Origin of the sequence: Segatella maculosa DSM 19339 = JCM 15638 (assembly GCF_000382385.1) — a bacterium.
Lineage (GTDB): Bacteria > Bacteroidota > Bacteroidia > Bacteroidales > Bacteroidaceae > Prevotella > Prevotella maculosa.
In genome coordinates this window covers 57672-173014 of record NZ_KB908319.1, presented here as the reverse complement: position 1 = coordinate 173014, position 115343 = coordinate 57672, and the positions used below count along the sequence as shown (strand labels likewise).

General features: G+C 48.9%; 94 protein-coding genes, 2 tRNA genes and 1 riboswitch (2 of these 97 cut by a window edge). Of the genes, 36 read left to right on the top strand and 60 right to left on the bottom strand.

Features of this window, described 5'->3' with window-relative positions; all coding sequences use genetic code 11:
* The 3 genes from H164_RS0100725 to surE all read right to left on the bottom strand — a co-directional run.
* Positions 1-863, bottom strand: partial view of a TonB-dependent receptor gene (locus H164_RS0100725; RefSeq protein ID WP_019966852.1) — the 5' end (the start) only. It extends 1567 nt beyond the left edge of the window; 863 of the gene's 2430 nt are visible here — the first part of the coding sequence; its start codon is at positions 861-863; its stop codon lies beyond the left edge, outside the window.
* Positions 864-1337: 474 nt separating this feature from the next.
* Positions 1338-2513, bottom strand: coding sequence for a lipid-A-disaccharide synthase (gene lpxB / locus H164_RS0100720; RefSeq protein ID WP_019966851.1), 1176 nt, complete (start codon positions 2511-2513; stop codon positions 1338-1340).
* Between the two features lie 14 nt (positions 2514-2527).
* Positions 2528-3298 (bottom strand): 5'/3'-nucleotidase SurE, encoded by a 771-nt coding sequence (surE, locus tag H164_RS0100715; RefSeq protein ID WP_019966850.1) that lies wholly within the window; start codon positions 3296-3298, stop codon positions 2528-2530.
* A 102-nt stretch (positions 3299-3400) separates the two neighbouring features.
* Here surE and H164_RS0100710 point away from each other — a divergent pair, with 102 nt between their 5' ends.
* From H164_RS0100710 to H164_RS0100690, 5 genes are all read left to right on the top strand, one after another.
* Positions 3401-4165, top strand: coding sequence for a ParA family protein (locus tag H164_RS0100710; protein ID WP_008565334.1), 765 nt, complete (start codon positions 3401-3403; stop codon positions 4163-4165).
* A 32-nt stretch (positions 4166-4197) separates the two neighbouring features.
* On the top strand, positions 4198-5085 hold the full coding sequence (locus H164_RS0100705; RefSeq protein WP_008565331.1) for a ParB/RepB/Spo0J family partition protein: 888 nt from the start codon (positions 4198-4200) through the stop codon (positions 5083-5085).
* A 3-nt stretch (positions 5086-5088) separates the two neighbouring features.
* Positions 5089-5799, top strand: a complete 711-nt coding sequence (locus H164_RS0100700; protein WP_019966849.1) for a DUF5683 domain-containing protein — start codon at positions 5089-5091, stop codon at positions 5797-5799.
* Positions 5800-5861: 62 nt separating this feature from the next.
* Positions 5862-7223, top strand: a complete 1362-nt coding sequence (locus H164_RS0100695; protein WP_019966848.1) for a lytic transglycosylase domain-containing protein — start codon at positions 5862-5864, stop codon at positions 7221-7223.
* Between the two features lie 18 nt (positions 7224-7241).
* The gene (locus H164_RS0100690) at positions 7242-9524 is read left to right on the top strand and encodes a RelA/SpoT family protein (protein ID WP_019966847.1); all 2283 of its coding nucleotides are present in this window, start codon (positions 7242-7244) and stop codon (positions 9522-9524) included.
* A 503-nt stretch (positions 9525-10027) separates the two neighbouring features.
* Here H164_RS0100690 and dnaA read toward each other — a convergent pair.
* From dnaA to H164_RS0100630, 11 genes are all read right to left on the bottom strand, one after another.
* Entirely contained in the window at positions 10028-11434 is a 1407-nt protein-coding gene (gene dnaA, locus H164_RS0100685) for a chromosomal replication initiator protein DnaA (protein ID WP_019966846.1), read from the bottom strand.
* 361 nt (positions 11435-11795) lie between these two features.
* On the bottom strand, positions 11796-12695 hold the full coding sequence (locus tag H164_RS0100680) for an MlaD family protein (protein ID WP_019966845.1): 900 nt from the start codon (positions 12693-12695) through the stop codon (positions 11796-11798).
* Between the two features lie 39 nt (positions 12696-12734).
* Entirely contained in the window at positions 12735-14000 is a 1266-nt protein-coding gene (locus tag H164_RS0100675; RefSeq protein WP_019966844.1) for an N-acetylmuramoyl-L-alanine amidase family protein, read from the bottom strand.
* Positions 14001-14054: 54 nt separating this feature from the next.
* Positions 14055-14435 carry a dihydroneopterin aldolase gene (gene folB / locus H164_RS0100670; RefSeq protein WP_019966843.1) on the bottom strand — a complete coding sequence of 127 codons (381 nt, stop codon included), beginning with the start codon at positions 14433-14435 and terminating at the stop codon, positions 14055-14057.
* A gap of 24 nt (positions 14436-14459) precedes the next feature.
* On the bottom strand, positions 14460-17045 hold the full coding sequence (locus H164_RS0100665; protein WP_019966842.1) for an adenosylcobalamin-dependent ribonucleoside-diphosphate reductase: 2586 nt from the start codon (positions 17043-17045) through the stop codon (positions 14460-14462).
* A gap of 338 nt (positions 17046-17383) precedes the next feature.
* Positions 17384-18037 carry a carbohydrate-binding family 9-like protein gene (locus tag H164_RS0100655; protein ID WP_025830190.1) on the bottom strand — a complete coding sequence of 218 codons (654 nt, stop codon included), beginning with the start codon at positions 18035-18037 and terminating at the stop codon, positions 17384-17386.
* A 12-nt stretch (positions 18038-18049) separates the two neighbouring features.
* Positions 18050-20230, bottom strand: coding sequence for a GH92 family glycosyl hydrolase (locus H164_RS0100650; protein ID WP_019966839.1), 2181 nt, complete (start codon positions 20228-20230; stop codon positions 18050-18052).
* A 171-nt stretch (positions 20231-20401) separates the two neighbouring features.
* Positions 20402-22084 (bottom strand): sialidase family protein, encoded by a 1683-nt coding sequence (locus H164_RS0100645; RefSeq protein ID WP_019966838.1) that lies wholly within the window; start codon positions 22082-22084, stop codon positions 20402-20404.
* Between the two features lie 13 nt (positions 22085-22097).
* Positions 22098-22610: a glycoside hydrolase family 20 zincin-like fold domain-containing protein gene (locus H164_RS0100640; RefSeq protein ID WP_036873023.1), complete on the bottom strand. Its 513-nt coding sequence runs from the start codon at positions 22608-22610 to the stop codon at positions 22098-22100.
* 57 nt (positions 22611-22667) lie between these two features.
* Entirely contained in the window at positions 22668-24923 is a 2256-nt protein-coding gene (locus H164_RS0100635) for a GH92 family glycosyl hydrolase (RefSeq protein WP_025830192.1), read from the bottom strand.
* Positions 24924-25020: 97 nt separating this feature from the next.
* Positions 25021-25998 (bottom strand): glycoside hydrolase family 130 protein, encoded by a 978-nt coding sequence (locus tag H164_RS0100630; RefSeq protein ID WP_019966835.1) that lies wholly within the window; start codon positions 25996-25998, stop codon positions 25021-25023.
* A gap of 484 nt (positions 25999-26482) precedes the next feature.
* On the opposite strand from H164_RS0100630, the gene H164_RS0100620 reads away from it, so the two are divergent.
* Together H164_RS0100620 and H164_RS0100615 are read left to right on the top strand one after the other, a co-directional pair.
* On the top strand, positions 26483-27658 hold the full coding sequence (locus H164_RS0100620; RefSeq protein ID WP_019966833.1) for a glycosyltransferase family 87 protein: 1176 nt from the start codon (positions 26483-26485) through the stop codon (positions 27656-27658).
* Positions 27655-28800, top strand: a complete 1146-nt coding sequence (locus H164_RS0100615) for a glycosyltransferase family 4 protein (RefSeq protein WP_019966832.1) — start codon at positions 27655-27657, stop codon at positions 28798-28800. Before H164_RS0100620 ends, H164_RS0100615 begins: the two co-directional genes overlap by 4 nt.
* A gap of 186 nt (positions 28801-28986) precedes the next feature.
* Here H164_RS0100615 and H164_RS0100610 read toward each other — a convergent pair whose 3' ends face one another.
* The gene (locus H164_RS0100610; protein ID WP_019966831.1) at positions 28987-29346 is read right to left on the bottom strand and encodes a MarR family transcriptional regulator; all 360 of its coding nucleotides are present in this window, start codon (positions 29344-29346) and stop codon (positions 28987-28989) included.
* A gap of 12 nt (positions 29347-29358) precedes the next feature.
* The gene (trxA, locus tag H164_RS0100605) at positions 29359-29844 is read right to left on the bottom strand and encodes a thioredoxin (RefSeq protein WP_019966830.1); all 486 of its coding nucleotides are present in this window, start codon (positions 29842-29844) and stop codon (positions 29359-29361) included.
* Between the two features lie 670 nt (positions 29845-30514).
* On the opposite strand from trxA, the gene H164_RS0100595 reads away from it, so the two are divergent.
* Positions 30515-31183 carry an outer membrane beta-barrel protein gene (locus tag H164_RS0100595; protein ID WP_025830195.1) on the top strand — a complete coding sequence of 223 codons (669 nt, stop codon included), beginning with the start codon at positions 30515-30517 and terminating at the stop codon, positions 31181-31183.
* Positions 31184-31232: 49 nt separating this feature from the next.
* Here H164_RS0100595 and H164_RS0100590 read toward each other — a convergent pair whose 3' ends face one another.
* The 3 genes from H164_RS0100590 to H164_RS0100580 form a co-directional block, all read right to left on the bottom strand.
* Positions 31233-32102, bottom strand: a complete 870-nt coding sequence (locus H164_RS0100590; RefSeq protein ID WP_019966828.1) for an N-acetylmuramic acid 6-phosphate etherase — start codon at positions 32100-32102, stop codon at positions 31233-31235.
* 80 nt (positions 32103-32182) lie between these two features.
* Positions 32183-33193, bottom strand: coding sequence for a class II fructose-bisphosphate aldolase (locus H164_RS0100585; RefSeq protein WP_008565306.1), 1011 nt, complete (start codon positions 33191-33193; stop codon positions 32183-32185).
* A 203-nt stretch (positions 33194-33396) separates the two neighbouring features.
* Entirely contained in the window at positions 33397-34608 is a 1212-nt protein-coding gene (locus H164_RS0100580; RefSeq protein WP_019966827.1) for an MFS transporter, read from the bottom strand.
* Positions 34609-35404: 796 nt separating this feature from the next.
* Here H164_RS0100580 and H164_RS0100570 point away from each other — a divergent pair.
* Together H164_RS0100570 and rpsO are read left to right on the top strand one after the other, a co-directional pair.
* Positions 35405-37609: an alpha-N-acetylglucosaminidase gene (locus H164_RS0100570; RefSeq protein ID WP_320055087.1), complete on the top strand. Its 2205-nt coding sequence runs from the start codon at positions 35405-35407 to the stop codon at positions 37607-37609.
* 205 nt (positions 37610-37814) lie between these two features.
* Positions 37815-38084, top strand: coding sequence for a 30S ribosomal protein S15 (rpsO, locus tag H164_RS0100565; RefSeq protein ID WP_008565298.1), 270 nt, complete (start codon positions 37815-37817; stop codon positions 38082-38084).
* Positions 38085-38152: 68 nt separating this feature from the next.
* On the opposite strand, the gene folK is transcribed toward rpsO, so the two are convergent.
* The 6 genes from folK to H164_RS0100535 all read right to left on the bottom strand — a co-directional run bounded on the left by folK (position 38153) and on the right by H164_RS0100535 (position 42475).
* On the bottom strand, positions 38153-38575 hold the full coding sequence (folK, locus tag H164_RS0100560; protein ID WP_019966825.1) for a 2-amino-4-hydroxy-6-hydroxymethyldihydropteridine diphosphokinase: 423 nt from the start codon (positions 38573-38575) through the stop codon (positions 38153-38155).
* A gap of 4 nt (positions 38576-38579) precedes the next feature.
* Positions 38580-39746 carry an S-adenosylmethionine:tRNA ribosyltransferase-isomerase gene (locus tag H164_RS0100555; RefSeq protein ID WP_008565296.1) on the bottom strand — a complete coding sequence of 389 codons (1167 nt, stop codon included), beginning with the start codon at positions 39744-39746 and terminating at the stop codon, positions 38580-38582.
* Positions 39747-39771: 25 nt separating this feature from the next.
* Positions 39772-40452 carry a tRNA pseudouridine(55) synthase TruB gene (gene truB, locus H164_RS0100550; RefSeq protein WP_019966824.1) on the bottom strand — a complete coding sequence of 227 codons (681 nt, stop codon included), beginning with the start codon at positions 40450-40452 and terminating at the stop codon, positions 39772-39774.
* Positions 40452-41282 (bottom strand): undecaprenyl-diphosphate phosphatase, encoded by an 831-nt coding sequence (locus tag H164_RS0100545; protein ID WP_019966823.1) that lies wholly within the window; start codon positions 41280-41282, stop codon positions 40452-40454. Before H164_RS0100545 ends, truB begins: the two co-directional genes overlap by 1 nt.
* Positions 41282-41524, bottom strand: a complete 243-nt coding sequence (locus H164_RS0100540) for a DUF3098 domain-containing protein (RefSeq protein ID WP_025830198.1) — start codon at positions 41522-41524, stop codon at positions 41282-41284. Before H164_RS0100540 ends, H164_RS0100545 begins: the two co-directional genes overlap by 1 nt.
* A 72-nt stretch (positions 41525-41596) precedes the next feature.
* On the bottom strand, positions 41597-42475 hold the full coding sequence (locus tag H164_RS0100535; RefSeq protein ID WP_019966821.1) for a cell division protein FtsX: 879 nt from the start codon (positions 42473-42475) through the stop codon (positions 41597-41599).
* Positions 42476-42625: 150 nt separating this feature from the next.
* On the opposite strand from H164_RS0100535, the gene H164_RS0100530 reads away from it, so the two are divergent.
* Positions 42626-43408: a radical SAM protein gene (locus H164_RS0100530; protein ID WP_019966820.1), complete on the top strand. Its 783-nt coding sequence runs from the start codon at positions 42626-42628 to the stop codon at positions 43406-43408.
* A 432-nt stretch (positions 43409-43840) separates the two neighbouring features.
* Here H164_RS0100530 and H164_RS0100525 read toward each other — a convergent pair whose 3' ends face one another.
* Entirely contained in the window at positions 43841-44446 is a 606-nt protein-coding gene (locus H164_RS0100525) for a hypothetical protein (protein ID WP_019966819.1), read from the bottom strand.
* Between the two features lie 161 nt (positions 44447-44607).
* On the opposite strand from H164_RS0100525, the gene H164_RS0100520 reads away from it, so the two are divergent.
* Positions 44608-45381, top strand: a complete 774-nt coding sequence (locus tag H164_RS0100520) for a hypothetical protein (RefSeq protein ID WP_019966818.1) — start codon at positions 44608-44610, stop codon at positions 45379-45381.
* Here H164_RS0100520 and H164_RS0100515 read toward each other — a convergent pair.
* From H164_RS0100515 to H164_RS14995, 4 genes are all read right to left on the bottom strand, one after another.
* Positions 45378-47297: a heavy metal translocating P-type ATPase gene (locus H164_RS0100515; protein ID WP_019966817.1), complete on the bottom strand. Its 1920-nt coding sequence runs from the start codon at positions 47295-47297 to the stop codon at positions 45378-45380. The two genes, H164_RS0100520 and H164_RS0100515, sit on opposite strands and share 4 nt — an antisense overlap.
* Positions 47298-47308: 11 nt before the next feature.
* Positions 47309-47521 carry a heavy-metal-associated domain-containing protein gene (locus tag H164_RS0100510; protein WP_008565285.1) on the bottom strand — a complete coding sequence of 71 codons (213 nt, stop codon included), beginning with the start codon at positions 47519-47521 and terminating at the stop codon, positions 47309-47311.
* Positions 47522-47571: 50 nt separating this feature from the next.
* Positions 47572-48510: a DUF6261 family protein gene (locus tag H164_RS0100505; protein ID WP_019966816.1), complete on the bottom strand. Its 939-nt coding sequence runs from the start codon at positions 48508-48510 to the stop codon at positions 47572-47574.
* Between the two features lie 130 nt (positions 48511-48640).
* Positions 48641-48931, bottom strand: a complete 291-nt coding sequence (locus tag H164_RS14995) for a hypothetical protein (protein ID WP_019966815.1) — start codon at positions 48929-48931, stop codon at positions 48641-48643.
* 160 nt (positions 48932-49091) lie between these two features.
* Between H164_RS14995 and dacB the strand changes: the two genes are divergently transcribed.
* Positions 49092-50354 carry a D-alanyl-D-alanine carboxypeptidase/D-alanyl-D-alanine endopeptidase gene (gene dacB / locus H164_RS0100495; RefSeq protein ID WP_026356184.1) on the top strand — a complete coding sequence of 421 codons (1263 nt, stop codon included), beginning with the start codon at positions 49092-49094 and terminating at the stop codon, positions 50352-50354.
* Position 50355: 1 nt separating this feature from the next.
* Here dacB and H164_RS0100490 read toward each other — a convergent pair whose 3' ends face one another.
* Together H164_RS0100490 and H164_RS0100485 are read right to left on the bottom strand one after the other, a co-directional pair.
* Positions 50356-50751 (bottom strand): hypothetical protein, encoded by a 396-nt coding sequence (locus tag H164_RS0100490; protein ID WP_025830320.1) that lies wholly within the window; start codon positions 50749-50751, stop codon positions 50356-50358.
* 18 nt (positions 50752-50769) lie between these two features.
* A complete protein-coding gene (locus tag H164_RS0100485; RefSeq protein ID WP_019966812.1) occupies positions 50770-52947 on the bottom strand; it encodes a helix-turn-helix domain-containing protein in 2178 nt (725 codons plus the stop codon).
* A gap of 101 nt (positions 52948-53048) precedes the next feature.
* Here H164_RS0100485 and mutY point away from each other — a divergent pair, with 101 nt between their 5' ends.
* Complete coding sequence (gene mutY, locus H164_RS0100480) at positions 53049-54077, top strand: A/G-specific adenine glycosylase (RefSeq protein WP_019966811.1); 1029 nt, start codon at positions 53049-53051, stop codon at positions 54075-54077.
* Positions 54078-54272: 195 nt separating this feature from the next.
* Here the strand turns inward: mutY and H164_RS0100475 are convergent, their stop codons facing one another.
* The 7 genes from H164_RS0100475 to H164_RS0100445 all read right to left on the bottom strand — a co-directional run bounded on the left by H164_RS0100475 (position 54273) and on the right by H164_RS0100445 (position 62135).
* A complete protein-coding gene (locus tag H164_RS0100475; RefSeq protein ID WP_019966810.1) occupies positions 54273-54665 on the bottom strand; it encodes an HIT family protein in 393 nt (130 codons plus the stop codon).
* Positions 54666-54692: 27 nt separating this feature from the next.
* On the bottom strand, positions 54693-55163 hold the full coding sequence (greA, locus tag H164_RS0100470) for a transcription elongation factor GreA (protein ID WP_025830321.1): 471 nt from the start codon (positions 55161-55163) through the stop codon (positions 54693-54695).
* 819 nt (positions 55164-55982) lie between these two features.
* Positions 55983-56951, bottom strand: coding sequence for a DNA/RNA non-specific endonuclease (locus H164_RS0100465; protein ID WP_019966808.1), 969 nt, complete (start codon positions 56949-56951; stop codon positions 55983-55985).
* A 93-nt stretch (positions 56952-57044) separates the two neighbouring features.
* Positions 57045-57296 (bottom strand): type B 50S ribosomal protein L31, encoded by a 252-nt coding sequence (locus H164_RS0100460; RefSeq protein ID WP_004374378.1) that lies wholly within the window; start codon positions 57294-57296, stop codon positions 57045-57047.
* A 103-nt stretch (positions 57297-57399) separates the two neighbouring features.
* The gene (locus tag H164_RS0100455) at positions 57400-58713 is read right to left on the bottom strand and encodes a DUF6359 domain-containing protein (protein ID WP_026356183.1); all 1314 of its coding nucleotides are present in this window, start codon (positions 58711-58713) and stop codon (positions 57400-57402) included.
* A 34-nt stretch (positions 58714-58747) separates the two neighbouring features.
* Positions 58748-59584, bottom strand: coding sequence for a DUF5689 domain-containing protein (locus tag H164_RS0100450; protein ID WP_025830322.1), 837 nt, complete (start codon positions 59582-59584; stop codon positions 58748-58750).
* A 19-nt stretch (positions 59585-59603) separates the two neighbouring features.
* Entirely contained in the window at positions 59604-62135 is a 2532-nt protein-coding gene (locus H164_RS0100445) for a TonB-dependent receptor (protein ID WP_019966805.1), read from the bottom strand.
* A 190-nt stretch (positions 62136-62325) separates the two neighbouring features.
* On the opposite strand from H164_RS0100445, the gene H164_RS0100435 reads away from it, so the two are divergent.
* The 15 genes from H164_RS0100435 to recQ all read left to right on the top strand — a co-directional run bounded on the left by H164_RS0100435 (position 62326) and on the right by recQ (position 79711).
* Positions 62326-63387, top strand: a complete 1062-nt coding sequence (locus H164_RS0100435) for an endonuclease/exonuclease/phosphatase family protein (RefSeq protein WP_025830323.1) — start codon at positions 62326-62328, stop codon at positions 63385-63387.
* Positions 63388-63406: 19 nt separating this feature from the next.
* Positions 63407-63991, top strand: a complete 585-nt coding sequence (locus H164_RS0100430) for a uracil-DNA glycosylase family protein (protein WP_019966802.1) — start codon at positions 63407-63409, stop codon at positions 63989-63991.
* 60 nt (positions 63992-64051) lie between these two features.
* A complete protein-coding gene (udk, locus tag H164_RS0100425) occupies positions 64052-64690 on the top strand; it encodes a uridine kinase (protein WP_019966801.1) in 639 nt (212 codons plus the stop codon).
* A 948-nt stretch (positions 64691-65638) separates the two neighbouring features.
* A complete protein-coding gene (locus tag H164_RS0100410) occupies positions 65639-66400 on the top strand; it encodes a polysaccharide biosynthesis/export family protein (protein WP_019966799.1) in 762 nt (253 codons plus the stop codon).
* A gap of 10 nt (positions 66401-66410) precedes the next feature.
* Positions 66411-67991, top strand: coding sequence for a GumC family protein (locus H164_RS0100405; RefSeq protein WP_019966798.1), 1581 nt, complete (start codon positions 66411-66413; stop codon positions 67989-67991).
* Between the two features lie 16 nt (positions 67992-68007).
* The gene (locus H164_RS0100400) at positions 68008-69168 is read left to right on the top strand and encodes an EpsG family protein (protein ID WP_025830325.1); all 1161 of its coding nucleotides are present in this window, start codon (positions 68008-68010) and stop codon (positions 69166-69168) included.
* A 1-nt stretch (position 69169) separates the two neighbouring features.
* Positions 69170-70465 carry an oligosaccharide flippase family protein gene (locus H164_RS0100395; protein ID WP_026356182.1) on the top strand — a complete coding sequence of 432 codons (1296 nt, stop codon included), beginning with the start codon at positions 69170-69172 and terminating at the stop codon, positions 70463-70465.
* Positions 70458-71225, top strand: coding sequence for a glycosyltransferase family 2 protein (locus tag H164_RS0100390; protein ID WP_019966795.1), 768 nt, complete (start codon positions 70458-70460; stop codon positions 71223-71225). The genes H164_RS0100395 and H164_RS0100390 overlap by 8 nt, the downstream gene beginning before the upstream one ends.
* On the top strand, positions 71212-72081 hold the full coding sequence (locus H164_RS0100385; protein ID WP_019966794.1) for an alpha-1,2-fucosyltransferase: 870 nt from the start codon (positions 71212-71214) through the stop codon (positions 72079-72081). Before H164_RS0100390 ends, H164_RS0100385 begins: the two co-directional genes overlap by 14 nt.
* A 61-nt stretch (positions 72082-72142) precedes the next feature.
* A complete protein-coding gene (locus tag H164_RS0100380; protein WP_019966793.1) occupies positions 72143-72949 on the top strand; it encodes a glycosyltransferase in 807 nt (268 codons plus the stop codon).
* 47 nt (positions 72950-72996) lie between these two features.
* Positions 72997-73632, top strand: a complete 636-nt coding sequence (locus tag H164_RS0100375) for a sugar transferase (RefSeq protein ID WP_025830326.1) — start codon at positions 72997-72999, stop codon at positions 73630-73632.
* A gap of 368 nt (positions 73633-74000) precedes the next feature.
* Positions 74001-75353 (top strand): trigger factor, encoded by a 1353-nt coding sequence (gene tig / locus H164_RS0100370; RefSeq protein ID WP_019966791.1) that lies wholly within the window; start codon positions 74001-74003, stop codon positions 75351-75353.
* Positions 75354-75523: 170 nt separating this feature from the next.
* The gene (clpP, locus tag H164_RS0100365) at positions 75524-76189 is read left to right on the top strand and encodes an ATP-dependent Clp endopeptidase proteolytic subunit ClpP (protein ID WP_019966790.1); all 666 of its coding nucleotides are present in this window, start codon (positions 75524-75526) and stop codon (positions 76187-76189) included.
* Positions 76190-76192: 3 nt separating this feature from the next.
* Positions 76193-77431: an ATP-dependent Clp protease ATP-binding subunit ClpX gene (gene clpX, locus H164_RS0100360; RefSeq protein WP_019966789.1), complete on the top strand. Its 1239-nt coding sequence runs from the start codon at positions 76193-76195 to the stop codon at positions 77429-77431.
* Between the two features lie 102 nt (positions 77432-77533).
* Positions 77534-79711 carry a DNA helicase RecQ gene (gene recQ / locus H164_RS0100355; RefSeq protein ID WP_019966788.1) on the top strand — a complete coding sequence of 726 codons (2178 nt, stop codon included), beginning with the start codon at positions 77534-77536 and terminating at the stop codon, positions 79709-79711.
* A 619-nt stretch (positions 79712-80330) separates the two neighbouring features.
* On the opposite strand, the gene H164_RS0100350 is transcribed toward recQ, so the two are convergent.
* The 17 genes from H164_RS0100350 to H164_RS0100270 form a co-directional block, all read right to left on the bottom strand.
* The gene (locus tag H164_RS0100350; protein WP_008565245.1) at positions 80331-80762 is read right to left on the bottom strand and encodes an HU family DNA-binding protein; all 432 of its coding nucleotides are present in this window, start codon (positions 80760-80762) and stop codon (positions 80331-80333) included.
* Between the two features lie 87 nt (positions 80763-80849).
* A complete protein-coding gene (locus tag H164_RS14310) occupies positions 80850-82526 on the bottom strand; it encodes a fimbrillin family protein (RefSeq protein WP_019966787.1) in 1677 nt (558 codons plus the stop codon).
* Between the two features lie 86 nt (positions 82527-82612).
* Positions 82613-83458, bottom strand: a complete 846-nt coding sequence (locus H164_RS15755) for a DUF5977 domain-containing protein (RefSeq protein WP_211214765.1) — start codon at positions 83456-83458, stop codon at positions 82613-82615.
* Between the two features lie 422 nt (positions 83459-83880).
* A complete protein-coding gene (gene serB / locus H164_RS0100335; protein WP_008565241.1) occupies positions 83881-85125 on the bottom strand; it encodes a phosphoserine phosphatase SerB in 1245 nt (414 codons plus the stop codon).
* A 22-nt stretch (positions 85126-85147) separates the two neighbouring features.
* Entirely contained in the window at positions 85148-86248 is a 1101-nt protein-coding gene (gene mnmA, locus H164_RS0100330) for a tRNA 2-thiouridine(34) synthase MnmA (RefSeq protein WP_019966785.1), read from the bottom strand.
* A gap of 5 nt (positions 86249-86253) precedes the next feature.
* Entirely contained in the window at positions 86254-87150 is an 897-nt protein-coding gene (locus tag H164_RS0100325; protein WP_019966784.1) for a YitT family protein, read from the bottom strand.
* A gap of 600 nt (positions 87151-87750) precedes the next feature.
* Positions 87751-89436, bottom strand: coding sequence for a RagB/SusD family nutrient uptake outer membrane protein (locus tag H164_RS0100320; RefSeq protein WP_025830189.1), 1686 nt, complete (start codon positions 89434-89436; stop codon positions 87751-87753).
* An 11-nt stretch (positions 89437-89447) separates the two neighbouring features.
* Positions 89448-92216 carry a SusC/RagA family TonB-linked outer membrane protein gene (locus H164_RS0100315; RefSeq protein WP_019966782.1) on the bottom strand — a complete coding sequence of 923 codons (2769 nt, stop codon included), beginning with the start codon at positions 92214-92216 and terminating at the stop codon, positions 89448-89450.
* A 32-nt stretch (positions 92217-92248) separates the two neighbouring features.
* Positions 92249-94090 (bottom strand): RagB/SusD family nutrient uptake outer membrane protein, encoded by a 1842-nt coding sequence (locus H164_RS0100310; RefSeq protein WP_019966781.1) that lies wholly within the window; start codon positions 94088-94090, stop codon positions 92249-92251.
* 11 nt (positions 94091-94101) lie between these two features.
* Positions 94102-97227, bottom strand: a complete 3126-nt coding sequence (locus H164_RS0100305) for a SusC/RagA family TonB-linked outer membrane protein (RefSeq protein ID WP_025830186.1) — start codon at positions 97225-97227, stop codon at positions 94102-94104.
* A 561-nt stretch (positions 97228-97788) separates the two neighbouring features.
* Positions 97789-97870, bottom strand: a tRNA-Tyr gene (locus H164_RS0100300).
* A gap of 9 nt (positions 97871-97879) precedes the next feature.
* A tRNA-Val gene (locus H164_RS0100295) sits at positions 97880-97954 on the bottom strand.
* 108 nt (positions 97955-98062) lie between these two features.
* Positions 98063-98686 carry a hypothetical protein gene (locus H164_RS0100290; RefSeq protein ID WP_019966779.1) on the bottom strand — a complete coding sequence of 208 codons (624 nt, stop codon included), beginning with the start codon at positions 98684-98686 and terminating at the stop codon, positions 98063-98065.
* Between the two features lie 10 nt (positions 98687-98696).
* Positions 98697-99695, bottom strand: coding sequence for a hypothetical protein (locus tag H164_RS0100285; protein WP_019966778.1), 999 nt, complete (start codon positions 99693-99695; stop codon positions 98697-98699).
* Between the two features lie 22 nt (positions 99696-99717).
* On the bottom strand, positions 99718-100689 hold the full coding sequence (locus tag H164_RS0100280; RefSeq protein WP_025830184.1) for a hypothetical protein: 972 nt from the start codon (positions 100687-100689) through the stop codon (positions 99718-99720).
* Between the two features lie 32 nt (positions 100690-100721).
* The gene (locus H164_RS0100275) at positions 100722-101615 is read right to left on the bottom strand and encodes a tetratricopeptide repeat protein (protein WP_154652087.1); all 894 of its coding nucleotides are present in this window, start codon (positions 101613-101615) and stop codon (positions 100722-100724) included.
* A 798-nt stretch (positions 101616-102413) separates the two neighbouring features.
* Positions 102414-103772, bottom strand: coding sequence for a TrpB-like pyridoxal phosphate-dependent enzyme (locus tag H164_RS0100270; protein ID WP_019966775.1), 1359 nt, complete (start codon positions 103770-103772; stop codon positions 102414-102416).
* A gap of 110 nt (positions 103773-103882) precedes the next feature.
* On the opposite strand from H164_RS0100270, the gene H164_RS0100265 reads away from it, so the two are divergent.
* Positions 103883-105295, top strand: coding sequence for a sodium:solute symporter (locus tag H164_RS0100265; protein WP_019966774.1), 1413 nt, complete (start codon positions 103883-103885; stop codon positions 105293-105295).
* A gap of 14 nt (positions 105296-105309) precedes the next feature.
* Here the strand turns inward: H164_RS0100265 and trxB are convergent, their stop codons facing one another.
* Together trxB and H164_RS0100255 are read right to left on the bottom strand one after the other, a co-directional pair.
* Positions 105310-106248 (bottom strand): thioredoxin-disulfide reductase, encoded by a 939-nt coding sequence (gene trxB, locus H164_RS0100260; RefSeq protein WP_019966773.1) that lies wholly within the window; start codon positions 106246-106248, stop codon positions 105310-105312.
* Positions 106249-106276: 28 nt separating this feature from the next.
* On the bottom strand, positions 106277-106831 hold the full coding sequence (locus H164_RS0100255; protein WP_019966772.1) for a glutathione peroxidase: 555 nt from the start codon (positions 106829-106831) through the stop codon (positions 106277-106279).
* Positions 106832-107189: 358 nt separating this feature from the next.
* On the opposite strand from H164_RS0100255, the gene H164_RS0100250 reads away from it, so the two are divergent.
* Positions 107190-107729 (top strand): lipocalin family protein, encoded by a 540-nt coding sequence (locus tag H164_RS0100250; RefSeq protein ID WP_025830179.1) that lies wholly within the window; start codon positions 107190-107192, stop codon positions 107727-107729.
* Between the two features lie 35 nt (positions 107730-107764).
* The gene (locus tag H164_RS0100245) at positions 107765-108400 is read left to right on the top strand and encodes a hypothetical protein (RefSeq protein ID WP_025830178.1); all 636 of its coding nucleotides are present in this window, start codon (positions 107765-107767) and stop codon (positions 108398-108400) included.
* 759 nt (positions 108401-109159) lie between these two features.
* On the opposite strand, the gene H164_RS0100235 is transcribed toward H164_RS0100245, so the two are convergent.
* Both H164_RS0100235 and H164_RS0100230 read right to left on the bottom strand, forming a co-directional pair.
* Positions 109160-110620, bottom strand: a complete 1461-nt coding sequence (locus H164_RS0100235; RefSeq protein ID WP_025830177.1) for an aminoacyl-histidine dipeptidase — start codon at positions 110618-110620, stop codon at positions 109160-109162.
* A gap of 23 nt (positions 110621-110643) precedes the next feature.
* Entirely contained in the window at positions 110644-111642 is a 999-nt protein-coding gene (locus tag H164_RS0100230; RefSeq protein WP_019966767.1) for a lysylphosphatidylglycerol synthase transmembrane domain-containing protein, read from the bottom strand.
* An 89-nt stretch (positions 111643-111731) separates the two neighbouring features.
* A riboswitch (purine riboswitch) is annotated at positions 111732-111827 on the top strand.
* A gap of 14 nt (positions 111828-111841) precedes the next feature.
* On the opposite strand from H164_RS0100230, the gene H164_RS0100225 reads away from it, so the two are divergent.
* The 4 genes from H164_RS0100225 to frr all read left to right on the top strand — a co-directional run.
* Complete coding sequence (locus tag H164_RS0100225; protein ID WP_019966766.1) at positions 111842-113188, top strand: MATE family efflux transporter; 1347 nt, start codon at positions 111842-111844, stop codon at positions 113186-113188.
* 349 nt (positions 113189-113537) lie between these two features.
* A complete protein-coding gene (gene rsmA / locus H164_RS0100220) occupies positions 113538-114341 on the top strand; it encodes a 16S rRNA (adenine(1518)-N(6)/adenine(1519)-N(6))-dimethyltransferase RsmA (RefSeq protein WP_019966765.1) in 804 nt (267 codons plus the stop codon).
* Positions 114332-114808, top strand: coding sequence for a GAF domain-containing protein (locus H164_RS0100215; protein WP_025830175.1), 477 nt, complete (start codon positions 114332-114334; stop codon positions 114806-114808). The genes rsmA and H164_RS0100215 overlap by 10 nt, the downstream gene beginning before the upstream one ends.
* 45 nt (positions 114809-114853) lie before the next feature.
* Positions 114854-115343, top strand: partial view of a ribosome recycling factor gene (gene frr, locus H164_RS0100210; RefSeq protein WP_008565214.1) — the 5' portion only. The gene runs 71 nt beyond the window's last position; the window shows 490 of its 561 coding nt (coding positions 1-490); its start codon is at positions 114854-114856; the stop codon falls past the right edge of the window.

The window sequence follows — 115343 nt, the reverse complement described above, 5'->3', positions numbered from 1 at the left end:
TCGAGCCAGCTTCTTCGCAGGCCTATGTTGTAGGATGTTCTCCCCTTGATAATAGGTCCTTCGAAGTGAATACTGCCGTCGAGCAGCCCGATGCGATAGCTGCCGTGGTGCTTTTGCATGTCACCGTCATTGGTCCGCACGTCGATAACGCTTGACAAACGCCCGCCATATCGGGCTGGAAACCCGCTTTTATAGAAGTCGACGTTTTTCACCATGTCCACATTGAAGGCCGAGAACAGTCCCATCGTGTGGTTGATTTGGTAGAGTGGGGTTCCATCAAGCAGGAAAAGGTTCTCGTCGTTGTTGCCTCCATGCACGTAAAGGCCGCTGACCAGCTCGGTACCTTCAGCGACACCGCTGATGCGTTGGAGCGACTTTACAACGTCAGGCGAGGACAATAGGGCGAATTCCCCGCGTATATCTTTCTGCGAAAGCGAGCGTTTGCCCGTCTGTGTGTTGAGCATTGGGGAGTTAAGGTCGCCGGTTACGACGACAGTTGAAAGGGATGGCATCTCGGAAAGGCTCACATTGAGTCGTCGGTCGGCCTGCAAATCAACGTGTTCGACGTGCTCTTCGTAGCCTAAGTAAGAAATTCGCAGCCTGTGGAGGCCATCGGGAAGCGTTAAAGCAAAGAAACCATACTCGTTGGTCGTCGTTCCTTGCTTCGTAGTGAGGTCGAAAACCGTCGCATTGATGAGCAATTCGCCCGTATTGTTGCGCACATAGCCGCTCACGGTGTGCCGTTTCGGCTTGTATTCCTCGGTCGTTTCGCGCGCAGGGGCCGTTGATATAGTTTGTTGTGTCTGTGCCGACAGGCCGAAAGTCCACAGCAAAAGGAGACAAATGATGGGAAAGCGTTTCATTCCTTTTGTATGAAAGGCGGCAAGGTGAGTCTTACACCTTATTATATATAGCGACCTGCGTCGTCTTCGGTCTGTATTCATGTTTCGTTTCTCACTGTTTTCGTGACGAAAGAAGGGTCACGAAACGTTTTTGCAAAGATAAAAGAAAAAATAAAAACAGCAAACCCAAACAGATAAAAATGCCGCAGTTTTTTCGAAGGAGCAATACTATTGTGGTCTGATACCGGTTTCTCTGAACCTTGAAAATACGCAAAAGAAATGACATCTCAATAGAGGTTGCAAAACAAATATAGCCATGCCGAGGCTGTAGGGACGTACGGTCCGTGCGTCCGATCAGCGTGGAACAATCAACTTGTCAACTACAATGCGAGCGGACGCACGAGCCGTGCGTCCCTACATACTGCAAAGATGCAAAAAATTGCAGACGTTTGCAAATTCGATATGAAACATGCTTACAAGAAAAGGCACCTCTGTTCAAGGACAACAGTCGGCTTCCTGCCTGAGTAGGTTGACCATCAAGCGGGCCGCATTGTCGGGAGCTACCTCATTGCCCAACCGCTCTTCCACCTCTTGATAGGCTTTGAGCATGGCCTCACGCCCTGTTCCTCCGGGCAATAAACGTGCAAGTTCGGTCGCAATATTGTCCGTTGTGAAGCGGTCAGCAAAGAGTTCTGCCACGACATCACGGTCGGCAATGAGGTTAACGAGCGAGATATAGTGACACGAAAGCACGTGGTTGAAGGCCCAACGGATAAGCCGTGGCACGGGCGTTCTGTAGCAAACTACTTGCGGAACATGCAATAAAGCGGTCTCTAAAGTGGCTGTTCCGCTGGTCACCAAGGCTGCCGTTGCATGGGAAAGCAAGGCATATGTGTCGTCTTTCACCAGTGAAACAATAGACTTGGCAGGTCCCGTTCTTTCCATAATCTCTTGATAAAAGGCGTCTTCAATCGCAGGGGCGCACGCCAAAACGAGCCTAAAGCGGTCGGCATAACGTGCCGATGCAGCTATCATCGCAGGAAGATTGTCCTTGATTTCTTGCTTCCTGCTGCCGGGAAGCAGGGCGATGAACGGTTTGTCATCGGCCATCTGGTGTCGCTCACAAAAGGTTTTGAAATCCTCATGATGGGCTTTCAGGAACGAATGCACCTCATGTGCCGTCGGATTGCCCACGTAATGGATTTTGTAATGATGCTTTTCTTCATAGAAAGGTACCTCGAACGGCAAGATGGAAAACAGCTCTTTGATGTCGCGTCGTATGGCTTTGATGCGCCATTCTTTCCACGCCCATATCTTTGGAGAGATGTAATAAAAGGCCGGAATGTCGGTTTTTTGCTTCAGAAAACGGGCGATATTGAGATTGAAACCGGGGTAGTCTACAAGGATAACCACGTCGGGATGCCATGCAACAATGTCTTTCTTGCAGCGCGACATGTTGCGGAATATCGTGCGAAGATGCAGCAACACGGGCACGAAACCCATGTAGGCAAGTTCCCGATAGTGTTTTACGCGCGTTCCCCCCACGGCCGTCATCAAGTCGCCTCCGAAGAAACGGAACTCGGCTTCATGGTCATTCCTTTTCAATGACGCCATGAGATGGGCGGCATGCAGGTCGCCACTGGCCTCGCCAACGATGAGGTAATACTTCATAAGCTCCGATAATGCTACAGATTCCAGCCCTTCACGGTGTCGATGAAGCCGTAGTCGGTGACGTCAATCCGTGTGGGTGTGATGGCGATATAGCCATGTTGCAGGGCCCAATGGTCGCTGTCTGTGGCCTCGGGCTCGTCGTTTCGGCACTCACCGGCCAGCCAATAGTAGTCATACCCATGCGGATGGCGTGCCTTGACCACCTCGTTGACCCAACTTCCGAAGGCCATTCGGCACACTTTCACGCCATTGAAAGGCGGTTTGGCGGGGAAATTCACGTTCAGGCAGACGCCTTTCGGGAGTCCTTCGGCCAGCACCTTGTCCACAATGCGGCAGACATCGTCGCGCAGATAGCGCAGGTCGGCCTCCTCATCGTAGTCGCTTGTAGAGAAAGCCACAGAGGGAATATACTTCATACAGCCCTCTCTTGCCACGCCCATCGTACCGGAATAGTGGCTGTTGACCGAGGCATTGTCACCGTGGTTGATGCCGCCGAGGATCAAATCGGGCCGCCGCTCGCTGCAAAGTTGGTCGACGGCGAGCTTTACACAGTCCACAGGTGTGCCGTTGCATGACCACACTTCCACGTCGCCCATGTTGTGCCTGCGTTTCAATCGCAGAGGGATAGCGGCCGAAAAGGCGCAGGCAAAGCCCGAACGGCCTGCTTCCGGGGCACAGACCAGCAGGTCGGCGCGGTCTTTCAGAAAGGAAACGAGGGTTTTGATGCCGTTGGCATGGTAGCCGTCGTCATTGGAAATCAGGATAAAAGGACGCTTCTGGTTCATCTTTTGCAGTGTAAGTTTGCGACAAAAGTACTAAAAAAAGGTTTATTTCTCGCCTATTTCATGTAAAATATGTAACTTTGCAGCAAATCAACTTATTTCTAAATGGGAAAGATTATAGCTTTAGCTAACCAAAAAGGAGGTGTGGGTAAGACCACAACAACAATTAATTTGGCAGCCTCGTTGGCCACACTTGAGAAGTCGGTTCTCGTGGTTGATGCCGACCCGCAGGCCAATGCTTCAAGTGGATTGGGCGTAGATATCAAGAATGTTGAGTGCTCCATTTACGAATGTATCATTGATCATGCCGACATACGTGATGCAATTTACACCACAGACATCAAGGGATTGGATATCATTCCGAGCCATATTGACCTCGTGGGAGCAGAGATTGAGATGCTCAACCTTGAAAGTCGCGAACGCGTTTTGAAGCGTCTTCTCGACCCGATTCGCAACGATTATGATTATATCCTCATCGATTGCAGTCCTTCATTGGGCCTGATTACGGTCAATGCCCTGACGGCTGCCGACTCAGTCATCATTCCCGTGCAGTGCGAATACTTTGCACTTGAGGGCATCAGTAAGCTGCTAAGCACCATAAAAATCATCAAGAGCAAACTCAATCAGCAGTTGGAAATCGAGGGATTTTTGCTGACTATGTACGACAGTCGCCTGCGTTTGGCCAACCAAATCTATGACGAGGTGAAACGACATTTCCAAGAATTGGTCTTCAAGACGGTCATTCAGCGTAACGTGAAGCTAAGCGAAAGTCCGAGTCATGGGCTGCCTGTGATTCTCTACGATGCCGAATCGGCCGGTGCCAAGAACCACTTGACCTTGGCAAAAGAGCTCATCGATAAGGAGAGATGAGTCAGATTCTTTAAAAGAACAACGAAACAGAAATGGCAGTACACAAGAAATACAACACCTTAGGCCGTGGTCTCGACGCGCTCATCTCTACAGATGCCGTTCGAACGCAGGGGTCTTCGACCATCAACGAGATTGCAATCGATCAGATTGAAGCCAATCCCAACCAGCCTCGCCGCGAGTTTGCCCCCGAAGCTTTGCAGGAATTGGCCAACAGCATTCGTGAAATCGGCATCATTCAGCCGATAACCCTCCGCCAGATTGCCGACAACCGCTTCCAGATCATAGCTGGGGAACGCCGCTGGAGAGCCTCTCAACTGGCAGGACTCAAGGCGCTTCCGGCCTATATTCGCACCATCAAGGACGAGAATGTCATGGAAATGGCCCTTGTGGAGAATATCCAACGCGAGGATTTGAACGCCATCGAGATTGCCTTGGCCTATGAACATCTGCTCGAAGGTAGTGGAATGACGCAGGAGAAAGTGTCGGAACGTGTAGGCAAAAGCCGCACGGCCATTACCAATTATCTGCGACTCTTGAAGCTGCCGGCACAGGTTCAGATGGCCTTACAGAACAAAACTATCGACATGGGTCATGCCCGTGCGCTGCTTGCCTTGGACAGTCCGGCACTTCAAATCAAGCTTTTCAAAGAGATACTGAAGAACGGTTACTCCGTAAGAAAGGTGGAGGAGTTGGTGCAGGCACTGAAGAGTGGCGAGGATATTGAAAGCGGGAAGAAGAAGATTGTGGCGCGCAATCAGCTCCCGGAAACGTTTAATGCACTCAAAAACCGGTTGGCTTCGTTCTTCAATACTAAGGTTCAAATGACTTGTTCCGCCAAGGGAAAGGGGAAAATCAGCATACCTTTTGCCAACGAAGAAGAGTTGGAGCGCATCATGAACGCCTTTGACAAACTGAAGTGAGGCATGTCTTCTGCAAGACGCTCCCATATCATCGCTGCGATGGCCTTGTTTGCCCTGCCATTCTGTGCCTATGCGCAGCATGAGGAGAGGCATATGCCGCTTGCAGATGCACCAAATATCAAGGCAGCTGAAGTGCTGACGCATGCCGACAGCGTGACTTTGGCAACGGACTCCCTGCAGATGACGAAGAAAAAGCGTGATTGGGCGACATGGAAGCCCGACCCTAAGCGCGCACTATGGCTGGGATTGGTGCTTCCGGGAGCTGGTCAAATCTACAATCGTAAGTTCTGGAAGCTTCCTATTATATATGGTGGCATCGTTGGTTGCATGTATGCAATGACATGGAATAACCAAATGTATCACGATTACTCGCAGGCCTACATGGACATTATGGACAATGATCCCTCGACGGCAAGCTATAATCAGTTCATGCATTTAGGCGCTAAGATCACCAATGAGAACATCAGTCGCTATCAAGACTTGTTCAAAAGACGCAAAGACCGCTATAGAAGGTGGCGCGATATGAGTTTTTTTGTCCTCGCAGGTGTGTATGCCTTGTCGGTAATCGATGCCTATGTGGACGCCTCCCTCTCCGAATTCGACATCTCGAACGACCTCAGTCTGCGTGTCGAACCGGCCATTGTCAATACCGATTACCAACGTCATCCGCTCCGTTCAGGAGGAATCGGTCTGCATTGTAGCTTGAATTTCTGACTTCATCAGGCCTTCATGTGGAAAAGAAAAAACAGAATTGAAAGATAGAACCCTATTTTAAAATGAAAAGAATATACTTAATCGCCCTCTCGCTCTTGCTTGCCAGCACCGTGAAAGTGCAGGCACAAGTGGTTGACGACGCAGACAACGACAACGAAGAGACTGAAATCACCGTCACAAATGCACACGGAAAGCGGGAAGTTATCGAGCTTCCAGAGGCCATGACCATGGAACTTGACAGCTTGATGCACCTGTATAACACGAAGTATCTGCGTCCTGACACCTCATGCAACCTGCCTGACGTTAATCCCGTGTATGAAAAATCGGTCTATATGAAACGTCTGAGCATGCTTCCCACGCTCATCGAGATGCCTTATAACGACGTGGTTCAACAGTTCATCGACCGATATAGCGGTCGCCTTCGCCGCTCGGTAAGTTACATGTTGGGCGCACAAAACTTCTATATGCCTATCTTTGAGGAGGCCTTGGAAAGCTATGGACTGCCCTTGGAACTAAAATATTTGCCCGTCATTGAGTCGGCTTTGAACCCCAGAGCCGTGTCCCGAGTGGGCGCAACTGGCCTTTGGCAGTTCATGCTCAACACGGCCAAGCGATACGGATTGACGGTAAATACATTGGTAGATGAGCGGCGTGACCCCGTAAAAGCGTCTTATGCGGCAGCCCATTACCTGAACGACCTTTATAAAATCTATGGGGATTGGAACCTTGTGATTGCTGCTTATAACTGCGGCCCCGACAAAATCAACAAGGCTATTCACCGCTCCAAGCAGAATGATTACTGGCAGATTTATCCCTATCTGCCGCGGGAAACGCGCGGATATGTGCCCGCATTCATTGCCGCTAACTATATTATGAATTACTATTGTGAGCACAATATCTGCCCGATGATGACCGATTTGCCGGCTAAGACCGACACCGTCGTCGTCAACCGTGACCTGCATTTCGAGCAAGTGGCCCACGTATTGGGTCTCGATGTGGACCAGATTGCCGAACTGAACCCGCAATATCGTCACAATATTGTCAATGGAAAGTGGCGCCCATCTGCGCTCCGTCTGCCCACGATGTCGGTGATGAAGTTCATCGACAATGAAGACGCCATCTACAATTACATGCCGAATGAGTTGCAGAACAAGCGCACCGAGGTCGAGGTAAACGATGAAGAACCGACCATCACTCGCTACAGACGCGTCTACAAATACGGCAAACAGGTAAGCAGAAATGGCAGAAAGCAGGGCCGGAAAAAGAGAGAACGTCCGGCAAAAGGTAGGAGTGTGACAATCCGCGAGGGTGATACGTTGTCGGAAATCGCTAAGCGCAACAACACCACCGTAACGAAATTGAAACGTCTTAACGGCATTCAAGGCAGCGGAATACGGGCCGGAAAGAAACTCAAAGTCAAATAATAAGCAGGAGAACACGAGATGGACGAGCGCGAGATGAAGGATGCAGCCCGTGAAACTGCCGAAGACAAGCTGATAACAGATGCCTTTCAGCACCTGTTGGACACCTATCTTGCATCGCGCCACCGCAAGAAAGTGGACATCATCACTAAGGCTTTCAACTTTGCACGACAGGCACATAAAGGTGTCAGAAGGCTCTCGGGAGAGCCCTATATCATGCACCCCATCGCCGTGGCACAGATTGCTTGCGAAGAAATGGGACTCGGTTCGACCAGCATCTGCTCTGCTCTGCTCCATGATGTCGTGGAAGACACCGACTATACCGTTGAGGATATCGAGAATATCTTCGGCCCGAAAATTGCCCAAATCGTAGACGGACTGACCAAAATCAGCGGAGGCATCTTCGGAGAACGGGCTTCGGCGCAGGCTGAAAACTTCAAGAAACTGCTGCTGACCATGAGCGATGACATTCGAGTTATCCTCATCAAGATATGCGACCGCCTGCATAATATGCGCACATTGGCCTCACAACCGGCCAACAAGCAGTACAAAATAGCCGGCGAAACGCTCTATATCTATGCACCATTGGCCAACCGATTGGGCCTAAACAAAATCAAAACGGAACTCGAAGACCTGAGTTTCAGGTATGAACATCCCGAAGAATACGCCGCCATCAAAAGCAAATTGGCCCTCACACAAGAGAAGCGTGACGAGCTGTTTGCCAGCTTTACGGGACCCATTCGCGAGGCACTCGACCGCATGGGCATTCAATATCAGATCAAAGCGCGCGTGAAAAGCCCTTACTCCATTTGGAATAAGATGCAGAACAAGCACGTGACCTTCGAGGAGATCTACGACATATTGGCCGTCAGAATCATCTTTGTTCCGAAGGAGAGAGACCAAGAAATCAACGAATGTTTCAACATATACGTAGCCTTAAGCCGCATTTATAAGAGCCATCCCGACCGACTTCGCGACTGGTTGAACCACCCGAAAGCCAACGGATATCAGGCACTTCACGTCACACTGATGAGCAAACAAGGACGCTGGATAGAGGTCCAGATACGCTCAGACCGCATGAACGAGGTGGCCGAACAGGGCTTTGCGGCCCACTGGAAATATAAGGAAGGCGGCGAATATAGCGAAGACGAGGGCGAACTCAACGATTGGTTGGCCACCATCAAGGAGATTCTTGACGACCCACAGCCCGATGCCATGGACTTTCTCGACAGCATCAAGCTCAATCTTTTCGCTTCAGAAATCTTCGTGTTCACCCCGAAAGGCGAGATAAAAACAATGCCGGCAGGTTGCACGGCCCTCGACTTTGCCTTTCAAATCCACACGTTTCTCGGCAGTCATTGCATCGGGGCGAAAGTCAATCACAAGCTCGTCCCGCTGAGCCACAAGCTGAGCAGCGGCGACCAAGTAGAGATATTGACCAGCAAGGCACAGCATGTTCAGCCCTCATGGATCAACTTTGTGTCCACGGCAAAGGCGCGGGCGAAGATCCAAGCCATTCTCCGTCGCGACGATCGTGAGCTGCAAAAGGCTGGAGAAGAGCTACTCACGGCATGGCTCAAGCACAATATGATGGAGATGTCTTCATCGGTTCTCGACAAACTTTGCGACATTCATCACGTTCAGAAACATGAGAATCTCTTTCAATCCATTGGCGACAGGACCATCATTCTCGGCGACAATGACCTTGATGCACTGCTTGGCAAGCACCAGAAAGAGGCGACATCGTCGGGATGGCGACGCTATGTTCCTTTCCTCCACGACAAGAAATCCAGCCCTTCTGAAGCGGACAAGACCTCCGGCCAAACGCTCTTCACGGCTGAAAAAAACTTCAACAAGCGGCAACCTGTCGTCATCGGCGAGGAAACCATCGGTGCCTACATCTTCCCCGGCTGCTGTCATCCTATTCTGGGTGACGATATTCTGGGCTACATCGACAATCAGAACCACATCGAAATCCATAAACGTGCCTGTCCGGTTGCAAGTCGTTTAAAGTCGAGCTACGGCAACCGGATTCTCGATGCCAAATGGAACATGCACAAACAGTTGTTCTTTGACGCGATAATCGAAATCAAGGGAATCGACAGAAAAGGCATGCTCCACGACCTTGCCGACGTGATTTCCGACAAGATGAACATCAATATCCACCGCATAACCATCACCAGTGACGAAGGAATTTTTTATGGAAACATCGAAGTTCGCGTGCACGACCGCGACGAAGTGCGAGCCATCATGGACAATCTCAAGGTGATTGACGACCTGAAAGAGGTGCAACAGATTATATAAGAGGGGAAGCCTCCCCGGTCCCTTTCAAAGAAGGAGAGCTCGAAATCGTGAGAAAACAGTGAGGTTGAAAGCATGTGAGAAAGAAAACATTCTTCATCGTGGGGTGATGGATGGAAAATGAAAAGAAACGTTCTTCGCCTTGGGGAGAAGAAAGGAAGAGGCAACGAATAAACCTTTCCTCCATGGGTGAAGTTAATGAAACTTAAGAGAATGGTTTTCCTCCATGGAGGAAAAAGGAAAAATTAACAGAAAACTCTTTCCTCCATGGAGGAAGTTAATAAACTATAAATAAACAATTGTCCTCCATGGGGGAAAATACTTTTCTTAACAATTAACTCCTTTCCTCCATGGATGACGAAAGGGAAAATCAGTGAATGGACCTTTCGCGCGTGGGAGAGAAGTTAAAAGGGCCGACAGAGCGACCGTCTTCCGCGAGTGAAAACATTTCTTTGATAATTCGTCAACTTGATATCAACTAAGTTTCTTTGACCGGCAATGACACATCAAGCTTTTAACTTGAAGGAAATCTCTATGGAATCTATCTCGTCTTTGAAAGCCGTATCCACTTTCATCCGATTTTCTATTTGAGAACAACTGTGAATCACTGTCGAATGGTCGCGGTTACCGACAAGTCTTCCTATTCGGGCTGCAGGCATCTTTGTATATTTCTGAGCAAGATACATTGACACTTGACGGGCTATCACAAGGTCACGCTTGCGGCTTTTGCTGTTCACGGCTGTGACAGTGACATTGAAATGGTTGCAAACAGTATCGAGGATATCATCAACTGTCAGTGGATGGTTATCCATCTTCACAGCACGTTTTACGACCCTTTCGGCCAAATGCATGTCGATATCACTGTTGTAGACAACGCTGTAAGCCAATAATGAGTTGACAACCCCCTCCAAATCACGCACACTTCCGTTCGCCGTGGAGGAGATGAAGCGAACGACTTCGTCGGGTATGTGCAGCCCATCGCGTTGTATTTTGCTCTTAAGGATGTCGGTACATAATTTCACGTCCGGTTTTTCCAACTCGGCTATGAGCCCACAAGCGAAACGCGTTAGCAGGCGTTCGTTCATTCCTTGCAGGTCAACCGGCGGACGATCGCTGGCAAGGATAATTCGTTTCCCGTTTCGGAAGAGGTGATTGAATATATGAAAGAATGTGTCTTGTGTCTTCGTTGCATTTATCCATTCTTGGATATCATCGACGATCAGCATGTCAATCGTCTGATAGAATCTGATAAAATCATTGATTGCCCCATGAAAATTGGCATCGACAAACTGTGTTTGGAAGAGACGGGCACTGATATACAGCACTCTTTTCTCCGGATATAGCTGTTTGCACCTGACGCCGATTGCATTGATGAGATGCGTCTTCCCGCAACCTGACGGACCGTAGATGAACATGGGGTTGAATTGCGGCTGCGAGGGATGCTCCGCTACAGAAAGTCCCAAGCTACGAGCCAGCTTATTGCTCGTTCCCTCAATATAATTTCTGAATGTAAGATGCGAATCCAACTGCGCATCGATTTCAAATGACCGATCGATATCCATCGGTGACGGAGAATGGTTGGCACCATTACGTGCCTTTCGTGGTCCAATGTCGCCGGGGTCGGCTTCGATGTCTTGCGTCAGCTTGTGCTCCTTGTCTGTCACGACGCGGTAAGTGAGCTGAATGCCTTCACCAAAAGTACGATAAAGCACCTGTTTGAGTAAGCCTAAAAAGTTCTCCTCCAAATACTCATACACAAACGGACTGGGTACTTGAACCAAAATCGTCTTCCTTGCTTTGTCAAAATGCTCAAAGGCAATAGGTTTGAACCATGTATTAAATTGCTGTGGCGTCACGTTCTGCTTAATGAGCGCAAGCGCGTCGCCCCAACAGTTGTTAGGACTTATTTTCATTTACTTTTCATATGTATAATTGTTATATGTCTTTCGACTTTCTGCAATTTCGCAACTGCAAATTTAATAAAAGAAAGTCAAACTTACAAATCGTTGTTTCCTATTTTTTTCAATAGAAAACGTAACTTGTTTATATAACCTTATTTACCTCGAAAGAACCTTATTTATAAACTTCTACACTTGTATAATTGTAATATTCTGACTCAAAGAATATTAAGAGGTTTGTAAAGATAATTTAGGAAAATCTGTGAAACACAGGTCTTTCAGCTTAAGAATATCTAAGTTAAACGGCTATTGGATATTACCAAAAGCCGTGAAACATGAGAAATATAATTTAGATGATATTTAATTAGTGCAAAAGCTACTTATCTTTTCTTCCGAAGACCGAGAAATGGACGTAGCGTTTAGGATGTTCACGCACATTTATCAGCAAAGAGTCTGCATTACGCATGGTTTTATTCATGTTGTTATATAACGTTGGGTCGTGCAACAGCATGCCCAAAGTTCCTTCTCGGCTATTAAGTTGCCTTGTAAAGTCCTTGAGATGGGCTATTGTTTGGTCCACTTGCGCCATTGTATTTGCCACATCAACCTGTGCAAGATTGCTTGTAAGCTTGTTGGTATTTGTCAGAACACCGTCTGCCTTATGGAGCAGATTGGGGATGTCTTTGTTGAGCCCACCCATCAAAACGTTCAATTGTTGCGATGTTGTATGAAGATTGTCGGTGATGCCCTCTATATGATGTAGCGAGTTCGCCAAGGCGGGGTCCGCCAACAATCCATTCACACTTGCCAATATACTGTCGAGCTTTGGCAACATCTTTTCAATCGTAGGGACAAGTTTCGAAACCTGTCCGAGCATTCCGCCATTCTTCTCTCCTACAATGGTCTCACCGGGATTCACACGCTCGCGTGGATTGTTGGCAAGAAGCAGGTTCAGCTTTACGTTCCCCATCAAGTCGCTTTCAATCTCAGCAGAACTACCTTTCGGAATGCGGAGGTTATTGTCGACATCTATCTGAACAAGAATTTCCTTGCCATGCTTGTAGTCGTATTGTATGCTCTTTACCACGCCCACCTTATAGCCATCGGCATAAATCGGATTGGAGGAAGAGAGCCCGCTGATGTCCTTGAACGACACATAATAAATATTGTCGCTGGAGAATAGCGACATTCCCTTGAGAAAATTGAGTCCGAAAAACAGCACGAGAATGCCCACGATGGCAACAAGTGCAATCTTGATTTCCTTTGTAATCTTCATATTTTAACCTTATCTTTCTGTCTGTTTGATTTGAAATACCTATCTGTTGGCTTTAAATTCCTTGATGGCTGCATTGATGTCCATCTTGTTTCCATTCTTGAATGCAACGATAAAGGCATCCGGGAATTTATCGAGAATCTGCTTGCGTAGCCGATATATCTCATTATAATTGGTTGATGCACCATAAGTATATTTGTTGTTTGCCCCCTCACGATAGGAATCTATCCCCGTGAGTCCCTTAAATCGCACGTCATCAGCTTTCAAGATACTTGAGCTTACCAATAGCTGTATCTTAAACACAGGCTTTTCTGCCTCTGCCTTATTAGCCACTTGAGGACTCGCTACCGGTTGGTCCGGTTCTGTTTTTCGAGTCGTGGCATTTGTTTCCGGCGACTTTTGTTCCACCTTTTTACGTGGCTTGCGACTTGCAGGAGCCTCAGGAGCGATGTTCTTATAATCAAGTGGCACAACTTGTGGTATCACTGGGGCTTCCTTTATCGGTTTATAAGGCACATTGATGTCGTTATCGTAGTGCTGACGGTATTTCATAAAGGCCTCGAAAATGCCCTGCACATACAATTGAACCGAGGCATCATCGTTCAGAAAGTCCTCTTCGTCGGGTGTGGAAATGAAGCCTAACTCCAACAAACAGCCCGGCATTGATGTCAAACGAAGAACAGCAAGGTTGTTCTGGTGGGAGCCTGCATTGATTCGTCCCGTGGAAGCACAGACATATTGCTGCAACAAACGGGAGAGTTCTACGCTTTTCTCTCTGTTCTTGTCAGCAATAAACTCATACATGATGTTGCTCTCTGCCGAATTGGTATCAAAACCCTTGTAAACAGTCTTGTAATCCTTCTCTAAGAACATCACGGAATTCTCGCGCTTTGCAACGTCAAGATTGGCCTTGATACCCTTATCGCCAGAATGCTCGCCACGTCCTAATGTCCAACTCTGAAAGCCACGGACCGACTTGGAACCTGTGACGGCATTGATATGAAACGACATAAAGAGGTCGGCCCCGGCTTTGTTGGCAATGTCCGCGCGCCCAGCCAAGGTAACAAAAACATCGGTCTTGCGTGTATAAATCACGCGGACATCGGGGCAATTAGTCTCAATATAGCGGCCAAACGCAAGCGCATATTTCAAAGTGAGGTCTTTCTCGTGCGAGTAAGCACCGGGAGCTCCATGGTCTCCACCGCCGTGCCCGGCATCGATGACAAGTGTAAAACGACGGTTTGCGGCTACAATGGTAACAGCAAACAGCAACATTGTCATCAGGAAGAATACTCTCTTTCTACTCATACACAAGCATATTGCAGGCAAAATTAGTGAAAAAAGCTCGAAAACCCAACGCTATTATTCTGTTTTATCATTTATTAAATGAAGCTTAACTCCTGCACCTTCGCAGTCGGCACCCATGGGGGGATTGCACTTTTCTACCTTTATTTCAACTTCGTTTATGGCTTTGAACGTCCGAAAAAGGCGGTCGGCGATACGATAAGCAACCCGTTCTATGAGTTGACTCGGTACGTCCATCTCTTCTTTTACGGCTGTATAGACAGTCGCATAATTCAATGTGTCGTCCACATTGTCAGAACCTACCGCTGTCTCCAAAGGAAAATCGATCTTCAAATCCACCCGATAATCATTACCGGTTAAACGTTCCTGCGGCATCACACCATGGAAGGCATGAAACCGCAGGCCGTTAAGAAAGATACAACTGTTTTTGATTTTCATTGCATAAGCATTATAAAGATGGTTTTAACCGCACCGACTGGCACCACAGCTGGTACAGATGAGACAGCCTTCTTGATAGATGAGCGTTTCATGTCCGCAGACCGGACACTTCTGTCCCTTGGCTTTCGTGCCGTCGACAATATATTTTTTCAACGCACGCTCCACACCGTTCTTCCACGTATTGATGCTTTCGTCTTTCAATTGAAGCGAACTAACGAGCTTCATCACGTGGTCTATTGGCATGCGGTAGCGCAGAACGCCAGATATCAGCTTGGCATAATTCCAATATTCCGGGTTGAATTTCTCACTCAGTCCTTCGACGGTGGTCTTGTAACCCCGCTTGTTCTCAAACTGGAAGTCATAGCGATGCGAGCCATCTTCAAGGGTCGACTTGATGATTTTGCCTTTCGTGATGTTCTTCGGCAACACGATTCCCTCTTCATCATCCTGCAAACCAGTGAAGATTTCGTAGGGATAACCATTGAGCAGACCTACGAATGCCACCCATTTCTCCTTGTTGTTCTGGAACCGAACAACGTCGCATTCCAACTCTTTCGGGCGAACTTCCGTTACTTCGGGCTGTTTGCAAAGCGGTTCTTTCGGTTCATCTTCCTGCACTTCTGCCCCTTCTGCGTGGCTTCCTTTCTTCTTGTCTTTCTTCGATACGGATATCATCACGCCCGCACGGCTGCCGTCTCGATAAATGGTACAGCCCTTACAACCGCTCTTCCACGCCTCAACATAGAGCCGATTCACCAAGGCTTCGTCCACATCGTTGGGCAGATTGACCGTCACGGAGATGCTGTGGTCCACCCATTTCTGAATGGCTCCCTGCATTTTCACCTTCATCAGCCAGTCCACATCATTGGCCGTAGCTTTATAATAAGGTGACTTGGCCACGAGTGCGTCAATCTCTTCCTGCGTATAACGCTTCTCCGTGTCATACCCGTTCACCTGCATCCATTGCAAGAACCTGCGGTGATAGACGATATACTCCTCGAAACTGTCGCCCACTTCGTCCACAAAGTCCACGTGAACATCGGTATCATTGGGATTCACCTTGCGGCGACGCTTATACACGGGCATGAATACGGGCTCGATACCGCTGGTGGTTTGGGTCATCAGAGAGGTTGTTCCGGTCGGCGCAATGGTCAGACAAGCGATGTTGCGGCGGCCATATTGCTGCATATCGGCAAAGAGTTCGGGGTCGGCTTCCTTTATCCTTTGAACGAAAGGATTGCCGGCCTCACGCTTGGCATCATAGATTTCGAACGCTCCACGCTCCTTGGCCATCATCACAGATGAGCGATAGGCATTCAGTGCCAAGGTCTTATGGACAGACACCGAGAAGTCGGTTGCCTCCTGAGTTCCATAACAAAGGCCCAGAGCGGCCAGCATATCACCCTCTGCAGTGATGCCTACTCCGGTGCGACGGCCCATGCCACTCTTGCGTTTTATCTTCTCCCAAAGGTGGTATTCGGCTTCTTTCACCTCCTTATTCTCAGGGTCTACTTGGATTTTCTCCATGATCAAGTCAATCTTTTCCATCTCCAAATCAACGATATCGTCCATGATTCGTTGGGCAAAACGAACGTGCTTCTCGAACTTCTCGAAGTTGAAATGGGCCTCTTTCGTGAAAGGTTGCTCCACATAACTAAAAAGATTGATGCTTAATAAACGGCAAGAATCATAGGGACACAATGGAATTTCGCCACAAGGATTGGTGCTTACGGTGCGGAAACCAAAGTCGGCATAGCAGTCGGGAATGCTTTCTCTGAGGATTGTATCCCAGAAAAGGACACCCGGTTCAGCACTCTTCCACGCGTTATGCACGATTTTTTCCCACAGTTTCCGGGCTGAAATCTCTTTCGTTACCTTGGGTTCTGCGGCATCAATCGGCCACTGTTGCACGTAATTCTTATCCGAAATGGCAGCCTTCATGAACGCATCATCGAGCTTCACCGACACGTTTGCGCCTGTCACTTTGCCCTCTTCCATCTTGGCATCGATGAAGGCTTCGCTGTCAGGATGCTTGATACTGACCGACAACATCAATGCCCCACGGCGACCATCCTGTGCCACTTCGCGCGTAGAATTACTGTAACGCTCCATGAAAGGCACCAATCCTGTCGAGGTCAATGCCGAATTATTCACCGGACTTCCCTTGGGACGAATGTGGCTTAAGTCGTGTCCTACACCACCACGACGCTTCATCAGCTGCACTTGTTCCTCGTCAATGCGCATGATGGCACCGTAACTATCGGCCTCACCTTCAAGACCTATCACGAAACAATTGCTCAAACTGGCCACCTGTTGTCTGTTTCCGATACCCGTCATCGGGCTTCCTGCCGGCACGATATAGCGGAAATGGTCCAGTAAATCGAATATTTCTTGCGCCGACATCGGGTTCTTGTACTTCTGTTCTATGCGTGCAAGCTCGTTAGCAATACGCCAATGCATGGCTTCGGGAGATTGTTCATAGATGTTACCGAAGCTATCTTTCATTGCATACTTGTTGACCCAGACGCGAGCGGCCAGTTCGTCACCGCCGAAATACTTCAAAGAGGCTTGGAATGCCTCCTCAAAAGAATAGGTTTTATTGTCTTCCATCTGCTTTTAAAACATGATTTTCAAGTTGCAAATTTAAGGTTTTATTTTCATAAAAGGAAATCATTCGAGAGATATTTCATCACATGAATTTCTCTTTTTGGAAACTTTTTGTTTTATTATTGAATGAAAGTTTCTTGAAAACAATAACTTTAAACCTGATAATTAAACTGAAGTTGATGTTTAATAAGGTTGAGAGAGCGATGTAGGGACGCACGAGTCGTGCGTCCGCTCAAGGTGGATTGAAGGTACATATGCCCATTCTCCCGCGCAATAGCGGTTATTTCGACCCGTAATGCGGGCGAAGTTGCAAGCTCGTCTTCGTTTCCCAATGCCAACGGCTACAAGAAAGCAAGCTGACCAAAGAAGTCGGGACGATGAAAGTCGGGAGATGGCACGTCAATAGGGTTCCATGAGAGGAAGTGGGGACGTGAAGTCTTATCGCCACATTTATAAAAATTGGCACGCATCTGTAGTCCTGACAAGTCAACGATATGATGACGGAAGAACGAAGACACAGGGACTACCAACGAAAGTTCCCATGCCTGTGCGCCATTCTTCGTGTCGAAAGGCGTTCTTCCGAGTGAGGCCCAGCGGTCAATCCGGCCGAATAGTGCGACAGGTGCGGGCGTTCTGCCCTCCCGGCTCTGTCCATTGCAGAGCAAAACCGTACCGATACAGTTGGCTTCAAGGTTGTAATAGCCCCCTTCAGCATCGGGACTCACAAAGAATTCGCAGCAAGAATCCTCCCACACGGGGCCGAGATCATTGCCCGAAACAGCACGCACGCTATCCTCTTCAACCCGATAATGAATCATAATTGCATCGCCTTTGTGGGCTATGGCAAATTCAACATGCGGACAATAGGGGTAGTCTGCCTCCCAATCCACAGTGTCTATCTTGTGATATTCAACCTTTTCTGTCTTGAAAAGTGCAGGAACTTCAGCGGCTTTCACCTGCTGGCAATCTAAGCGTTTTACTTCTAAATGTTTCATATATTGTTTATTTTAGGGTCTGTCTGCCGGTTTTACACCGAATGTCGAAGGCTTATTGCCCATCGTGAACTCCAATTTTCCACCACGAACGATGTCTTTGAAGTCGATATAACAGCGGGTATAGGGTTTTCCATTCAGCTTAACACTTTGGATATACATGTTTTCTTTGCTGTTGTTATGCGCAATAATGCGGAACGTTTTGCCATTTCCAACGTTCATGGATGCCTCATTAAAGAGCGGAGAACCAAAGACATAACGGCCTCCGGCAGGCTCAACTTGATAGAAACCCAAGGAAGAAAGAATGTACCAAGCAGACATTTGACCGACATCTTCATTGCCGCTTAGGCCGTCAACGCTGTCATGATACATCGTATTGAGCACCTCGCGAACACGCAAAGCAGTCTTCCAAGGCTGGCCGGCATAGTCATATAGATAGATAATATGGTGGCCGGGCTCGTTGCCATGCGCGTATTGTCCAATCAACCCCGATATGTCTGGAGAGGCATCTTTACCCATATCGCCCTGCACAATGAAGAGCGAATCGAGCTTGTTCGTAAAAGGTTTGTCGCCACCGAAAGCTGAAATGAGACCGTGGACATCGTGGGGAACGAGCCAAATATACTGCCATGCCGTGCCTTCTGTGTAGTCGTCGGCACGGTGAATCACTTTGAAAGGGTCGAAAGGTTCGCGGAAACGGCCATTAGAATCAATGCCGCGCATGAACTTTTTCTGCTTGTCAAAATAGTAATCACGGTAAGATTGGCTGCGTTTCAGGAAGTATTTATAATCTTTCTTGGCTTTTAACGCCTTGGCTAACCGCGCAATACAGCCGTCGGCCAAGGCATATTCCAAGCCTTTGGCCACGGTTTCGTTGGTCGGTTCAAGGTCATAAGGCAGATAACCATACTTCTTGAGCAAGTCTAAACCACGGTCACCGAAGAGCTGTGTCTTCTTTGCTGCCTCCAAAACTGCATGCTTATCCACATCAAAACCCTTCAAAGCGATGTCTATAAGCACTGGAATTCCGGGATTACCCACCATGCAATCGGTTTCGTTTCCCTCTAAGAACCACACGGGAAGTCGGCCTTGTTGTTGTGCAATATGGAGCATTGTCTGTGCGATGTCACGCTGTTTTTCGGGGTGAATAAGCGTCATTAGCGGGTGCGCGGCACGGTAAGTATCCCACAAAGAAAACGTGGTATAGGGTGTAAAGTCGCCGTGATAGGTCTTCCCGTCGGCCCCTCTATACTCGCCATTCACGTCATTAAACACCGAAGGAGCAGTCATCGTGTGATACAAACCGGTATAGAATATGCGCTTATCGCTGGCATTATCGGTTTGAATATCAATCTTTCCAAGCTCCTTGTTCCATGCCTTTTGCGCGTCGGCTACAACGGTATTGAAGGCCCAGTCGGGCGATTCTTGCTGCAAATTCTTGCGGGCATTGTCGATACTCACACTTGAAATGCCCACCTTGACCATGAGCGGTTGACCTGTTGGTTCAAAGGAAAACACGCTCAAGGTGTCGCCTTCTGTGGTCTGATGTGTGATGGGTTGCGAGAATTCGGCCACGAAATACACGCGTTGGTCCTTGGCCCATCCCGTCGAAAAGCGTGAACCTACGACGGTATTCCGCCCCTCTTGCCTCATCGAACAGGCTGTCATCTTGTCCCAACCGATACCTTGTGAGAGGTCAATCACTACTTGTTCCTGTTTCACATCGGCCGGAAACGTGTAGCGATGAAAGGCAGTTCGCAGTGTAGCCGTAAGCTCAACGCGCACCCCATTGGCCAAGGTTACGGCATAATATCCCGGTGTTGCGTATTCTGCTTTGTGTGAGAACTTCACCTCACGTTCGTTGTTTTGCGTCACAGGGAGCAGGGCGATGTCGCCCAAGTCGCCGATACCTGTGCCGCTAAGGTGCATCTGTCCGAAGCCAATAATAATGGAATCGCTGTAATGATAGCCCGAACACCAGTCCCAACCTTGCTTCTTCTGCGTCGGTCCGGCTTGGATATGACCGAATGGAACGTTGGCTCCGAGGAACACATGTCCGTGTCCTCCCGTGCCCACAAAGGGGTTTACGTATTGCGTATAGTCTTGCTTTGCGGGCTGAGTTGCTGCTTGTAAGCCTACAATGCCGGCGAGTGGGAGCATCAATCCCAATAATTTATGCTTCATACTGAATATCATTTAGTTACTGATTTCAATTTGTTTATTTTTGTTCTCTCCTACAATCGTTTTGCAAAATGAGCCATATTACCGTGCAAAATGGGTGAGATTAGCGTGTAAAATGGGCCATATTACCGCGCAATTTGGGCCATATTGCAAAACCGTTTAAGTCATATGGTTTTACTCTATGGTTTATTCCGTCAGACACCCGGACCAATTTCGCTGAACCGCCTTGCGGTCATCGTCTTTCATTTTGCCCGTAACAAAGTCTTTGAGTGGTATGGCTTGGAATGTCATCTGTGCCACACTGCTCTCATAAAGAATGCCAACGGTTTCGCGATCTATCATCGTAAGGCAGCTATACCCCCAGCCATTGCCATCATCAAGCAGCACTTGATGCGCGCTTTCCCACGTCTTTCCGTCGTCAAGACTCAATTTAATGGTGATGTTTTTGCGCTCTTTCGGGTCATTGGGATTGGCAAACAGTAGGATATTCCTGCTCAGAACGTTGTCTTTTGCGGCCACGCTGATGAGGCTTCCCATGCAGATGGGCTCTTGCAAGGCCTTGATATTAGAGGAATGTTCCTGCCATGTCTTTCCCCAATCGCGCGTGGTATATACCGCTCTTCCACCGCCACTTTGGTTCCGCATGTTGAGCATCAACTCTCCATTAGGCAGCTCTGCCACCTGTGCTTCAGTGGTATTGGCACACGCCGGCGCTGAGATGGCCCACGTTTTTCCATGGTCTTTGCTGTACATGATACCCGCATGGGGCACGCGTTCCCTGTCAATAAACTGCATGGCAAACACCAATGTGCCGTCTTTGCAGGTGATTCCGCGGCCCGGTCCTTGGAAGAAGAAGTGCCATTCCGGGTGCTTTAGCTGTGCAGTCAGGTTGATCGGGGCCGACCATGTACGCCCATCATCGGTGCTTTTTGCCATCACCAACTGCGCTGTTTGAGCCTTATCAATACCCGATTGTGAGCTGAACCATGCCCTTTGATTACCCATTCCGTGTGCCCAAATGGCTACGATCCAAATGGTGTTGTTGGCATTATCCACCAGAATAGCAGGGTCGCCGACACCGTTTTGAGCTGCAGGAAGACCGCCGTTCTCGCCAAATGCCAACGGCAAACGCATGGATTCCCATGTCTTTCCCTTGTCAGTGCTGCGGCTAAGTCCCACATCTATGTGCTCTTGAAGGTCCACACTGTTGTTGTAACGCACGTCATAGACACCGAGAAGTGTGCCTTTATTCGTCGTCACGAGGCCCGGAATGCGATACGCAGCAACGCTATCATCGCCTGCATGTCGCACACCTATGCCCATTCTTCGCCCCATATCGGGAGCCGAATTGACAAGCGTTAGCACTTTTCCGTCAGCAACAGCCTTTGAAAGTACGGCTTTCAACCTTGTTGTTATGGGTGCGTCGGGTTGCATTTCGATGCTTATCCAGAAGTAATTCACGCCGGGAAACAGTTGCTGTTTGGCTTGTAATGTGATGTGATGTGCCGTAGGTTTACATTCACTTCTTAGCACAACATACGACGGAATGGCCCGTAATGTCTTGCCGGGTGTGAAGTTCGTGAGATAATCCACAGGTGCAAAGCGTTGCTTTTTGATGTCTTGTCGGGCCTCGGTGCCGCCATAATAGAGGCGAAGGGCCTTCACTTGATGGAGCGGAAAGGCCTTGTCAAGGTCGAGTTCCACGTTGTCTAACGTTTTTGTTTCTGTGGCATTGAGTCGCATGAGCAGCAAGATATTGTCATGACGCTCTATGAGAATGGGCACTTGTGGCTGCTTAATAAATAAGGTGTCGGCTGCTTTTGCATGAAAACTGCTAATAAAAAGCAACGCCATGATTATCTTTTTCATACGCAATTTGTTTTCAGTTAACGATGATTTCGTCGGTAAAGAGCCAATTATCTGGCCCATGAAGCTGTGCTTTGACGTGCACATAGGGCAGTGTTCCATTCACTTCGAGTTGCTGAAGCGTTTGTAAAGCATGGAAAAGTCCCATGGGTGTGAGCACTTCTATCCGTACCCCATGGTCGGAAATGCTAAGATCATAACCTTGAAGACGCACACTATCGGCTGCCATTTGGGCTTGTTGGGCCGTTCCGGTGCATATCAACTGCAAGAAACAACCACTATCTTTGTGTACAGAATGTTTCTTTTTAGCATTTAATTCTTGGCTTATTGACTGCGGAATGTGATCTTTCAATAGGGCTATCTCTTTTTTATTGAGATTAGACATGATACCTTCTAACTGACTTAAAGCCAACGTTCCCTTACCTTTGACTATACTTTGGGGCTTCGGAATGATGTTTTGTGCGCGCGTTCCCATGCTGAAACACGCGGCCAATAAAACGGTTATGCCTGCTTTTACCAATGATTTCATTGCGTCACTTTGCACGATGTGAGACTCTTTTTTGTGGTTACGCCATGACGATTGCTATTATTTTAAGGTGAATTTCAGCGTACCAGCCTTCACCAAGTCGCTGTGGCTGATGCGATATTGATGCCAAGGTTTGCCGCCAACTTCCATCTTTTCGATGCGAACGGCATTCGGATTACTGCGCTGGGTCTCTATAACGAGCTTGTCTTTGCCCCATTGTTGGGCATCGAGGTGCAGCGTAATCTTATCGAAGACAGGCGAGGTGAGCGTGTAAGCCGGCTCACCCGGACAATCAGGATAGAAGCCCATCATGCTGAATATGGCCCAAGCTGACATCGTACCTGTGTCATCATTGCCGGGAAGTCCCTCGGGACTGTTCTTGAAATAGGTTTGAAGTAATTTGTGAGTGAGCTCTTGTGTGCGCCATTCCTCGCCCTTAAAGTAAGAGAAAAGGAATGGATAAGCGATGTTGGGTTCGTTGGTTGGGTCGTAATTCCCTTTGTCAAACACCGACTGAAGCTGCTCGATGAAGTGCTTTTTGCCGCCCATCAACTTAGCTAAACCATAGATGTCGTGGGGCACATAGAATGTATAATTCCACGCATTGCCCTCATGAAAGCCCGGAGAAGGTTCCCAATTGGCGCCCTGAAGCGGGTTGAACGGGCTATAAAACTTGCCGTTTGGCAGAATGGGACGCAGCATATTGAACTCCTTACTGAAGTAATGACGGTAGCCCATTGACCGGTTATAGAACAGCTTTGCATCGGCTTTGTGTCCCAACGCAGCCGCCAAGCGCGACAAAGCATTGTCGGCAATGTAATATTCCAACGCATGCGACACCGAATTATCAAACGAATCGCGCAGCGAAATATAGCCTTTTTCCACGTATTCGTTGTTATCGGGGCGCAGTGGGTTGCTCTTTTCGTCTGTCATCGCACCCTTTTTCATGGCTGTGTAGGCCTTGTTGATGTCGTAACCACGCAGGCCTTTCAACCAACAATCAACGATAACGGGGATCGAAGGGTCTCCTTCCATCGTGTAAGTCTCACGTCCAAAGAGCTCCCATTTGGGCAACCAACCGCACTCATCATACATACTTAGCATGCTTTTTACCATGTCTCGTTGGCGATTGGGGTAGACAAGGGTCATGAATTGATGCAGGTTACGATAGGTATCCCACAGCGAGAACACCGTATAGCGGTTGCCCTCGCGTTGCTTCAGCACCTTGTTGCTCTCCATGGCTGGGTAATCTCCGTTCACATCTTGCAGGATATTGGGGTGTATCAACGTGTGGTATAGTGCGGTATAAAAGATAGTTTGCTGATCTTTTGTACCTCCTTCAATTTCTATACGCTTGAGGTCGGCGTTCCATTTCTCGCGTGCTTCCTGTGCAATAGCATCGAAATTCTTGCCCTGTTGCTCGGCATTCAGGTTCTCACGTGCATTGGCTATGCTCACAAACGACACGCCCATCTGCACTTCTATCACCTCATTTTCAGCGGTATTGAAGTTCATATACACGCCGATATCATCGCCTGCCATCTCCTTTTGATAGGCCGTATAGAGCTTATATTGCCCTCTATCGGGGAACCACTCTGCTTGTTTGCCCCACCGTTCGCGCTGTTTTTTCCAGTAACCTGCACTTTCTGGCACTTTATTTACACGCATAACGAAATAGATAGGGAACACAGCTTGCGCATAATAACAAAAGGCTCCTTGCAGTTTCATGCCTTCGTATTCGGTCGGACTCACCTGTTTTACCATGGCACCTGACTCTTTTGTGAGGCCTTCTCCAAGGTTTAACAACAGATGGCTTTCCCCTTTTGGGAACGTAAAACGCTCACATGCCGTGCGAAGTGTAGCCGTTACCTCGGTCTTTATACCATGTTTTACGAGGAAATTGCTGTAATATCCCGGACGAGCTACCTCGTTTTTGTAGTGGCTACCATATGCTTTATAGTCTACATTAAGCTGTCCTGTGGTGGGCATCAACAGCAAAGAGCCGACGTCGGGACAGCCAACACCACTGAGATTCACATGAGAATAGCCCGTAAAAAACACGTTATGAAACTCGTAGGGCGTTGACCACCAGCGCGTGTCTTTGTCACATTTGTTTTCATCGGAGCCCATGACGTTGAACGGAACGACCGACATCAGGCCGTTAGGGCAAATGGCTCCGGGGTTAGTTGTGCCCAAATTGGAAGTGCCAATGAAGGTGTTTACCAAGTCTACAGGCTCTATTTTAGGTGCACAAACGGCTTGTAGCGTTCCTAAATGGCCCGCCATGCACAAGAAAATCATGAAATACTTCTTCATCATGAAAAAGATTAAAAGCAGAAAAGGTTTATTGTTTAGTCAAATAGCATACATATTGTGCGATAATACAGGATAGATTGCCCCGCAAAACAAGGGCTTACGCTAAGATGTTGTTCTGTTTAATGAAGTCAACAATCTCGCGAATGTAACCAAAGGACAATCCAACCACGGTGTCGGCTGCCCCATAATACACGGCAACTCGGTCGCCATCATGAAGCGCTGCACATGGGAACACCACGTTAGGCACGTCACCTTGTAACTCATAAGAGGCGTTCGGAGCCAAGAGATAGGGCTGTGTACGATAGAGAACTCGGTCAGGTTGCGCCCTATCTAAGATGGCTGCACCCATCGAATAACGGTAACCATTGCACGTTGTTATCACACCATGATAGAACAAAAGCCAGCCTTCGTCGACCAAGAAAGGCACAGGTCCGGCTCCAATCTTGGTGCATTGCCATGCACTTTCAGGGAAAGGGGTTGGCGACATCACGCATCTGTGCTCGCCCCAATACTTCATATCGGGACTGAAACTAAGGTAAATATCACCGAACGGCGTGTGACCATTGTCGCTGGGGCGGCTCAAAAGGGCATACTTGCCATTGATTTTTTCGGGGAAAAGCACCCCGTTTCGGTTGAAAGGAAGGAAGGCATTCTCGCACTGATAAAAGGTTTTGAAGTCGAAAGTGTAGCCAATACCGATCGTAGGTCCGTGATATCCGTTGCACCAAGTAATCCAATAGCGGTCTTCAATCCATGTAACGCGTGGGTCATATTTATATTCCGACGCTATCATCTGCGTGTTCCCAGCCTCGAAGACAATAGGCGTTTCATTGATTTTCCAATGAATGCCGTCGTCGCTGAAGCCTGCAAAGATGTTCATTTGTACGGCTTTGTTGTCGCAACGGAACACACCTGCGAAGCCGTTTTCATAGGGAACGACGGCACTATTGAAGATACTATTCGACGTAGGAATGTCATATCGATTGATAATAGGGTTCTGGCTGTAACGCCACATCACGTCTTTACAACCCTGAGGGCGGTCTTCCCAAGGCAGAATATCCTTTAAGTTTTTCATTATAAAAATGTTTTTATGTTTTTAGTCCTGTAGATTTTTGCATGTAATATACAAAACAAAGATAATTCTTTTCTTGAATAAAACACTAAATTTATTATACATTAAGCCGAAAAGACACTTCTTAACTCTTGCAAATAAGCGCCGGAAAGCAGCCCATTGCAATGAAACCAAACCATTGTTCAGGCTTACTTATAGCACATGAAAAGCAAAGTTACGGGCTTTTCTCCCTACCAAATAGTTGCAGGGCCATAAAATAATCGGGCAAAGCGATGGATTTTATCGAACTTTATTACTACTTTTGTCACGTAGTTCTCAGGGATTTTATGGCCGATTCCGTTGCCTTGGCCGAAGTGTTGCGGCTTTTTTGCAGGACATTCCCGCTTCGAAAGGCCGCACACGGTAAGCCATTTGCATTTAAAATCATTGGGAAAATATCTATGAAACGGTTTGACAAATAAAGCATTCAAAGTATCCTATTTCTATAATGAAAGAAAAAATCAAAGCATTTTTGGGCCATCCGATGCTCTCCAACCGCTACATGCTGCTGGGACTATGGCTGTTGTTGGCCCTCGCGGGCATGTTGAAATACCACCGATCCGACAACAACTTCCTTATATTTCGGGGCGTTTTCTGGCACACGATGAACGGAACTTCACTCTATGAAGCCTATCCTTCCGAGTATTGGGACGTGAACCATTACGGTCCGGTCTTCTCTTTGGTCATCGCACCCTTTGCACTTTTGCCCGAATGGGCAGGTATGTTGCTGTGGTTGATGGGTTTGGCAGTGTGGCTGTATGCCGCTATTTACCGATCAGGATTGCCGAGACAGCGTCAGGTTTTCATCTATTGGTTCTGCAGTATGGCCCTTCTCACGGCCTTGTTCATGCAACAATTCAATATCGCCATAGCCGCAATCATTCTCTCTTCGTTCTATCTTATCGAGAAAGAACACGACGGTTGGGCCGCTTTTTTCATTGTATTAGGCACTTTTGTCAAGCTCTATGGCATCGTCGGACTGTCTTTTTTCTTCTTTTCAAAGCACAAAGTGCGGCTGATAATGTGGCTCGCTGTGTGGTCGGTCGTGCTCTTTTGCGCCCCGATGATCATCAGTTCACCCGATTATATCATCGGTCAATACCGGGAATGGATAGACTGTTTGATCGGAAAAAACACCGAGAATATCAATTCCTTTGCCCAAAACATCTCGTTGCTTGGGCTTGTTCGGCGCACAACGGGCTGCATGACCTACTCCGACCTTTGGCTCATCGTGCCTGGAATGTTGCTTTTTGCGTTGCCTTATCTGCGCCGTTCGCAGTATAAGAACCTTGCTTTCCGAGAGACCATCCTTGCTTCTGTGCTGCTGTTTGTGATACTTTTCAGCACAGGAAGCGAGTCGAGCGGTTACATCATAGCCTTGTTGGGAGCCTGCATCTGGTACATGGCAGTGCCATGGCAGCGAGGTCGTTGGGCAATAGCACTGATGGTGTTCGTGTTTATCCTGTCGGGAATGGGCAACAGTGACCTTATTCCGAAGGCCATACGCCATGATTATATCCAGACATACGCCCTCCGTGCACTGCCCGTGAGCCTGCTTTGGTTCTGGCTTTGCTATGAAATGTGCACGAAGGACTATGCCCCAACAATAAAGAAACAGCCATGAAGCAGAAGATGATCGGCTATGATGCTAAGCGCATCGCGAGAAATGCAACGGGATTGGGCAGCTATGGACGCACGCTCATCAACGATTTGGCCCCGCTGATGCCCGACACGGAGCTGCGACTCTATGCACCCGACGCCGGACGTGACGAACTTCGCGGGCAGATTCTGCCGAGAGAGAACGTCAGTTTCAGCCACCCAAGGCTACATTGCCGCCTGCAACGCGACCTGTGGCGCATGCATGGCGTGGTGAACAACCTGAAACGTGATGGCGTCCGCATCTATCATGGTTTGTCGGGTGAGCTTCCTTGCGGACTTTCCAAAGCCGGAATACCGGGCGTGGTGACCGTGCACGACCTCATATTCCTGCGACATCCCGAGTTTTATCCGCCCATCGACGTGTTCTTCTACAAGTGGAAATTTCGCCAAATGCTGCGTGAAGCCACGCGAATCATCGCCATCAGTGCGTGCACACGACGCGACATTTTAGCTTATAGTGACTTTCCTGAAGACCGTATAGACGTTGTTTATCAGAGTTGCGGCACGCGTTTCTGTCGGCCGGTCAGCCCAGAGAGCCTCGAAGAAGCCCGTCGGAAGTATCGCCTTCCCGCGCATTATATCCTCAATGTGGGGACGGTTGAAGCACGAAAAAACATTCTTTTGGGCATTCGTGCACTGTCACAGCTTCCCGAGGAGCTTCATCTTGTTGTCGTGGGAAGGCAGACGAGCTATCAGAAACAGCTCGATGCAGCCATCAAAGAACTTGGTTTGGCACAGCGTGTCCACTTCCTGCAGGGTGTTCCCAACGCCCTTTTGCCAGCCATTTACCGTCAGGCAGAGGCCTTTGTTTACCCATCTCGTTATGAAGGTTTCGGTATTCCAATCATCGAAGCCATACAAAGTGGCCTGCCGGTTGTGGCTGCCAAGGGCAGTTGTTTGGAGGAAGCGGGCGGTCCGGACTGCCTTTATGTGAAACCGGATGACGTGCGTGGCATGGCAGGAGCACTCCTTGTGGCCATGAATACGCAAAAAATAGAACGAGTAAGACGCAGCCAAGACTACGTCAAACGCTTTGAAAATCACGACGTGGCCGCTCAGGTTATTTCCGTTTATGGGTGGGTTGATCCGGTATTTCGGGTTAGGTGAAAAGTGAACTTCCTATATCGAAGCCTACGTTTTACAGTGTTGATCTGGTATTTCGGGTTAGGTGAAAAGCCGATAGAAGTAGAAACAGGTTGCATGCAGCCAACAAGCTGCATCTCGGTTCCGTTGTTTACCTTTGTCTTATGCGCCGGTTGCGTTGTTGGAGCCAATAATTCTGCCTTCTGCCTTCTACTTTGTTGTTAGGCTTTGCAGTGTTTCGGGCAACTGAAGCGAGTCGCATGTGAAGTGAGAAAGCAGTTCCTTGCCAGCTTTGGTGATGGAAAAACGCATGCAACGTTTGTCGTCCTTGCACGTCTTTCGCTTGATGAGGCTTTTCTTTTCCAGTGAAGCAATTACCTTGGATGCGTTGGATGGCGTGAGATTCATCTCTTCTGCTATCTCTCCGGAGCTGATGTTCTCGCGCTCAGAAACGACACATAGCAGCATTGCCTCATTGATATTGAGTTGCAGCTGCCTTTGAAGCAGAGCCTCAAAGGCAGCGATGTTGCGGTAAATGTCTCTGATTTTACAAATACATTCCCTGTTCATTGCGGTCGTTTTTTATTTCAACAATGCCTTTTTGATGGCATCTTCCAGCTGTTGATGGTTCATTGCACCCGTCTGCATGGTTGGTTTTCCCTCCTTGGGAACAAAGAGTAACGACGGAATACTACGTATGCCGAACAGCGCGGCCAGCTCTTGTTGCTGGTCAACATCGACCTTATAGAAATCAATCTTGCCGCTATATGTGCCTGCAAGCTCCTCCAAAACGGGGGCAGTTGCCTTACATGGACCGCACCAAGTGGCGTAAAAATCAATTACTGCGGGCCGTTCTCCGGCAAAAACCCAGTCATTTGGGTGCTTCTCATAATCCATTACTTTGTGCTTAAAAGCCTCGGCTGTCAATTCTTCTACTTTCATTTTCTTCTCCTTTTGATTGTTTGTATACTGTTGTTTCACTTCTGCGGGCTTGCCGCTTTTGTTTTGTGAGCAGGCACTCAGGCCGATGATGGCAATTGATGCCGCTAAAACGAGTTTTCTTTTCATGCTTTCTTATTTGGGAATAGTGTTCATTTTATTTTTATTTCCATTGGAAAACATTGCAAAGATATACGTTATTTTCCAAATAAACAAATTTCCATTGGAAAATAAACACAGTTTAACTAAATCGTTTAATGGCTGTAGTCGTCACCTTATTATATAGGGACTGTGCGCTTGAATGGGCGAACATGTTGATTGTTGCACGGCATGTAGGGACGCACGGTTCGTGCGTCCGCCCAAACAATCATGTATGTGCGCGTTCAATTCCACTTGAGCGGACGCACGAGCCGTGCGTCCCTACATTTTCAGTTCGGCCATATCGGTTTTTAAAATGGGCCATATTGTGCGGTAATATGGGCCATATTACGCGGTGAAATGGGTGAGATTACCGTGCAATATGGCTGCAATTGGAACACAAGGTGTAAGTCGTTGGTAATCAATGTGGCCGATATTTAAAAGTGTTTGAGTGCATGTTGGGACGCACGGTTCGTGCGTCCGCTCAAACAATCATGCATGTGCGCGTTCAATTCCACTTAGGTGGACACACGAAGCGTACGTTTCTACATCTCCAAGCAAGGGAACAATGGGTAAAAAAAAGAGGGAAGTGTGGAGGAATATCCGACTTTTTTCGTATTTTTGTGACTGTATCTGTGCAACAATCTCAAGAAATAAGGACATGAAAAGGATTATTTTTGTTTTAGCTACGTTGTGTTTTGCCTTGCAAATGCAGGCGCAATCGTTCAAGCATGAGCTGAAATTGAGTTTCGGATTTGGCGACGAACCGCATTTAAACAGCGTGAAAAACGACTACATAAAGCAGTTCAAACTCGAGGAAGATGCGTCTGCTTTCGGGCTGTTCTTAGGCATAAACTATGCTTTTAACATGGAATATCTCTATCATTTCAGTCCGAAATGGGCCGTAGGAGCAGACATCAGCTACACCGAAGCCGCTGCAAAGGGGGCGCATCTTTCATGGGATGAGCAGTTGGGAAACAATCCCTATCTACTCCTTTACGGCGGGATTTTCTTTTCAATCTTCCCGAATGACGAACTGAATCTGTCGAGCAAGGCTTGGACATTCATGCCCGAAGCAAAATATACTTGGCTCGACAACGGTCATTTCACACTCTATTCAAAGGGTGGTCTCGGTCTTCGTTACTACCGATTGCAGTCTGAAAGCAGCCACTTCCCTAATATAAAGGAAGAGAAAATCAAGGTCGCTTATCAGCTTTCTCCTGTTGGAATAGAGATTGGAGGCAATCATGTGCGCTTCACTTCAGAGCTGGGTTACGGGCAACAAGGCATTCTTAACATGGGAATTGTAGTGTATTTCGGAAGGAAGTGAAGCCTCCCCCGGCCCCTCCAAAGGAGGGGAGAACGAACTGAAAGCGTTTTTATAGAAGCCTATTTGCCTCATGCTGTTTGGCCTCCCCTCCTTTGGAGGGTTCAGGGGAGGCTCTCCTTTCCTCTGCGGCTTTGATACTGCCGCTTTTCTTCAGCTTTTCTACCACACTTTGATAGTCATTCTCATCGGGATGACGCTCCATATAGATGCGTGCAGCGCGGTCTATGAGTTTGGCATTCATCAGTTTTACGTTCACCATCTTGTTGCCTTCGACCCTTCCAAGGCGTATCATGAGCGTCGTACTGACCATGTCGAGAATCAGTTTCTGCGAAGTTCCGCCCTTCATACGGGTGCTTCCGGTGACGAATTCAGGCCCCGTTACGACCTCGACCACATGGTCTGACACCGCAGCAATGGGACTATTGGGGTTGTTGACCACGCAGGCTGTAGCGATATTCCGCGCACGACAGGCCTTGAGCGTGGCCAGAACGAAAGGCGTTGTGCCGCTGGCCGAGAAGCCGAGTACGATGTCTTGCTCCGTGATATGGCAGGAAACGAGTTGCTGCCAACCGTCGGTGAGGTCGTCTTCGCGCGACTCCCGCGTCTGTGTAAGTGCACTTATACCGCCCGGAAAGACTGCTCTTATCTGGCTTCCGTCTGTTCCATAGGTGTTTTGTACCTCTATTGTGTCGAGCGTTGCCAGCCGTCCTCCCGTGCCGCAACCGCAATAAAACAACCGACCACCGGCCTGCAAGCGTTGCAGTATGGCCGCAATGAGTGCGTTGATTTGCGGCAATGCGCGGTCGATTGCTGTGGGCACACTCTTGTTTTCCTGATTGATAGCAGCCGTAAGTTGTTCTATTGACATCGTTTCCAGATGGTCATAGTGAGATGGTTGTTCTGTGATTCGCTTCTCCATAAGGCATAGTTATGAAAAAAGGTGGGAACATTGCTGCTCCCACCTTTATTATATTAGTCGGCCCGGAAGCCGTTTCTTGCTTACAATTGAGCCAATTTATTGTCAGAACCGAGCACGTCGGTGATCTTCTCCTTGTACATTTCGGTCATGTAATCGCGTGCAACTTTGCCGTATTGACGCGGATCGAAGTAGTCAGGATGGTTGGCCAAGGTCTCGCGAACGCCTGCCGTATAGGCCAAACGAGAGTCAGAATCGATGTTAATCTTACATACGGCACTCTTCGAAGCCTTGCGTAATTGCTCTTCAGGAATGCCCACAGCGTCGGGCAATTTGCCTCCATATCGGTTGATAATGTCCACATATTTCTGCGGAACGGAGGAAGAACCGTGGAGCACAATGGGGAATCCGGGGAGCTTCTTCTCAATCTCTGCCAACACATCGAAAGCCAAAGGAGGAGGCACTAAGCGTCCTGTCTTCGGGTCACGTGTGCACTGTTCGGGCTTGAACTTGTAGGCACCGTGAGACGTACCGATGGAGATAGCGAGACTGTCGCAGCCGGAACGCTTTGAAAAGTCAATCACTTCTTCGGGCTTGGTGTAGTGAGATTCCTCCGAAGCAACCTCATCTTCCACACCGGCAAGCACGCCAAGTTCGGCCTCAACGGTCACATCAAACTTGTGTGCATACTCAACACACTTCTTCGTTAGCGCGATATTCTCTTCGTAAGGCTTGGAAGAAGCATCGATCATCACTGAAGAAAAGCCCATGTCTACGCAGTCTTTGACGAGCTCAAAGGTGTCTCCGTGGTCCAAATGGAGCACGATTTCGGGGTGTTTGCAGCCCAATTCCTTAGCATATGCAACCGCTCCTTCTGCCATATAACGCAGCAATGTGGGGTTTGCATAGTTGCGGGCACCTTTCGAAACCTGCAGGATAACAGGAGATTTCAGCTGAGCCGAGGCCGTGATAATAGCCTGAAGCTGTTCCAAATTGTTGAAGTTGAACGCGGGAATTGCATAACCTCCGTTCACTGCTCTCTTGAACATCTCGCGCGTATTGACGAGACCTAGTTCTTTATAACTAACTGCCATAATTAAAATATTATGTTTATAAATAAGTTACCTGAATAGGATTGGCAACCAATCTTATACGTTTGCAAATGTAACATTTTCTTTTGATGGAACCAAATGTTGGCTCCTTTTTTTCTTACAAGCCGAGGTTAAAAACTTTAACACTGCATGAAATCAAGACGAATGGCTGCTGTTGCCACACGGAAATGGGAAGGTCAGAAGGCTCAGACCCTCACTTCGTGGTGCTTCCGCGTCAGTTCTGAGGCGAAAAGCAGCACGATGAAGTAGCCGAAGAAAGGGATAAGGAAAGGGATAACAAGGTTGGAACCGTCGGCAATCAGCCCCATCAGCAAGAAACCGCAGCCGCCGATGGGCGTCATCATCAGCAGGGAAGCCGCGCTTTTCTTGAGGTTTCCGAGGCCGTCTAAGGCCAAAGAGAAGATCGTCGGGAACATGATGGCCTCGAAAAGATAGTTGCAACAGATGGCAATCATGGAGACGCTGCCGATGTCGAGCAGCACGCAAACCATGCAAACCACGCTCCCCATGGCGCAAACCAGCAGCGTTTTCTCGGCCCGAACACGCCGCATGACCCAGCTGCCCACGAAGCGTCCCACCATGAAAAAGGCCAGGGCGACCGTCAGAACGATGCTGGCCATGTTGTCATTCAGCCAACCTTGGCCCGTAACGAAGTTGATAAAGTAGCTGTTGATGGATATCTCTGCGACCTCGTAAGCCAGCAAAGCGAAGAGTCCGAAGACGAACATCGGGTGCCTGCGGAACAGCTTCATGATGCGTGTTCCCTTGATTTTGTCTTCCTCGGTCTCCTCATGTCGAATCTCGGGCAGGCTGACCCGCGAGAAAACCAAGGCGATGATGAGCACCAAGATGCCCAAGACCGTGTAGGGAATCACCGCATGGTTGTCTGCCACATGGCCGCCGAAGAAAAACTGTCCCATGACGAATGTGGCGAAAAGACTGCCCAGACCGTTGAACGACTGCGAGAAGTTGAGCCGGCTGGTTGCCGTTGCTCGCTCGCCCAACTCGGTCACATAGGGATTGGCGGCGGTCTCTAAGAACACCAGACCGCAGCCGATAACGAACAAAGCACCCAAGAAAGCGTAGAACGTATTCATGGCCGCACAAGGGATAAACAGCAGCGAGCCGAGCCCGAAAAGCATCAGACCGACCACCACGCCCAGCCGATATCCGTGCCGATTGATGAACCACCCGGCCGGAATCGCCGTCAGAAAGTAACCCAAATACGTGGTCACTTGAATCAACGACGACTCGGTGATGCTGATATCGAGCGTGTTTTGGAAATGCTTGTTCAGCACGTCAAGAATCGCCCTCGCAAAGCCCCAAAGGAAGAAGAGCGACGTGATGAGCACGAATGGGACGACGTATTGCTTGTTCGTAAGGCCGGGTTTGTTCATCGTTCAATGTAAATCAAATTGCGTTCATGCCTGTCTGCGAGATGGTTTATGGCGCGCTCTGCCAGATGCAGTTCCATAACCTCTCATTTGATGAATCAGGTGCAAATATAAATCAAATGTCGCAGAAAAACAACGATTATGCCGAAAATATTGCGCCGTCCATTGCGCCTCAATCCGTCCGCCGGCGCGTCTGAGCGGCCCCGATGCTGCCCCCGAAAGAGTGCCGGCGCCCGTCTCCCTCGCGTTTCATGGGCTGGAACGGAGCGTCTCAGCGATGAGGAATCGTATTTACTGATGTGGAGTACCAAAGTTACTGCCGCGTGTCACAAGCGTTCCACATACGTGAGACCGTGCGTTCCACATACGTGGAACTGTGTGTTTCACATACGTGGAACTGTATGTCCCATCTATGTGGAATTGTGCGTTCCACCTACGTGGAACTATGTGTCCCACCTACGTGGAATTGCATGTTCCATCTGCGTGGGACGATGTTTCATATACGTGGAGCCGAGCGTTCCATATACTGGAACTGTGAGTTCCATATACTGGAACTGTGCGTTCCATGTACTGGAACTGTGTGTTCCAAGCCATGGAACTCTGTTGGAACACTGCGAGTGCTGCGGACGAGGTCGGCATCGGGCGCGTTTCGCTGCGCGTGGCGCCTCGTTTGTGAACGAAGATTAAAAGCGGAGCGACGGAGTTATAAACGGGTCATGCACGTGTCTAACCCCTACGCAGAGGCACATGGCGGGCGAGGCCCGTGCACGTGCCGCGAACCAACGTAATACATGTCGTTATGAAAAGAATGAAGTTCTATTTGCTCGTGTTCGTGCTGTCGTGCCTTGCCGGTCGCGGTTGGGCGAACGGCGGTGAAGCGTGCCGTGCGATGCGCGGGCTGGTGAGCCGCATCGCACCTGCACATGCCGACCGCTTCAGGTTCGAGTTGACGGCCGACACGGTCGAGCGTTTCACCGTCCGGAGCGAGGGTCGGCGCATCGTCATCACGGGCCGCAGCGCCATTGCCATGGCCGTCGGGCTGAACCACTACCTGCGTCGGTATTGCCTGACGGAGGTGTCGTGGCGGCGTATAAACCCCATCGTGCTGCCTCGGGAGCTGCCCCGCGTGAGCCGCACGATGACGGGCAGGGCGCGCGTGGGCGAGCGTTTCTTCCTCAACTATTGTACGTTCGGCTACACCATGCCGTGGTGGCGGTGGGCCGACTGGGAGCGGCTGATTGATTGGATGGCACTGAACGGCGTGACGATGCCGTTGGCCATCACGGGCACCGAGGCCGTGTGGCAGCGCGTTTGGCGACGCGAAGGGCTGACCGCCCGCCATCTGGCGCGCTTCTTCACGGGGCCGGCCCATCTTCCGTGGCACCGTATGCTCAACATCAACGGTTGGCAAGGTCCGCTGCCACAGTCGTGGATTGACGGACAGGCCGACCTGCAGCGGCGTATACTGCAGCGCGAGCGGGAGTTTGGCATGCGGCCCGTGCTGCCGGCCTTCAACGGCAGCGTGCCCCTCGACTACAAGCTTCTGCACCCCGAGGCGCGGATAACCGAAGTCGGGCAGTGGGGTGGTTTCGGGCAGGCGTATCGCACGTACTTCCTGTCGCCGACCGACCCGCGCTTCGGCAAGCTGCAGAAGTCTTTTCTCGATGAACAGCGCCGCATGTTCGGGACAGACCATTTGTATTGTCTCGACAGCTTCAACGAGGTGCAACCACCCAGTTGGTCGCCCGACACGCTGTGCATGCTGGCCCGTCATATCCACGCGTCGCTCGACAAGACCGACCCGCAAAGCGTCTGGGTGCAGATGGGGTGGCTCTTCTACAACGACCGGAAGCATTGGACGCCCGACGCAATCCGCGCCTATCTGAGTGGCATTCCGAAAGACCGGGCACTGCTGCTCGACTATTATATCGACCACACGGAGCTGTGGCGACTTACTGAGAGCTTCTACGGCAGGCCGTATATCGCCTGCGTGCTGGGCAACTTCGGCGGCAACACGATGCTGCAGGGCGACGTCGGCAAGGTGTCGTCGCGGCTCGACGCCGCCATCGCGCAGGGCGGTAACATGGCCGGGGTGGGGGCGACGATGGAGGGCTTCGGCGTCAATCCCGACTTCTATGCTTTCGTGTTCGACAAAGCGTGGGACTGCGGGACGACCGACCGCGACTGGCTTCACCATATGGCCGACCGTCGTGTGGGTTTTGCCTCGGCGGCCGGCCGCACGGCGTGGCAGGTGCTCTTCGACCGCATCATGCCGAGCTATGTCAATGAGTCGGGCACCGTGGTGTGCGCCCGTCCGTCGTTCGAGGCCCGCTATCTCAACATCACCTATCCTGATGAACTGCTCGGCGTGTGGAGGACGTTGCTGGATATCGACTCCGATAAGCGCGAACACCTATATGATATCGTGAACGTGGGGCGGCAGGTGCTGGGCGATTTCTTCGCCTTCGAGCGCGACGGACTCCATCGGGCTTATCTCTCGCAGCGCTCGGACTCCGTCGATTACTATGCCTGTCGCATGGACAAGATGCTCGACGATCTCGACCGATTGCTGGCCTGCAGCGAGGAATTCTCGTTGCGGAAATGGATTGAAGATGCACGTGGCTTCGGCGCGACGGCGGCCGAAAAGGACTATTACGAGCGCAATGCCCGCACGCTGATTACCGTGTGGGGCGACAGCAGACAGCTCACCGACTACGCCAACCGCACTTGGGCGGGCCTCGTTTCCTCGTATTACAAGCAGCGTTGGCATATCTTTACGGCCCACGTCAGGCGTGCCGTCAGACTGAAACAGCCGCTTGATGCTAAAGCCTGCGACAAGGAAATCGAAGCTTTCGAACGCCGTTGGATAGAGCCGGAGATAACGAAGATAGTTTTTCCGAAGGCCTGTAAGGCCGTCAGGCAAATGGCCCGTGAGATTTACGACAGCTGGTTCGGCACCGCAAGACAGGCTCCGCTGCCGCGCATGTCACCCCCGTTGGAATGACCCGACGCAGGCTCTTCTTCGTTAAAGAACGTTACAAAGCGGTAAACTTATCGTGCCATGCTTCGGGTTTCAGACTTTTATTGCTACCTTTGCAGCGCATCTTCGGAAACTCCGATGCATTCGATTGTGCAGCTGTTGTGATTAAGGCAGCCCGGCTCTTGAAGGATGTAATGATGCAACTTCATTTAATCAATTCATTCAAGCTATGTATTTAGACAAAGCAAAAAAGCAGGAAATCTTCGGCCAGTACGGCAAGTCGACCACCGACACGGGCTCTGCAGAGAGTCAGATTGCGCTGTTCACGCTCCGCATCAAGCACTTGACAGAGCATGTGAAGACCCATCACAAAGACAATGTCACCACGCGTTCGCTGACAAAGCTCGTTGGAAAGCGTCGCGCTTTGCTTGATTATCTCTACGACCGCGACATCAATCGCTATCGTGCCATCATCAAGGCGCTCGGCCTGCGCAAGTAAACCGGTCGGAAGAACAAATAAGAAATCCCGAAACTCGCAAGCGTTTCGGGATTTCTTTTGTCTTGTTCTCACTCCAAAATCTCGCGGAGTGGAATCATTACAAAGTCGCGTTCGTGCATCAGCGGATGGGGAATGTGCAAATCAGCCTCGTCGATTCGCAGGTCATCATAAAGCAGAATGTCGATGTCGATGATGCGGTCGGCATACCCGTTGACGTCGGATTTCACCGTTCGCCCCATCTTCTTCTCGATCGCCCGCGTGGCTTCAAGTAGTTGACGAGGTGTCAACCGTGTCTCGATGCACACGCACATGTTGATGAACCGATTGGGCGAGCAAAAGCCCCACGGCTCCGTTTCAATCATTTCCGACTGCCGCTTCACCGTTCCTACAGCCGTTTCAAGCAGTTGGATAGCGTCGCGCATGTTGCGTTTCCGGTTTCCGATGTTCGAGCCCAGCCCCAAATAAACCGTATGTAAAGCCACCGTCAGCAAGCCATCAATCGTCTAAAATCAGCAAGGCGTCGCCATAACAGCCGAACATGTAGCCGTTCTCGGAGGCCAACCGATAGCATTCCATCACGGCATCGTAGCCACCGAAGGCCGCCGTAGCCATGAGAAGAGTCGATAAGGGGTGGTAGAAGTTGGCCACCATCGAGTCGGCCAAGCCGAAATCATAAGGCGGGAAGATGAACTTGTTGGTCCATCCGTCATACTCTTTCAGCATACCATCGGTGCCAACGGCAGTCTCCGTGGCCTTCACCACGCTGACGCCTACGGCCAAGACGTGGTGTCTTTCGCGCTTGGTTTGGTTCACCCGAGCACATGCTTTGGCTGAGATAACCATCTTTTCCGAGTCAATCTTGTGCTTTGTAAGGTCTTCCACTTCGATGGGATTGAAGTTCCCAAGCCCGCAATGCAGCGTGATATAGGCATCGTGAATGCCCCGTATCTCCATGCGTTTCAGCAGTTCTCGGCTGAAATGAAGGCCTGTTGCAGGAGCCGTTACCGCCCCTTCATGCTTGGCAAAAACGGTCTGGAAGTCGGCCAAATCGGTTGCGGTTGCATGCGGTTCCTTGCGATTATCAATCACATAACGAGGCAAAGGAGCCTCTCCCAATGCGAAGAGTTCGCGTTTGAACTCATCGTGGTCGCAGTCGTAAAGGAATCGAAGTGTGCGGCCGCGGCTGGTGGTATTGTCGATAACTTCGGCCACCATCGTCCCCGTTTCGTCGAAGAAAAGTTTGTTACCGATGCGGATTTTGCGGGCAGGCTCCACGAGAACGTCCCACAGACGCATCTCCGGGTTGAGCTCTCTGAGCAGGAACACCTCGATTTTTGCGTCGGTCTTCTCCTTTGTTCCATAGAGACGGGCCGGGAAGACCTTTGTGTCGTTGAATATGAAGGTGTCACCCTCGTCGAAATAATCAAGGATATTGCGGAAGTCAAGGAACGCTCCTTCAATGGGATTTCCCTCGGCGTCTTTCTTGAACATGTCGATTTTGCCCGACCGTTTGTGCAAGACCATTAACCGACATTCGTCTTGTCGCGTCACCTGAAAGCTGTCCGTGGTGCCGTCTTCGTTCTTGAATGTGCGGGTGAAGCTGTGGGGATAGAGCGCTACTTGTTCCTGTTCCAGATTAAATTTGAACTGTGATAACTTCATATATCTTTATTATTAAGTTTAATTCTTATTCTATCCATTCTCTGATATGTTCGTAGTCGAGACACTTGTCAACGGTGAACTCGCCCACACGCGTGCGACGTAAGGCCGTCAGATAGGCTCCACTACCCAACGCGCGGCCCAAATCTCGGGCCAAAGCACGGATATATGTGCCCTTTCCACACACCACCCTGAGGCTCAACAGCATTTTTTCTGCATCGAAATTTGTCACTTCTATCTCATCAATATGGACTTGCTTAGGCTTCAGTTTCACCTCTTCTCCGGCCCGACGTAACTCATATGCCCGGTCGCCGTTCACTTTCACGGCACTGTAAGTGGGTGGTATCTGCTCGATGTCGCCGATGAATTGTGGCAGCGTTTCGGCTATCAGCGCTTGCGAAATGTGTGCTGTCGGGAAAGTTGCATTGACTTCATGCTCCCTGTCATAGCTGGCCGTAGTGGCCCCGAGCTGCAAGGTTGCGGTGTATTCCTTACTGTTTCCTTGGAATTCCTCAATGCGTTTGGTAGCCTTTCCCGTGCAAAGAACGAGCACTCCCGTGGCCAACGGGTCGAGCGTTCCGGCGTGACCGATCTTCACTTTGCAGCCTAATGTACGCGAAAGCACATAGCGCACGTGGGCCAATGCACCGAAACTTGATATGCGATAAGGCTTGTCTATCGCGAAAACCTCTCCTGTCTTGAAGTCCATCAGTCTACCATTACAAGCGAATGACCTGTTGCCAAAAGTATCAAAATGACTGTTCCGACAATGATACGGTACCAACCAAAGGCCCTAAAACCATACTTTGCAAGGAACCCGACGAACCATTTCATGGCCAAGATGGCCACGATAAAGGCGACAATACAGCCCAAAACGAGGGTCTCGATGTGCTGTGTTGTGGCCCAATCCGTGCCTTCTTTGAACATATCCAGCAGGTCGAGAAGTGTCGCACCGGCCATAGTTGGCACCGCAAGAAAGAAGGAAAACTCAGCCGCCCGCTGCCGTGTTAGCTGCTGTTGCATGCCACCCACGATGGTCGCCATGCTGCGACTCATGCCCGGAATGACCGAAAGGCACTGGAAACAACCTATCTTCAGCGCACGAATCCAATCGACTTTGTTCTCTTCGGTGCCCTTGTTGAAGAGGCGATCGCAGAACAACATGAACACGCCGCCAATGACCAAGGTCGCCGCCACGACCTCAACGCTGTCGAGCAACCGGTCAAGCAATCCGCTTTTCTTGGCTATCAAACCGACGATGACCGCCGGAACAACACCCACTATCAGCAGCCCATAGAACTTCATCTTGCCGAAGAACTCTTGCTTGGTACGCATCTGAAAGAAGCGTTTCCAATAGAGACACACCACCGAAAGAATGGCCCCGAACTGGATAATGAACGTGAAAGCGTGCACGAATGGGTCGCCTTGGGGCACTCCCAACAGGTTTTGGGCAATGATCATGTGGCCCGTTGACGACACAGGGAGGAACTCTGTCAGCCCCTCCACAATCGAAATAATCAGCGTTTGCAGGAAATCCATCAGTCAGTCTCGGTGTAATTGTCCTTCGGTTTACGGATAATGGCATAGATGATTGACACAAATCCGACGAAACAAATCACCGGAGCGACCTTTATTTTCATCGTGCTGAAGATGCCGGGGTCGAAGTTTTGTTCCGAAGGACCGCCTCCGCTCATGAGGATAAAGCCCAAGATGACGACCGCCATTCCAATGGCCAACAGCATGAAGTTGGTCTTATCGAATGCAAAATTCTTTTTATTCATAATTTGTTTTCGTTTATCTATCGCCCCGTCGTGCGTGGTTTTCGCGACAATTCCACGCATCTTGGGGTCCAATCATATCTTATATAGTTCGCCGGCTTTCATCTTTAAGAACTTATTCACCGAAAGACCGGCACATATCGCCGTGATAATAATGCCGAAGAGGAACACAGACAAGGCCGTAACAACCATCACTTCGGGCGTCACAACGGTCAATATATCGGGCTCATATGTGTAGAGTGCGTAGACACAACAGCCCAAAACGACCACTGCAAGCAGTGCGGCTATGATGCCAACACCCACGGCTCGCAACACGAACGGACGCCGAATGAAACCCCAAGATGCGCCGACCAGTTTCATAATGTGAATGGAGAAGCGTCGTGCATAGATGCTCAAACGGACGGTGTTGCTGATGAGTGAGAACGAGACAAAGGTCAGCAAGCCGGCCAAAATCAGCAGGACAAGGCTGATTTTCTGCAGCAACGTGTTGACACTATCCATCAAACCCTTTTGATAAGTGATGCTTCCTACCTTGGGATATCGCTGTAATTCCTTTGTAATCCACTGTAAAGAGTCGGTGTTGGCATAGTCACTTTTGAGTCTAATCTCAATGGAAGCCTGAAACGGATTGGCTCCGATAAACTCCGAAGGGTCTGTGCCCAAGGCCTGCGTTTGCTCCTTTAATGCCTGCTCTTTGCTGATGAATTCCACCTTATTTATATAGGGATAGCGATGCAATCTGCCGCAAAGTTGCCGGGCTTCGGGGTTCGTCATGTCGTCTTGAAGCATCATCGTTACGATGAGATTCTCCCTTACATAGGTCGACATATTCCTTGCCGTGAGCACGGAAAAGACCACCATTCCCAACAAAATCAGCACCAACGATGTGCTGATACACAGCGTAACACTTTGCAATCCTTGCCGATTGCGCGTATTTTTGCGTTTATTTCCCATTCCGAACAGCGTATATCACAACAAATATCCCACAAAGGTAATGCTTAATTCGCCGTCACACAATAGTTTAACCTCCGTTAACTATTAATTTATTCTAATCATCTTGTAAATGAAAGCATACCGAATTAATTCGCTAACTTTGCCCACTGTATGAGCACTATCATTTATCCTTCGCCCATTTTTGGCCCGGTTCACAGCCGTCGATTGGGCATTTCGCTGGGCATCAACCTCATGCCGGCCGACGGAAAGATGTGTAATTTCGACTGCATCTACTGTGAATGCGGGTTCAACAAAGACCATGTGCCGACCCTGCGACGCCCTTCGCGCGAGGCCATTGCCACTGCTCTGGAGGCCAAACTGCGTGAGATGCGCACGCGAAACGAGCGGCCTGACGTGCTGACCTTTGCCGGAAATGGAGAGCCAACGGCCCATCCTGACTTCCAAAACATCATAGATGACACCGTAAGACTGCGCAACCAATACTGTCCGGAAGCTAAAATCAGCGTGCTAAGCAACAGTACATTCATCTTCAAGGACAGCGTTTTCGAGGCCTTGATACGCGTGGATAACAACATATTAAAGGTGGATACGGTAGATTCGGACTATATAAATAAGGTAGACAGACCGCAGCAACCGTCGTACGATATCCACAAAATCATCGACCAACTTTGCCGTTTCAACGGCCACGTCATCATTCAATCAATGTTCTTGAAGGGTAGGGCGGAAGACGGAACCGACGTTGATAATACGCACGAACGCTTTGTCGGGCCGTGGTTGGAGGCCATGAAGCGCGTCCAACCGCAGGAGGTGATGATTTATACCATCGACCGTGAGACGCCCGATAAGGCACTTCTCAAGGCCACACCAGCCGAGTTGAACGCCATTCGCGACCGTGTCATCGCCGCAGGAATAGCGTGTACGGCGTCGTATTGAGAAGAATAAAAAGCCGCTCTCAGCCCTTTCGGGGGGCGGAAGGCCGAACTTGTGCCCCAAAATGCGTATAGACATTTAACTTGTCCACCACGTTCGCCGTATAATCTGCCGCCATTTTACCCCTATATCCGTATAGACATTCAACTTGTCCACCTGTTTACTTGGCAACGGCCAACTGAAACTTGAGCGGACGGACGGACCGTGCGTCCCTACACACACTCAAACACTCTCGAGCTTCAGCCGAATTGATTACCAACGACTTACACCTTGCATTTCAATCTCAGCCATTTTGCGCGGTGAAATGGGTGAGATTGTGGGGTAAAGTCAGCTATATTGCACGGTGAAATGGCTGAGATAAGAAAACGATTGAACGCATGTAGGGACGCACGGCTTGTGCGTCCGCTCACATTTGACAATTCTTTCAGCCCCTTTTTATCTTATCAATTGAGGATATACTTGGCTTGGAACGGCGTCTGTGCACGCTCTGCGCGGCCAACTTTTGCTTTTTACATAGTCGTTTCCGGCTTCGCGGTCGGCCATAAACAGGAAACATGCATTGAGATATCCCTCGGTTCCGTCCTTAGCCACCACGTAACAGTAGGCCCGACGCCGGTAACCTGTCACCTTGGAGCCGTCGCGCAAGACGGTATTCAGCCAATCCTTCTGTGGCACAACGGCGTAGATAATCTCCGCTTGCGGGTATTTTTGCATGAAAGCTTCACGCGAGAGGCGCACGAGTTCGGCGTCTTCTTTGGGGTAAAGTTTGGCAAAATGGTCGGTAGTGTACACCGGCATATACTTGATTCCGTCTACTTCTATCAGGTCGGCTTCATGCTTTTTCGATGCAAGTTCATCGAAACCGATTTTCTCTCCGATGTCTTTTCCGGTCTTATCAATCTGCTTTTTGGCGTCTTTCCATAGCTTTGAGACCTTCCCGACCAGCGTTTCCTGTTGGCCGTTCTTGTTGTTCTGTGCGCCGACAGGCAAGGTCATCGCCGGCAAAAACGCTGCCATGAGCACTAAACACTGCTTTTTCATAAACGCTCCTTTTGTTGATATGCGAGCAAATTTAGGCCAAATTGCGAGAACGACAAAATTATTTTATGTTATTTAATGTTCGTCGTTGTTTTTGATTTTGTTATCATAAAAAACACTAACCGGCTGCAAACGTTATGCTTTCCTTTCGTATCTTTGTCGCAATGAAAAGGACAAAGACAATCATTATCGCGCTGATTTGCACGCTTTTTGCGCAGGCACAGACGCGAATACACGAGGGACCGCTCCACAGTTTCGATGCTCCGCGCAAGGGATGGTTGCTTCCCGGCGACACGATTTGCACCGATATGACGAGTTATGTCTATAGCGGTGAGTCCCGGCGCATTGATTATGCAGACCCGGACAGGGAAGTTGCCGTGCCAACCGTGCTTACGCCTTATTTATATGACTATGGTTGGGGACTCCATCGTGGCCTGAACGTGTCGGTGGATTTGTCGGCCTTTGCCACTTTCGGCCACGATTTGCCGCATCATGGTGGCTTCGGTCAGCGCATCAACGCCACGTATTTGGCCCCGATATCAAAGGATAAGCGGCTTTGGTTAGCAGCCGGTGGCTACGTGCAGAACATCAATTGGGGCAGTGATTCCTATCGTGACGGTGCCATTTACGCTGCCCTTGGCTACCGGTTTAACGACCGTTGGGAGGCTTGGGTGTACGGACAAAAGAGCGTTGTCAATAATTATGGCAACTATTATAACCGCTATGGGCTTTTCGGATATGGCAGTCCGGGTCTTTACGGCATGTATTATCCGATGGCATCCGGCATCGGTATGCCCGGTGCCGACGTCATCGGAGCGGCTGTGAAGTACACGGTAAGCCCGTCGTTCAGCCTGCAAATCAACGTAGAAAGCGCATGGTACCGCCGTCAGGGCTTGCGTTATTTCGACCAATACAACTATCCCGTGCCCAAAAATTAGGCCACATACCGTAGCCGAAGACTGTTCAAAACGACGCTGACGCTTGAGAATGCCATGAGCATTCCGGCCCACATGGGCGTGATTTGAAAGTTTATTGCGAAGAGATGCAGCGCACCTGCGGCCAAAGGAATGCAGACAATGTTGTATATAAAAGCCCAAAATAGGTTCTGACCAATCATCTTTACGGTGCGCTGACTCAGCCGGATTGCCTTGGGAATGCACCTTAAATCGTCGCTCATTAAAGTCACTTGGGCCACGTCCATGGCCACATCTGTACCCCTTCCTATCGCGATACTGACATCTGCCAAAGCCAAGGCTTGCGTGTCATTGATGCCATCTCCGACCATCGCCACAGTCTTTCCGCGTTGCTGAAGCGTGCGAACAAGGTCCTCTTTGTCCTGCGGAAGCACCTTACTCTTATAATGTTCGATACCCGCTTTCTGGGCCCAATAACGGGCAGCTTCTTCCTTATCGCCACTCATCATGTAGACTTCTACGCCGGAATTTTGCAAGGATTGCATTGCTTCGGCAGCGTTCGGCTTGAGCGATTCGCGCGCTTCAAGTGGTAAGTCATCGGCTTTTGTGAAATCGATGTCCTGATTGGGAATGGTCAACGTTCCGGTCTTGTCGATTACCATGGCATCGACTTTGCGCAACCGTTCCAAGGCGGTTGCGTCCTTAATGAGCACTTTTTCCTGCGCGGCTTTACCAATTCCGACCATCAGCGCCGTGGGGGTGGCGAGCCCCATTGCGCAAGGACAGGCAATCACAAGCACTGCGACGGCCGACAGAATAGCCTGAGGCAAAGCGGTATTCCCACCGATTATCCACCACAAAAGAAATGTAGCGAGCGAAATCAATGCGACAATCGGCACAAAAATCAAAGCAGCCTGATCGACAATTCTCTGCACCGGGGCCTTACTCCCTTGGGCCTCTTGCACCATCTGAATAATATGGGCAAGCGCCGTGTCCTCGCCGATCTGTCGCGCCCGCATGCGCAGCTTTCCTTGGCTGGGAATGGTTCCGGCCAGCACGTCGTCGCCTATTTTTTTCTCCGCAGGCGTCGGTTCGCCCGTAATCATGCTCTCGTCTACGTAGGCCGCATCGGCTTTCATAAAACTTTCGGCCGCTACGACCTCGCCGTCAACCGGAATTTTATCGCCGGCTCGAACTTCTAATACGTCGCCACGTTCTATCGTTGAAATAGGCACTTCGACAATCGCCCCGTCCTGTAGGATGCGCGCCGTTTTGGGTTGAAGACCCATCAGCTGACGAATAGAGGCTGCCGTCGCATCTTTCGCCTTATCTTCCAACAGTCGGCCGGTCAGCACAAATGTGATGATCATCACACTGGCATCGTAATACGTGTGCCATTCGATGCCGCGACTGCCCCACACGCTGTCGCCCCAAAATGTATTGAAGACGCTGAACAGAAAACTGATGCCCGTGGACAGCGCCACCAGCGTATCCATGCTCGCCATACGATGAATTAGCTGCCGGAAGGCTGTCTGATAGAACACTCGTCCACAGTAAAGAAGCGTGAAGAGCGACAGCAGCAACGACACCTGATTGCCCATGTCGCGGCTGCCGACGATGAGCCATCGCATTGAGATTGCCATTATCAAAGCCGAGGACAACCACGAAAGAATCGTTTTTCGACGCAAAAGTATGAATTCTCGTCGCGAAATCTCGTCGGCGCTTCTTCCGCTCTCTATGACGAGGTCGTAGCCGGCGTTGTTGACCTCTTGCTTCATTTTCTCGAGGGAAATCACGGCTGGGTCATAATCAATCTGCGCCGAACGACCCGGCAACGATACGGCTACTGATTGTATGCCTTTTAAACCCTTAAGTCGCTTTTCGACGTTGGCTGCACATGCCGCGCACGCCATACCAACGATAGGAACTGTTTTTTTCATCTCGGAAATATTTAGATAATAAGCTCATATCGACCGGAGTTTTCAACGGCTTGCTTGATATCAGTCGTTTTCTGACGATTTTCGTCAAATTCTACCGTCACGCTCTTTGCTTCGAGGTTAGCCTCTGCACGCGACACGCCGTCTAATGCCAAAATGGCCTGTTCGACATTGGCTTTGCAATGCCCACACTTCATTCCGTTAACACTGAAAGTTTTTGTTGTCATAATTTTATCATTTATTTATTTAACGTTTATCTGAAATTAGGGATAACACTTTATTTTACTTCTGAAAGTTTTCCGTTTTTGTCTACAATGACCCAAACTGTGCGTGGTTTGCCATCGAGGCCTGTCTGACCTTTTATGGCGAGCTGATAGTTGCGTTTCGCGCCGGTACCTTTTGTCTTGCCCGTAAACGATAAGGTTTTTGATGGCAAGCCGAGTGATTCTTCAAGTTGTGCAAAACCGGGCTGCAGTAGCGCAGCGTAGCCGGCCATACGTTTCTTGCGAGCCGTCTGCGACGTGCCTGCACGATGAGAAAGTGTAAAATGTTTCTTCTCGACAAGTGCATTATAGTGTTTAATGAGTTCTGCGAGATTAGGCGTTTCGGGTTCAAGGTCATCGAGCGAGTCTATTCGGCGCAAAACGTCGTTGAGCGCAGCGTCGGTTTCAGCGCGTAGTGCTTTTACATCGAATGCTCCCGTCGGGATAGACGATTTTAGTCGCGAACAATAAAGTTCATCAAACGCCTTATTGGCATTACTAAGTCGGTCGATATATGGTTTTATTTTGAGAAGTTTTACATGCTCAAATATTGCAGTTTCAGAAAAATCGGTAACGAGATTCTTAATCATTCCGCTTTTTTTATCATAGTTAGCTTTTAATAACTTCGGATAGCGCGATATTACTTCCGATAATTTTTCTGCTGCATCTCTATTCGTTTTTACTTCTGAATTTTGGTTCAGTTTCACAGCGAATGTTAACGCACGATAAGCATTACTACGTTCTTTATCAAGTTCTCGGAGTTCTTTAGTCCCCTCTTCTTTACGTGGTAAGTTCAATGATAAATCTTCTTTTTCAAATGCTTTTTGAAGAGTTGCAAGAACAGTATCAAGCTTTTCGATTTTTGCTTCTTTACAAATTGTTAATATGTGATTAACAAGTTGATAATGCTCCATATGTTGAAGCTGACTTTTTTGAATAGGATTAATTTTCATATGATTAAAGATTAATAGATTAATATTTTCTTAATTCAATATATTATATTAAAATAATGTGTTTTTATTTTCCAATGGATTGTAATTATCATCGTCCGAAGATTTTTTACTTTCCAAGGGGTTGGAAATGTCATCGTCTGAGGATTTTTGCTTTCCAAGGGGTTGGAAATGTCATCGTCCAAGGATTTTTTACTTTCCAAGGGGTTGGAAATGTCATCGTCCGAGGATTTTTGCTTTCCAAGGGGTTGGAAATGTCATCGTCCGAGGATTTTTTGCTTTCCAAGGGGTTGGAAATGCCATCGTCCGAGGATTTTTTATTTTCCAAGGGGTTGGAAATGTCATCGTCCGAGGATTTTTTATTTTCCAAGGGGTTGGAAGCATCATCGTCCGAGGATTTTTGATTTCTAATTAATATATACATAAAACCTCCTTTATTTTTTGCAAATATACCTTTTTTTCTTGGAAACGCAAGAAAATTATAGAGAAAATTTAAAAAAAGGAGTAAAAAAAGTGATATAATATGAAAGGATTTGGTATTTTTTTATTATTTTTGTAAGCAAATAGATGTAAGTTATATGGGAATGGGGAAAATCAGATGGTTATTTCTGCTGATGGCATTATTTTCATTGCCGACATTTGCGCAAGTAGAAAATGAAGTTATTGATGATGGCGACAACGAAAGCGTTTCGGATTCGGCTATGGTTGATACACTGTTTAACGACAGTATTTCGCTTCCTTGGCCAGAAAATATGCAATATCGGTTGAGAAACTTACTCAAAAGTGATATGTTCGAGACCTCGCAAGTGGGATTAATGGTGTATGACCTCGATGCAGACAGTACGCTGTTTGCTTATAATGAGCGGCAACTGATGCGCCCGGCAAGTACGATGAAACTTATTACGGCTATTACGGCGATTGATAAACTCGGTGGTGATTATCAATTCAAGACGGAACTATGCTATACCGGAGAAATAGAAAATAGGAAACTGACAGGCGACATTTATTGCGTCGGTGGGTTTGACCCGCGTTTCAATAGCGATGACCTGAAAGCTTTTGTCGAGGGTATTCGAAAGATGGGCGTAGATACGATAGAGGGTCATTTATATGCAGACCGCAGCATGAAAGATGAGAAAGCGTATGGCGAGGGGTGGTGCTGGGACGACAAGAACAAAGTTTTGACGCCGTTGCTCATCGGCGGCAAGGATATTTTTATGGGGCGCTTTCTGAATGCCTTGGTCGAGCACGGTATTTTTGTGGACGCTTCTATTGACGACAAAAAAAAGCCGACCGATTCTTACTGTATCGTGGCGCGCTTTCATACTATCGACCAAATTTTGATGCGTATGCTTAAGGAGAGTGATAATCTTTATGCGGAGGCGATGTTCTATCAGATTGCCGCGAGCACGGGGAGCCGACCGGCAACGGCGAGGAATGCGCGCACGGTGATAAGAGGACTTGTTGAGAAAATAGGTCTCGACCCATCAAAATATAAGTTCGCTGATGGCTCGGGGCTGTCGCTCTACAATTATTTGAGCGCGGAATTGGAGGTGAGATTGTTGCGCTATGCGTATAGGAATAAAAATATCCGGAACCATTTGTTGCCTGCGCTTCCGATTGCCGGTGTAGACGGGACGCTGAAGAAGCGCATGCGTGGAAGCTTCACGAATGGCAACGTGACGGCAAAGACCGGGACGCTAACGGGAATTACGAGCCTCGCGGGATATTGTCGTGCGGCGAATGGGCACGCGCTTTGCTTCGCTATCATCAATCAGGGCGTCATGCACGGGCGAAATGGGCGTGCTTTTCAAGACCGCGTTTGCACCGTGCTTTGCGCGCCGAACTGAGTTAATTTCTGACTTCCGTGACCGTATTCACGAGGGAATCACCCGACGGTAGGAAAAAAAACGTCACGCGAACGACGCGCCCGTAGTCTGCGCTTCCGCTGACTCTGATGTGTTGGGCCTTGCGGAAGATGGCCGTGTCGCGTTTGCTCGGATAGGACAGAAGCTGCAGTGTGCGCCTCGTGCTACCGTCGCCGATGATGAAGATGTCGGTGCTGTCGGTTGTCGGCTGTGTTTTCGAAGTGTCTGGCGCTGTGGGCTGCTTGGGTTTCGGAGCCAAAGAGGGGTCGAAGTTGATGGCCGCAACGGTGTCGCCGGGTTTGTCCTCGTGCGCATAGCGGCAGGCGGTAGACGCAAACATCGCTGCAATGCAACAGATGAATATAAAGATTTTTTTCATATTTTTTTTAGAATTGTTTCAAGATGCGGCGGGAGAGTTGCCTTTCTCGGCGAGCACGACTTTGATGTCGCCATAAGTTATAAAATCGGGGCATTTTTCCTTGATGTTCTTCATGTCGGTTGTGTTTTCGAGGCAGTTCAGGGCGTCGGTGATGGTTTCGTAGCGCATTTTTCCGATGACGTCGATGGCTTCCAGCTCGCCTTTTCCGACGAAATGGGCCAGATGGCTTTCGATGGTCGAGATGGTGAGATTGCGGGCCACGGCGATGTCTCCGGCGGTTTTCCCTTCGTCGAACATGCGGCGCGACACCAGTTTCGTGTCTTCGCACTTGGTTTTTGGGGGCGTGGATTCCTTGTGCCTCCGTCGCGCGATGTTGATTTGCGGAAACACTTCATCGAGGGCGTCGAGGAAGGCGATTTGCCGCAGTTTCAGGTAGTGGCCGACCTCGAACCCGCGCTTGAAGACCGCGTCGAGCAGGTAGTGCTTGGTGAGGTAGGCCACGCGGAGGTCGTCGAAGGTGGTTTGCAATCGTTCGGCCCCGTTTTTGTTCGCAATTTTGGCTTCGCGCGTCCGGTCGATCAGCGGGCGCAGGTGATTGTTGAGCGTGGCGTTGAAATAACCGGCGCTGCGCTTCACCCTCTCGAGGAATGCGTCGTTCGTCAGTAGATTTTCGTCAGTTTGATTGATGATTGTGAGCCATTTCATGGCTACGCGGTCCACCTGCTCGCAGAGGGCCTTCTGCGTGGCTTTGTGAAGCGCAGTCAGCTTGGGGTAGGGGTGCAGCCACTCGACGGCCGCGCGGCAAAGGCTCTCTTGTGCCCTTAGCACGTCGTTGAACGTGAAGAGCTCCATGAGTTGCTGCTTATGATACGCTTGTTTGTAGTGCTCCAGCATGCTGATGCTTCGTTCGGCTTCGTTTTCTTGTCGCGCGATGTAGTCGGCCACTCGTCGGTCGTTGATGATGGCCTTGTCGTCGATGCGTGACGCAAGTACGAGGCCTTCGAGCGTCTTACAACGACTCAGTGCCACGTAAACCTGCCCCGGAGCAAACGACATTTCGGCGTCGATGATGGCGTGTTCAAAAGTTAAGCCTTGGCTCTTATGGATGGTGATGGCCCATGCTAAGCGCAGCGGATATTGCCTGAACATGCCCTGAACCTCGGGCTCGATTTCTTTGGTTTCCTTGTTGATGACGTAGCGCGTGTTCTCCCATTCCTGCGGTGTCACGGTGATATCGAAGTTATCTCCGGGACAATGGACGGTGATTTGTTCCTTGTCTATGCGCTTCACCCGACCGATTCTGCCGTTGTAATACTGTCGGAGCGGCGAGCTGTCGTTCTTGACAAACATCACTTGTGCGCCTGCTTTGAGCGTCAATGTCTCGCTCGTGGGATAGCTGTACTCGGGAAATGTGCCTCGGATTTCGGCTTTGAAGTTATATGATGGCGTTGCTAATTGGGCTAATTGGCTGTCGTTGTAGTTGTCGGCCATGGCGTTATGCGTGGTCAACCGGATGTAATCTTCTTCAGGGCGGAGGTTTGGGTCGTAACGTGCGTTCAATCGCTGCATGTCTTCAGCCGTCGGATGGCCTTCGCGCACGTGGTTCAAGATGTTAAGAAAGGCATCGTCTTGCTGCCGATACACGTGTTTGAGAGCTATTGTCACGTAAGGTATCTGCGCAAGTGCATGACTTCCGAAGAAATAAGGGGTGGAATAGTGAGGCTTCAGCATGTGTGCATCCTCGTCAGTTACGACGGGAGTGAGTTGCTGAAGGTCGCCTATCATGAGCAATTGTACGCCACCAAAGGGCTTTGTCGGGCTCTTGAAGCGACGCAATACCGAGTCGATTGCATCCAAAAGGTCGCTGCGTACCATACTGATTTCATCGATGATGAGCAGGTCGAGCGTCTTGATGATATTCCGTTTCTCCTTGGATACGCCGTATTCTCTCTTGACAATGGTATTTGGAATGTAAGGAGAAAAGGGCAACTGAAAGAAAGAATGAATGGTCACACCACGCGCATTGATGGCCGCAACACCCGTGGGTGCAACGACAACAAGCCGCTTTTGGCTCTTTTCCACAACGCTTTTGAGGAACGTGGTCTTGCCTGTTCCGGCCTTTCCCGTAAGGAAAATGCTCGTTCCCGTGTGTTCAACAAACTCCCAAGCTTGCTCTAATTCGACATTGGTTTGCATGCGTTTCGCAATTGAATGAATGGAATTCCTTGTTCTAAACCAGCAGGTTCTCCTACAAAGGTAAGGATTTTATCTGAGAAAAATCGTAACTTTGCACGAATATGAAGCAAAACAACTCGCTTTTCGCACAGACTTTGCTGGCATGGTTTCGCATGAACGGACGCGATTTGCCGTGGCGACACACGCAAGACCCCTATGCCATTTGGCTCAGTGAAATCATTCTGCAACAAACGCGCATTGCCCAAGGCATGGAATATTGGCTGCGTTTCATGCAGAAATGGCCGTGCGTGGACGACCTTGCGGCCGCAACCGAGGACGAAGTGATGCGTATGTGGCAGGGATTGGGCTACTATTCGCGGGCTCGGAACCTGCATACGGCGGCGCAACAAATCGTAGCTTTGGGTCGTTTTCCCGATACTTTAGATGCCATCAGGCAGTTGAAAGGAGTCGGAGACTACACGGCTGCAGCCATAGGTAGCTTCGCTTTCGGTATTCCTGCGGCCGCTGTCGACGGCAATTTCTATCGGGTGTTGGCACGATATTTCGGCATTGACACGCCCATTAACACCACCGAGGGGCGTAAACTCTTTGCTTCATTGGCCGAGGCCCACTTGCCTGAGCATGAAGCGGCCGACTATAACCAAGCCATGATGGACTTCGGAGCAACGCAATGTGTGCCGAAAAGTCCGGCGTGCGAGCTGTGTCCGTTAGAAGAAACGTGCGTGGCAAGACGCGAAGACAGCGTAGATCGGCTACCCGTGAAGCTGAAAACGGTGAAGGTGGTGACGCGTCGTCTGTCCTTATATTATATAAGGTGTAACGGAAGGATTGCCATTCACAAGCGCGGGAGCGGTGACATCTGGCAGGGATTATGGACGGTTCCCGAGGCCGAACATCTTTCTTCCGACTTGAAGGCAACTGCCCTTTTGCTGCAAAAAGATATGAAACATGTGCTTACTCACCGTATCCTTCTTGCCGATTTCTATCTGATTGAACGGCCAAGCCGCCCGTCTTTGCCTCCCGATTTCATCTGGATTAAAGAAGAAGAGATTGAAAATTACGCGATACCGAGGCTGATGGAGAAACTACTACCCACCCCGGCCCTCCCAAAGGGAGGGAGTTTGGAATAGCGAAAGCCCTGATGGAAAATAATAATAAATGGTATATAGAAACCTAAAAACGGTGCCTTGCATTGCAAAGCACCGTTTTTAATTTCACAATTCAAGCTGATATTTACCCTTTATCTCTTTCTCTTTTGCAAAATAAAATCGAGAAAGCTCGCCGCAAGCATGCACTCCCTCCCTTTGGGAGGGTCAGGGTGGGTATTATTTGAACTCCTTCCTTATCTTCTCCGCAGTCTCTTTGAACTCTTCTTCGGTGAGTTTCACATGGTGTTTGAAGTCAACATCGGCCTCACTGTTCATCGGAAGCAGATGGATATGCGCATGGTTTACCTCGAGACCCAGCACAACTTGTGCCACTTTCTTGCAGGGAAAGGCCGCCTTAATGGCCCGGGCTACGCGCTTGGCAAACACTTCGAACTCGGCCAAATCGGCGTCTTCCATGTCGAAGATATAGTCTACTTCCTTGCGAGGAACGACCAACGTGTGACCCTTTGTCACAGGATCGATGTCGAGAAACGCATAGAACTTGTCGCTTTCGGCGCATTTATAGCTTGGGATTTCGCCTGCGGCAATCTTTGAAAACAGTGTACTCATATCTCTGATATTAAGGATTTGACGTGATTAAGCCTCGATACTGATTTTGTCAATGCGCAGTTTGATGATGCCACGTGGTATCTCCACCTCGACAATATCGCCTTCCTTATGGTTCAACAATCCCTGTGCAATCGGCGTTTTGATGCTGATTTTGCCTTGTTTCAGATTGGCTTCGTTCTCGCTGACAATGGTATATACCATCTTAGCTTTGGTACTCATGTTGGTCATTTCAACCTTCGACATGATCTGAACAGCGTCGGTACTGAGGCGAGACAGGTCAACTATCTTCGCCTCGGCAATGGAAACCTTCATCTTGTTGATTTTATCTTCAAGATGAGCCTGCGCTTCTTTGGCGGCATCATACTCCGAGTTCTCACTCAAATCGCCCTTGTCACGGGCCTCAGCAATAGCAGCTGACGCCTTTGGACGCTCCACAGACTCGAGTCGTTGCAACTCTGCTACGAGCTTGTCGTAGCCTTCTTGTGACATGTAAGCCATAATGTTATTCGTTTTTCTTGTTAATATTGAATGCTGCAAGAGTATCAAAAAAAATAAGAATCCCGACACCTTAACCCTGTCGGAATTCATATCCTTGCCCTACTCTCTATGTTTTATCTGCTGCAAAGATAGCCATTAATTTTGAATAAAGCAAGTTTTTAAGTATCTTTAGCGTTGAATGTTGGCTTAACCAGTTCTCGTTGGCATGCATACCAGCCTATATTATAATAATTAAAACATTATTTAGTTATTTTTCATGGGCGCAATCTCTTGACAAGTATTGAAATCTTGAATAACTTTACACTGTATTTCATAGCATTAGATTTAAGGTTAAAAAAATAAATTGAGACGTAGTAGAGTCTCTTTTTCGGCCTCATCCAAAAGCAAAATACCGAACGTAGCGCTCCAGAAAGGGAGGTCCAAACACACAAAAATGGTATCAACAATCAACTTGTTTGCCCGTTTATTCGTTCACTTTCGACTGAAATGTGGGCGGACGCACGGGCCGTGCGTCCCTACATGCCGCGTAACAATCAACTTGTCTACCTATTTACTTGTCCATTGTCAACTAAAATGTGAATGGACGTACGGGCCGTGCGTCCCTACATGTATTCAAATTGATAATCAACCACTTACACCTTACGTTTTAATCTCAGCCATTTTACCGCGCAATCTTAGCTATATTGTGCGGTAATCTCAGCCATATTGCGCGGTAAAATGGCTGAGATTACAAAGCGGTTTCAACGAAGCTGTTTTCTATGCCGTTGGTCCTCGCTTTCAATTTTGTCAAAAGGGCGATACTAAAACGGCAGAAACAGCCTAATTAACGGTGGAGGCAGTCTGATTGATGCCCCATGAACGGAAGTAAGATTTGACAGATTGTACGCTTTCGCCCTCTATTTGGTTCTCAACGTCATCGGGAAGGTTGCAAAAGAAGTCGATGCCAGTCTTCTGTTCCAGTTCATCAATGTTGACAACATAGTTGGAAAGGATATATTTACTGCGTTTTTCATTGCGGTGTTCCACCCAAAATCCGAAAGCATGATAGCCGTCGTTATTCTTCAACATCACTGCCATGAAGAAGTAACGGGGCACGATGAAGTTGCTCTTTGTGCGCATAAGGATTTGCTTTTCGTCGTCGATTGTGCCGCCTTTGCACACATAAACGGTGCTGCCCTTGCTGAAATGATCGCGCACACACGCCTCCATTTTCAGCCAAATGCCCGCATTGAACGCGTGAACTTGGGGTTGCATGTTCGTCATATAGAACGTTTGTTCGTTGGCATCCTTTGAATATACGCGGTCTTCGGAGGCCACAATGTGTCCTCGGTCGAACCATTTCCCGGAATGATCAGGGAAGTAACTACCGCTGAACTCGCCATTTACGGGAGGCTGTTCCTTAGCAGGTATCTTCGGATCGTGTTGAAATGGGTCGCCATGCCAGTCTGTTTTCTTCCACTCCCTGCGCTCCCAAGCTTTCTGATGATTGCCGTCTTTGATTTCATAACAGCACCAACGAGACGATCGTTTCTCGTGGTCCCACTCCAAAGCATAGGTCATTCCGAAGGCAGAAGTGCTGTGAACAACAACCTCACTCGCCCCTCCTTTCACCTTTGGAAAGCCCAAACGGGTGATTTCTATAGACTGTCCGATGACCGGAACATTGCAGTTGGCGTTGTCGACTACGCTGTTTCCGCCGCCGTCTTCGCCGTCATTGTCGTTTCCGCCACACGAAATGAAAGAAAGAGTGGCCAATGCAAGGCCGAAAAAAACAGAATAGTATTTCATAATGCTATGGATTTTAAATCACAAATGCGCTCAAACGCATATGCAACTACGTTTGAACGCATTCCGAAAAGAATATATTCTAAAAAGATATATTTATTTCTTTAGCTTGCCGTAACGGTTCATGAAGCGGTCAACGCGGCCTGCAGTATCGACAAGCTTGCTCTTACCGGTGTAGAACGGGTGTGAGGTACTTGATATTTCAATCTTAACCACGGGGTAAGTCTCGCCTTCAAACTCCACGGTATCGTTGGTTTTAGCCGTAGACTTCGTAAGGAACATATCGCCGTTGGACATATCTTTGAATACGACGGGGCGATAGTTTTCAGGGTGAATACCTTTTTTCATTTCGTTAAATATTATAGTTTATAATTCATTATCTGCGTAACAGGCTGCAAAGTTAATGAAAACTTCGCAGCCTGCCAAATTATTTTAGATGTTTTTATAAGGCTTATTTGGTCTTTCCGTTCAAAGAATAAATATAGTTTTTCTTTGAAGCTGTCTCATAAGTTCCCTTATAATTGGTCAGTTTGCCGCAGATAATGACCTCGTCGCCCACTTTAATTTGCTCGTTACCTTCGACCCATGGCTTGTTTTCCAAATAATAAGTACCGAAGATAATGAAGCTGTTTGGCACCTGACCATCGTCGGAAATCTTGAAAGCTGCAGTTCCGTATTTCTTGGAAAAGACATATTGCACCTCTGAAATCTTGCCTTTGATATAGACATCTTCCGTGGAAGTCTTTCCTGTTCCCAACTTTTTAGCGGCCTCTGTCGCTGCAGTTGCATTGTAAGGGTCGGCAAGTGTGCCCGTTCCCTTAGCCACTGCAGGAGGCACGGTGCCCGGTTTTACGCCGAGTTCTGTGCTACCAATCTTCGCATATGAAAGATTCTTCAGTCCTTTTTGCCCAAAATAGTCTGCAATATCGCCATAAAGAACGACTTCCTGCTTGAGGTTTCCTTTGTGAGCCTTTAGGTTCAGTCCGTCTCTTACCTTTCCTTTTGGCAGCTGAATGGTTAGACAATTTGAAGGATTTGTCTCATCCTTCTTTGCTGCCACGAGAAGATTGGTCTCAACCGTGCAGGTATCAGCATTGAATATGGCCCCGGTCTTTATAGACTTTCCATAAATATAGCCGACAATGTAGCCTTTGACATATCCGGTTGTACCCGTTTTCTGGTCTTGTGCGGCCGAAACATTGTAGGGAGAAGCCTCGGTTCCGTCGCCTTCGGCCTTTGGTTTGTCGGGCGTTTCGCCTCCCGCTTTCTTACCATTGAGCGAATAAAGGTAGCTTGCGCCCTTGCCTTCGGTCTCGGGAGTATTGCCTCTGAAGTTCACAAACGGGCCACAAACAACGACTTCGTCGCCCACTTTGATTTGGTCTTTGGCGTTGAATTTCTCCTTACCTAAGTAACGACTCTGATAAATATAGAGCTTTTCGGTGCCGTCTTTGCTGTCGGCAATGTAGTAAGAAGCGTTGCCATACGTTTTGAGTTCAACATCTTTAACCTCGACAATGATACCTTTTACGTACATCTCTGGCGTCTTTCCATCGGCTTTCAACGCTTTGATTTGTTGCAAGGCAGCTGCAACATTGTAAGGTTCTTCAACAGTTCCCTTGCCAGAAGGGTCGCCTTTGATTTCCGGTTTCGGCGTTTCTTTTCCGCCATTCGGGTTCTCATAGGGTTCGGGAACGTTCGAGCAAGCAGTGAATGTCATGGCTGCAGCAGCCATAAGGAATAAGGAATAAATCAGTTTTTTCATTATGTTATTCTTTTTGGATTATGGTTTTGATGGATTATTGTACGAATTCTACGTCCTTGGCCGACCGTATGATGACCTGCCACTTGTTATTATAGCGGGTAAAGATGCCCGTGATGTTCACCTCACTCACCGGTAATTTGTCGGCAGCAAAGTCGGCATAGGTGCTCGTTCGGACGACAATGTTGCTGCTGTTGAGGCCTTTCAGCGCGCGTTCACAGCAGTTGTTGTTGACAACGTCCTTCTTGTTGGCATAGTCTTTCACCTCTCCATCGCTGAAATATACGTTTTTCAGCATCATCAACTTGCCGCAGTTGGCCGCCAAATAGTCGGCATCAGTCATCTTGTTTTGATCAAATTCCATAGGAGCCACGGTCTTTACGCGACCGGTATAGGTGAAATGACGGTCCCAACGCATGCGGGCCATGCGGCCTACTGACGTCTGTCCCTTTGCACTTTCATAGAGCGTGCCTATTTGTGGCTGGTATCCATAGTTGCCAATGTAGAGGTCTTTGAGGCTAACGAGTATCTCTGTACCTACCGGAAGATAGCCATTAATGCCGCCTTCTCCTATACCTATGATGATAGCTCCAGTGCCGTCATCGAGTGATATTTGGCTGAAAAGGTTGCCTTCGATGTCGTTCCCGGTCACAACGGCCTTGATTTGGAGGTCTTCGGTCACTTGTGCATAGCCATAAGCCGTTGAAAGTTGACTTTTATATTTGTCTTTCAGCTGTGCAATCGTGATGACATGGGTCTCCTTAATGGCAGCATTTCCGCGCGAATGTCCACCGTTCGGTGCATCCCAATCGCCGTCCATGCAACCTACAAAGAGTGTGCACAGCGCCAATATGATGTATTTGATAGTCTTCATCTTGTTTCTTTGTTTTGGATTAAAATCTATATGCCACCTGTAACATGCCGTTCATGCCATACACATGATACTTTTTCGGGTTCTTAGAGAAGCGATAAGTGCGGTCACTTGTGGTGCCGTCTTCCTTAATTGAATAATCGCTGCGGCTCTGTTCATAACCTCCTGTGACGATTTTCTGGTTGTTCAGCAAGTTCGTCACCATGAGATTAATGGCCAAAGCGCCTTTCCTTAGACGGATACTCTTACCGATGCTCGCGTCAAGCATAAAGCCTCCTTTACCCTTATCCTGCGGACTGACGATATAATTGCCGTTGCTGTCGGTCGCACCGATGTTCTTTAAAGAGGTCGCATAGCGGTAGTAAGGCGAGTAACTCAAGTAAATTCGGTCGTAATAATTACCGTTCAAATCGATGAACCAACCCTGCTGATGGAAGCTAAGTCCTATACTTGCCGCCGTAAGAGGGGTGCCGTTCTCTCGCATTCCCTTTACGATGGCCTCGTCATCTTTATAGTTTCCTTGTGTCGAATTCAGGTAACGAACGTGCGCATTGCTTGTGTTTTTGGCTTCACTAACAGTGCCCAAGGCCTTTAAATCAAGGTAAGAAGTGAGCTTAAACTTCATACCTAACTCCACACCATAGTAGGCTTTCTTCAGCTTAGTGAGTGCATTATAGGAGAAAGAGTTGATATCATCGAAGTAGAAACAGGTCCATTCGGTGGCATTGGCCACCCGATTGTAGTAGCCACTCAGGTTGGCATGCAGCCAAGGAGTGCTGAGTTGATAACTCAATTCGCTGCTGAAAACAAGTTCATTCTTCAGGTTTTGCACGAAATCATTGTTCATTTCGGGAGCCTGAAAAGCCACGTTTGCATTGGGACTTTTGGCCTCATAGCCCAGTCCTAAAGACAAAACATTGCCGTGTCCCACGTCAATTGAGCCTGCAAACTTACCGCCACCGGAGAGGAATCTGGCTGTTTTACTCTTGCCATATGAGTTGTTTATGAACAGACCATTACGCATTTTGCCGTCCCTATTCATGGCATCATAGCCCACCTTTGCAGCGATATTGTAGTGGAAAATGCCCCTTGTTTCGGCATAATTGCTCCACACATTGGCACGAACAACATTGATATTGTAGTCGTAACCGAACTTATCTCCGTTGCCGACAAGGGCATTCGGGCGGTTAAGGTCGTACTGCACGGCATCTGAATACCTTGAGAACGTGCCTATTGCGTAGTTGTTAACATTGTGAAACGACGTTGCTCCGAGCATATCCTCCATTGTTTGGTAATGGAATCCCTTGTTGCCCGCAATCGTGAAGCCAAGGTTCCATGTGCTTTTGTCCGTCAGGTTTTTGGTCAAGGTAGAGGCCAATGTCAGGTAAAGATTGTTGTTGTGGCGGGCTTGCACGTAGTACATGGCATCTGCACCCTGCTGGTTTGCGCCGCGGTTGGCCTCATACAGGCGGTCCCAATCAACCTGTCGATGCGCCTTACTGCTTGAAAGCCAGTCGTAAGCCATGTTCCAATCGGCCAAAGCTTGGGCCGTTTTGAAACGCGAAATGCCCCCCCATACGTCGTAAAAGTTGCTGGGTAGCACCTTATAATAGTCCGGTTGAGGGTTGTCTGTGTTGTTATAATTGAGTTTAGTACTCTTGTAATTGCTGTACTTTCCCAGCAAGGTTGTCGTCAATTTTGACTGATTATCGATGTCCCAATCCCATGTTAAGAGTGCCGAAGGAGCGTAGTCTGTGACGATACGAGAGTTGCGTTTCTTTCCATTTTGATAGCCCCAATAAGGGTTATATTGGTAATCTTGGGCTATCCAAAAGCTCTCATCGGTCGCTGCTCCCTGCGTTGCTCGCTCCGTAGGGTTGCCCCATGTGGCGAAAGAAAGGCTGTGATTGCCGAGCAGTTTCTGCACACCAAAGAAATAAGACAGGGCATTGTAGAACGTTCCCTCCACGTAACCGCGGTCTGCCCAACGGTAAGTTAGGTTGCCGGTAACGGCCCATCCCTTGGCATTGAAGCCGCTATTGTAAGTGTACATGCCCCGAACTGTATAGTTACGGTTGGCACCTGCAAGGCTGAAACGATGGCCGGTGGCCATGCTTCCACTGCGGAAATTGTAGTTGTTACTGCCTGCCATGCCCGTCATTCCATAGCTGTTGCCCTCGAACGGAAGCGAGAAATCGACGTTACGTGTCATCTGATTGAGGCCACCGACAGCCGAATAGCTGAATTGTCCACGCTCTATATCGTTCACAGGTGCCCCATTAATGTAGATTTCATTATACTTTTGGTTGAGTGCCCGATACCGAAATCGAACGGGAGAGAACAGGAATCCCACCTCACTTGCATAGGCATTGGTGGCCGAATTGAGGATAGTCACGTTCTGAGACATGTTATCATCTTCGCCCAACTGGGCCTCGGTGAAGGTGAAAGCGTTCTCTTCGAGCGACTTACCCTGCTGCTGTGGCTTCACATTCTGGGCAATGGTGGCCGTCGAACAACAGAGAGCTATCACTGTTAATTGGAGATGTTTTTGCATAGATTACCACTTAATAAACATTAATTCTACCTGCAAAGTAACGAAATTTATTCTAAACTGACGACTGTTTTGTGTTGTTTTTTTCATCAAAAGCATACAACTTGAATTATTTTGTTTACTTTTGCAAAGAACAATCCCAGCCCCTTTGAGGGCCATTCAAGGTCAAAGCATTGCCTTACCTATTATATATATGAAGAAAAACTTATTCTTATTGGCAGCACTATTCATTTGTATTGTGGTCTCGGCTCAGCATGTTAAAACTGCAGAGCAGGGAAAGTTCTCGGTTTATGCAGTGGGTTTCTACAATCAGGAGAACCTATTTGATACCTGTCACGACGCAGGAAAGCGCGATCAGGACTTCCTTCCTGCGGGGCAATATCGCTGGGATGGACTCAAATACAGCCATAAATTGCACAACATGGCACGTGCTCTTGCCGACATGGGTACCGACATTTTGCCCCACACGGGCTGTGCCGTTATCGGCTTGAGTGAGGTAGAAAACCGCACAGTTCTTGAGGCTTTGACGGCCCAACCCGAGCTGAAAGCCCGCAATTATCGCTTCTGTCACATCGAAGGACCCGACAAACGAGGCATCGATTGCGCCTTGCTTTACAACCCAAAGCTGTTTGATTTGGAGAGTGAAAAGCTCGTTCCTTACCGCAACAGTGCCGAACAAGACTCGTCATTTGCCACACGTGGCTTCCTGACCGTCACCGGAAAGATGGCCAAAGAGCCTGTGGCTTTCATCGTTTGTCACCTTCCGAGCCGCTTCAACGGGTCGTCTTATCGCGAATGGGGAGCCCTTCAAGCCAAGGCCGTCAAGGACTCTTTGCTTGCCATCGACCCGAAATTCAAAGTCTTTATCATGGGAGATATGAACGATGACCCCACAGACAAGAGCATGTATGAAGCCCTCTCGGCTAAGGAAACCATTGAAAAAGTGGGGCCGAATGACATGTATAATCCGTGGTATAACATATTGAAGCAGGGAACGGGAACGCTGATGTATCGCGGAACATGGAACCTTTTCGACCAAATCCTGCTTTCTCCCAACCTGTTGAACAGGAAAGACGGCAACGATTTCAAGACGTTGAGGTATTGGAAGAGCCGTATTCAACGCATGCCTTACCTTTTTCAGACCGAAGGACAGTATAAAGGAAGTCCCAAACGCACCACGGCCGGCGGCGTATGGCTTGACGGTTTCTCCGATCATCTGCCCGTTTGCGTTTATTTGGTAAAGAAACAAGAGTAACGAATCGCCTTGGAAAGCAATGGAAACAACAGCAAACAACGAGATAGAAACCCACCCCTTCGAACCTTGGTTGCCTGAGAATGCCCGCCTATTGATGCTGGGTACGTTCCCGCCTGCACCCAAACGGTGGTGCATGGAATGGTATTATCCGAACTTTCAGAACGATATGTGGCGCATTTTCGGACATATCTTCTTCGGCGATAAGATGCACTTTGTGGATCAAGAACATAAGACTTTCAGGCTTGATGCGCTCAAATCGTTCCTCAAAGAGGAAGGCGTTGCCATTTTTGACACGGCACTTCGCATTCGCCGCACCAAGAACACGGCCTCCGATAAAGACCTCGAAATCGTCGAACAAAGCGACATTAACGCTATATTACGGCAGCTTCCGGCATGCAAAAGCGTGTTGGCTGCGGGCCAACTTGCCACAGATGTGTTTACAAAACACTTTGATATCACGCCTCCAAAAATGGGTCAGCACACGGAATTCGCCTTTGAAGATCGCATGCTCCGCCTTTATCGCATGCCAAGCAGCAGCCGTGCCTATCCAATGAGTGTGGAAAAGAAGGCCGAATTCTATCGAAAGATGTTTGAGGAGCTGTGATTGGAGCCTCTCCCGGCCCCTTCAAAGGAGGGGAGAACTAACCATAACGCTAAATAATACATGATGAATAGTGACTTAAACAAAATTACCATCATCGGCATTGCCGGTGGAACTGGGAGCGGAAAGACCACGGTTGTGCGGAAAATCGTAGAGGCCTTGCCCCCGCATTACGTTGCCGTCGTACCGCTCGACTCCTATTATAACGACACATCTCACATGACCGAGGAAGAGCGTCACGCCATTAATTTCGACCATCCCGACGCATTTGACTGGAAACTTCTGCACAAACAGGTCAACGAACTGCGTGAGGGAAGGGCCATAGAGCAGCCCACTTACAGTTATATTCAGTGCAACCGGCTGCCCGAAACCATTCATGTGGAACCCAAACCTGTCATCATTATCGAGGGCATCATGACGCTTTTGAATAAGAAACTGCGTGACTTGATGGACCTAAAGATATTCGTTGACGCCGATCCCGACGAGCGATTGATTCGCAATATCCAGCGCGACACCATCGACAGAGGCCGTACGGTGTCGATGGTTGTAGAGCGTTATCTCGAAGTTCTAAAGCCGATGCACGAGCAATTCATTGAACCCACGAAGCGTTATGCTGATTTGATCATTCCACAAGGCGGAGAGAACATCAAAGGCATCAACATTCTCTGCAACTACATCGAGGGTCTCATGCCAAGCAAATAGGGAGATGGAAGGGTTGTCTTTGTCAAATTAATTCACAACCGATTTGCATTTGCCTGCAAGATTTTGTATATTTGCATAGGGAAAGTAGCGTTGCTGCTTTCCCTTTTTCATGTCATTGAGATTAAAATGGCTCGAACGGTATCGCAATCCGGGTCCTATTGCATTGTAAAATGGGCTATCTTAGCGTGTAATATGAGCCATATTGCGCACCAAAAGCATGGAGATAAGCTGATAATCTCGCTGATTTTACAGTCTGGAATAGCTCGAATGCCTCTGCTATATGGTAAAGACAAAGTTGTCAACACCCAAAAATTGTAAAACTTTCTAACTTTTTTCGTTGTGCAAAATGGATCTTGTTGGGTAGGCATGTAGGGACGCACGGTCCGTGCGTCCGCTCAAATGACAAATCCAATCCGGCTGTTTTTTGGAACGGACGCACGGACCGTGCGTCCCTACATGCATTCAAACGGTTCGCTACATCAGGCATATTACACGGTAGTACGGACTGCATCATGCAAGAACGGGAGCAAGAAGAAGTTGTAGGGGCGCACGGCTCGTGCGTCCACTCAAGGCAATTTGCAAACGTATATCATATATTTTTTGGAACGGACGCACGAGTCGTGCGTCCCTACATGCATTCAAACGGTTCACTACATCAGGCATATTACACGGTAGTACGGACTGCATCATGCAAGAATGGGAGCAAGAAGAAACTGGAGGGACGCACGGCTCGTGCGTCCGCTCAAGGCATTTTACACAAAATACGCCTCTTTCCGACTGCCAATCTTGCCCGGACGTGCCCTTCATTTAAGGAAAATGTGTATCTTTGCACGTGGAAATGCCGACGCACAACCGTGGTAAAAGCGCACAAAACCTACAATCAAGGCCGGCTTCGGCAATAAACCGGCGGGAAAAGAGTTATATAAACACAACGTCGTACGAACGATTATGAAGAAACATACCAAATACATTGCGGGCTTGGCAGGCCTGTTATTGCTCGTTGCAGCCTGCTCCACGCCTAAAGACATCAACTATCTGCAAGGCCGACAAGGGCCGGAAGGCATCGTCAACACGCCCAAAACGATTACTGTTCAGCAGGGCGATCGCCTCTCGGTCTTCGTGAAAAGCAAGGATAATGTGCTCACCGAACACTTCAATATCTCGCTGCCCAACATGCAGAACGTGCTGACCTACACGGTAGACAGCAAGGGAGAGATTGATTTTCCCATGCTCGGCAAAATCCGTTTGGCCGGACTTACGCGCCAAGAAGCCGCAGAACGCATCAAGGAACGGCTGGTTTCGGAGTTCGGAACCAAGGACGTTGTGGTCACACTCGACTTCACCAACCTGCGAATTTCAGTTCTCGGCGAAGTCAACAAGCCCGGAACGGTCAGCATCGACAATGATAAAATCAACATTTTCGAGGCTTTGGGCAAGGCCGGAGACATGACCATCTATGGCAAAAGAGACAGCGTGATGGTGGTCAGGCAGCAAGGCAACGAGGCAAAAACCTACATTTTGAACCTCGCTTCGGCCCAAGCTGTGCAGTCGCCCGTCTACTATCTGCAACAGAACGACATCGTTTACGTGCCGGCCAACAAGACCCGGCAACGCCAATCCACCGTCAATGGCAACACAATTCAGTCTACTTCGTTCTGGATTTCAATCGCTTCGCTCCTTACAACCGTAGCCGTTTTGGTGTTCAAATAAAACCATCAGCATGCAAACATCGACATCTTTGCCCTCAACACTCACGCTGAAAGCCTATATCCACGCTGTTCGTAGTAACCGAAAATGGCTTGTCGGCAGTCTGACAGCCTTCATTTTGCTCGCTACGGCCTACCTTATAATGAAGAATCCTGTCTATGAACGCTCGTCACAAATCATGGTTAAGGAAGACGCAACGCCCGGTTCGAAGCTCACGGCCGGCCTTAGTATGATCCAAGGTATGGGCGGATTGTTTGGCGGTTCGTCCAATGTAAGCAACGAACTCTTGGCCATGAAGACGCCGGCCAACATCATGGAGGTGGTCAACCGCCTGCATCTTGACTATGTATACAGCACACGTCCCTTTCTCAGAAAGCTGCCTTTATATGGCGAAACACTGCCCATCAGGGTGTTCATGGGCCGACTTAAGCCCAATGAAACGGCTACCATGAAAATCGATCTGAACGGAAACAGCGTGAAAATCTATGGACTAAAGAAAGGAAAAACGGCTTTCGAGCAGGAATACCAAGGTCGGGTGAACAGTGTGTTCCACACGCCCATCGGACCGATTGCCGTTACTTCGACCCCTGCCTACACAGGAAAAGAAGACCTTACCATACGTTTGAACAAGGTTGCCGCCATGGATATGGCCGACAATATCCTGCAAAATCTCAACGCAGGTATCACGGAAGAATTGGGATCGGTCATTGATTTGAGTTATCAGGACGCCGTTCCTAAACGAGCAGAAGACATATTGAACATGATTATCAAGGTGTATAACGAGCGTTGGATGGCCGACGAGAACATGCTCAATCGCACGACTACGCAGTTCATCGACAACAGAATAGCCGAGTTAACGGCTGAACTAAGCAAGACAGAACGCACACTGACGACCTATAAAACAAAGCACGACTTGCCCAATGCCATTGAAATGACCAAGTTGGCTATAGAGAATTCGGCGATGATGAGCACGGAATTGACAACATTGCGCAGTCAAAGAACGGCGGCATCTTACATGAAACAGTTTCTCGACAAGCCTTCGAATGCCAACCAAACCCTGCCTGTGAACTTGCTCAACAACGACAAAATACTCTCCGAACAGATTGGAACTTACAACCGTTTGCAGCTGGAACGTAACCGAATAGCTGAAAACAGCAACGCCAACAACAGCATTGTTCTGGGCTTGGAAAAGCAACTTGGCAACCTGCGCACGTCTATCCGGGCCGCCTTGGACAACAGTATCCGGCAGGCAGACATTCAGATTGCCGGCTACAAAGGGCTGAAAAGCGAGAATGATTCACAGTTGAAAGCCAGTCCGATGCAGGCAAAATTCCTCTTATCTGCCGAACGTCAGCAGAAAATAGAGGAGCAACTCTACATCTTTATGCTGCAAAAACGCGAGGAAAGTGTGCTCTCCAAGGCTTTTACTCCCTACAAGATACGTGTGCTTTCTCCGCCAATGGGCAGTTTGAACCCCATGAAACCCAAGGCCAGTGTCATTATCTTTGGTGCCTTGCTGGCAGGACTTCTGCTGCCAATGGGCTGGATATTCGCGAAAATGAACATAGAAATCATGCTTCGGGAAGCGGCATAACATCTTTCATTCCGGCATGCTCTACATCGCACTTTACTTCTTTTCATTTGTCATGGTGGCCGTGGTCTCTCGCGTTTTCGACAACGCCGGGACTCGGAAACTATTTCAATGGGTGCTTTGTTTCTGCCTGCTTTTCGGCTTTTTCGGCTTCCGTGACATCACAGTCCTCAATGACACGCCCCACTATTACGGCTTTTATTATAGCAAAACGCTTTACACAAGCTATCTGAATGCGTCCGTTTTCAGTTTCAGATTGGCCGACCAATTCGAGTATGGCTTTCAGGTTTTGGTGCATTTCCTCATCAAATACGTTTCCAAAGACCCCTATACCATCATTCTGTTCTCCTCGTTTGTCATCACGATAGGCAACCTTTGGTTCATTCAAAAGAAAGCGGAAGACGTGGCAATGGTGTGCTTTTTCATGCTGATAGGCAATGTTTTCTTCATGCACTACTGCATCATTCGGCAGACATTTGCCATTCTTATCTTCTATATTGCCTACATCAAGTATTTGGAAAAAGGCCGGACAATGGGCTTCTGTGGGCTGATTTTCCTTGCTTCTTTGTTCCATTCGTCGGCACTTGTGTTGTTGTTGCTGCCCGTATTCAAGCGAATCAAGGCCACAAAACGCAGCACATTACTTGTTTTGGGAACTGCTTTCATCGTGTCATTATGTATATTCAAGCTGCTCTCCGCATTCGGGTTGCATGACAATCCCTATTATAAATATGCCATACAGAAGGAGTCTCTCTCGATAATCGGCCTCGTTGAGGGGGCCATGATGTTCCTTATCGTCTTCCTATCTTATTTCCTTCAAAAGAGAAACCGGGAAGTTTCGATTGACAGAAACGTTTATGCCGTGCAACTGCTTGCCTTATGTGTGAGCATAATCCTGCCCGTTTTCTATGCCTTTGCACGCATCAATGACTATCTCTGGCCCATTATTCTGATTACGTTCTTGCGTTATGCGTATCCCGGACTCATTGAAAGAGGTTCGCCGATAAGCCACAGAAATAGACTCGTCAGGCAGGTTTCGGGATTGGTGATGACCCTTGTCTTCGTCTCAAAACTCGTTATTGTCAACACTTATCGCCCCGAATGGCTGCACGTAGTGCCCTATAAGACCTACGATTTCAGTAGCCGTTACCACTATTATCATCTTTATCCACAGGAATAACGTGAGAAAAATCATCGCAACCCTACGCACTTCAGACATTGCCCGTCGCATCATGGGCGGTGCATTCTGGTCGTTTACCGGCACAGCAGCAGGCAAATTGTGTGTGTTGATTGCCGGAATTGCATGCGCAAGGATACTGGGTAAGGAGTTGTTCGGACAGTTCGGAATGATTCGTTCCACGATAAATATCTTCATAGTATTGGGCGCTTCAGGCATTGGAGTGACTGCAACAAAGTTCATATCCCAGCTCCGTCAGACCGAAACCTCGCGTGTTCTTGCCATCAGCAGACAGACTTATCGCTTCGCTATTGCAACGGGATTGGTGATTACAACAGGCTGTTTTGTGTTTGCAAAGCAGATAGCTTCTTACGGACTTCACGAGGAATCGCTCACCGGAGAGATAGAAATAGCGAGCCTATTGCTGTTCTTTTCCATTCTCTATGGTGTACAGAACGGCATCTTGTCGGGTATGGAAGCTTTCAAGACCATAGCAAAGAACACGCTGATCGGAAGTATTCTCGAGTCTGTCTTTATGATTGTCGGTGCACTTCTTTGGGGCTTGGACGGTGCAATCTTAGGTTTCGGGATAGGTGTCATCGGCCTATATGTTGCCAATAAGATAGCTATTCGGCAGCTGTTTTCCAGTTATGAAAATAGCCAAAATACCAAAGTAGCGTCTCAAACCGACTATAGGTTGCTCTTGAATTACAGTATTCCGGCCACCCTTTCAGCACTGACGGTGACGCCGGCCTTTTGGTGTATCCGGACGATTCTCGTCAAGCAGAACGGTTATGACAGTCTTGCGCTGTTTGAAGCTGCCGACCAATGGAAAGTCATGATGCTTTTTATCCCGACCGCCATCAGCCAGATTGTACTGCCAATCCTATCGAGTACGTTGGGAGACAGCCGGAAATTCCGTCGCATTCTTTATGCAAATATCTTGATAATAACGGCTGTTTCGCTCGTCATAGTGGCTGTGGTTCTGCTGTTTGGAGAGCCGATTATGCGTCTTTACGGCAAGGGATTTACAGACAAAATGCCGTTGTTTTACCTCGCGGTTTCAACTTTATTCTCGGCCTATTCCAATATCATTGAAATGTCAGTTTACAGTAAAGACAAGATGTGGTCATGTTTTTTCCTGAACTTGTTATGGGCCATCGTCATGATAGGTTCGGCCTCGTGGCTGGTCGATAAGGGGCTTTCGGCGACGGGAATTGCCTTGGCTGTCTTGATTGCCTACATTGTAAAGTCCGTTTGTTTAACCATTTATCTGACTTATCTTGTCAAAAATGATTGATTTTTCTGTAGTCATACCAACCTATAAACACCCTGAATTGGCATGGAAAGCCATTGCTTCTGTGCTGAAACAACAAGGCGTGACGGTGCAAATCATCATTTCTGACGATTCCGACAATGATGAAATTGCGTCATTATGTAGCTCTTTTTCCCGGACAAACCTCTTGTACCGGCACCATGAAAAGCGTGGCAATGCGGTTGGGAATTGGAACTATGGGCTTGGATTTGCCGAGGGAAAGTACATCATTTTGATGCACCATGACGAATGTTTTGAAAGTAATAATCATTTGGAACGGCTGAAAAAGGAATTCGATGCAGGGGTTGACGTGGTGATAAGTAATGTCAAAGTAAGGATAAACGGGAAAGAAAAAAGACGCTTTTTCCCTGAAATCGTAAAATCATTCATGCTACGTTGCCCATCGACCCTCTTTGCCTTCAATGCCATTGGCCCGTGTGCTTGTGTTGCTTTTGCCCGCGGAGCCGTGCCGAGATTCAACGAACGGTTGTCATGGTTGGTTGATGTAGAGTGGTATTTTAGATGTCTTTCACATCAGAAACCAGCTTATTTGAACGACTTATACATTGTATCACAACACGGACATCAAGGTCAGATAACGCAAGAAATCAACATTTTGCAGGCATTAAAGGAAGATAAGAAAACCGTTTGCGAGCTGTCTTATTGCACAGCGGCTATCAAAGCAGCCTTGTTTCTCAATCAAACCATACAGTCACTGAAATGCTTCAGACATGAAAATCGTTAAAATCATAGGCGGACTTGGCAATCAAATGTTTCAGTATGCACTGGCCATTGCATTGCAAGAAAGGTGGAAAGACGAGGAAATCAAGCTCGACTTGCATGGCTTCAATGGCTATCACAAGCATCAAGGCTACCAACTTGACATGCTGTTCGGGCATCGGTTTGAGGCCGCAACGCTAACCGATGTGGCACAATTGGCATGGCCTTATCCACATTATCAGCTGTGGCGCGTGGGCAGCCGACTGTTGCCTAAGCGTCGGTCGATGTTGTGTGAGCCATCAAAAGGACTTCTTCCGTCAGACGTTTTGAAGCAAAAGGGTAGTCTGTATTACGATGGTTACTGGCAAGACGAACGCTATTTCAGAGCCATTCGCCCGCAAATCATGGCTGCATTCAAGTTTCCCGACTTTACAGATAGGCGCAATTTAGAGACCGAAAAGCGGCTGAAAGCGAGCGAAGCGGTCTCCATTCACGTCAGAAGAGGAGACTATTTGGACGATGTTTTGTTTCAAGGAACCTGTAACATTGCCTACTATCAGCGAGCCATTGCCCGACTCTGTCAACTCAAAACACCGGTGTTCTGCATCTTCTCCAACGACATGGCTTGGTGTAAAGTGCATATTGAACCGCTACTCCACGGAAAAGAGATCCTTTATGTCGATTGGAACCGCGGTAAAGAAAGCTATCGTGACCTGCAACTCATGACCCTTTGCAGGCATCACATCATTGCCAACTCCTCCTTTTCTTGGTGGGGTGCATGGCTTAGCAAGGCTGAAGACGGCATCACCATAGCCCCCCGGCATTGGTATGCCCATGATGCGAAACCCTCACCTGCGGCAGAACGTTGGATAAAGGTTTAGTCTTCGCAAGTTTGAATAATACAAGAAAAAGGTGTAACTTTGCAGCATCGTTTTTCAGCACATGGAGTTTTCCGTCCTTATATCTGTCTATCAGCGCGAGAAACCGCAGTATTTGAAGCAGGCACTCGACAGTCTGTATGTGCAGGTTGTACCACCCTCGGAGGTCGTCATCGTTGAAGACGGTCCGCTGACCGACGGACTTCATGCCGTTATCAATGCCTTTTCAACGCAGCACCCTACGAAAATCGTCAGGCTACCCCACAATCAAGGACTCGGAAAGGCTTTGTGCGAAGGTTTGAAGCACTGCCGGTTTCCCATCGTGGCACGCATGGACAGCGACGATATTTGCATGCCCCGGCGGTTTGAAAAACAGCTTTCCATCATGGAAAATACGAAAGTCGATATCGTTGGAAGCTGGATAGACGAGTTCTCGGGCTCAAAAAGACACGTCGTCTCTACGCGGAAAGTGCCCGAATTTCAGGCCGAAATACTTCGCTTTGCCCGCCATCGAAACCCCATGAATCACCCAACAGTGATGTTTCGTAAGCAAGTTATAGAGGCCATTGGCAGCTATCAAGACCTAAAACTCTTTGAAGATTACGACTTATGGGTGCGTGCCTTACAGGCCGGAGCCACCTTTTATAATCTACAAGAGAGTCTTCTCTGGTTCCGACTCAGCCCGGAAGCCTTTCAGAGAAGGGGTGGATTAAACTACATCAAAAAAGAGATTAGATTTCAAAGAAGGCTCCATCGATACGGTTTTATCGGTCTGTGGAATATGCTTCAAAATATCTTTATACGCTCCATTATCAGACTTTTACCCAATAAAATACGTAAATATATCTATATTTTTAGCATACACAGATAACAAAACACACAAAATTACGTTAAGATATTTAGAAAGTAATTGACAAAATGCTCACAACAATCATTAGAAACAGTTATTGCTTAGAAGGAGTGAATGAAATCGAACCCATGATAAAACGCCTCATTGATTTCATGATTGCCGCAATATGTCTTGTCATCTTCTCACCCTTGCTCCTCTATTGCTATCTTGCTATCAAGAAAGAAGACGGTGGTCCAGTCCTATTCAAGCAGGAACGCATTGGTCGTTTCGGCCGTCCTTTCTACATTTATAAGTTCAGGAGTATGACCATCGACGCTGAAACAAATGGTCCGGAGCTTTCTGATCAAACGCATGATAAGCGATTGACCAAGGTTGGAAAGTTCCTTCGGGGCCATCATCTCGACGAGCTTCCCCAGCTATGGAATGTTATTAAGGGCGATATGGCATTCGTCGGGCCGCGGCCGGAGCGCAGTTTCTACATCGAAAAGATTATGAAAAAGAACCCGCGCTACAGTGATTTGTATCAAATCAGACCCGGAGTGACCAGCTATGCAACCCTCTATAACGGCTATACCGACACGATGGAGAAGATGCTTACACGGCTGCAAATGGACTTATACTATCTTGAAAACCGCAGTTGGTGGCTGGATCTGCGCATTCTTGGGCTAACTTTCCTCCGTATTGTCTTTGGTAAAAAGTTCTGAATATGGGCTTTTGAACATTGAACATTGCTGTTTGAACTTTATGACTTGCTGACCGGTAGCTATTAAATGAAGTAGAAAGCTATCGTAGGCCTTAAAGAATGCTCGGTGGGGGTGTGTTCTTTATTTAAAAAGGTGGGCTTGTATATTTTTCGAAGCGTAAACTAAATGAGACAGCTCACACCGTTCTGTGCAGGAAGGATACAAGGCCTATAGTCTTGGAAACCAAATATTTGCATTCAGGATAAAGTGTTTTGTTGGTTAAAAAAATAAATTTTTGCCTTATATATTAGGTATATTCATTAATTATCTGTAATTTTGCGTTCCGAAAATTGCGGAAATAACATAATTATATAAACAAAAACATCGAAATGAACATTTCATTTGAAAACCCTGACAAGGTGAATGGCCTGTTGACCATCACCGTTGAAGAGGCTGATTACGCGGCAACTGTCGAGAAGACATTGAAAGACTATCGCAAGAAAGCCAACTATCCGGGCTTCCGTCCGGGCATGGTTCCAATGGGACTTATCAAGAAACAGTATGGCTCGGCAGCCAAAATGGATGCCATCAATAAGCTCATTGGTGAACAGCTTTCCAAGTATATACAAGATAACAAGATACAGATGTTGGGCGAACCGCTGCCTTCTGAAAAGCAGGAAGCACAGGATTTGGAGAAACCGGCACCTTATACGTTTGCCTTTGACATTGCTATTGCACCGGAATTCAAGATAGAACTCAACGGACATAACAAGATCGACTATTATAACATTACCATTGACGACGCACTCATCGACCGACAAGTGGACATGTTTGCATCGCGCATGGGAAGCTATGAAAAGGCCGAAAGCTACGAAGACAATGATATGTTGAAAGGTGACTTGCGAGAACTCGATGAGAAAGGCAACACCAAAGAGGGTGGAATTACGGTGGAAGGAGCTTCCATCTTGCCGAACTATATCAAGAACAAGACGCAGAAAGCACGCTTCAAAGGTGCGAAGCAGGGCGATGTCCTAACCATCAATCCAAGCAAAGCCTACGAGAGTGAGGCCGAGATGGCGTCACTTTTGAAAGTAGAACGCGATCGTGTGAAGGATATCAAGGGCGACTTCAGCTATCAAATCACCGATATTCAACGTTATAAGAAGCACGCCATAGACCAAGAACTCTTCGACCAGACTTTCGGAAAGGATGTCGTTAAAGATGAAAAAGCATTCCGTGAGAAGATAGTAGAGGGTCTGAAGAAGCAATTGGAGGTTGATGCCGACTATAAGTTTATCCTTGATGTGCGTGCTTATTGCGAGAAGAAAGTGGGTAAACTCACGTTCCCCGATGCGCTGTTGAAGCGTATCATGCTCAATAACAACAAGGACAGGGGAGCCGATTTCGTAGAAAAGAACTACGAGCAGAGCATCAAAGAGCTCACTTGGCACTTGATCAAAGAGCAGTTGGTTGCTGCTAATGACATCAAAGTTGACGATGCCGATGTGCTGAATGCGGCCAAAGAGAGTGCCCGTACCCAGTTCGCACAGTATGGAATGAACAATGTTCCCGACGAATATGTTGAGAACTATGCAAAGGAAATGCTCAAGAAACGCGAGAATGTAGATGGTCTTGTAAACCGTGCTGTCGACATCAAACTGACTGCAGCCTTGAAGAAAGCTGTCAAGCTGAATGAGAAGGAAATCAGTCTCGATGACTTCAACAAGATGATGTCGGCGTAATCGTTTTTTGAAAAAAAAACTTCTTTTATCAAGAGGTTATCGACTTTTTTTATTATCTTTGTCTATGTGAAGACAGCCGATGCAAGTTTAACATTGGCATTCTCTTTGCAAGAGGGATACTAAAAAGGTGGATAACCTCTCTTTTTATCTTCAAACAAAAAGATTTTTATATGAATGATTTTAGGAAATATGCTACAAAGCATTTGGGAGTGAACGGCATGGTGCTTGATGATGTCATTAAGTCGCAAGCACAGTACCTGAACCCTTATATCTTGGAAGAGCGACAGTTGAATGTCACACAGATGGATGTGTTCTCACGACTGATGATGGATCGCATCATCTTCTTGGGAACCGAGATCGACGACTACACGGCCAATACATTGCAGGCACAGCTGCTTTATCTTGATTCGGTAGACAGCGGAAAAGATATTTCAATCTATATCAACTCTCCCGGTGGTAGTGTTACGGCAGGCTTGGGCATCTATGATACGATGCAATTCATCAGTAGTGACGTAGCAACAATATGCACCGGAATGGCTGCTTCCATGGCCGCAGTGTTGCTTGTTTCAGGACAAGAGGGCAAACGATCGGCCTTGACGCACAGTCGGGTAATGATACATCAGCCGCTCGGAGGAGTGCAGGGGCAGGCCTCGGACATTGAGATTGAAGCCAAGGAAATACAGAAATTCAAGAAAGAACTCTACACAATCATCTCCAAACATTCGCATACTCCGTTTGAAAAAGTATGGCAAGACAGCGACCGAAACTATTGGATGACGGCCGAAGAAGCCAAGGAATATGGTATGATTGACGAGGTTTTGCTACGCAAGAAATAAGCCATGACAAAGAAAGTATGCAGTTTTTGCGGACGAAATGAGAAAGAAGCCGGTCCGCTGATTACCGGAGTCAACGGCTATATCTGTATGGATTGTGCCAAGCAGGCCTACGAAATCGTGCGCAGTGCAGGTTTTGCAGATGACGAAAAAGAGGCAAAGGCCCAACCTTTCGAGTTGAAGAAAGTACCGAAACCCAAGGAAATCAAGCAATATCTTGATGAATATATCATCGGACAAGATGAAGCCAAGCGTTTCCTTTCGGTTGCAGTGTACAACCATTACAAGCGTTTGCAACAGCCGAGCGATGACAATGGTGTGGAAATAGAAAAGAGCAACATCATCATGGTGGGCAGCACGGGAACGGGAAAAACGCTCCTTGCCCGCACGATAGCCAAGCTTTTGGACGTTCCTTTCACGATTGTCGATGCCACCGTCTTCACGGAAGCCGGCTATGTCGGGGAAGATGTGGAGAGCATTTTGAGCCGTTTGCTTCAAGTAGCCGACTACAATGTGGCTGCTGCCGAGCGAGGAATTGTCTTCATTGACGAGATAGACAAGATTGCAAGAAAGAGCGATAACCCCTCGATCACGCGTGATGTGAGTGGTGAAGGCGTACAACAGGGATTACTGAAACTGCTGGAAGGCACGATGGTCAACGTGCCGCCAAAGGGCGGACGCAAGCATCCCGATCAGGATTATATCCACGTCAACACGAAGCATATCCTCTTTATCTGCGGCGGAGCCTTTGATGGTATCGAGCGAAAGATAGCACAACGCATGAATACCCACGTTGTCGGCTATAACTCGGTGCAGAATGTTGCAAAGATAGACAAGAATGATTTGATGAAATATGTACAGCCTATGGACTTGAAGTCGTTTGGATTGATACCCGAAATCATCGGTCGTCTGCCTGTATTGACCTATCTAAATCCACTCGACCGCGAGGCTTTGAGGCGGATACTCGTAGAACCGAAGAATTCTATCATCAAACAGTATGAAAAGCTTTTCGAAATGGACGGCATCAGTCTTTCGTTTGAGGAAGAAGCACTGGACTTCATTGTCGATAAAGCCGTGGAATACAAGCTCGGAGCCCGTGGCTTGCGCTCTATTGTGGAGTCGATCATGATGGATGCCATGTTTGAAGTGCCTTCTAAGCGCACCAAAACATTTGTCGTTACGCTTGACTATGCCAAAGCACAACTCGACAAATCCTATTTACAAAAGCTTGACCCCACGGCATAGTCTCTCCATATTCGGGCGGAAGGAAAGGAACTTGCGCCTGAATACCCCAATGAAAAACAACGCTGCCCCACACAAAGGGCAGAACAGAAGACTTCTTATCGTATGGCAAAGGACGTTAATCTTACCCGGCAACTGAAACACTATTTCGGCTTTGACAAGTTCAAAGGTGATCAGGAAGCGATTATCCAAAACCTGATGAGTGGCCACGACACATTCGTACTGATGCCCACCGGCGGCGGAAAGAGCCTGTGTTATCAGCTACCTTCACTGCTCATGGAGGGCACGGCTATTGTCATTTCGCCGCTCATTGCGCTGATGAAGAACCAAGTTGACGTCATCAACGGGCTGAGTGAAGAAACCGGAGTGGCCCATTACCTGAACTCGTCGCTCAATAAGGCTGCCGTTCAACAGGTAATGGACGACATAAGAAGCGGACGTACCAAGTTGCTGTACGTTGCTCCCGAATCGCTCAACAAAGAAGAGAGCATTGATTTCCTGAAATCGGTCAAGATATCGTTTTATGCCATTGATGAAGCACATTGCATATCTGAATGGGGACACGATTTCCGACCCGAATACCGCAATATACGCCCCACCATCAACAAGATCGGCGATGCGCCCGTCATCGCTTTGACGGCAACGGCCACCGACAAAGTGCGTTCCGACATCAAGAAGAGCCTTGCCATCATCGATGCCAAGGAGTTCAAAAGCTCGTTCAACCGCCCTAACCTTTATTATGAGGTGCGTCAGAAATCAGACGAGGTGGACAAGCAAATCATCAAGTTCATTCGCCAACACGAAGGAAAGAGCGGCATCATCTATTGCTTGTCGCGCAAGAAAGTGGAAGAGCTTTCCGAGGTGTTGAAAGCCAACGAAATAAAAGCTGCCCCCTATCATGCGGGACTTGACAGTGCCACGCGCTCGCAGACCCAAGACGACTTTCTCATGGAGCGTATCGATGTTATCGTTGCAACGATAGCCTTCGGAATGGGTATTGACAAGCCCGACGTGCGCTTCGTCATTCATTATGACATTCCAAAAAGCCTTGAAGGCTACTATCAGGAGACCGGACGGGCCGGCCGCGACGGCGGGGAAGGCCTCTGCATCGCCTTTTATGCGCAGAAAGACTTGAAGAAACTCGAGAAATTCATGGAGGGGAAACCCGTCGCCGAACAGGATATCGGTCGCCAATTGCTGCAAGAAACGGCTGCCTACGCAACCTCTTCCGTATGCCGGCGCAAGATGTTGCTGCATTATTTCGGCGAGGAATACACACAGGACAACTGCCACAACTGCGACAACTGCCTGCACCCGAAAGAAAAAATCGAGGCAGGGAAGGCCTTGCTCATCGTTTTGAAGTCCGTACTCGCCGTCAAAGAGAACTTCCGACAGGAGTATGTCATCGATTTTATCAAGGGTCGCGGCACAGATGATATTCTATCGCATAAGCACGACCAGCTGGAAGATTTCGGTTCGGGCGAAGATGAAGACCCGAAGCTCTGGAACCCGGTCGTGCGCCAGGCGCTGATAGCCGGCTATCTGAAGAAAGATGTCGAGAACTACGGCCTTCTGAAAGTGACTGCCGCGGGCAAACGGTTCATCAAGCATCCAACCGCTTTCATGATAGTCCGCGACAACGAGTTCAAAGACGACGAAGACGAAGTCGTAAACGAGGCCGTGGGCACCGTGCTCGACCCCGAACTGTTCGCCATGTTGAAGCGGCTGCGCAAGGGCATGGCCGAGAAGCTCCACGTTCCGGGCTATGTCATCTTCCAAGACCCGTCGCTGGAGCAGATGGCCACTATGTATCCCGTGACGACGGAGGAGCTGCAACAAATACAAGGCGTGGGCGCAGGAAAGGCAAAAAGATATGGCAAGGAGTTCCTCGAGCTGATCAAGCGTCATTGCAAGGACAACGACATCGAACGACCCGAAGAGCTGAGGGTGCGCACCGTGGCCAAGAAGAGCATCATCAAAGTGAAAATCATTCAGAGCATCGACCGGCAACTCGCACTGGACGATATCGCCGAGTCGCTCGGCCTTTCGTTCGACGAACTGCTTGACGAGGTCGAGGCCATCGTCTACAGCGGAACAAAACTCAACATCAATTATTTTATCGAAGACGTCATGGACGACGATCATGTAGACGACATCTACGACTATTTCAGGGAAAGCGAAACCGACAGCCTCAATGCGGCCATCAAAGAATTAGGCAATGACTACAGCGACGAAGAAATCCGCTTGGTAAGGATTAAGTTCCTCTCTGAAATGGCGAATTAGCAGCCAAGTAACTTTTCATTTCTTCTTCCTCGTCTTGCCTTTTGGCATACGTCAAAACCCTATGCAAACCAGCAATCGAAGCACCCGAAAAAGCTTCTGATTGTAAATTATTTTCAATTTCCTTCTTTCCCTTTTCAGCCTAGAAAAAGGGTTAAAAAATCGCCTCTGCAACTTATTGATAATCAAGCTATTAGGAGAGCAAAAATTCCCTTATAAGAGAATTTAAATTCGCTTATAAGACAATTTAAATTCTCTTATAAGGGAATTTTGATTTTCTTATAGGAAAATTCCAAAAGAGTGCGTAGCAAATTCAAAAAGACTACAGAATTGTAAAGTTTTTTCGCTCGTCCCTAACCCCCTCTCCGAAGGCCCACCCCCAACCCCTCCCGAGGGAGGGGAGGAAACCTCACCCCCCCGGCCCCTCTCCGAAGAGGGGAAGCCTCCCCCGGCCCCTCCGAAAGGAGGGGAGTAGAAGCCTCTCCCCCAACCCCTCCGAAGGAGGGGAGTGCAAACAGCGTGCAAACTAATTCCTCGCAAGCTTGGTCTCCCCTCCCTTCGGGAGGGGGCGGGGGTAGGTGTCTGGAGAGGGGTTGGGGGTGGGCTGTTAGTTGTTAGTTGTTTAGTTCCCGGGCTTCTCGTCCGCCGCATTCACGATATCCTCCTGCGGTGCGAAGTTGAGGAGGGTTGGCGTGAGTGTGTCGCGCATCGTGGTGCTCTTGGTGAACTGCACGTTTGCCCGCTTGATGAGCTGTGCGCCCTTCTTCTTCGCTTCGGCTGCTGTGGCCACGCCTTCGGACTTGATGGTGAGGCGGAACGAGCCAAGGTCGCCCAAGCGCACCGTGTTGCCACTCTCCAGCGCGTCGATTACCTCGGTCTGCAGGGCGTCGAGCACGGCCTTCACGTCGGCGCTCGACACCGTTGACCGCTTTTCGATGCGCTTCACGATTTGCGGTAGCGTCACCGGCGTGCTCGGCGCAATCTGCGGGTAAAACTTCTTTTTCTCGTCCTTCTTCTGCGGATTCTTCTTTGCTTGAATGATGTATTTAATCATAGCTCTAAAAAATTAAATGGTTTATAAAATAATTGATTATATCAGGCTCCGCACGCGGCGGAAGCCTTGTATATGTTGCTTGGCGCATTAATATTTTGCGAACGAACGTATGTTGAGCCAAACCCTCTTGTTCATATCAGTTTCAAAGCGCAGGTTTCCATAATTTGGATTCACGTAGACAGCATAGTTAGCATTGTATTCTGTACTTGACCAGTAGGCTCTACCACTATATATGGACTGCGGTGCTATTCTTGTGCCACCTACTTGTGAAAATGCTGTGTTGGCCAACCCCCAATACCATTTGTAAGGCCAATTTGTATGTGCACTACCGAATCCTAAAGTAGTAAGCATCTTCTCGAAATCGCTACATGAAGGCAAGTACCATTTTAAGGCGGGCGACCCCGTATAGGCTACTCCGGGATAGTAGCTTGCTGCTGCCCCAAAGGCAGGGAAATTAGGGTTATATGCTTTTATTTTATTCCCGGTTACGTTTCCGGTTGTGTAGCTTGGGTTATAGGTTTCTTCATAGCCACTTTGGGGATTATGAAATATGGCATCGCCTAAAGAATTGAAATTGTATGTATTTGAACGTTTAATAGATTCACTCCAATTTATATTGTTACCACCATTGGCATCATGTAGGGCTATAGCCATTCGTTTGCTTCGGCTTAATATCACTGCGATGGGAGTCTTTGTTCCGCCGCCGAAGGTAGTTTTGTCAATAAGGCCTGTGGTGCCGTCGCTCATGAGGTAGAGGAAGCGGTATATCAAGTTGACGTTGAGCACATAAGAACCGTTTTGGTCTAATTGCAGCGGTGTCGTTGGGACAAAGGGTAGGTTTGCACCGGCCATATTCAAGTTGTAGATGCCACCGGCGGTGAAAGTGAGCTTCAGCTTCGATATATCGGTGGAGGGCATGAAGAATAAATCTTTATTGCTCAAGGCTGTATAGGTTTCCGAAAGAGTTGCCGTTTCGGGATTAGCCCCGTAAGTGATATTCTCGGATACAGCTGCAGCCGTACCGAGTGACCATGTACCCGTGGAAGCATCATAGATGGAGGAGGAGGGGATATCCGTGGCATTAATAGAGGTCAGTGTAGCTGCAACACCCGAGAAACTCATATAGCCTGTGAGCTTCAGCTTTACCTTGGCAGCCACGTGCTTCATCGTGAAGCTTACTAACTGATGCTGAGGCGAAGCTGGGATTACTTTCCCCGTGGTGCGCCCGATGAGTGCGTCGCCGGCGTTGGCCCGCGTCACGGTGAGCAGGTTGCCGCTGCGGCTGACTTTGCTGTTGAAGAGCACGAAGTCGTAGGTGCCTGCTGGGATTTCTATCGACTCATAGCCTGCATAGCGGAAGTTACCGCCCGTGACGGTACCCGACATCGTGCCACAGAAAGCGTGGGTCGTGTGGTCGTAGGCCAGCATGGTGTAGGTGTCGTCGGGCAAGGCACGCGTGGCAATGGTCTGTAGCTGCTTCGTCGTGTCGCGCTGCAGTGTGCACTGCGCAAGAATGCGGTTACCAAGACCGATGACTTGTTGGCCTATCTTCTCCTCTTGGTTGCCGGCACGCGTTACGCCTACTTCCTGCTCGGCGTTATAGTCGGCAAAGTCTACCTTGAACGTCACGGCATTCGCGATGTTCACTTTCTTGCCGTCGTCCGTTCCGTTGTTCTCTTTGTTGTCATCGTTGCTGCTGCAAGCCGCCAGTATTCCGGCTGCTAAGAGTAACAAGAAGCAATCAGTCAATCTTTTTATTTTCATTTCCTTTAGTTCTTAATTCGTAATACATTTTTCCTAATTAGCCCGCAAACTCACGCTCCCTCCCTTTGGGAGGGCCGGGGGAGGCTCTACTCTTCTTCTTCCTCCCACAAACTATTGTCCTTCTTTGCCGGCGCAACGGTGCTCTCGTCTCCGAAGTATACGCTTCCCATGTCGTGTTCTCCCTTGTCGTCGTAGTTGGTCTCTGTGGTCGAGCCTGCAGGGTCGAACCGTGGAGACACACAGATGAAACCTTCTTCCTCCACGGGTACGACAGTGCACCGAGGAGCAATGTAATGTAGTCTTTCTTTCTGTTCTCTGTTCATAATCTCTAATTTATAGGATAAATATTCTTTTGTTTTGCTTTCCTTGTCTCGTTGCGTCCCTACATGCTCTTGCGTCTTTTCGTTTGCTTCCTTTTGCGTCTTCTCGTTTGTGAATGCATGTAGGGACGCACGGCCCGTGCGTCCGCTCCAATGGCCCGCTAACTGCCGACTCATCAACTCGTCCACTTCTTTACTCGTCAACCGAATTGGGTGGACGCACGAGCCGTGCGTCCCTACATACTCTTGTGTCTTTTCGTTTGCTTCCTTTTGCGTCTTCTCATTTGCGAATGCATGTAGGGACGCACGGCTCGTGCGTCCGCTCCAATGGCCCGTCAACTGCCGACTCGTCAGCTCGTCCACTTGTTTACTCGTCAACCGAATTGAGTGGACGCACGAGCCGTGCGTCCCTACATGCTCTTGCATCTTTTCGTTTGCTTCCTTTTGCGCCTTCTCGTCTGCGAATGCATGTAGGGACGCACGGCCCGTGCGTCCGCTCCAATGGCCCGCTAACTGCCGACTCGTCAGCTCGTCCACTTGTTTACTCGTCAACCGAATTGGGTGGACGCACGAGCCGTGCGTCCCTACATTTTGCGACGTTATTTCGTTCATTTTTTGCTCGCGAAAGGACATGAAAAAGCGAACAAAGGGAACTCTTCTAAGCCCTTTGTTTATTGAGGTTGCGCGCTCCTCGCGCGCGCGTACGCGAAGACGTTTAAACGCTAGATGCGCCTGTGTGTGTGTGTGTGTGTGTGTGTGTGTGTGTGTGTGTGTGTGTTAGCAAATTATTTGGATTAACCAAATAATAAGCGTTAAAAGATGCAGAGAAATCAAAGTTTCTTTGCATCGGCTTCACACCTTTATATATATGATTACTTTCTGCCATCGCGTGCAAAGATAAGGCAAAATTTCGGAACAGACAAACTTTTCCTCAAAAAAAGCCTCCCCCAACCCCTCCGAAGGAGGGAAGTACGAACTCGCGGGAAGTCTCTCCCCTCCTTTGGAGGGGTCGGGGGAGGCTTTTCCCCCTCTCTTCACAACTTTCCCTGTTCTCCCAGATAGCTGTCTTTAAAACCGAGGAAATAAAGCACACCGTCGAGACCGATGGTGCTGATGGCCTGTTGGGCTGTTGCCTTTACACGTGGCTTGGCATGGAACGCAATGCCCAGTCCGGCCTCGGAAATCATTGGTAGGTCATTGGCGCCATCGCCCACGGCTATGGTCTGCGCAAGATTCACTTGCTCCACCTGCGCGATGAGCTTCAGAAGCTCGGCCTTGCGCCTGCCGTCTACAATCTCACCCACGTAGCGACCCGTGAGTTTGTTGTCGTCATCGATTTCCAGTTCGTTGGCATATACATAGTCTATGCCGTAGCGATGGCGAAGGTATTCGCCGAAGTAGGTAAAACCACCGCTGAGAATGGCTATCTTATAGCCGCAACGCTTCAAGACCGACATCAATCGGTCGGCACCCTCGGTGATGGGCATGTGCTCGGCGATATCTTGCATGACGCCGGCATCGAGGCCTTTGAGCAGAGCCACGCGTTGGGTGAAGCTTTCCTTAAAGTCGATCTCGCCGCGCATGGCCCGTTCGGTAATGGCCTTCACCTGCTCGCCGACGCCTGCGCGCGCGGCCAGCTCGTCGATACATTCGGTCTGAATGAGCGTAGAGTCCATGTCGAAGCAAATCAGGCGGCGCATACGGCGGTACATATCGTCGCGCTGGAAAGAGAAGTCTATCTCTTGTTCCGAAGCCAAGTGCATGAGCTGCGCCTGCATCTGCTCGCGATTGTTGGGCGTTCCGCGCAGCGAGAATTCGATGCACGCCCGCACGTTGCGCTCGGGGTTCTTGATGCTCATTCGACCCGTCAGGCGCAGGATAGAATCGATGTTCAATCCCTGCCCCGCGATAATCTTCGTGGCGGCGGCGATTTGCTTGGCCGAGAGCGTGCGCCCGATGACGGTTAGAATGAAGCGGTTTTTGCCCTGTCGGTTCACCCAAGCCTCGTATTCTTCATCGGAGACGGGCAGGAAACCGATGTTCACATTCAGTTCTTCGGCCTTGAAGAGCAGTTCTTTCATCACTTGCCCCGAGTGCATGTCGCCGATACGGATAAGGATACCGAGCGACAGTGTGCTGTGGATATCTGCCTGCCCGATGTCGAGGATATGCGCATTGTGCCGTGCAAGGATTTCCATGATTGAGGCCGTCAGGCCCGGTCGGTCTTGTCCCGTGATGCGAATGAGTATCTGTTCTTCCTTTTCTTCTGTTGTTTCCATTTCGATATATGATGTTCGTTAACTACCATGTGATTTCTCCCGACCCGTAGCAACGATGATGCCGTTCGTCGTAGACTACGCAGAATTGGCCCGGAGCAACGCCGTGCACCTTGCTGTCGGCATGGATAATATAGGTATTGTCGCCCGTCTGTTCGATTGCAGCCGGCAGATATTCGGGCGTGTGGCGTATTTTGAACGTGACGCGGAGGGGAAGTTCCGGCTGTGCGATGCCATCGGGACAATACGTCGTGGCATGGAAGTCGTGCACTTTGAACGTCTGCTTGTAGGCCGTCGCCGGGTCGTAGCCGTGGCTGACGTAAAGGATATTCTGTGCCACATCCTTCTTTACGACAAACCACGGACCGCCGCCGAAGCCCAAGCCCTTGCGCTGACCGATGGTGTGGAACCACAGCCCCTTGTGCGTGCCTATCTTCTTGCCCGTTTCCAGTTCGATGACATCTCCCACCTGCTCGCCAAGATAGCGGCGCACGTATTCGTTGTAGTCGATGTTGCCCAAGAAGCAGATGCCCTGACTGTCGCGTCGCTTGGCATTGATGAGGTGCTCGCGTTCGGCAATCTCGCGCACCTCGTTCTTCTCGAAATGTCCGATGGGGAAGAGGGCCTTCCGCAGTTGCCAACCCTCGATTTGTGCCAAGAAATCCGTCTGGTCTTTCACGGGGTCGGGACTCGTCGTGAGCCATTTCCGCCCGTCAATCCATTCCGTTTGCGCATAGTGCCCCGTGGCGATGAGGTCGTAACCGTGGCCCATCTTCTCATCGAAGGCACCGAACTTGATGAGTCGGTTACACATCACATCAGGATTAGGCGTGTAGCCGGCTTTCACCTTCTCCATCGTGTAGCGAGTCACCTGCCCCCAATATTCCTTGTGGCAATCAACCACGTCCAACTTACAGCCAAAGCGAGCCGTCATGGCCGTAGCCATCTCCAAGTCTTCCTCGCTCGTACAGTCCCACTCCTCTTTTTCCTCGGGCCCTATCTTGATGTAGAAGCAGTCGGGGCGCAGGCCGTGGCTCACCATCTCGTAGAGCACCACGCTGCTGTCGACGCCGCCCGAGAGCAGCAAGGCCGTTCGCCTATTCTTTATTTCATCGTAATCTATCATAGACTTTATTTACCATTCAAGCGTTTGCGCCCCACCTTCATGCGGTCGAAGCCCAAGCCGTAGACACCCGACACGGCACTCTGACTGACGAAGGCTTTGGGGTCGACATCGTCGATGATGCGGAAGATATTATGGCTTTCGTTCTGCTTGGCAATCACGAACAGCATACCCACCTTCCGCCCCGTGTAGAAGCCGTGGGCATCAATCACCGTGCACCCGCGGTCGGCCTCGTCGTTGATGAGCCGCCCTATCTCCTGATACTTCTCCGAAATGACGAAGAACTGCACCGACCGCCTGAAGCCATTGATGACATGGTCTATCGTGTAGGTCATCACAAACAACACGATATAGCCGTAGATGACTTTCTCCCAACTGCCCGTGACAAGATAGCCCGACGTAATGACGCAAAGGTCGCAGGCAAGGATAATGTGCCCCAAAGAGATGTCGCGGTACTTGTGCACGATGGCCGCAATGACGTCCGAACCGCCCGTGCTCCCGTTGCGCAGCAGGCTGAACCCCGTTCCCAGTCCCAACAGCAGGCCGCCCACCACGCAGGCAAGGAACGGCTCGTTGCCGAACATCACCTTCGCGCCCACCACGTGCTGCCACAGCGTAGTGAACAGCGTGAAGAAGCCCACGGCATAGATGGTCTTCATGCAGAACCTGAGCCCCATGATGCGCAAGGCAACGGCCAACAGCAGCGCATTCACCGCCAAATAAGTGTATTGAACAGGAAGCCCTGTGCCCCAGAAAACCACCGACGAGATGCCCGGAAGCCCACCTATCGTAATCTTATGGGGCAGCAAGAACGCCACCCAACCCAGACTCCCTATCATCATCGCCAACGCTATGATGAGGTAATCATAGAGCCCGCGCACAAGTCTTTTGTCGTTCCTTCTCATACATGCATCGTTATTGCTTGCAAAATTACAAAATAAAAGCCCAACTCATGCAAGTCAGACTGTAAAAGTGGCGGAAAAGGAAGCGTAATCCGCCCCACGCGCCTTATATGTCTGTCCCGCTTCTGCGCCTTATCATAGGAAATTGGACAAACGTGTCCAGCCGATTGGACAAACGTGTCCAGCGAATTGGACAGACGTGTCCAGCGAATTGGACAAACGTGTCCAATGGATTGGACAGACGTGTCCAATTCATTATACACGTTAGTATAATCAGTTATACACACTTGTATAATCAGTTATACACGCTTGTATAATCTGTTATACACACTTGTATAATGAGCTATATACGCTTGCATGATTGGCGGTATACTACAGCATGATGATTGATTGTAAAGCCTATCCGAATACGTCGGCTTAGGGTAGGAGAGGAGGGCGTTTTGCTGCGTTCGGGCGTTTCGCTGCACGGCATAAGGCGAGTGGGGAAACGGTTCGCCACAAGGCATAAGAAAAAGGGAAAGCGAGCGGTTCGCTTTCCCCTTTGACATCGGGCAGGCTCCGCCTCACGGGGAGCGCGGAGCTGCGGCCGGCAATGGTGAGTGGCTATTGTGCCCAGCCGGGGTTCTGAATCAGATGGCCGTTCTTGTGCAGCTCGGCGTTGGAGAAGGGATAGAAGTAGAGCTTGTCAGTCACGGCGTAGGTGCAGAGCTTCTCGCGGGTGTAGGCCAGCGTTCCGTCGTCGCGTTTCTCGATGCTCACTTTGTAGATGTCCTTCATCTCGTCCAAGGCTTTCAGGCGGCGCAAGTCCCAGAAGCGGTGCCCCTCGAAGGCCAGTTCCACGCGCCGCTCGTTGCGCAGGCGGGCAAGAAAGGCGGCCTGCGGCATGCCCGTGAGGTAGGGCGGCATGGCTACGCTCTTGCGGGCTCGCACCATGTTGACGGCCTCGCGGGCCGTGAGTGGCAGTCCGGCAGCTGTCTGGTCGGGCCCGTAGGCCTCGGCCATCGCCTCGGCATAGTTCAGCAGGATTTCGGCGTAGCGGAAGAGTATCCAGTTGTGGTCGAAGCTGTTGGTGGTCTTTCCGGCCTCGAAGGTCACTTTGTTGTTGAGATACTTCTTCAGATAGTAGCCCGTCGTGGTGGCGTTGCGCAGGGGCAGCCCGTTCTTTCCGCCGAAGAAAGTCTCCACGGGCACGGCTCCGGGCCATTTCGAACCGTTGCAGACGATGGTCATCTGCAGGCGTGGGTCGCGGTTCTTGTAGGGGTCGGCCGCTTGGGCGGCGTTGTTCCAGTCGAAGGCGGTGCCGTCTTTCATCTCGTAGGCGCTCACGAGGTTCTCCGTGGGGCACGTGTTGCCCGAGCCCCGCTCTACGCCGATGGGATAGTTGGCCGCCTCGAAGTGCGTGGTCTTGCCTTCAGGCCGGCACAGAATGACTTCGGGGCTTTGGTTGTTGATGGCACCGAAGAGGTTCTGATAGTCGTTGTCTAAGGCGTAGCCGAACGCTGCGGCTTGGCTGATTAACTCGTAGGCTGCGGCTGCTGCGGTCTGCCACCGTGCCGCGTCGGCCGAGGGATTGAAGAGCGGGCTGGCCAGATAGAGCGTGGCGCGCGACTTCAGGGCCAAGGCTACGCCTTTGCTGACGCGCTGCATGTTGGCCGGGCCGCCGGGCAGTGCCGTGGGCTTGTCGGGCAAGGCTTGTGCCACGTCGGTGCATTCGTCGATGACGAACTGCAGCACCTTCTCGGCCGAAGCCGGTTGGGCGCGAGCGGCCTCTTCCTTGGTGAGGGTCTTCGTGATGAGCGGGACGTTGCCGTAGCGTTTCACCAATTCGAAGTAATAGAAGGCCCGCAGGAAGCGCACTTCGTGGCGTTGGTTCAAGTAGGCGGCATAGGTGTCTTGGAAGCCGTCGGTGTTCTTCCAGTCGTCGAACGTCAGGCCGAGGCAGTTCTCCAAGTAGAAGTTTGCGTCGTGAACGGCCTTGTAGTAATTGGCGAACACGTCGTCGACCGTGTTATTGGGTGACCAGCCGCCGTTGACGAAGCGTTGAACGGTCGCCGTGGGGTAAACGTGAACGGCGTCGTCGGTGGCAGCGTCTTGCATCGCGCCGGATATTCCATCGAGCCCGTTCGGCAGATAGCTGTAGACCTGTGTGCACAACTGCGCGACCTTGGCCGGGTCGTACAGCGTTTCGTTCTTGTCGTAGTAGGTGGACTCTCCCGTGTTCAAGAAGTCACAGCCGGTGAACAGTCCGATTGTGCCGACGAACAATATCGTTATCTTTATATGTTTCATAACCATCTGTTTTAGAATTTCAAATCAAAGCCGATAGCAAAGCGCGACATCGACGGGTGGCCCGCCTTCATGTTCTCGGGGTCCATAATCTTGATATGGTCGAGACTGAATAAGTCGTATGCCCGCACGTAGACTTTTGCGTCGCTCACGTATTTCAAGGGCTTCATCCAATGCTTGCCGGGCTTGTAATACAGCTCCAACGTGCGCAGTTTGAGAAAGGCGCCGTTCTGTGTCCATAGCGAATTGTTCGCATAATTGTTCACCGAGCCCGTAGAGGTCAGTCGCGGATAGCGGGCGTTGGGCCTGTCGGCAGTCCAGCGGTTGTCGTAATATTCCTTCGATAGAGTCCGGTTGCCAAACAACGGGTGATAAACGCTCGGCGTATTGGCCTGCACACTGACATTGCCGATGCCTTGGAACAATGCATACACGCCCAGTCCTTTATATTCGGCATTCAAATCGAACGAATAATAGATTTCAGGGATCGAGCTATAGCCCAAGGCCTGCTGGTCGTAGGCATCTATCACGCCGTCGTTGTTCAGGTCTTTGTATCTTAAATCGCCCGGACGAACGGTCGACAACGTCTGCTTGACGTTCCGTTGGTCAATCTCGTTCTGACTCTGATAAATCCCTTCCACGACATAGCCGAAATACTGGCCGATTCGTCTACCCGTTCGCTTCAGATAATCGTACGGACGATATTCTTCATTCTCATTCACAATCTTATTGCGAATGAAAGAGAACGTTCCGCCCACCGCGTATCTGAAGTCGCGGACAGCATCAGACCAATGAATGGCGGTCTCGATACCGCGGTTGTCCACAACTCCCGTGTTCTCTTTCGGCACGGGGAGTCCGAACAAAGAAGACACCTTGCCGTTCGCCCCGACCAAGATATCCGTGCGATGGTCATAGAAGAGGTCTACCGTTACGGCCAGCTTCTGGAAAGCACGCATGTCTAATCCGAGATTCAGCTTGTGTGACTTCTCGTAAGTAAGGTCGGTAATTCCCAATTGAGAGAGTCTCAAGCCGTCGTTCTTCTGCGGTGTTTTCCCGAAAAAGAAGCTGCCGCCGTTGCCATACATATCGATAAAGAGGTCGTTGTCAAAGTCTGCGCGCCCAGCAATGCCATAGCTGGCCCTGAGCTTCAACAAGTCTAACCAATTGCGCTTGAGAAACTTCTCTTCAGATAGCACCCAGCCTGCACCAACGGCCGGGAAGAAGCCCCAGCGTTTGCCCGGCATCAGAATGCTCGAAGCCGACTCCGACATTGACAGGTCGAACAGATAACGTTGCTTGTAAGCATAATGCACTTGTCCCACTACGTCTATGAACGAATAAGATGTGTTCTGTCCTTTTGCTGAAAGCTTATCCATTCGATATTGGGCCATGACAGATAAGGAGTGCAGTGCCCAATTCTTTTGATAATTCGCAAATGAATTGAAATTGAAATGATTGTAGGACGCACCAACCGAATGGCTGGCATTCAGTGCGGTTTCATTGCGCAGGTTCTTATAAGTATAGGTACTGGTCACCCAATCATAGGTTGCTTGCTCGTAACCATACTTCCGCGCATTCCCGTCCCAATAAGAGGCGTTATTGTCTAAGCCGACCTGCAGGCCTGCCGTGAGTCCTTTCAACAAGAAATCCATGTTTTGCGTCAACTTCATGTCGGCAAAGATATTCCTTTGCTGCGACCGGGCATAGCCCGACCCGGATATCATGGCCACGGGGTTCGTGCCGATGTCTGTCGTTCCGGCCCAGATATTGCGACTGTTCTTGATTGGGAACGCTCCGGAAGGCACTTTATAGAGCGCCTCAAAGATGTCGGAAATGGTTTCATTCGGGCGATTATGCTCCGAGAATGTCCCAAACATATTCAATTGAAGCATGGTTCTCTTTCCCAATTCTATATCCAAATTGGTTCGAATATTCAACTTCGAGTATTTGAACTGCGTGGAATAACCTTCATTGTCTTTCGTCGGTCTCAAGATACCGTTGTCGTTCAAGTAATTCAGTTGCGTATAATACTTCACATATCGGCTGCCTCCCGTTGCAGAGAACGAAATGTTGTTTCCGTTGCTGTATTTTCTAAGCGACTCTCCCCACCAATCTACGTTGGCATAGGTATCGGGCTTCGTCCCGTCTCTGAAAGCGGCAAGCTCGTCTGCATTGTAACGTGGCGTCAGTCCGTCGTTCTCCATGCCCTCGTTCAAGGCCCGTGCAAAGGTGTATCCGTCTACGAATTTCGGCGTACGGAAAGGCTTTGCCATGTTGAACTCATAGGAAAACCGGATGGTCGGGGCACTGCTTGTTCCCCGTTTCGTCTTTACGACGATAACTCCATTACCACCTCGCATGCCATATAAGGCCGTCGCCACTGCGTCTTTCAGTACGGTAATTGATTCTATCTCTTCCATTGATATTTGTCCGAGCTCACGTTCAAAGCCATCAATCAATACCAAAGGACTCTTCTTGTTGAATGTGCCGTCGCCTCTGACAAAGAGTTTGGCCGTAGTCTCCCATGCCGTACCTTGGTTCTGCAAGACTTCCATTCCGGGAATCAAACCGTAGAGTGCGTCGCGCGGGTTGATTGCCTTACGATGTGCCAATTTCTCTTTTGTGGTATAGGCGGTGGCAGTCGTCGTTTCTTTCAAGTCAAACGATACATCGCGTCCATAAGTCACTAAACTGGTGTTCTTCTTTGTCGGTATGCTGTCTGCATGGGACAACAAACATGCCGGAGAAAAAACAAGCCCTACAATATATATTTTGAGATTCATTTTCTTCACCTTATTTAATTATATCTTCATTATCATTCCCAGCCCGGATTCTGTACCAAGCCATAGCCCTTATTGACCTCTTTTGAAGGGAAAGCGCTTAGACACATCCGTGGTTCCCAGCCGGTCTTCCACCATGCTCTATAGTATTTCGTCAGCACAAAGGGTTTTAAGACGTAAGCCTTGGTCTTTTTGTTCTTGTATACATGAAGTCCGTGGAGTGGTTTCTCGAAGACATCATACATCTTCCAACGGATCAAATCGAAGAATCTGACTTCCTCGTATGCAAATTCAACCGCCCGTTCATGCAGAACCGCCTTACGGAACTCTTCTTTACTCATTCCGACTCTCAATGCCGGCATTCCTACACGCGCACGGACTGCATTTATATATTGATAGGCTTCGGCCGTAGGTCCATCATTGTATTCGTTCAATGCCTCCGCATAATTCAAATAAACCTCAGCCAATCGCATGATAGGCCATTGAACGGGACGATTGTAAGCATCGGTGTTCCTGTCGAGCCCCCATTTACGGCATGCCAAACCTGTAGCCAAACTCAGTTTGTGCATTCTTCCTTGTGCCCAATCTTTCCCTTTGGGATAATTGACCTTGTCCTTTGGGTTCTCATCTACCATATCGGCATTACGCCCATTATATTTATCGCCGTCCAAGATAAAGTTCTCATACAGTCGGGGATCACGGTTTTTGAATGGATTTTTTGCCATAGTGGCATCTTTCCAATCGAAAGGCCGACCATCTTGCATCTCAAACATATCGAAAAACTCTTTCGTTGGACAATATGCGCCCCATCTGATAGCCTTGTCAAACTGCCCGTTATCATTCGTACAAAGGAAGCTTCTGCGGCATGCTATCAGCGTTTCCGTATTCCCCCGGTCAAAATAAGCACTCGTATAAGCCTCACGTTTCGTGGCAATTCCCTTATCGCCGGCCTCCACCAACTTGTAAAAGCCGTTGGCATTCATGGCATCAAAAAACGCTTTGCAAGCATCAACGGCCTGTTTCCACCTGTTTTTATCATAACCACCGAACCATGTCATCTTCTTTTCGGAAGCTTTTCCATTGGCAAACGGCGCATCTGAATTAAACAGCGGGCTGGCTACAAAGAGCAATACGCGTGTCTTTAGTGCCATGGCACCCCCCTTTGTCATTCTGCCATCCCAATTCTCCAACTCTGTTTTGGGAATACTCCAAGGGAACTCTTTTTCGGCAATAGCTTCATCTAAGAGTTTTATGATGAAGTCCACGGTTTCTTGCAACGTGGCACGTGCCGGAAACGTTGCGTCGTCGGCGGAAATAGCATGGTCGATAATCGGTAGTGCCCCGTAATGCCGCAACATGTGCGCATAGAACACGGCGACCATCATCTTTGCTTCTGCCTTCAGACGCGCTTTTTCCTGCGCATCCATGTCGGGAACCCGGTCTACATTCGCATGGAAAAGCCATGCATGACGGATGCCGGTCCAAATGCCCGATTGGGAGAATTGCATCTTTGTGCGATGCGAATTGATGGTTGTGTTGTCCTCTATCGCCGCATTGTAGAGACCGGGATAATAGGTGTTGGAGAGCGCAGAATATCCAATGTTGTCGTAATTCAGGTCAGTCAGCCCTTCTATCGTACTCATACACATCTGTGTCCAAAAGCCTTTGGTCTCCATTCCATACGGCAGATACTGGTAACTGCGCCATAATACACGCCGTGCATATTCTGCTTTTCCGAAGATTGTGTCTTTGGTTACGTCCGTACTTGGCGGTTTCTGCAGGAAACCCTCTCCCAATGCCATGTCTTCGCATGAGGAGAAGCTCATCATCATCATCAGACCGGCGAACAATATCCATGTTTTATTTATTGTTTTCATCGTTTCTTGATTTAAAATCCAACTTTCAATCCAAAATCTATAACCTTGATCAGCGGGTATGCCCTGCCATTCGGATTCGCTTCAGGGTCGCACACCTTCAAATGATCGAACGTAAGTAGATTGTATCCTGATACGGCAAAGCGCAGCGTATTCAGGTGCAAGGACCGCGTAATCGCTTTTGGAAACGAATAACCCAGTTCGATACTCTTCAAACGAACATAAGAAGCATCCCTCAACCACAGGTCCGAATCCAAATAATTGTGTGATTTATTGCGCAATGAAATTGCGGGAGCAGCGGCCGAATTGCCCTTTTCGGGTGTCCAAGCATCGTTCATCATGTAGCGCATCAGACTCCAATTGTTCGTCTCGCCGAATGGAATACGATAAGGACCACTCAACAAACGGGAGGTTTTAGACGCCCCTGAGAACGTAACACTGAAATCAATCCCACGCCACGACAGCCCCATGGTGATTCCATATGAGACGAGCGGATAGGCTGGATAACCGATATCGCGCATGTCTTTCTCGTCTATTTTGTGGTCGCCATTCAAATCCTTGTACTTCACATCGCCGGGTAACGGCACATATCCGCTGCCTTGGTCGGCAATGCCGCCTTCCTTGCCTTTCATTGTCGGATAGTTTGCAACCTCTTCCTCGGTGAAATAACCGTCGAAAACATAGCCGAAGTTCTGTCCGACGGGCTTCCCTGTACGCTGCATCCATTCATACGGATATTTGATTTCGTCCATAAAAATGACTTTGTTCTTTGCATACGAGAGGTTTCCACCTATATAATAATGTCCGCCTTTTATTTTGTTCTGCCACCGCAGACTTACTTCATAACCAAAATTGTTGACTTTTCCCATGTTCACGGTAGGCAGTTGCACGGCCAAATAAGTAGGAATGACACCGCGGGAAATCAGAATATTGGTGCGATGCTCAATGAAATAATCTACGTTGAGCGATAATCTGTTCTGAAAGAGCTTCATGTCCAGACCGTAGTTCTGCTTGGTTGCCGTCTCCCATGTCACGTTCGGGTTGCCGATTTTGCCTTCCGAGGCTCCGGGGGTCTTTGTTCCGGTAGTTGTTCCGAAGCTGTAGCTTCCCGAACTGATGTTATAGGTGTCGGGCAGATAAAGGAATCGCGATTTATCGCTCGTGATGTCGTTGCCCACCTTGCCATAGGAAGCTCTGAACTTCAGATAACCGACAACAGGCTTCAAGGCGTTGAAGAACTTTTCCTCTGAAATAATCCACCCGATTGAGCCTGCGGGGAAGACACCGAAGCGATGTCCCTTGGCAAAGTTCTCCGATCCGTTATACCCAACACTGAAATCTACCAGATATTTGGTCATATAATCATAAGTGGCACGCCCCACTAAGCCGACATAGCTACGTGGAATATCGGCATAACTGCTCGAAGGATAATACTTCATCGTCTGATTGTACATGGCCAATGCAGAGATATGATGACTGCCAAAATTGCGTTTATAGTTGAAAGCACCCTCAAAATACCAGTTTTTCCCAAGCTCGTTCCACTCCGAGAAGCCCAACTTATGATAGGTTTGCATCAGCTTCAAGCCCACGGTGCCATCGCTGTTGACAATCGGTTCATACAAAGGTTCCGTACCTTCCCGCCGCTTATGAATGCCCACATTGCTGTTATAGGCCGTCTTGGCATGGAAAGTAAGCCCCTTTGTCAGGAAACCGAGCTTCTGGGTCAGCGTGAAATCGAAATTCAAAGCATTGTCGGCACTCGTGTTGTAGCCCTTACCATAGTAGATATTCAGGCCATCTTGCAAGTTACCGATGGCAAACTGATTCGTATTCATGCGGATACGTTTCCCGTCAACCAGCCCCGCACCACTGAAAGGTACTGCAGAATACAGGTCGCGAAAGATGAAATCGGTCGACTTTGACGAGCCGTTATTGTAGTTAGGTTCGCGCCGACTGTTCAGATAACCGCCCAAATTGATCTGTGCAGTGGTTGTGCGAGTCATATCGATATCCAAGTTGATGCGATAATTGTAGCGATCATACTTGAAACCCTTGTCGTTTCGGTTCTTATAAACCTTGAAAAGTCCCTCTTGAGTGAACACGCCTAACGACGCAAAATACCTGACACGGTCCGTTCCGCCTGAGATATGGATGTTATGTCGCGTCTGAATGGCAGACTTTCTGATCATTTCTTTCGTCCAATCCACGTCGGGATGCGTCAAAGGACTGCTGTGCGTGCGGAACTTCTCCAAGTCGTCGGCCTTGAAAGCAAGCATGTCTTCGGTCACACCGTCATGCAGCTGAGCCTTGTTATACTGCGTGGCCCACTCGTAACTGTTGGCAAAATCGGGCACACGTGAGGGAACTTGGAACCCCATCGATGTAGAGAAACTGACATGCGGCTTGTTTTTTGTGCCGCGTTTTGTCGTCACCAGAATAACACCATTGGCGCCGCGAACGCCGAATACGGCCGTGGCCGAGGCGTCTTTCAACACGGTTACGTCGTCTACTTCATTCGGATCGATTTGCGAGAACGGCCGTTCTATGCCGTCTACCAATATAAGTGGCTGCGACAATGACGTACTCAAAGAGCCCACACCGCGGATAAACAACTGCGCACCATCGGCGCCGGGCTGTCCGCTCGTCTGAATTCCCGTCAAACCTGCTATCTTTCCCGTCAGTGCATTGCTCATACTTGCCACCGGAGACTTCACTAATTCGTCGCTATTCACTGACGACAAGGCCCCCGTCACGGTCACTTTGCGCGTGGCACCATAGGCTATCACCTGCACGTCTTCCAATGCAACGGCATTTTCTTCCAACCGTATCGTCAGGTGTCCCTCACCTTTACAGACAACAGTCTTAGGCTTGTAGCCCACGCTCGTGATCTCAATCTTCGCCCCAACGGGAACTCGCAAATGGAATACGCCGTTCACGTCGGTAACCGTTCCCGTCTTTCCGCCAACGATTCTCACCGAGGCTCCGACGATCACTCCTTCGTCGTCTAAAACCGTTCCTTGAAGCTCGATCGTCTTGTCTGATTGGGAAACAATTCCTACCTTTGAAGCATACAAAGGTGGTTCGGACAACAGTCCGAAAAGCAGCATCAAGATGCTGCATCGAATAATCTGACCTTTCATTCTGTCACATTTATAAAGCTTAAGTTTGCTATTCATGATACAACAACAAATATATTAATATAGTGATTTCCATACAGGTTTAAGCGTCATTGCCGTTCCAAGACTTCAACAGCCGTTGCAAAGCTACGTATTTTCGGTATTCCGGAAATCCAATTTCGTTCAAATTGATTACACTTTTGTACAAAATCGCCGAAAAACACCATTGGTTATAAAACGTGTAGCATGTTTACACAGCACAATCTCAGCTATTTTACACAGTAATATGGTTGAGATTAGCGTTTAATATGGGTCAGATTGTACGCTAAAATGGCTGCTATTGAAAAGCAATATCTAAGTCGTTGATATTCAATTTGAATGTATGTAGGGACGCACGGCCTGTGCGTCCGCTCCAACAACCATGTATTTGCGTTTCATTTCATCTTGAGCGGACGCACGAACCGTGCGTCCCTACATCTCCGTCTCGGTCTTATTATTCCTTTTAATAATTGAATGGCCCAACAACAATCTGCCCGCAGCAATCAAAAAAGAGGAATTTAGCATTGCTAAATTCCTCTTTTCGCGTGGGTGGTGATGGATTCGAACCACCGAAGGCATAGCCAGCAGATTTACAGTCTGCCCCATTTGGCCACTCTGGTAACCACCCTTGCATCGGTGGGCGTTGACGGATTCGAACCGCCGACCCTCTGCTTGTAAGGCAGATGCTCTAAACCAGCTGAGCTAAACGCCCTTGATTTGTAAGGCGGGTGCAAATGTAGACAATTTATTTTAACGGTGCAAGCATTGCTTTTCTTATTTCATAAAAATTAAGAATAAAGGATTCGCGCACGCTTGCACTTTATTTTCCGTTCTCATATTCCCGGTATAACCCCACTTTCCAAAACATTTTCACGGCCAATAGCATTATGATCAGGCAGAGAATGCCGCCAATCATATAAACCGTTTCACGCTTTTTCCAATAGAAAGTGGCGTTATCCATCAGTTCGACACGGCCGATTCCTGTCGCCTTTTGCAGGGTTTTCAGACTCGGATAATACTGAATTTGCCCCGTATTCATGTCAAGAGCGAAATAGATATGTGTGCCTTTGCCCACCACTTTTCCCTTAACAACCTGCACAGCCGTCACATGTTCAACCATTACTTCATTGCCTTTCATCAGCATTCCATGCTCTGACGTGTCGATAGACTCCAAAGCATAGACCTTATCGATAGGCACATACCAACTGTCTCCGAAGCCTAAATCGATGTTGAGCACTGAAGATACCAAGGCCATGTAGAGCATACTGCAACCTGCATAAACAAAAATGGCAACGCCGGGTGTCAGGAATGCCAATACCATTTTCGGTATTCTGCCCTTCGGTTTGCAGAAAATTCGCACGCCGACAGCAGCCAATAATCCCAATATGAAGGCCAATATGGAGAATATAATACCCCAGACGACGAGTGTAAATCCTATTCCCATGGTTTGAAAATCATTTGGTTTCTTGCATTGCTGTTTCCAAAATACGTTCCCATTCTTCCTTTGTTATCATCATATCCTCGGTGAGTAAATCCGAGAACACACCGTCATAGCAATACAAATCATCTTTCACTTCGGTGGGTAAGTCGTCGGGATAGTCGTCATAATTGTTGTCTTTTTGATACCACCAGCGTCCTTTTTCTCGATAAACAAAGGCAAGAAGCAAATCATCTTGAACGACAGCCCACAGCTCACCAGCATACATTTCCTTGTGATGGAAGTAATAACAGCCGTGAAACTGCTGCTCCTCCAAACGTAAACAGAGTTTGCGCAAGGCCGAAAGTCTGTGCTTTGAGAGTTCTTTCCACGGGATATTGACGTAGAAAGCTGCTTGGAATGGACCTTCACGCTTCATTTGCCAATGCACGGTTTGAGGGAAATCAGGCCGCAAACGCGCTACTTCTGCCATCAAACGACGTAGATGAAGCGTTGCATCTACAGGGTTCAAATGAATAAATTTCTTTGAGATTGTGTATCTCTTTGTCGTGGTTTTATAAGCGAACCATGCCTTTATTTCACGGCCATAACTGTCATATCCATTCTCCAAACATACGGAACTGACTTCCTTATGTCCGAAGAACTGGCGTTTATACCACCAATAGAGGATGGAATAACGTTGTCTTATGACGGTAAAGAGCATCAATAGCATGAGAAGCACGAGGGGCATGGCGTTGCGGGGACTACCTTTCAGGCTGCCCAAAAATATCGAACCGATGACGAATAAAGCTACGCCCCAAAGCAAAAATGCTGCAATCTGCTTCGTAGTCTCTACCAAACGATAGTGTTGCCAGCACCAATTTTCAATGCATTCAAACTTCGTTAATCGGATAATGACGGTCGGAATCATCAGTAAGATGCCCCATACCAGCCCCTGATGGTCAGCTGGATCAAAGAATGAAAACCCGCAGGCAATCGCTCCGATTACAAAAGCTATTCGGTCTAAACGCCTCATCTGTCTCTCATCTACGCATAAGTCAATTTACAACATCACACATTTGGCGCCTGCGATAGGCTCGTGCCGCCTGAAGATAAGGCTTGAAGGCCGGCACATTTGGGTTCTCATAGACGCATCGCAATGCATATTTCCTCACCATTTCAGCATCGTTGTAATCGTCTTCTTCGGGAATATACTGCCAATGTGCATGGAGATCAAACCGTAATCGGGGTTCCGGAATGTCCTCAACCGTCCTTTCGGGGTGTAACCACCGTGTTATCTTCTCCGAAAGTGGGAGCCTCGGCGTATGAATGTGTTCATATTCAGCCCAATAAGCAGCTGCATCAATCGGGTCTTTCACCTTTCCTTGCAAGGCATCGAGCACATATTGGCAGTCTTCGGGCCTGCGATAGCGAGCCAAAGCCACTAAGGCTTCGATGTAATGATGGCGAAGAAAGAGGGCTTTCACACGCTCGTAATACTGCCGATGTGGCGGAAGTCGGCACAGCAAATATCTGAGGTAATCGAGATGTTTGGCGTGGAGCGTGAACAAAACACAGCTGTCTATCGCCACTGAGTCGGCTTTGCTGAGCCCATAATGGCGGTTCTTTTGGAGAAACGCAATGCGGAGGGCGGCCAACGACTCCATATAGGCACTGCAACCGTATAGCGTTGGCACGCAAGCCTGACTTTGAATGTCCATCAAAGCGATGGTTTTTGCGATGGAAGGTCGCTGTTTCATGATGGCGATAAAGGCTGCCAAGCGCACCATGGGCACGCTGTCTGCCGTGGCCAATTGGTAAAGTTCGTCGAGCGTTGCCACCCGTCTTAACTCGTCGATACGGTCATCTTGATGCGTAATCCGCCCCTCATATCCCACCGGAAACGGCGTGTAAGCGGTGCCTATCTGCTTCACAATGCGGGCCACTTCGGGCCTTTCCGTCCCCGACTGACACCCGGAAACGATGCCCATAAGCACCGAAACGAGTCCGCAAAACATTGTTTTCTTCATTCTAAATGCCTTTCTTTTGTAGTGCAGACCTATCATCTCTGTCCCAACTCCTCCTTGGCAATGGTCCTCAACTCCTCGTTCTTGCTCTTCAACAGCTTTTTATAGAATGCCTCGGCCTGCTTTTTGTCTCCCTTTTTCTTGTAAAGATAGGCGATGTTCGACACGACAATGTCGTCATCGGGAGCCAAATCGTGCAGCTTTAAGAATATGCGGAGCGCCTCATCTTGCTTTCCTGCCTCGGCTAAAAGCGCTCCTTGATCGTTCAGGAAGACGATGTTTTCGGGGTAATATGCCAAGGCATGGCTGATGAAATCCATCGCAACAGCATCGGCCTGCGCCTCGTAGAGCTGACTGAAATAGTCTTGTAGACATGTAAAAAAGAAGGTTTCGGGTGCTTCGGGCGTGGCTTTATCGTTCGTCCATGACCAATGATTGTGGTTCAAAACCGACCTATCGAGTGCCTTTTTCAAGGTTTCAACGGCCGCATGGTAATTCTTTTCGAGCAGATGCACATGTGTTTTGCCGAACCAAAGGTCCAATCTGTCGGGATATTTCCGTATGCCTTCGTCGATTTTCTGATAGGCTCGGGCCATCTTTTCCGCGTCATAAAAGGTGTGACCTGTGATGCTTCCCACGGCATTTCCCACCGAATCGCTGATCAACAGTCCCTCTTGAACCGTCGTGTCGGGGCGCAATTCCAAGCCTTCGGTCATGGCTTCCAACACCAATAGATTGAACCATGCGGCATAAGTGTCGCCCGATTGTCCCCGTTTCTTTTCCCATTTGGGGATAAAAGTGCGCAGGCCGACGGTGTCGCGCTTGTCCAATAAGTGCTTGAACCGCGCATAATCATCGGTCTGTCCCATGGCAACAACGCTGCAAAGACATGCAAAAGCAAAAAGAGAAATACGTTTCATACCCACCATTTTCAATGTTTTATTAGGACAAATATAGTCACTTTCTGCTTCACTTCCAATGTTTTCGGGCAAAAAAATGGTGGGTGGAAAAAACAAATCGGCCCAATTGCAGTGCAAAAGGACCGAGTAACAATCAACTTGTTCACCTATTTACTCGTCAACTGTCAATCGAATTGTGAGCGGACGCACGGTCCGTGCGTCCCTACATGCAGTCAAACAAATCGTGCTATCAGCCATGTTACGCGTCAATATGGCCATGACAGCGGTGTAGGGACGCACGGTTCGTGCGTCCGCTCATGGTGAGATGAAACGCAAATACGATGGTTATCGGAGTGGACGCACGGACCGTGCGTCCCTACATGCACTCAAACAAATCGTGCTATCAGCCATGTTACGCGTCAATATGGCCATGACAGCGGTGTAGGGACGCACGGTTCGTGCGTCCGCTCATGGTGAGATGAAACGCAAAAACGATGGTTGTTGGATCGGACGCACGGACCGTGTGTCCCTACATTATTTAAATTGATAATCAACGACTTATACCTTACGTTTCAATCTCAGCCATTTTGTCACGCAATATGGCTGAAATCACCGTGCAATATGGCTGAGATTGCACGGTGAAATGGCTGAGATTGAAAAGCAATTTGATATAAATTGCGAGGTTCCCTCCATCCCTTGGCCCGCTCGCTCCATTTTTCATGTGGGGCAGGGGAGGCTTTTTCTATTCGCTCTCCCTCTCTTTGGGAGGGTCGGGGTAGGTATTTGGGAACCCCGGGTAAGTATTTGCGGAGGCTTGGTTGGCCCTCTTTACCTCGGCACCTTCTTCAGGTTCTCCTCAATCTCACTGTCGCTGATTCTGTAATTGCGCAGGTCGCCGTTGATAAAGCTGTCATAACTCGGCATATCTATCAGGCCGTGGCCGCTGAGGCAGAAGAGAATGACGGGCGATTGGCCTGCCTTGGTGGCCTTGTTTGCCTCACGAATTGTCGCAGCAATGGCGTGACAACTCTCCGGAGCAGGTATGATTCCCTCGGTTTGTGCAAAGAGTAAGCCCGCTTCGAACGACTCCAATTGAGGTATATCCACGCCTTTCATGAAGCCATCTTTGATGAGTTGCGAGATAATCACGCCTGCGCCATGGTAGCGAAGGCCGCCGGCGTGAATGTTGGCAGGCTTAAAGTCATGCCCCAACGTGTACATTGGCAGCAACGGTGTGTATCCTGCCTCGTCACCGAAGTCATATTCGAACTTACCGCGCGTGAGTTTGGGGCAACTTTCAGGTTCGGCGGCGATGAACTCCGTGTCCTTGTGGCTCCCATCAAAGAGATGACGCATGAAAGGAAAGGCTATTCCACCGAAATTACTGCCACCTCCGAAGCATGCAATCACTTTATCGGGATATTCACCAGCCAGTTTCATCTGCTTTTCTGCCTCAAGTCCGATCACAGTTTGATGCAAAGCAACGTGGTTGAGCACTGAACCGAGGGCGTATTTACAGCCCGGCGTGGTCGTTGCAAGCTCTATTGCCTCAGAGATTGCCGTACCTAAGGAGCCAGGATAGTTCGGATCGCGCGTAATAACGTTCTTTCCGGCACGCGTAGACATTGAGGGAGAGCCCTCAACCGTGGCCCCGAAGGTGCGCATCACTGTAGATCGGTAGGGTTTCTGCTGCATTGTGATCTTTACTTGATAGACGGCAGCTTCCAATCCATAGAGTTTGGCCGCATAACTCAAGGCCATGCCCCACTGTCCCGCTCCGGTTTCCGTGGTAACGTTGGTATCTCCCTCCTGTTTACAGTAATAACATTGCGGAATAGCAGAGTTTATCTTGTGAGACCCCAATGGGTTTGTACTCTCATTCTTGAAGTATATGTGTGCTGTTGTGCCTAATGCATTTTCAAGCGCATAGGCTCTGACCAACGGAGTGGTGCGATAGTAAGAGTATTTTTCGCGAACCTCCTCTGGAATTTCTATCCATGTGTGTTCCATATCCATCTCTTGTTTCGCACATTCTTTATTGAATATATGGCTGAGGTCATCGGCATTGAGTGGCTTCCGTGTGGCAGGATTCAGCGGATGCAGCGGTTTTGTGGGCATATCTGCCTGAATATTATACCAGTGTGTAGGGATTTCTTGTTCCTGCAAGATGAATTTCTTCTGTCTCATAAAGCTGAATTGTTTTATAGATTATATATTCTTTGTTGACATTGCAAAGGTAATAAAAAGAAATTCTAAATGGGTAAGTTCGTTGTTTTTTTATTAATTTTGCAGCTATTATGGTCATAATTATAACTATTATCGCCTATTTCGGCTTTCTTCTTGTATTTAGCAGGGTCACGAGTCGGCGTGCCACGAACGACACTTTCTATCGGGCCGACCGCCGTTCGCCATGGTATATGGTAGCATTCGGCATGATCGGCGCCTCAATATCGGGTGTCACATTCGTCAGTGTGCCGGGAATGGTCATCAAAAGCGACATGACCTACCTGCAAATGTGCCTTGGTTTTATCTTCGGCTATGCTATCGTTGCCTTCGTATTGCTGCCGGTTTACTACAGAATGAACCTCACAACAATCTACAGCTATCTGCAAACAAGACTCGGTCGGCAGGCTTATAAAACGGGAGCATCGTTCTTTTTGCTGTCGAAACTCATTGGGGCTGCTGTGCGTTTCTACGTGGTCTGCTTCATTTTGCAGCGCTTTGTACTCGACACTTTGGGCGTTCCTTTCCCCCTGACTGTGTTGATTATGGTGGGTTTGATATGGCTTTATACCCGCAAAGGAGGCATAAAAACCCTCGTTTGGACAGATGCTTTTCAGACGGTTTGCATGCTTTTAGCCCTCTTGTTGATTGGTTTTCACGTCATGTCGGCCTTAGATATGAATCTCGATCAAGCCATTCAGGCCATCATAAACGACAGTCATAGCCGCGTGTTCTCATGGGATTGGGTATCAAAGCAGAACTTTTGGAAGCAATTCTTGAGTGGAATATTCGTCGTTATCGTGATGACTGGACTCGATCAAGACATGATGCAGAAGAATCTTACATGTAAATCGTTGCGCGATGCACAGAAAGATATGTGCACATATGGGTTGGCTTTCGTGCCCGTCAACCTGCTGTTTCTCTCTTTGGGCATTCTTTTAATGATGCTTGCCGGAAGGGAAGGTGTTGTCATTCAGCAGCCCGATGATCTTCTTCCCATGTTTGCGGCTACCGGAAGCCTTGGAATGATGGTCGTCGTGCTGTTTACTATCGGTATTGTGGCAGCCGGTTTCTCAAGTGCCGACAGTGCTATGACGGCACTAACCACAAGCTATTGCATCGACATTAAGGGAAGAAAGGATGATGAAAAACTGCGAAAGCGCGCGCATCTTGGCTTTGCCGTGCTCTTCGTGATGTTCATCTTGGCTTTCAAAGTGGTCAATTCCACGAGCGTGATCGATGCCATTTACATCATTTGTTCCTACACTTACGGACCGTTGCTCGGCCTTTTTGCCTTCGGACGTCTCACATCTTGGCAGGTAAAAGACCGTGCTGTGCCCTGTATAACAATAGCAAGCCCGGTCATTTGCTACGCTATCGAGACGATAACAAAGCAAACAACCGGGTATCAATTCGGCTATGAACTGCTCATGCTTAATGGTGCTTTGACGTTCATAGGGCTGTTCTTATTCAGAAAACAGCCGTAGGAAAGACCGCAATCTTATTTGCCAAGCGCACTCAAATAGGCTTGTGCGTCGAGTGCAGCCTTGGCTCCGGAGCCCGCAGCAACGATGGCTTGCCGGTAATATGGGTCACAAACGTCGCCAGCAGCAAAGACTCCTTCGACATTGGTGGCTTGGTTCTGCCCCTCAACCTTGATGAATCCCTGCTCATCGAGGGCGATAGCGTCTTTGAAAATGGCTGTCTGTGGCTTGTGACCAATGGCAAGAAAGAAGCCATCAATGGGCAAATCGTAGGCCCGTTCTTCGCTTTCTCCCTTGCGATATACCACATGTGCGCCCTCAACACCAGCCTTTCCATATAGCCCAAGTGTGTTGGTTTCGTAGAGAATCTCAATGTTTTCGGCCTCTTCAACACGCCGTTTCATGGCCTCAGAAGCGCGAAGATAGGGCTTACGCACAATCATATAGACTTTCTTGCAAAGCCCCGAAAGATAGTGAGCCTCCTCACATGCGGTGTCACCACCACCCACAATGGCTACCGTTTTCTTGCGATAAAAGAAGCCATCACATGTGGCACAGACACTAACTCCCTGTCCCATGTACTTTTGTTCATCTGGAAGTCCGAGGTATTTTGCCGTAGCTCCGGTGGCAATAATCACGCTATCGGCTTCTAATTCCACGCCCCGGTCGGTCGTAAAGACATAGGGCTTGCGAGAGAAATCGGCCTTGACAATCTCACCATCCCGCAGGTCTACGCCGAAACGTTCAGCCTGTTCGCGAAGCTCTATCATCATTTGATTGCCGTCAACGCCTTGCGGATAGCCCGGAAAATTATCGACAATGGTAGTTTGGGTCAGCTGTCCTCCGGTCTGCATACCGCAATATTCGACCGGTTGAAGGTTGGCCCTGCCGGCATAGATGGCTGCGGTATAGCCCGCAGGTCCACTGCCTATGATTAGACATCTGATGTGTTCCATATGCTGTCTCCTATATATAATAAGGTGTCTACGCTTTCAAGAGGGCTTCGATCTGCGCTTTGATGTGCTCAAACTTCTCGGTTGGCTCGAAACGCGCAACGACTTGGCCTTTCTTGTTGATTAAGAATTTCGTGAAGTTCCACTTGATATCGGGGCTTTCCTTATAGTGCGGGTCGGCCTCGGAAAGCATTTTTTCAAGGATAGGATAGATAGGATGGCTCTCATCCCAGCCGGCAAAGCCTTTTTGTTCCTTGAGGAATTGATACAGAGGTTCGGCATCTTCGCCGTTCACCTTGACCTTCTTGAAGCGCGGGAACGCTGTGTTGTAGTTCAATTTGCAGAACTGATGAATGCTTTCATCGGTGCCAGGAGCCTGTTGTCCGAACTGATTACAGGGGAAATCAAGCACTTCGAAGCCCTGAGCATGATAGGTTTCGTAGAGCTTTTCCAGCTCTTCATACTGCGGGGTGAAGCCACATTGCGTAGCAGTATTCACGATTAACAACACCTCGTTGGCATACTCTTTCAGGGAAACGTCGTTACCTTTCCTATCCTTCACTGAAAATTCATAAACTGTTTTCATTTTCTTCTATTGCTAAAAAATATAATTTGTTGTCTGATACGAAGCATAGAACAAACTCAATGCCATTTTCTCGTGGCGGAAAATCTGTCATATGCCGTATTGCAAAGATAGCGAATTAAAACGGATTCGGGCACAACCGCCTTTGATGTTAACGCAAATTTAGATTTCATAGCCATGTGATGGCGGCCGAAAAACGGGCTTGGCGGCCGGCATTTCCACAGCTTTTGCCGGAAAACCCAAAAGAAAAAGGGAAATCCCTACGGCCAAATATGGAATTTACATTTGCGGGAAAAGATGTTTATACTATCTTTGCTGCATAGAAAACATAAAGAAATATGAACCAAAAAACATTCTCATTATGAAACGATTTGCAACGATATTCACGGTAATCATCATGGCCATGCTGTCTATGACACTGGTTTCATGCGACGAAGATGCTGAGGTTGCCGCCTATCTCGACGGCACATGGCAAGGCAATGTGTTTGTTTCTTCCCGGTATAACGGCCGACTTTACAAGGCCGCAGAGACCAAAATAGAGTTCATCAGCGGCTATAATTCGGGTACGGGCTATTGGATTGACTACTACAGCAACGCTCCGTTCGACTATCAGGCTAACCATATCAGCTGGCGTGTCAGCAATGGTAACATCTATATTCGCTTTGAAGAAGAAGGTTCGGAGGTCGTTATCTATGACTACAGCTTAAGTAACAGCCGTCTTTCGGGCTACATATTGACGAGCGGCGGCACGCGGGCTGCCATCACACTTTACCACACTTCGTCGCCTAACTGGAACAGTTACCGATACGGTTACACGTTCTATGACGACGATTATGGCTATGCCAAGAGCCGTACTACGGCTTCTGTGACAGAGAAACCGCAGCGAATGTTTGTGAAATAAACAAGAATGAACAACGATTTTAACGAAAAACGAATATGAAACGACAACTAAGACACGGTATGCTGCTTGCCGTTACGGCATCACTCTTCGCACTTACGGGTTGCGATTCGGGCGATACCTATTATGATTTCGGCTATCCGAGGACCACAAATAACGGCGGTAGCGGTGCTAACAACGATGACAGCCGACTCTATGAACTGGCCAATACGTTGCGAGGACATTGGAATGGCGCCATGAGATACGAATATACCGACGACAACGGTAAGCGTTCTATCGCTCAATTTGACGCACAAATGGAGTTTGATCAGTACGATGCGACGCGCTTAGAGGGCCGAGGGCAGGAGATAGATGCCGCAACCGTGAACGGAAAAACGCAGACACAGACGCTCACTTTTACGTGGACTATCGACGAAAAAACAAGCGATATTTACGTAGTTTACGACAATTCGCAGAAGAAATACCGCATTACTTTCTTGCAAAACAACGAGCTTCAGTCTTATCTTGACGGTAAACGCTTCGCCGGAACGATGATCGGTGTGAACAACAACGAGTTCATCGACTTTGAATTGAGCCGTTACAGCTATGCCAAACCGGCCAATGTGGTCTTCAGTCGTGCGGCAAATACGCGGGCAGCAGGCCTTGAAGTGGAGTATAAGTTGGTGAAAAGGTAGGGCTCACCCACCCTTAAAGGGAGGCCCACCCCTGACCCCTCCCAAGAGAGGGGAACCGAATTGGCGGGCAATGGCAGTGTTGTTGGAAGGAGGAGCAGGCTCAGTGCCTACCTCTTCGTCCTGATTGGCGGGCAATAGCAGTGTTGTTGGAAGCCGTAGAAAGCGAGTTGAGGCAGCGAGACTTTAAGTTTTAGTGATGAATGCATGCAATGCGTATGTAGGGACGCACAGTTTGTGCGTCCGCTCAAATGGCTATGCTTTGTTGATTCCCCGTCGTTGGTGTATGACATTGCTGCTTGAGCGGACGCACAAACTGTGGGTCCCTACATGCCACAGGCGTTTCCGGCATACATAATCCATTGGATAGCGAGCTGGTTTATGCCATATGGCATGTGCGTTATACGCAACGTGCACACCATATCATTGAAGCTGTTTTGCAATATGGCCCATTTTAGCGCGCAAAGTCAGCCATTTTAGCGTGCGAAATGGGCCATATTGCGCGGTAAAATGGGTGAGATTGAAAGGCTAAATGTAAGTCGCTGATTATCAATGTGGCTGACACTGCGAACAGTTTCAGCTGCACGTAGGGACGCACGGCTCGTGCGTCCGCTCAAACAATCATGCATATATGCTTTTATTTCCAATGGAGCAGACGTACAATCCGTGCGTCCCTATTTATCTACCCTGCCGTTTCCACCTTATTATATATATGGGGTGGAGCGGTCATGGGGCCTTTTGGGGACTGCTGTTTGGGGACCGTTACTTCTCAGGAGCCTCAATGAGCACCTGTTTAAGCAGCTTCCAGAATGGTTCGATGGACGAGATTTGACAGCGTTCGCCTGCAGTATGCGGACTCCGAATGGTGGGTCCGAGGCTCACAACGTCCATGTTGGGGTACTTACCGAGGATAATTGAGCATTCAAGCCCGGCATGATCCACCTGCACAATAGCCTCTTCTCCGTTCTGTTCTTTGTAGATTTTCTTCAGCAAATGGAGGATTTCGCTGTCCGGATTGGGGTCCCAACCGCCGTAGCTGGCACTGGTTTCCACTTTCATTCCAGCCATATTGAAGCAGCTTTCGAGCGTTTTCGTGATGTAGTCTTTCATGTCTTCGCGCGACGAACGAGCCAAAACTTGAAGCACAGCCTTGCCATCTTTGATGTTGATGATGGCCAGATTGCTCGACGTTTCCACCACGTCGGGGTAGGAAGGTATCATGCGAACGACGCCATCATGGCAGGCATAGATGGCATCAATGAGGTTGTCTTGGATCTCAACGGGCACTTCTTGCTTCGGTGTTTCAACCGTTTCGGTAAAGAATTCGATGCCTTCCTCGATGTTCTTGTATTCATCTTCGAAGTCGGCCTGCCAGTCATTGACGAGCGCTTTCACGGCTTCAACATTCTCTTTCGGCACGGTCAGCACCACTTCGGCCTTGAAAGGAATGGCGTTACGCATGTTTCCTCCGCTCCAAGAAGCCAGCCGGGCTTCGCATGTTTCAACGGCTTCGCGCACGAAACGCACCATGAGTTTGTTGGCATTTGCGCGTCCTTCGTGTATTTCCAAGCCCGAATGGCCACCCCTTAATCCTTTGAGTATGACCCTCAAAGCAGCGTCTTCAGGGTCTGTTTCCACCTCTTTATAGTCGAGAGTTGCAGTGATATTGATGCCTCCGGCACTGCCAATTACGAACTTACCCCACGTTTCTGAGTCGAGATTGAGCAGGATATCGGCGTTCAATTCGCCTGTGGGAAGGTCGTTAGCTCCATACATTCCGGTTTCTTCATCGGCTGTAATGAGGGCCTCAATCGGGCCATGTTGCAAGTCGGTTGCCTCCATAACGGCCATGATAGCAGCTACTCCCATGCCGTCATCTGCCCCAAGTGTGGTGCCTTTTGCACGCACCCAGCCTTCTTCATCAACGTAGGTTTCAATGGGATCTGTCTCGAAATTGTGCTTACTTTCGGGCGATTTCTGTGGCACCATGTCCATGTGAGCCTGCATAAGTATGGTCTTTCGGTTCTCCATTCCAGCCGTTGCAGGCTTGCGCATCACGACGTTGTTGCCCTTGTCTACATAAGCTTCGACACCTATTTGACGTGCAAAGTCGAGTAAGAACTGCTGTACTTTCTCCAAATGTCCCGATGGACGCGGCACTTTCGTCAGTGCATCGAAGTTTCGCCAGATGCACGTTGGCTGTAGATTTGCGATTTCACTCATCATATTATGGTTTAATTGGTTGATTATGTTCGTTGGATAGCGGTGCTACGTCGGGTGAATGCCAGCATAATCCATGCGTAAAGGCCCAGCAAAACGACAAGAAGAGTCTGTACACTATGGACGATAAGCACAAAGAAAAGCGCCTGTGTTTCGGCCACACCGTATAGGATTAGCATTGTTTTTACAGCGAAATGCCACGGCCCAGCACCGTTAGGTGTGGGCACAATCACAGCTATACTGCCCACAATAAACGTTACAAGTGCACACGAAAGTGATAGACTTGAGGTGGCCGAAAAGCAGAAAAAGGTGAGGTAATAGTGCAGGAAATAGCTGCCCCAAATGGCCAAAGTGTAGAAGATAAACAGTGGAACATGGTGCACATCTTTTAAGGATACGATGCCTTGCCAAATGCCTTTTATTGTTCCGCGCACCTTGTCGATGATACTCAGTCGGCGGAAAAGAACGTAGAGAAGAATGAGAACGGCGGCGCCACAGACCGCGGTTACGAGCCAACCTGCTGTAGAAAAGCTCGTGAAAAGGGTGTCGATGCGGGTGCCGGTCTTGGCAAAAAAGCGTGTGAAAACGGGGATTTGAGAGAGAAAAGTGAGTAGGGTGATGAGCAAAACGAGCAGCGAGTCGATGGCTCGTTCGGTCACAACGGTGCCTATGGCCTTGGGGAATGAGACGCCATCATAGTGCTTCAGTACGCCACAACGGGCAAATTCGCCCATTCGAGGAACCAAAAGACTGACGGCATAAGATAGGAATATGGAATAAACGGCAGTCGAAGTGCGAGGCTTTTCGCCAAGAGGTTCGAGCGTTTGTCTCCATCTCCAACCGCGGAAAGTCTGTGCCAATATGCCGAAAGGAAACGACAATAGCATCCAAAACCAGTTTATTTGGTGAAAGAGAACGTCGCTGATACGGTTGAAATCAAAGCCACGATACATCCAATAAAGAATGGTTCCGCCAAGCAATAACGGCAGAACAATCTTGATGAATTTGGCAGATAGCGTTTTCACTTTCTATGGTTTAACGTTACAAAATTAGGTAAATCGCGCGGAATAACAAAATTATTTATCGGCAATTATTTGCAGTTTCAGTAATTAAAGCGTAATTTTGCAGCCGTTGTCATATAGGTCTGAAACAGGTCAGACGTTTCTACCGGCTACCGAAATAGCCGTCTATGACAGCTATTATTAATGTAGGAACAAACAAAACATGATGAATTCTTTTGGAAAGTACGCTGCACAATATCCTCATTTGGTGCGTCTTGGCGTGCCCATCACCGTGGGGCAGTTGGGAACGATAGTCCTTGGGTTTGCCGACACGCTGATGATCGGCCACCATTCTTTGCAGGAATTGGCGGCTGCGAGCTTCGTTACGAATATGTTTACGCTTGCCCTTCTCTTCGGACTTGGCTTCTCTTACGGGCTTACTCCTATCATCGGACGACTCTACGGACAGGGAAAAGCACATGAAATCGGCGTGGCTTTGAAGACCGGTTTGGCTGCAGGAGCCGTGTTGACACTGGCACTTATCGCCGTGATGAGCCTGCTTTTGTTGAACTTAAGCAACCTCGGACAACCCGAAGAGCTGCTGTCTTTGATGCGTCCCTACTTCATAGTGAACCTCGTTTCCATTCCTTTTGTCATCGGATTCAATACCTTCAAGCAGTTCTTCGATGGCATTTCGAGGACCCAAGTGCCTATGGTCGTGATGCTTACGGGCAATCTTTTGAACATCATCGGCAACTATTTGCTCATCTATGGTAAGCTGGGAATGCCCGAATGGGGGCTCTTCGGAGCCGGTGTTTCGACCATGCTTTCACGCCTTTTCATGTGTTTGGTGCTCGTTGTGCTGTTCTTCAGGCGTCGAACAGCCTACAGAACAGGCTTCATGCAGGCGAAAGTAGGTCGCGAAGACTTTGTTTATCAGAACAAACAAGGCTGGCCTTTGGCCCTGCAGATGGGTATGGAGACTGCCGCTTTCAGTCTTTCGAGCGTTATGGTAGGCTGGATAGGCACTACAGCCTTAGCCGCCCACCAAGTGATGTTGACCATTAGTCAACTCGGATATATGCTATATTACGGTATGGCGGCAGCCGTTGCCATTCGCGTAAGCAACTATCATGGCCGGCAAGATTACGCATGTGCCGACACAACTGCAAGTGCCGGCTTTCAGTTAATCCTGCTGTTAGGCGTGGCAATCAGCGTGCCTGTCTTTGCTTTCCGTCATGTCATTGGCAGCTTATTCACAGACTCCGGCGATGTCATCAGCATGGTTTCCATGACCATTATCCCATTTGTCGTCTATCAGTTCGGCGACGGTATGCAGTCCAACTATGCCAATGCGTTGCGCGGTTTGTCGAATGTCAAGCCGTTGGTTTATGTGGCTTTCTTGTCTTATTTCGTCATTACGCTACCCTTGGGTTATTTTCTTGGCATCTATCTTGATGCAGGTTTGGTGGGCATTTGGAGCGCATTCCCCTTCGGTCTCACCGTGGCCGGCGTGCTTTATTGGCTCTGTTTCAGACGAACTTTGCACAAGGAGGCCTGTTTGATTTAGGTCAATAAAACGCGAGATATTAGCGTTTAAAGTCCGATTTGTTTGCGGGCACAACATAATCTGATTACCTTTGCATCGTAAAAATTTAAGGATAACAATTTAAGAAAGGTAAAAGATTATGGTAACATTAATGGTATTCGCCGTTGTTGCAGTGATGATTGCACAGGCAATTAACTTAGGCGGTAAGCTTCGCTAATAGCGAAGACCGCATTGAAAACGAAAAATTAATTGGTTAAACATAGTGAATGGCATATCAAGGAAAGTTCCTTGATATGCCATTTTTTCGTGTTTTATTTTGGAAGTTGCCCGATATTGTTTAATTTTGTGACCCATAACACAGTATAAACCAATGAAATCAGTAAGACCGAAGAAGCATCTCGGACAGCATTTTCTCACGGATTTGAACATTGCGCGACGCATTGCTGACACCGTAGATGCTTGCCCCAAGCTTCCAATACTTGAAATCGGGCCCGGTATGGGCGTGCTAACTCAGTATTTAGTTGAGAAAGATCGCGAGGTAAAAGCAGTGGAAATAGACAGGGAATCGGTTGCTTTTCTACACAAGAATTTCCCGAAACTGCATGACAATATCATTGGCGAAGACTTCTTACGTATGGATCTTTCCGAACTATTTTCGGGCAAACCGTTCGTCTTAACGGGCAATTATCCCTATGATATTTCGTCGCAGATATTCTTCAAGATGCTTGATTATAAGGACTTGATACCTTGCTGTACGGGTATGATACAGCGTGAAGTGGCCCTCCGTATGGCCTCGGCTCCGGGCAATAAGGCCTACGGTATCCTGTCTGTTCTGATGCAAGCGTGGTATGATGTGAAGTATCTTTTCACGGTGGATGAGTCGGTTTTCAATCCCCCTCCAAAGGTTAAGAGCGCCGTTATCCGCATGACACGCAACCAAGTAACCGAACTTGGTTGCGATGAAAAGCTTTTTAAGCGACTCGTAAAAACTGTTTTCAACCAGCGAAGAAAGATGCTTCGCGTCAGCATCAAGCAGATGTTCTCGAAAGAAAAGCCTGCGAGCGAAGCTTTCTTCACGCTTGATATCATGACCAAACGGCCCGAACAGCTCGGCATCGAACAGTTTGTGGAGCTGACAAATCTTGTAGAAAAAGAACTGACGACATGCAAATGAGCGATAAAGAACAGGCTTACGAGACCCTTTGCAGGCAGATATCGTCTCTCATCGAGGGCGAAAACAACCTGATAAGCATACTTTCCAATGTTGCTTCGGCCCTGCATTTTGCCTTTCCCGACCGCTTCTTCTGGACGGGATTCTACTTGGTTCGTGACGCTGAATTGCAGCTCGGACCCTTTCAAGGCCCTGTGGCTTGCATGCATATCGGCCGTGGTCGCGGCGTGTGCGGCACGGCTTGGGCCGAAAACCGTACGCTTGTTGTCGACGATGTCGAACGCTTTCCGGGCCATATCGCCTGCTCTTCGCTTTCCCATTCAGAGATTGTTGTCCCGCTTCGTAGGTCGGATGTCAGCGTTTGGGGCGTCATAGATATCGACAGCAAGGCTCATTCTGCCTTCGATAACACCGATGCTTGCTATCTTGAAAAGATTGCAATAATTTTGAATAAACAGTTGGAAGAATGAAAATTAATACCTAATTTTGTCGGAAAGAAATTAATATGAACCAATATGATAGACGTTAAAGCAACATTAAATGACGCGCAAGAGCGCATGGAAATGGCCGCAATGTATCTTGCCGAAGAGCTTTCACACATTCGGGCAGGCCGTGCCAACACCGCAATCCTTGATGGAGTGCGGGTCGATTCCTATGGAAGTAAGGTGCCATTGAACCAAGTAGCCAACATTTCTACGCCCGATGCACGCACCATTGCCATTCGTCCTTGGGACAAGAAAGCCATCAAAGACATTGAAAAAGCCATCATGGACAGCGACGTGGGCATCACTCCTGAGAACAATGGTGAGGTGATTCGCCTTGGAATTCCGCAGCCGACGGAAGAGCGTCGCAAGGAACTTGTGAAGCAATGTAACAAGATTGGTGAGCGAACAAAGGTAGAAGTGCGCAACGTTCGTGGCGAATTGAAGGAAAAACTCAAGAAGGCCATCAAGGACGGACTGTCAGAAGACCTCGAGAAAGACGCCGAAAACGACCTCCAAAAGG

Excerpts from the sequence above, each read along its gene's own strand:
- H164_RS0100450 (WP_025830322.1), bottom strand. The coding sequence starts at position 59,584 with ATGAAGACTATCAAATACATCATATTGGCGCTGTGCACACTCTTTGTA.
- H164_RS0100310 (WP_019966781.1), bottom strand. The coding sequence starts at position 94,090 with ATGAAAACAATAAATAAAACATGGATATTGTTCGCCGGTCTGATGATG.
- tig (WP_019966791.1), top strand. The coding sequence starts at position 74,001 with ATGAACATTTCATTTGAAAACCCTGACAAGGTGAATGGCCTGTTGACC.
- H164_RS15755 (WP_211214765.1), bottom strand. The coding sequence starts at position 83,458 with ATGAACGAAATAACGTCGCAAAATGTAGGGACGCACGGCTCGTGCGTC.
- H164_RS0100320 (WP_025830189.1), bottom strand. The coding sequence starts at position 89,436 with ATGAAACATATAAAGATAACGATATTGTTCGTCGGCACAATCGGACTG.
- H164_RS0100430 (WP_019966802.1), top strand. The coding sequence starts at position 63,407 with ATGGAAACAACAGCAAACAACGAGATAGAAACCCACCCCTTCGAACCT.
- H164_RS0100665 (WP_019966842.1), bottom strand. The coding sequence starts at position 17,045 with ATGGAAGACAATAAAACCTATTCTTTTGAGGAGGCATTCCAAGCCTCT.
- H164_RS0100555 (WP_008565296.1), bottom strand. The coding sequence starts at position 39,746 with ATGAAGTTATCACAGTTCAAATTTAATCTGGAACAGGAACAAGTAGCG.
- H164_RS0100675 (WP_019966844.1), bottom strand. The coding sequence starts at position 14,000 with ATGAGTAGAAAGAGAGTATTCTTCCTGATGACAATGTTGCTGTTTGCT.
- H164_RS0100215 (WP_025830175.1), top strand. The coding sequence starts at position 114,332 with ATGCAAATGAGCGATAAAGAACAGGCTTACGAGACCCTTTGCAGGCAG.
- H164_RS0100540 (WP_025830198.1), bottom strand. The coding sequence starts at position 41,524 with ATGAATAAAAAGAATTTTGCATTCGATAAGACCAACTTCATGCTGTTG.
- H164_RS0100285 (WP_019966778.1), bottom strand. The coding sequence starts at position 99,695 with ATGAGGCGTTTAGACCGAATAGCTTTTGTAATCGGAGCGATTGCCTGC.
- H164_RS0100515 (WP_019966817.1), bottom strand. The coding sequence starts at position 47,297 with ATGAAAAAAACAGTTCCTATCGTTGGTATGGCGTGCGCGGCATGTGCA.
- H164_RS0100580 (WP_019966827.1), bottom strand. The coding sequence starts at position 34,608 with ATGAACAAACCCGGCCTTACGAACAAGCAATACGTCGTCCCATTCGTG.
- H164_RS0100275 (WP_154652087.1), bottom strand. The coding sequence starts at position 101,615 with ATGGTGGGTATGAAACGTATTTCTCTTTTTGCTTTTGCATGTCTTTGC.
- H164_RS0100375 (WP_025830326.1), top strand. The coding sequence starts at position 72,997 with ATGCTCACAACAATCATTAGAAACAGTTATTGCTTAGAAGGAGTGAAT.
- H164_RS0100250 (WP_025830179.1), top strand. The coding sequence starts at position 107,190 with ATGAAACGATTTGCAACGATATTCACGGTAATCATCATGGCCATGCTG.
- clpP (WP_019966790.1), top strand. The coding sequence starts at position 75,524 with ATGAATGATTTTAGGAAATATGCTACAAAGCATTTGGGAGTGAACGGC.
- H164_RS0100270 (WP_019966775.1), bottom strand. The coding sequence starts at position 103,772 with ATGAGACAGAAGAAATTCATCTTGCAGGAACAAGAAATCCCTACACAC.
- H164_RS0100630 (WP_019966835.1), bottom strand. The coding sequence starts at position 25,998 with ATGAAAAACTTAAAGGATATTCTGCCTTGGGAAGACCGCCCTCAGGGT.
- H164_RS0100590 (WP_019966828.1), bottom strand. The coding sequence starts at position 32,102 with ATGGAGAAGCGAATCACAGAACAACCATCTCACTATGACCATCTGGAA.
- H164_RS0100525 (WP_019966819.1), bottom strand. The coding sequence starts at position 44,446 with ATGAAAAAGCAGTGTTTAGTGCTCATGGCAGCGTTTTTGCCGGCGATG.
- H164_RS0100705 (WP_008565331.1), top strand. The coding sequence starts at position 4,198 with ATGGCAGTACACAAGAAATACAACACCTTAGGCCGTGGTCTCGACGCG.
- H164_RS0100255 (WP_019966772.1), bottom strand. The coding sequence starts at position 106,831 with ATGAAAACAGTTTATGAATTTTCAGTGAAGGATAGGAAAGGTAACGAC.
- rsmA (WP_019966765.1), top strand. The coding sequence starts at position 113,538 with ATGAAATCAGTAAGACCGAAGAAGCATCTCGGACAGCATTTTCTCACG.
- H164_RS14995 (WP_019966815.1), bottom strand. The coding sequence starts at position 48,931 with ATGTATATATTAATTAGAAATCAAAAATCCTCGGACGATGATGCTTCC.
- H164_RS0100585 (WP_008565306.1), bottom strand. The coding sequence starts at position 33,193 with ATGGCAGTTAGTTATAAAGAACTAGGTCTCGTCAATACGCGCGAGATG.
- lpxB (WP_019966851.1), bottom strand. The coding sequence starts at position 2,513 with ATGAAGTATTACCTCATCGTTGGCGAGGCCAGTGGCGACCTGCATGCC.
- H164_RS0100695 (WP_019966848.1), top strand. The coding sequence starts at position 5,862 with ATGAAAAGAATATACTTAATCGCCCTCTCGCTCTTGCTTGCCAGCACC.
- rpsO (WP_008565298.1), top strand. The coding sequence starts at position 37,815 with ATGTATTTAGACAAAGCAAAAAAGCAGGAAATCTTCGGCCAGTACGGC.
- H164_RS0100280 (WP_025830184.1), bottom strand. The coding sequence starts at position 100,689 with ATGAAGAAAACAATGTTTTGCGGACTCGTTTCGGTGCTTATGGGCATC.
- H164_RS0100655 (WP_025830190.1), bottom strand. The coding sequence starts at position 18,037 with ATGAAACATTTAGAAGTAAAACGCTTAGATTGCCAGCAGGTGAAAGCC.
- H164_RS0100445 (WP_019966805.1), bottom strand. The coding sequence starts at position 62,135 with ATGCAAAAACATCTCCAATTAACAGTGATAGCTCTCTGTTGTTCGACG.
- H164_RS0100225 (WP_019966766.1), top strand. The coding sequence starts at position 111,842 with ATGATGAATTCTTTTGGAAAGTACGCTGCACAATATCCTCATTTGGTG.
- H164_RS0100510 (WP_008565285.1), bottom strand. The coding sequence starts at position 47,521 with ATGACAACAAAAACTTTCAGTGTTAACGGAATGAAGTGTGGGCATTGC.
- H164_RS0100640 (WP_036873023.1), bottom strand. The coding sequence starts at position 22,610 with ATGAAATCATTGGTAAAAGCAGGCATAACCGTTTTATTGGCCGCGTGT.
- H164_RS0100615 (WP_019966832.1), top strand. The coding sequence starts at position 27,655 with ATGAAGCAGAAGATGATCGGCTATGATGCTAAGCGCATCGCGAGAAAT.
- greA (WP_025830321.1), bottom strand. The coding sequence starts at position 55,163 with ATGGCTTACATGTCACAAGAAGGCTACGACAAGCTCGTAGCAGAGTTG.
- surE (WP_019966850.1), bottom strand. The coding sequence starts at position 3,298 with ATGAACCAGAAGCGTCCTTTTATCCTGATTTCCAATGACGACGGCTAC.
- H164_RS0100460 (WP_004374378.1), bottom strand. The coding sequence starts at position 57,296 with ATGAAAAAAGGTATTCACCCTGAAAACTATCGCCCCGTCGTATTCAAA.
- truB (WP_019966824.1), bottom strand. The coding sequence starts at position 40,452 with ATGGACTTCAAGACAGGAGAGGTTTTCGCGATAGACAAGCCTTATCGC.
- H164_RS14310 (WP_019966787.1), bottom strand. The coding sequence starts at position 82,526 with ATGAAAATAAAAAGATTGACTGATTGCTTCTTGTTACTCTTAGCAGCC.
- mnmA (WP_019966785.1), bottom strand. The coding sequence starts at position 86,248 with ATGATAGATTACGATGAAATAAAGAATAGGCGAACGGCCTTGCTGCTC.
- H164_RS0100405 (WP_019966798.1), top strand. The coding sequence starts at position 66,411 with ATGCAAACATCGACATCTTTGCCCTCAACACTCACGCTGAAAGCCTAT.
- H164_RS0100475 (WP_019966810.1), bottom strand. The coding sequence starts at position 54,665 with ATGAGTACACTGTTTTCAAAGATTGCCGCAGGCGAAATCCCAAGCTAT.
- H164_RS0100305 (WP_025830186.1), bottom strand. The coding sequence starts at position 97,227 with ATGAAAGGTCAGATTATTCGATGCAGCATCTTGATGCTGCTTTTCGGA.
- dnaA (WP_019966846.1), bottom strand. The coding sequence starts at position 11,434 with ATGAAAATAAGTCCTAACAACTGTTGGGGCGACGCGCTTGCGCTCATT.
- dacB (WP_026356184.1), top strand. The coding sequence starts at position 49,092 with ATGGGGAAAATCAGATGGTTATTTCTGCTGATGGCATTATTTTCATTG.
- H164_RS0100680 (WP_019966845.1), bottom strand. The coding sequence starts at position 12,695 with ATGAAGATTACAAAGGAAATCAAGATTGCACTTGTTGCCATCGTGGGC.
- H164_RS0100620 (WP_019966833.1), top strand. The coding sequence starts at position 26,483 with ATGAAAGAAAAAATCAAAGCATTTTTGGGCCATCCGATGCTCTCCAAC.
- H164_RS0100635 (WP_025830192.1), bottom strand. The coding sequence starts at position 24,923 with ATGAAGAAGTATTTCATGATTTTCTTGTGCATGGCGGGCCATTTAGGA.
- H164_RS0100595 (WP_025830195.1), top strand. The coding sequence starts at position 30,515 with ATGAAAAGGATTATTTTTGTTTTAGCTACGTTGTGTTTTGCCTTGCAA.
- H164_RS0100350 (WP_008565245.1), bottom strand. The coding sequence starts at position 80,762 with ATGATTAAATACATCATTCAAGCAAAGAAGAATCCGCAGAAGAAGGAC.
- folB (WP_019966843.1), bottom strand. The coding sequence starts at position 14,435 with ATGAAAATCAAAAACAGTTGTATCTTTCTTAACGGCCTGCGGTTTCAT.
- H164_RS0100390 (WP_019966795.1), top strand. The coding sequence starts at position 70,458 with ATGATTGATTTTTCTGTAGTCATACCAACCTATAAACACCCTGAATTG.
- H164_RS0100315 (WP_019966782.1), bottom strand. The coding sequence starts at position 92,216 with ATGAATCTCAAAATATATATTGTAGGGCTTGTTTTTTCTCCGGCATGT.
- serB (WP_008565241.1), bottom strand. The coding sequence starts at position 85,125 with ATGGAAACAACAGAAGAAAAGGAAGAACAGATACTCATTCGCATCACG.
- H164_RS0100385 (WP_019966794.1), top strand. The coding sequence starts at position 71,212 with ATGAAAATCGTTAAAATCATAGGCGGACTTGGCAATCAAATGTTTCAG.
- H164_RS0100245 (WP_025830178.1), top strand. The coding sequence starts at position 107,765 with ATGAAACGACAACTAAGACACGGTATGCTGCTTGCCGTTACGGCATCA.
- H164_RS0100710 (WP_008565334.1), top strand. The coding sequence starts at position 3,401 with ATGGGAAAGATTATAGCTTTAGCTAACCAAAAAGGAGGTGTGGGTAAG.
- H164_RS0100645 (WP_019966838.1), bottom strand. The coding sequence starts at position 22,084 with ATGAAAAAGATAATCATGGCGTTGCTTTTTATTAGCAGTTTTCATGCA.
- H164_RS0100380 (WP_019966793.1), top strand. The coding sequence starts at position 72,143 with ATGGAGTTTTCCGTCCTTATATCTGTCTATCAGCGCGAGAAACCGCAG.
- H164_RS0100235 (WP_025830177.1), bottom strand. The coding sequence starts at position 110,620 with ATGAGTGAAATCGCAAATCTACAGCCAACGTGCATCTGGCGAAACTTC.
- H164_RS0100400 (WP_025830325.1), top strand. The coding sequence starts at position 68,008 with ATGCTCTACATCGCACTTTACTTCTTTTCATTTGTCATGGTGGCCGTG.
- H164_RS0100650 (WP_019966839.1), bottom strand. The coding sequence starts at position 20,230 with ATGATATTCAGTATGAAGCATAAATTATTGGGATTGATGCTCCCACTC.
- H164_RS0100290 (WP_019966779.1), bottom strand. The coding sequence starts at position 98,686 with ATGGGAATAGGATTTACACTCGTCGTCTGGGGTATTATATTCTCCATA.
- H164_RS0100700 (WP_019966849.1), top strand. The coding sequence starts at position 5,089 with ATGTCTTCTGCAAGACGCTCCCATATCATCGCTGCGATGGCCTTGTTT.
- H164_RS0100505 (WP_019966816.1), bottom strand. The coding sequence starts at position 48,510 with ATGAAAATTAATCCTATTCAAAAAAGTCAGCTTCAACATATGGAGCAT.
- udk (WP_019966801.1), top strand. The coding sequence starts at position 64,052 with ATGATGAATAGTGACTTAAACAAAATTACCATCATCGGCATTGCCGGT.
- H164_RS0100325 (WP_019966784.1), bottom strand. The coding sequence starts at position 87,150 with ATGAGAAGGAACGACAAAAGACTTGTGCGCGGGCTCTATGATTACCTC.
- H164_RS0100520 (WP_019966818.1), top strand. The coding sequence starts at position 44,608 with ATGAAAAGGACAAAGACAATCATTATCGCGCTGATTTGCACGCTTTTT.
- H164_RS0100570 (WP_320055087.1), top strand. The coding sequence starts at position 35,405 with ATGAAAAGAATGAAGTTCTATTTGCTCGTGTTCGTGCTGTCGTGCCTT.
- H164_RS0100435 (WP_025830323.1), top strand. The coding sequence starts at position 62,326 with ATGAAGAAAAACTTATTCTTATTGGCAGCACTATTCATTTGTATTGTG.
- mutY (WP_019966811.1), top strand. The coding sequence starts at position 53,049 with ATGAAGCAAAACAACTCGCTTTTCGCACAGACTTTGCTGGCATGGTTT.
- H164_RS0100490 (WP_025830320.1), bottom strand. The coding sequence starts at position 50,751 with ATGAAAAAAATCTTTATATTCATCTGTTGCATTGCAGCGATGTTTGCG.
- H164_RS0100265 (WP_019966774.1), top strand. The coding sequence starts at position 103,883 with ATGGTCATAATTATAACTATTATCGCCTATTTCGGCTTTCTTCTTGTA.
- recQ (WP_019966788.1), top strand. The coding sequence starts at position 77,534 with ATGGCAAAGGACGTTAATCTTACCCGGCAACTGAAACACTATTTCGGC.
- H164_RS0100535 (WP_019966821.1), bottom strand. The coding sequence starts at position 42,475 with ATGGGAAATAAACGCAAAAATACGCGCAATCGGCAAGGATTGCAAAGT.
- trxA (WP_019966830.1), bottom strand. The coding sequence starts at position 29,844 with ATGAAAAGAAAACTCGTTTTAGCGGCATCAATTGCCATCATCGGCCTG.
- H164_RS0100545 (WP_019966823.1), bottom strand. The coding sequence starts at position 41,282 with ATGGATTTCCTGCAAACGCTGATTATTTCGATTGTGGAGGGGCTGACA.
- H164_RS0100610 (WP_019966831.1), bottom strand. The coding sequence starts at position 29,346 with ATGAACAGGGAATGTATTTGTAAAATCAGAGACATTTACCGCAACATC.
- trxB (WP_019966773.1), bottom strand. The coding sequence starts at position 106,248 with ATGGAACACATCAGATGTCTAATCATAGGCAGTGGACCTGCGGGCTAT.
- H164_RS0100465 (WP_019966808.1), bottom strand. The coding sequence starts at position 56,951 with ATGAAATACTATTCTGTTTTTTTCGGCCTTGCATTGGCCACTCTTTCT.
- clpX (WP_019966789.1), top strand. The coding sequence starts at position 76,193 with ATGACAAAGAAAGTATGCAGTTTTTGCGGACGAAATGAGAAAGAAGCC.
- H164_RS0100690 (WP_019966847.1), top strand. The coding sequence starts at position 7,242 with ATGGACGAGCGCGAGATGAAGGATGCAGCCCGTGAAACTGCCGAAGAC.
- H164_RS0100530 (WP_019966820.1), top strand. The coding sequence starts at position 42,626 with ATGAGCACTATCATTTATCCTTCGCCCATTTTTGGCCCGGTTCACAGC.
- H164_RS0100410 (WP_019966799.1), top strand. The coding sequence starts at position 65,639 with ATGAAGAAACATACCAAATACATTGCGGGCTTGGCAGGCCTGTTATTG.
- H164_RS0100455 (WP_026356183.1), bottom strand. The coding sequence starts at position 58,713 with ATGAAAAAACTGATTTATTCCTTATTCCTTATGGCTGCTGCAGCCATG.
- H164_RS0100485 (WP_019966812.1), bottom strand. The coding sequence starts at position 52,947 with ATGCAAACCAATGTCGAATTAGAGCAAGCTTGGGAGTTTGTTGAACAC.